Origin of the sequence: Microvirga lupini, assembly GCF_014191055.1 — a bacterium.
GTDB classification, from domain to species: Bacteria; Pseudomonadota; Alphaproteobacteria; order Rhizobiales; family Beijerinckiaceae; genus Microvirga; species Microvirga lupini_A.
Map to the genome: position 1 here is coordinate 227053 of NZ_JACHWB010000004.1, position 115343 is coordinate 342395.

Consider the following 115343-nt stretch of genomic DNA (forward strand, 5'->3'; position numbering starts at 1 on the left):
AGCGATTTCAAAGCCGGATTCATCAAACTCCCACCTCATCCTGAGGAGCAGCCATGGGCTGCGTCTCGAAGGAGGATCCAGAGAGAACTGGAAACGCCCTGATCCTTCGAGACGCTTCGCTCCTCAGGATGAGGGTTTTGGCGAAGCTCCCGCCATTCAAGGTCATCGGTTGCCGCGCCCCACGAGGTCGCGCGCCACGATCAGGCGCATGATCTCGTTGGTGCCCTCAAGAATCTGGTGTACGCGCAGATCGCGCACGATCTTCTCCAAGCCGTAATCGGCCAGATAGCCGTAGCCGCCATGGAGCTGCAGCGCGTCGTTCGCCACCTGGAACCCCACATCGGTGGCCATGCGCTTGGCCATGGCGCAGAGCTTGGTGGCATCGAGCGCCTTGGCGTCGAGTGCGGATGCCGCACGCCACAGGAAGGTGCGTGCCGCTTCGAGTTCGGTCGCCATGTCGGCGAGTTTGAACTGCAGCGCCTGGAAATCCGCGATGCGCTTGCCGAAAGCCTTGCGGTCGCCCGTATAGGCCAGCGCCTTGTCGAGGGCCGATTGCGCGCCGCCGAGCGAGCAGGCGCCGATGTTGATGCGCCCGCCGTCGAGGCCCGACATGGCAATCTTGAAGCCCTGGCCTTCGTCGGAGAGCCGGTTGGCCACGGGCACGCGCACGTCCTCGAAGATGACGGCGGCGGTGGGCTGCGCGTTCCAGCCCATCTTCTTCTCCTGCGCGCCGAAGGACACGCCGGGCATATCCTTCTCGATCACCAGGGTCGAGATGCCGGAGGGGCCGTCCTCGCCGGTGCGCACCATGGTCACGTAGATGTCCGAGGTGCCGGCGCCGGAAATGAACTGCTTCACGCCGTTGACCACGTAATGGTCACCGTCGCGCACGGCTCTGGTCTTGAGCGCGGCCGCATCCGAGCCCGAGCCCGGCTCGGTGAGGCAATAGCTCGCGATCAGCTCCATGGTGACGAGGCGCGGGATGTAGCGCTGGCGCTGCTCCTCCGAGCCGTAGCGGTCGATCATCCATGTGGCCATGTTGTGAATCGACAGATACGCCGAGACGGCCGGGCAGCCGGTGGCGAGCGCCTCGAAGATCAGCGCCGCGTCGAGCCGCGTCATGCCCGACCCGCCGACATCATCGCGGGTGTAGATCGCCGCCATGCCGAGGCTTGCTGCCTCCCGCATCACGTCCACGGGAAAATGCTTCTTCTCGTCCCATTCCAGGGCATGGGGTGCGAGGTTATCCGCCGCGAAGGCCAGCGCCATGTCGCGGACGGCGATTTGATCGTCGGTGAGGGAAAACTGGGTCATGGCCTCAATCGTCATACCAGAGGGGTTTGGGCAACCGTGACTTTCGACTTAGGGCAGTTACTAGGTACACCAAGCAATCTTGAAAAAGAGCAGTTCAAGGAGCTTGGGCAGGAAGCTTTTCAAGCGCCTCGGTCGTTGAAAGGAGAAACAGGAAGTACCTGTGGTTTAGTTGACCTCTACTAGATAGTTCCGCACTGATAGGGCGCATTGAGTCTCGGTAGGCGCAGATATTAACCGTGCCATCCAGGTCTTTTACGCTCTCTTCGAGAGAAGCGGGCTCTCCAATGTATATTCTCTCATCGGTTTGCCGCATAAAATCGGCAACGATTTCTGGACTATCGCATGAGCCACCACACCAAACTGAATGGAGAAGCTTAGCCTGCGATCCGCCACGCCCCTTTTTCCATGCTGCGACCTCATAGGTCAGCACGAAATCCTGAATATCACTCATATCGGATTGAGGTATGGGAACCGCAGAAATAAGCCGTCCTTTGAAAACAGCTTGAGCTTTTGAGATTTTCTCTTTGCCGAGTTGCACGATGAGGTCGGCAATTTGGGTGTAAGGTCTACTCGGACCCACCCCCATATCACGTGCGTCCAGGCACTGAAGCGCCTGAACCGGCCATGCGAAAACCGCCGCTCCCAGGATGAGAGCGGCGGCGAGATTTTTTCGCGAAGCGGCCTTCAAGCCATCCTCACTTCATCGTCGGAATGGAGAATTCCGCCCCTTCCTTGATGCCGGAAGGCCAGCGGGACGTGACGGTCTTGGTCTTGGTGTAGAAGCGTACCGCGTCCGGGCCGTGCTGGTTCAGGTCGCCGAAGCCCGAGGCCTTCCAGCCGCCGAAGGTGTAATAGGCGAGCGGCACCGGGATCGGCACGTTGATGCCCACCATGCCCACGTTCACGCGCGAGGCGAAGTCGCGCGCGGCGTCGCCGTCGCGGGTGTAGATCGCGACGCCATTGCCGTATTCGTGATCCGAGGGAAGGCGCAGGGCGTCCTCGTAATCCTTGGCGCGCACTACGGACAGGACGGGGCCGAAGATTTCTTCCTTGTAGATGCGCATGTCGGTGGTCACCTCGTCGAAGAGGCAGCCGCCCATGTAGAAGCCGTTCTCATAGCCCTGCATCTTGAAGTCGCGGCCGTCGACCACGAGCTTCGCGCCTTCCTGCACGCCGATATCCACGTAGGAGCGCACCTTCTCCATGTGGGCTCTCGTGACCATGGGGCCGAAATCGGCCGACGGGTCGGTCGAGGGGCCGACCTTGAGGCTTTCCACGCGCGGGATCAGCTTGTCCATGAGCGCGTCGGCGGTGGCGCGGCCCACGGGCACCGCCACCGAGATCGCCATGCAGCGCTCGCCCGCCGAGCCGTAGCCGGCGCCGATGAGCGCGTCCGCCGCCTGATCGAGATCGGCGTCCGGCATGATGATCATGTGGTTCTTGGCGCCGCCGAAGCACTGGGCGCGCTTGCCGTTGGCCGAGGCGCGGGAATAGACGTATTGGGCGATCGGCGAGGAGCCGACGAAGCCCACGGCCTTGATGTCCGGATCGTCGAGGATCGCGTCCACCACTTCCTTATCGCCGTTGACCACGTTGAGGATGCCGGCCGGAAGACCCGCCTCCATCATGAGTTCGGCGAGGCGCATCGGCACGCCCGGATCACGCTCGGAGGGCTTGAGGATGAAGGCGTTGCCGCAGGCAATGGCCGGCGAGAGCTTCCAGAGCGGGATCATGGCCGGGAAGTTGAACGGCGTGATGCCGGCCACCACGCCGAGCGGCTGGCGGATCGAATACATGTCGATGCCCGGGCCGGCGCCTTCCGTGAACTCGCCCTTCAGGAGGTGCGGAATGCCGGTGCAGAACTCCGCCACCTCGACGCCGCGCTGGATGTCGCCCTTGGCGTCCACGATGGTCTTGCCGTGCTCGCGGGCGAGCATCTCGGCCAGCGGATCCATCTCCTTGGCGATGAGCTCCAGGAACTTCATCATCACTCGGGCGCGGCGCTGCGGGTTGGTGGCGGCCCAGGCGGGTTGGGCGGCCTTGGCGTTCTCCACCGCCTGGCGCAGCTCGTCCTTGGAGGCGAGCGCGACCCGGCCCAGAACCTCGCCGGTCATGGGCTGGAAGAATTCGGTGGTGCGGCCCGATTTGCCGGCAACCTGCTTGCCGCCGATGAAATGTCCGACCTCGCGCATGGCGTCTCTCCTGATGGGTTTTTTCGTGCTCTTCTTCTATCATTGTTGAAATCGCACGACTATGGGTGAAGCTGAGGCACTGTTGTGCAAAAATACCAATATGAAGTGGAGCCATGAGCGCATTCGATTGGGACGATCTCCGCTTCTTCCTGGCCGTCGCCCGTGCCGGCCGGCTCACAGTTGCCGCTCGGCAGCTGGAGGCCGACCATACCACCGTGTCCCGCCGCATCTCGGCGCTTGAGGCCTCGCTCAAGGCCAAGCTGTTCGAGCGCAGCCCGCAGGGCTACACCCTCACCGAGCCGGGCGAGCGGCTGCTCGGGCATGCGGAGGCCATGGAGACGCAGGCGCTCTCCGTGGCAAGCGAACTCGGCGGCGCGGATCTCGCGCTCACGGGCACCGTGCGCATCGGCGCGCCGGACGGGATCGGCACCTATTTTTTGGCTCCCGAACTTGGGGCTCTGGCCGAGCGGCACCCCGGCCTGACGCTGCAGCTTGTGGCGCTACCGCGCACCTTCTCGCTCTCCAAGCGCGAGGCCGACATCGCAGTGACGCTTGAGCAGCCCACAGAAGGGCGGCTCGTGTCGCGCAAGCTCACGGATTACCGGCTGAGGCTCTACGCGTCGAAGGAATACCTTGAGCGACACGGGCCGGTGACGGAGGTGGCGGATCTCTCGGGCAAGACCTTGGTCACCTATGTGGCGGACCTGCTCTACAGCCCGGTACTCGACTATTTTTCGGCCCTTGAGAAGCACACCTCCCGCCGGTTCGAATGCGCCAGCGTGGTGGCGCAGGCGGAAGCGGTGCGGGCCGGAATCGGCATTGGTGTCCTGCATGATTACGCGGTGAGGCAGTTTCCTGAGCTTCAGGTGGTGCTGCCCGAGGTCTCCTATCTTCGCACCTACTGGCTCGTGACCCATGCGGATCTTCGGAACCTCCGGCGCGTGGAGGAGGTCTATTCCTTCATCCTGAGCCGGGTGCGGGCGAACCGGGGACTGTTCGTGTGAGCGCGCATTTCTTCCCTCCCCCTTGCGGGGAGGGGCAGCCGCGGAGCGGCCGGGTGGGGGTCGTAAAGTCGGAGCGCTTGCCATGTCCTTGAAGCGCTAAGGCCACTACAGAATGTGGCTGGATTGCTCGGTCACCTAGTCAAACCGCCCCCACCCCTGCCCCTCCCCGCAAGGGGGGAGGGGAGAGCGCACACCGAATGCCACGGCTTCCAGGGCTTCACGAAGCCGCCTGAACCCACTAAGTCAAACCCAAACGAAACCCACGGAGATCCCGATGTCCTCCAAGCTCGACCAATTGCGCGCCATGACGGTCGTCGTCGCCGATACGGGCGACCTCGATGCGGTGCGCCGCCTGAAGCCTCAGGACTGCACCACCAACCCGACCCTGCTCCTGAAGGCGGTCGAGACGCCGGCCTATGGCCACATCATCGACGAGGCCCTGGCCTGGGGCGGCTCCCAGGGCGGCTCCCGCGAGAGCGTGATCGCGGCAATCTGCGACCGTCTCGCCGTGGCCTTCGGGGCGGAGCTTGCCGGCATCGTGCCGGGCCGCGTCTCGACGGAGGTGGACGCGGACCTCTCCTTTGACACAGAGGCGACCCTCGCCAAGGCGCGGGCCATCATCAGGGCTTACGAGGCGCTAGGCATCGGGCGCGAGCGGATCCTCATCAAGATCGCCGCCACCTGGGAGGGCATCCGCGCGGCGGAAGTGCTCCAGAAGGAAGGCATCGACTGCAACCTCACGCTCCTGTTCAGCCAAGTGCAGGCCCAGGCCTGCGCGGAAGCGGGCGTGTTTCTGATCTCGCCCTTCGTCGGCCGCATCCTCGACTGGCACGTGAAGGCGGGCGGCGGTCCCTACACGGGCGAGACCGATCCCGGCGTGCTCTCCGTGCGCAAGATCTATGCCTCCTACAAGGCGCAAGGCATCGAGACCGTGGTGATGGGCGCGTCCTTCCGCAACATCGGCGAGATCGAGGCGCTTGCCGGTTGCGACCGACTGACCATTTCGCCCGCGCTCCTCGACGAGCTGGCCGGCGCGCCGGGCGAGCTGCCGCGCAAGCTGTCGGCCGACAATGTGGAAAAGATCGCGCCGCTGCCGCGCACGGACGAGAAGAGCTTCCGCTTCGCGCTGAACGAGGATGCCATGGCGACGGAAAAGCTCGCCGAAGGTATCCGCTCCTTCGTGAAGGATCTGCGCTCGCTGCGGACGCTGGTGGCGCAGCGGCTGGAGGAGGCGAAGGCGGCTTAAACGTCAGAAACGTCATCCCGCGGCTGTGCAGCAGAACCCGGGATCTCTTTCCGAGTATCCATCGTCATGGCCGGGCTCGTCCCGGCCATCCACGTTTCAAGCCGGTCATTCTATGCTCAACCTCATCCTGAGGAGATCGCGTGAGCGACCGTCTCGAAGGACCGTCCAGTGCTCTCTGGAGCCTCCTTCGAGACGCAGCTTCGCTGCTCCTCAGGATAAGGTCAGTGAAACGGAATGCGAAGCAGGACGTGCATCCCCAGCACAAGTCCGGGGATGACGCTTATGTCAGTGCGGTCTTACTTCTTCTCCGCCATGGCCTTCTCGCGGATCGCCGAGAGCGACATGGAGGGCGTGATCGCCTCAGGGTCGAGGATGCAGTGCAGGATGGCGGGCTTGCTGGAGGTGAGCGCCCGCTGGAGGGCCGGGGCAAAATCCTCCGTCAGCTCGACGCGCTCGCCATAGCCGCCAAAGGCGCGGGCATACGCCGCGAAGTCCGGGTTCTGCAGCATGGTGGCCGAGACCCGGCCGGGATATTCACGCTCCTGGTGCATGCGGATCGTGCCGTACATGCCGTTGTCGAGCAGGATCACCAGGATCGGCAGGTCGTACTGCACGGCGGTGGCGAATTCCTGTCCGTTCATGAGGAAGTCGCCGTCGCCGGCGAACACCACCACGGGGCTGTCGGGCCGCAGGCGCTTGGCGCCCACCGCCGCCGGCACGCCATAGCCCATGGAGCCAGAGGTGGGCGCAAGCTGCGTGCCGTATTCACGGAAGGGCCAGAAGCGGTGCACCCAGGTGGCGAAGTTGCCCGCGCCGTTGCAGAAGATCGTATCGGTAGGCATCACCTCGCGCAGATGCCGCATCACCTGACCCATCTGCAGGACACCTGGATGCTTGATCTCGCTCGGGTCGCTCCAGGCGAGATAGCTTTCATGCGCCGCCTTCGTGCCCTCGCCCCAGGGCAGCGAGGCCGGCGGATGCACGCCTTCAAGCGCCGCCGTGAAAGCGTTGGGCGAGGCGTTGATGGCGAGATGCGGTGCGTAGACCCGTCCGAGCTCGCTCGAATCGGGATGAATGTGCACCAAAGTCTGCTTGGGCGCCGGAATGTCGAGGAGCGTGTAGGCCTGGCTCGGGATCTCGGAGAGGCGACCGCCGACGAGGAGCACGAGATCGGCGTCCTTGATGCGCGCGAGCAGCTTCGGGTTCACGCCGAGGCCGAGATCGCCGATATAAGAGGCGTGGTCGGCGGGAAACAGCATCTGGCGGCGGAACGTGCAGGCGACCGGCAGCTCGAAACGCTCGGCAAAGCGCACGAAGCGCTGCACCGCCGTTTCCGACCAGCGGCTGCCGCCGAGCAGCGCGATAGGGTTCTTGGCGCCATGCAGCAGCTTCTGCAGCTCTGCCATCTGCGTCGGGCCGGGATGCGTCTCGATCACCTGATAGCGCGGCGCATCAGTGACAGCCGCCATCTCGGTAAGCACGTCTTCCGGCAGTGCGATCACGACCGGGCCGGGACGGCCGGAGGTGGCCACATGGAACGCGCGGGAGACGATCTCGGGAAAGCGCGCCGGATCGTCCACTTCCGTGGCCCATTTGGCGAGCGGCCCGAAGGCCGCGCGGTAATCGAGTTCCTGGAACGCCTCGCGCTCGCGCATGCCGCGCTCGATCTGGCCGACGAACAGGATCATCGGCGTCGAATCCTGCTTGGCGACGTGGATGCCGGGCGAAGCGTTGGTTGCGCCGGGGCCGCGGGTGACGAAGCAGATGCCGGGGCGGCCTGTCAGCTTGCCGTAGGCCTCCGCCATCATGGCCGCGCCGCCTTCCTGGCGGCAGACCGTAATCTCGATCTTCGCATCATGCAGCGCGTCGAGTGCCGCGAGATAGCTCTCGCCCGGAACGCAGAAGATGTGATCGACTCCGTGCAGAGTCAGCTGATCGACAAGAATCTGGCCGCCGGTGCGGGAGGGCGCTGTCATGGAAGGCTCATATTGTTAAGAGGCTGGATATGAAAACGGAGGGCATCTCTGCCCTCCGCTGGATGGTTTCAGATGGATCAAGCGTCCACGTCGAACTTCACGCCCTGGGCGAGGGGAAGCGTGTTGCCGTAGTTCACCGTGTTGGTGGCGCGGCGCATGTAGGCTTTCCAGGCATCCGAGCCGGATTCTCGGCCGCCGCCCGTCTCCTTCTCGCCGCCGAAGGCCCCGCCGATCTCGGCGCCTGAGGGGCCGATATTGACATTGGCGATGCCGCAATCGGAGCCCGTCGCGGAGATGAAGGCCTCGGCCTCGCGCATGTTGAGCGTGAAGATCGAGGAGGAGAGACCGGCGCCCACAGCATTGTGCAGCGCGATTACCTCGTCGAAGTCGGAGTAGCGCATCACGTAGAGGATCGGCGCGAAGGTCTCGCGCGTCACCGGACCGGTCTGGCTCGGCATCTCGACGAGAGCGGGACGGGCATAGATGCCGTCATTCGCTACATCGGTGTAGCGTCCGCCGCCATGCACCGTGCCGCCGGCCGCGCGGGCTTCGTCGAGCGCACGCTCCATGCCGTCGAAGGCAGCCTTGTCGATCAACGGGCCGACGAGCGTGCCTTGCTCACGCGGATCGCCGATCTTCACGCTGCCATAAACCTTCGCGAGGCGCGGCACGAGGCTGTCATAGACGCTCTCATGCACGAAGAGGCGGCGCAGCGTGGTGCAGCGCTGGCCCGCGGTGCCCATGGCGGCGAATGCGATGCCGCGCAGCGCGAGATCGAGATCGGCCGAGGGCGCGACGATGGCGGCGTTGTTGCCGCCGAGCTCCAGGATGGCGCGGGCAAAGCGCTCGGCGAGCTTGGGGCCGACCTGACGGCCCATGGCCGTGGAGCCGGTGGCGGAAAGAACCGGCACGCGGTGATCTTCCACGAGGATCTCGCCGACCTCACGGCCGCCGAGCAGCACCTCGCAGAGGCCTTCCGGCACACCGCCGAAGCGCTTGGCGGCGCGCTCGACGATGGCGTGCGTGGCAAGCGCCGTGAGCAGGGTCTTCTCGGAGGGCTTCCACACCACGCTGTCGCCGCACACGAGCGCGAGGGCCGCGTTCCAGGACCACACGGCCACGGGGAAGTTGAAGGCGGAAATCACGCCGCAGACGCCGAGCGGATGCCAGGTCTCCATCATGCGGTGATCGGCGCGCTCGGTGGCGATGGTCAGGCCGTAGAGCTGGCGCGAGAGGCCGACGGCGAAGTCGCAGATGTCGATCATCTCCTGCACCTCGCCGAGGCCCTCGGAGACGATCTTGCCGGCTTCGAGGGTCACGAGGCGGCCCAGATCCTCCTTGGCGGCGCGCAGCTCCTCGCCGAGCAGACGGATGAACTCGCCGCGCCGGGGCGCCGGGATCTTGCGCCAGGCCTTGAAGGCGGCGTCGGCCCGGCCGATGGCAGCCTTGGCCTCGTCCGGAGTGGTCTCTCGCACATGGGCGATCACCTCGCCGGTGATCGGTGAGCGGGCCGGGCGGCCACTGGACGCGAAGGCGCTGTCGGGCACGCCGAGGCGCGCGAGAATGGCGCGGGCCTCGTCCGCCACGGAGGCGGGCGCGGCGGATACGGGTTTCAGGCTCGCGGTCATGGTAATCTCCCTCGATGCGGGCTTGGGGCTTAGCATAAAGCCCCGGCCATCGTTTGTCCTTGGAACGAAACGACGGCGGCTGTCAGGCCACCGTCTTAGAGCATTTTCGGACAAGCAGTGAACTGCTTTTCCCGAATAGGGTCATGCGCTTTGGTAAAGAACTTGGCCGCTCCCGCCTCGGAAGATACAGGAGCCTAGTCCTTTTCGTCATGCCACCGCGTCGAGGCGGATGTTCTTCACCGCCGGCTCGTGGCCCTCATCCAGGCGCTCGCCCGCATAGACGCGGCCGAAGCGGTTGGCGAGGAACGTGTCGAGGTCGATTTCCTCCTGGCGGACGAAGCCCTGCTTCGGCAGCCGGCCTTCGACCAGCAGGTCGAGCATGGCGCAGATGCCGGCAGCGGTCGTCACCTGGATGGCGGTGCGCTGGGTGCCGCCGACCTTCTGGCCGTAGATGCTGCGGGCATAGGTCTCCTGCACGTAGCGTCCGCCGCGCTCGCCGGTCACGGTGACGAACACGATGACCATGTCCTGCATGGTGGCCGGCACGGCGTTCTCCAGGATGTCCTTGAGGACCTCGCGGCGGTTGCGCAACTGCAGGTCGTTGAGCAGCACCCGCATGAGGGCGCAGTGTCCCGGATAGCGGATGGTCTTGTAGTTCAGGTTGCGCACCTTGCCGTCCAGGGTCTCGCACAGGGTGCCGAGGCCGCCGGAGGTGTTGAAGGCCTCGTAGCGGGTTCCGTCGAGGGAGAACTCCTCGAGTTCCTCCATGGCCGGCACTTCACGGAGCTTGCCGTCGACCACCGCCTCGCAGCGCTCGATATACTCGTTGATGACGCCGTCCGTGCTCCAGGTGAGGTTGTAGGACAAGGCGTTCGACGGATATTGCGGCAGGGCGCCGACGCGCAGGCGCACCGTGTCGAGCTTGTCGAAATGGCTGGCGATGTCGTGCGCCACGATGGAGATGAAGCCGGGCGCAAGGCCGCATTGCGGAATGAAGGCCGTCTCGGCGCCCTCGGCGAGCTCCTTCACCATGCGGGTGGTGGCGACATCCTCAGTGAGGTCGAAATAGTTCACGTCGGCGAGGCGCGCGGCCTGCGCCACGTGGCCGGTGAGGTGATAGGGCGCGGCGCTCAGCACGGCGTAATGGCCCTTGAGGGCATTCTGCAGGGCGACCGCGTCATTGAAGTCGAGCTGGATCGTTCCGACGCCATCCTTGGCGACGGCTTCGAGGGCCTCGGGCGAGGCATCCGCGACTGTCACGCGATAGTCGCCGGTCTCGTGGAGCATGTCGACAATGGTGGAGCCGATCTTGCCGGCGCCGATGACGAGAATCGAGTTCATTCAAACCTCCCTATGATGGGAGCAGAAAAAGGCAAAGCTGCGCAGACCGCCATAGACAGGTCGACGGAAAGCAGGGTAGTTTCCGGCATATTGCCGTCCAGATTGGGCATAGTGATGCTTGATGCTACCGATCGCGCCCTGATTGCGCTTCTGAGGGAGAATGCCCGCATCGGCCATGCGGAGGCCGCCCGGCGCCTGAACCTCTCCCGCACGACCGTGCAGGCGCGGGTTGAGAGCCTGGAGCGGCGAGGGGTGATCGCGGGCTATACCCTGCGGCTCGCCGAGGAGGTCACCAGCCGCATGGTGCGGGCGCATGTGACCATCGTGGTGGCGCCCAAGGCCTCGGGCGGGGTCGTCTCGGTGCTGCAGCGCATGCCAGAATTGCGCGCGCTTCATTCGGTTGCGGGTGTCTTCGATCTCCTGGCGGTGGTAGAGGCTCAGGACGTTCCCTCCCTCGACGCCGCCATCGACAGGATCGGCGCGGTCGAAGGTGTGGAGCGGACGCAATCCTCCATCATCCTCTCAACGAAGTTCGAACGATGACCCCAGCCACCTCCCTTCAAGCCGATGTCGTGATCGTCGGCGGCGCCGTCATGGGCTCTTCCGCGGCCTATCACCTGCTCGCCGATTCCGGCTTCAAGGGGCGTGTCATCGTGGTCGAGAAGGACCCGACCTATCAGCTCTCGGCCTCCGCGCTCTCGGCGGCCTCGATCCGGCAGCAATATTCCAGCGCGGTGAACATCCGCATCTCGCTCTACGGCATCCAATTCCTGCGCAGCATCGGCGATCACCTGGCCGTCGATGGCGATCGGCCGGAGATCGGCTTGAGGGAAGGCGGCTATCTCTATTGCGCGTCGGATGCGGGCGAACAGGTCCTGCGCGAGAACCAGGCCCTGCAGGCTGCGGAAGGCGCCGACATCCTTTTCTTGCAGCCCGACGCGCTGAAAAGCCGCTTCCCCTGGCTCAATGTCGAGGATCTCGCGGCTGGCACCTGGGGCCGTTCGGGCGAGGGCTGGTTCGACGGCTGGGGCCTGCTCCAGGCCTTCCGCAAGAAGGCCCGTTCATTGGGCGCAGAATACGTGAAGGGCGAAGTGGCAGAGGTGGAGCGCGACGGCAGCGCCGTCACGGCCGTGCACTTGCGGGACGGCACGCGCATCGCCTGCGGGACGCTGGTGAACTGCGCGGGCTCCGGCGGGCGGGCGATCGCCGCCATGGCGGGCCTGAACATCCCCGTGCAGGCCAAGCGCCGCTACGTCTTCACCTTCGCGTGCAAGGAGCCGGTGGAGAATTGCCCACTGCTCATCGACACCTCCGGCGCCTATGTGCGCCCGGAAGGCGAGGGGCACTTCATCTGCGGTGCCTCGCCGGAAGCCGATCTCGATCCCGACTGGTTCGACGAGGATCCGGGATCCCAGGAGATCGACCATTCCTTCTTCGAGGAGTTCATCTGGCCGTCGCTCGCCCATCGCGTACCGGCCTTCGAGGCGATCAGGCCGGGCCGGGCCTGGTCCGGCCCCTACGACATGTGCCTCCTCGACCACAACGCCATCATCGGCCAGGCGGGCGAACTCAGGAACTTCTATCTCTGCAATGGCTTTTCGGGCCACGGCCTGCAGCAGGCTCCGGCCGTCGGCCGCGGTCTCGCCGAGCTGATCGTCCATGGCGGCTACCGCACGCTCAACCTGTCGGAGCTCGGCTACGAGCGGGTGCTCGCCAACCGGCCGCTGCTCGAGCGGAATGTGATCTAAACGCCGTCCTCGAACGTGCGATAGGCCCAGACCCGGCCACCGCGATTCATGTGACGCTGCATCAGCCCCGGCTGGTCGGGTAACGGACGCGTGTCGACGGCGAGCTCGTTCACACCTTCGCGATCGGCCCGCTCGTCGCTGCGGCGGGCGCCGGTGCCGATCGTCGATCTCGATCCCTGGCGGGTCTGGGCGAACTCGTCCGTCTGCAGGTCCGTGGTGCCGAGATCGTCCGCGCCTTCCGCCAGCAGGCCCATGCCGGGCAAGCTGCTCGCAGTGGTCATGCCGCCGCCCGAGCCGCCAGTGATCCCGGCACCCAGAGGTGCGCCCGCATCTGCGCCAGCCTGTTCGGACCCCGTGGAGGAGAGCCATTCCCGGCTGCCGCCGTCGAGATCCACGGGATCGAACATCTCCAGCACCCGCACGGCCTCCTCGGCATTATCCCGGTCGACCTGGGCCGCAATCATCGTATGGCCCCTGTGCAGGCCCTGCTCGAAGATCCGCCTGTCGGCATCCGGCAGGTGCAGGTCATGGAGCGCTTCCATGGAATCGTCCCGGGCCGAGAGGGTGCGGAAGCCCGAGATCGACGAGATCTCGCGGGCATCTTCGTTGCCCACGGCAACAATTCTGTTCTGGGCGATGCCCATTTCGAGCAGGGACTGAAGGGCCTGGCGCGCCTGGGCGGGGTCCCTGAACAGGGCTGTGATCATCTGGGGCATGGATCTTTTCCGTTGGGTTACTCCCTCAACGAAGAGGCGCTCAGGCCTGTTCCCATGGTGTGCCATTAAGCCTTTTGGCGGAAAGGGGCTTCCATTTTGGAGCCGGCTATGATTGTCATGTTTTCGTCACATAACCGTCATCCGGGCTTAATGCAGGGATGGTGAACGACAAGAACGTCCCAAGACGGGATGATACGGGAGAGATTAGAATGATGAAGAAGTCGCTCCTCGGCGCCCTGGCCCTCGGCCTTGCGACGAGCACCTCCGCCTTCGCCCAGACGGAGATCCAGTGGTGGCACGCCATGACGGGCGCCAACAACGACGTCGTCAACAAGCTGGCGGAAGAGTTCAACGCGTCCCAGAAGGACTATAAGGTCGTCGTCAGCTACAAGGGCCAGTACGCCGACACCCTGAATGCCGGCATCGCGGCGTTCCGCGCGGGCAACGCTCCCCACATCCTGCAGGTGTTCGAAGTCGGAACGGCGACCATGATGGGCGCCCGCGGCGCGATCAAGCCGGTTCAGGAGATGATGAAGGAAGCGGGCGAGAAGTTCGACCCGAATGCCTACCTCCCGGCCATCACCGGCTACTATTCCACGGCCAAGGGCGAGATGCTCTCCATGCCGTTCAACTCCTCCTCGATGGTCATGTGGATCAACAAGGACGAGCTGAAGAAGGCAGGCGTCGCCGAGATTCCGAAGACCTGGCCTCAGGTGTTCGACGCCGCCAAGAAGCTGAAGGCTGCCGGCCACGACACCTGCGGCTTCTCGAATGCCTGGGCGTCCTGGGCCAATGTCGAGCAGTTCTCGGCCTGGCACAACATCCCGATGGCCACCAAGGCCAACGGCCTCGACGGCTTCGACACGGAGATGAAATTCAACTCTCCGATCCACGTGAAGCACCTGCAGAACCTCGTGGATCTGCAGAAGGACAAGACCTATGACTATTCGGGCCGCGACTCGAAGTCCGAGGGCCGCTTCACCTCCGGCGAATGCGCGATCTTCCTGACCTCCTCGGGCTTCTACGGCAACGTGAAGGCCAATGCGAAGTTCGACTGGGCCAACGCCCCGATGCCGTACTACCCGGACGTCCAGGGTGCTCCCCAGAACTCGATCATCGGCGGCGCTTCCCTGTGGGTCATGGGCGGCAAGAAGGCCGACGAGTACAAGGGCGTGGCCAAGTTCTTCACCTTCCTGTCCGACACGGACCGTCAGGCGAAGCTGCACCAGGAATCGGGCTATCTCCCGATCACCAAGGCGGCCTACGAGAAGACCAAAGCTTCGGGCTTCTACGAGAAGAACCCCGCTCTCCAGATGGCGCTGATCGAGCTGACCAACAAGGAGCCGACCGAGAACTCCCGCGGTCTGCGCTTCGGCAACATGGTCCAGATCCGCGACGTGATCTCGGAGGAGATTGAGGCTGCTCTCGCCGGTCAGAAGCCCGCGAAGGACGCTCTCGATGCGGCCGTGACCCGCTCCAACCAGATCCTGCGTCAGTTCGAGCGTACCGTTCGTTAAGCTGACCTGATACTAGCCACAAACTCATCCCGGGGAGCTTGAAGACGCTTCCCGGGATGATCTTATAGATCACCCTCGCAGACCGGTTGATGCCGTCATCTGCCCATCACCGGACCAACGTTAGAGCGATGGAAAAACGAGCTCACATTTCAGGGTGGACGCTGCCGCTCCTGCTGATCCTTCCGCAGATGGCGATCACCGTCATCTTCTTCTACTGGCCGGCCTCCCAGGCCATCTGGCAGTCCTTCCTGCGGGAAGACGCCTTCGGCCTCGCGTCCGAGTTCGTCGGCTTCGAGAATTACGTCGCGCTGTTCGAGCAGCCCGAGTATTACCGGGCAATGGGCACGACCGCGATCTTCTCATCGCTCGTCGCCTTCTTCTCCCTCGCTGTCGCGCTTCTTCTTGCGACCCAGGCGGACAAGAACATTCGCGGCGGACACGCTTTCAAGACCCTGCTGATCTGGCCCTACGCGGTGGCTCCCGCCATCGCAGGCGTGCTGTGGATGTTCATGTTCCACCCGACGCTCGGAACGCTCGGCCGTCCGCTCAATGTCATGGGTTACAACTGGAACCCCATGCTTGACGGCAAGGATGCGATGATCCTGCTCGTGCTGTCCGCCACCTGGAAGCATGTCAGCTACAACTTCCTGTTCTTCCTCGCCGGATTGCAGGCGATTCCGAAGAGCGTGATCGAAGCCGGCGCCATCGACGGTGCGGGTCCGTTCCGTCGGTTCTGGACGATCATCTTCCCGCTTCTGTCGCCCACCACCTTCTTCCTTCTCGTCGTGACCATCGTGTACGTGTTCTTCGAGACCTTCGGCATCATCGATGCCGTGACGGGCGGCGGGCCTGCCGGGCAGACCACGACCCTCGTCTACAAGGTGTATGCGGACGGCCGCCTCGGCGGCGATCTCGGCGGTTCGGCCGCCCAGTCGGTGATCCTCATGGTCATCGTGATCGCGCTCACTGCCATCCAGTTCCGTTATGTCGAGCGCAAGGTGCAGTACTGATGGTCGAGAATCGTCCCTTCGCCCAATTCATGGCCTACCTGACGCTCGTGATCGGCGTCCTCATCGTGGCCTTCCCGGTCTATCTGGCCATCATGGCCTCGACCTTCGACACCGCCACCATCATCAACGGCAACATGCCGTTGATCCCGGGTGATCAGGCCGGCGAGAACTACAGCCGGGCACTGTTCTACGGCGGCAAGCTCGCCCGCGAGCCCGTCGCGATGATGATGGCGAACTCCATGATCATGGCTCTGGGTATCGCTTTCGGGAAGATCCTGATCTCGATCCTGTCGGCCTTCGCCGTGGTGTATTTCCAGTTCCCGTTCCGCAAGACCGCGTTCTGGGTCATCTTCATCACGCTGATGCTGCCGGTCGAAGTGCGCATCTACCCGACCTACAAGATCGTCGCCGATCTCGGCCTGCTCGACACCTATACGGGCCTGATCATGCCGCTGATCGCGTCGGCCACCGGCACGCTGCTGTTCCGTCAGTTCTTCATGACGATCCCGGACGAGCTGCTCGAGGCGTCCAAGATCGACGGCGCGGGCGCGTTCCGGTTCTTCAAGGACACGCTGCTCCCGCTCTCCGTCACGACCATCGCGGCCCTTTTCGTGATCCAGTTCATCTATGGCTGGAACCAGTATCTCTGGCCGCTGCTGATCACGACGCAGAGCTCGATGCAGACCATCGTGATCGGCATCAAGAAGATGATCACGACGACGGACGCGCTTACCGAATGGCAGATCGCGATGACCACGGCCGTGCTCGCCATGGTGCCGCCGGTGCTGGTGGTGATCTTCATGCAGAGGCTCTTCGTGAAGGGTCTCGTCGAAACGGAGAAGTGACGCGCCGATGCGCACAGCCCTCGCGGTTGAACAGCCGTGAGGGCTCCTTCTCGAAAAGCTTGAACGAATTTCGCCCGACGCCTTGAGCGGAGCGGGCCACGGTTAAAAGGAAGAGTACGATGGCAGGGGTGACGCTGGATACGGTCAGGAAGATCTACGCGGGCAATGTGGAGGCCGTGAAGGGCGTCTCGCTCGGCATCGAGGACGGTTCCTTCTGCGTGCTCGTCGGCCCGTCGGGCTGCGGCAAGTCCACGCTGCTGCGCATGATCGCCGGCCTCGAGACGATCTCCGGCGGCGAGGTGAAGATCGGCGACCGGGTGGTGAACCAGGTCGAGCCCGCCGACCGCGACATTGCCATGGTGTTCCAGAACTACGCGCTCTACCCGCATATGAGCGTTTACGACAACATGGCCTATGGCCTGAAAAACCGTAAGACGCCCAAGGACGAGATCGAGAAGCGCGTGAAGGAAGCAGCCCGCATTCTCGCCATCGAGTCGTTCCTCGCCCGCAAGCCGCGCCAGCTCTCCGGTGGCCAGCGCCAGCGTGTCGCCATGGGCCGCGCCATCGTGCGCAAGCCCCAGGTGTTCCTGTTTGACGAGCCGCTCTCCAACCTCGACGCCAAGCTGCGCGTGCAGATGCGCGTGGAGATCAAGCGTCTCCAGCGGGCCCTCGGCGTCACCTCGATCTACGTCACGCACGATCAGGTCGAGGCGATGACGCTCTCCGACAAGCTGGTGGTGATGTCCGGCGGCCAGATCGAGCAGGTCGGCACGCCGTCCGAGGTGTATCGCCGCCCCGAGACCCGGTTCGTCGCCACCTTCATCGGCTCGCCGCCCATGAACATCCTGCCCGGCACCGTGGAAGGACCCGGCCGCGTCTCCGTCGGCGGTCAGTCGATCGCCGTCACCGACATGCGCGAGGGCCTCACCCCAGGCTCCGCCATCGAGGTGGGCCTGCGCCCCGAGGACGTGCAGGCGGGCGGCACGGGTGCGAGCACGCTCTCCATGGATGTGGACTTCGTCGAGGAGCTCGGCGCCACCCAGCTCTTCCACGGCAAGGTGGCCGGCGCCGAATTCATCGTCCAGGCCTCCACCGGCCAGCTTCCGGCGGATACCCGCAAGCTCACGCTGGCGGTCGACCCGGCCAACGTCCACCTCTTCGACCCGCAGACAACGAAGCGTCTCGGGCGGGTTTGATCGCAGCTTCGATTGCCCGATGTGAACATGAGGCCCCGGCACAGCCGGGGCCTTTTTCGTAGTGGGAGCCCCATGTCGTCCCCGGACTTGATCCGGGGATCCCCGTCTTCAAGACCTGTGATCACATTCTCCGCCTCATCCTGAGGAGCAGCGCAGCTGCGTCTCGAAGGAGTGTCGAGCGTCCTCTGGAGCCTCCTTCGAGACGGTCGCCTCGGCGACCTCCTCAGGATGACATTGAGCCTTTGGACGGGCAGAGGCTGTCATCCCCGGCGGTCCGCAGGACCGGGAAGGGGATCCACTTGCACGCTCGGTGCTGTAGATTCCCTTCCCCTCCGCTGACGCTCCGGCCGGGAACGACACCGGAGGGCAGCAGCAGTCATGTTCTCATTTTGTTCTTGACAATTCTCCTAAGCTGGGCTATATCATGGTTCATCCTCGTCCACAGAGGGGCGCGCTCGCGAGGCGTCGCAGATGCGGGACGAGGCGCGGTCCCGCCGCAGGTCTCGCACGCCTGTGATCGCGGGTGGCCGATCCTGGCGCAGATCCAGGTCCGCTGAAACAAACCGCGCGTGACGAGCAGGTCCGGCTCTTCACTTCTCACCACACAATCGAGCCGGGCTGCCCAGCACGCCTCCCTCGATCTCACCCGACGGCTCGCAGCCCACCCGCTGCGGGCCCGAAGGTGCTGGTTCTTTGACAGGCCATCACACACGTCATCCGGGGGCTGCGCAGCAGAGCCCGGGAGCCATACACATTGACGGTGCAGACAGAGGTGCAACGCGGCTCGCCTTTTCTTGAAACGCCGTGGTTCTGGATCCTCGCCTGCGCGGGGAGGACAGCGTTGAGCTTCCGGTGCTCATTCCGCAAACGATCCCGGATCGGCTCCGCCGTCCGGGATGACGTCGGGAAGGTCGCCGTGAAGCGACGGTTGCACCGCGCCTGAAGCCCCGGTATCCCTTCTTGTCCAACGTGAGGAACAGCGATGACGGTCAAGCTCGACGGGGCCACTCTCGGCATTCAGGACGTGGTGCGTGTGGCGCGCCGCGATGCGCAAGGGGTCTACGCTCAGGCGGCCCTGGCTCCGGAAGCGCGCGAGCGGATCGCCGCGACGCGGGATTACATCGACCGCACCTGGATGCATGACGACGCGCCGCTCATGTACGCTTTCAACACCGGCGTCGGCCTGTTCAAGGACCAGCGCGTCCTCATCAGCGATATGGCGGCCTACCAGCGCAAGACCGTCTACGCGCACGCCACAGGCGTCGGCGAGCCCTTCGCCGAGGATGTGACGCGTGCCATGATGCTCCTGCGCGCCAATGCCTTCGCGTCGAACTATTCAGGTCCTCGCGTCGAACTGGTCGAGCGGCTCATCGCGTTCCTCAATGCGGGCCTGCATCCGGTGATCCCGCAGAAGGGCTCCGTGGGCGCCTCGGGCGATCTCGCGCCGCTGGCGCACATGGCCGGTGCTGTCTGCGGTTTCGACGAAGCCGATATGATCTATCAGGGCCGCGTCATGCCAGCCCGCGACGCCATTCGCCTCGCGGGCTTCGATCCCGATTTCGATCTCGGCGCAAAGGATGCCTCCGCACTCATCAACGGCTCGACCACGTCGCTGGCGCTCGGTGCTCTGGCAACGTACGACGCGCGGCGCCTGCTCAAGCACGCCGACATCGCCATGTGCCTGTCGCTGGAGGCGATGCGCGGCGAGCTCGCCGCCTTCGATCCGCGCGTGCACAAGGCGCGTCCGCATCCGGGCCAGGCGAAGGTCGCGCGCAACCTCCTGCGCATTCTCGACGGCACGAAGCGCTGCTCGCAATTGGCCCGCGACATCGTCTTCCCAGACGAGCCGCGACAGCCCAGCCAGCCTGCCTCGCCCCGCGTGCAGGACGTCTATTCCCTGCGCTGCACGCCGCAGGTCCATGGGCCGGTGATCGAGGCGCTCGAATACGTGGAGCGCATCATCGGCACGGAGATGAACTCCGCCACCGACAACCCGCTCATCTTCGACGATGGCCAGGGCGGCTACGTGTCGATCTCGGGCGGCCACTTCCACGGGCAGTACATGGCGCAGGCCATGGATTTCCTCGCCATCGCCATGGCGGATCTCGGCGCCATTTCCGAGCGGCGTCTCGCGCGCCTCATCGATCCCACCATGTCCTATGGGCTGCCGCGCAACCTGCTCGCCGGCAAGCGCGGCCTCAACACGGGCTTTGCCACCGTGCAATGCTCCATGTCAGCGCTGGTCATGGAAAATCGCGGGCTTGCGACGCCGGGCTCAGTCGACTCCATTCCCGGCAAGTCCAACGCCGAGGATCACATCTCCAACTCCACCTGGTGCGGTCGCAAGGCGCGCATCATCGTGGAGAACGTGGAGCAGATCGTGGCGGGCGAGCTGCTGATGGCCGCCCAGGCACTGACCCTCGTGGAGCCGCTCGCCGGCGATTATCCACTTGGCAAGGGCTCGCGTGCCGCCATGGAGGCGATCCGCGCCGTCATTCCGCCGGCCCTTGAAGGCGACCGCTGGTACGCTACCGAGATGCGCCAGGCCCTCGACCTCGTGCGCTCAAGCGCTGTCGTCCAAGCGGTTGAGAGCGTCATCGGCGAGCTGGAGTAAACGAAAAGGCCCGGTCATCCCGGGCCTTTGATTGTTGGAGGCGGTGCCGATCAGCGGCAGCGGCGGATGTTGCGAACGACGACGGTGCCGTTCGGTCGATAGACACGCTCCTGTACCGTACGGCAGCGATCCACCCGGCGCTGCCAGGCGGGAACGCCGCAGCGGCGCACTGTGCGATAGACCACGCGGCCATTGGGCTGGACGGTGCGGACGCGGCGGGTCACGCAGGCCACATTGTCCACGAGCGACGGCGCCTGGATCTGCTCAGGGCTGAAACGCGCATGAGCTGCTTGAGGAGCGGCGAAGAAACCTGCACCGAGAGCGAGGGCGAAAGCGGGGAGAATGATGGATCGCATGGTCCATTCCTTATGGTTCGAGAAGGGGCTGACGACAACGGCAGGTCTATGCCATGGTTCCTGAAGCCGGAATGAACCCCATGTTGTCACGCGTTACGATTCGCCCCGTTCAGGCCTCCGATGGCGCCGAGCTTGTGACGGCCAACCTCGCCAGCATTGCCCTGCACGAGCCCTGGGTGTCGCCCTGCCGCGACCATCCGAGCTTTCTCGGCTATCTCACCCGCTGCGACGGCGAGCGCTCCCTGGGCTTCATCGCCCGCGAGCGGGAGAGCGGGCGCATCGTCGGCGTGGTGAACCTGAGCGAGATCGTACGCGGCTACTTCCAGAGCGCCTATATGGGCTATTACGGCATGGCCGGCATGAATGGCCGTGGACTCATGCGGGAGGCCGTGAGCCTCGTGGTCACGCACGCCTTCCGCGATCTCGGACTGCATCGGATAGAGGCGAACATCCAGCCCTTGAACCAGCCCTCCCGCGCCCTCGTGCAAAGCCTCGGTTTTCGCCAGGAGGGGTTCTCGCCACGCTACCTGAAGATCAACGGCGAATGGCGCGATCACGAGCGCTGGGCGGTGCTGGCGGACGAGTGGGAAGGGTAGAGCATCGGACCCAAAAGTGGATTTGCACTTTCGGGATTCATCCGATGCGCAATGGACTTCAGGCTGTGGTCGAAAGCTTCTTCTGCAGGAAGAAGCGGCTGCCGCCGACAGGATAATCCTTGAGCTCGCCGAAGATTTCGTAGCCCAGGCGTTGGTAGAGTGTGAGCGCCTTGGTGTTCAGCGTGTCGAGCCAGGCCGAATGGCAATCGCGCCGCTTCGCTTCCTCCTCGGCCATGGCGATGAGGCGCGTGGCAAGACCCATGCCTCTGAAGGTCTCTGGCACGAAGATCAGTTCGATGGCGAGCCATCCGCCCGCCGTGCGGCCGCAGAGGCCTCCGACGGGCTCGCTGCGATCCGGATCGCGGATCGCGATGGCGAGGTTCCGGCCCGGCGGATGGTTGGCGAAGAGTGTCTTGTTGAAGCCTCGTACGCCTTCGAGAACGATGTCATGGAGCGCGGAATCGTCCTCGACGAACGCGAGTGTCGGCGCCTGCGTCATTGAGAGAATCTCACGTTGCGATCTGCTTGACCGCTGCGAGCAGCACGCGCGCCGCCGTATCCGCATCCTCGACCGTGATCGACTCCGCCGGGTTGTGGCTGATGCCACCCTTGCAGCGCACGAAGAGCATGGCGGAGGGGCAAAGATTGGCCACCGCGACCGCATCGTGGCCCGCGCCGGAGGACAGATGAAGCGGCTCGATGTTCAAGCCCCGCACCGCGGCCTCCAAAAGCTCGATCAGCCCCTTGTCCATGGGCGTGGCGGGCGAGTCCATGAACGGCTCGATGACGAGTTCGACGCCGCGCCTTTGCGCTGCCGCCCGGCACTCGGCCATAATGTCCTGCACCATGGCCTCGCGCACTGCATCGTCCGGCGCGCGGGCATCCAGGGTGAAGTCGACGCGTGCGGGGATCACGTTGATGGCCCCTGGCTGCACCTGGGCGACGCCCACGGTCGCCACCGTGTCGGTGCGCGTGGATCCTGCACGCTCCACGATCCCGATCATCTCGGCCACGGCCGCCAGCGCGTCGCGGCGCATGTTCATCGGCACGGTGCCGGCATGTCCCGCCTCGCCGATCACGTGAGCACGGGCCCGGGTGATGCCGTTGATGGCGGACACGATGCCGACCGGCAGGTCCTTCGCCTCGAGCAACGGACCCTGCTCGATGTGAACCTCGAGGTAGCCGCGATACAGCGCCGGATCGCGGGCCAGCACCGCAGCACCGTCTGGATCGCCCCCGAAGGCGATCAACGCATCGCGCAAAGCGATGCCGTCCTGATCCCGGCCGTCGAGCCAGGCCGGGTTGAATCGGCCGGCGAGCGCAGAGGATGTGGAGAGATTGGTCGGGAAGCGAACATTCTCCTCGTCCCCGAAGGCTACGACCTCGATGGGGCAGACCGGCGTGATTCCCTTCTGGCGCAAGGCTTCGACCACAGCGATGCCGAGCACCACGCCGAGATTGCCGTCATAGCGCCCGGCATCGACGACGGAATCGATGTGGGAACCGATGAGGAGGGCGGGCGCGTTGGGGTCAGTTCCTTCGATGCGGCCGATCACGGAGCCGAGCGCATCGATATGGGCATCGAGCCCTGCGGCCTGCATCAGGCCGAGCGTCGCCTCGGCAGCCTTGCGATGAGCGGTGGACAGATAGAGCCGCGTGATGCGGCCTGGCTCGTCCGTATGCTGGGCGAGATCCTCGATCATCGCCATCACGCGGCGGCCGAGGGTGAGATCGGATGAATGCGTCATCCGACGAGAGTTTCAGGAACCGGCCTGCTTCGCAAGAGGATGCGGGGTCATCGTCAAAAGCATTCGCTGTCGTGACGATCTTAAAACCTCATCCTGAGGAGCAGCGAAGCTGCGTCTCGAAGGAGGGCCCAGAGAGCACTGGAGCTTCCCTCGCGACGGTCGCTAAAGCGACCTCCTCAGGATGAGGTGGTGTTTATAACAGGTGCCTCAGGCGGCGACGCCGAGCTTCTTCTGCAGGCTCGTCGACGAGGTCGTGTATTGGAACAGGAGCTTCTTCTCCGGATACACGTAGCGGTGCACTTTCTGCGCCGCCAACGCGCCTTCGTGGAAGCCGGAGAGGATGAGCTTCAGCTTGCCCGGATAGGTGTTGATGTCGCCGATGGCGAAGATGCCGGGGACGTTGGTTTCGAACTTCTCCGTATCGACGGGGATCAGGTTCTCGTGCAGGTTCAGGCCCCAATCGGCAATCGGCCCGAGCTTCATGGTGAGGCCGAAGAAGGGCAGCATCACGTCGCAATCCACGGTGAACTCGGATCCGTCATCCTTGCGGATCACGGCGCCTTCCAGCACAGGCGCCTCGCCCTTCAACGCGCTCACCTGGCCGAGATGCAGGTCCATGTCGCCGGCGGCCACCAGCGAGCGCATCTTCTCCACCGTGTGGGGCGCGGCGCGGAAGGCGTCGCGACGGTGGAGCAGGGTCAGGCGCTTGGCGATGGGCTGCAGGTTCACGGTCCAGTCGAGGGCGGAATCGCCGCCGCCGACGATGAGCACCTTCTTGTTGCGGAACATCTCCATCTTCCGCACGGCATAGTACACGCCCGTGCCCTCATAGGCCTCGATGTTGTCGATCGGAGGCTTCTTGGGCTGGAACGAGCCGCCGCCGGCCGCGATGATCACCGACTTGCAGGTGAAGGTGGTGCCGTTCTCGGAGGTCTTGACCCGGAACAGGGGCGCCTCGGGCGTGCCGATGGATTCCAGGCTCTCCACCATCTCGTTGAGGTGGAAGGTCGGATGGAACGGCTCGATCTGCGCCATCAGGTTGTCGACCAGCCCCTGGCCCGTCACCATCGGGAAGCCCGGGATGTCGTAGATCGGCTTTTCCGGGTAGAGCTCGGCGCATTGGCCGCCCACTTTCGGCAGGATGTCGATGAGATGGCATTTGATGTCGAGGAGGCCCAGTTCGAACACGGCGAACAGGCCAACGGGCCCGGCACCGATGATGACGACGTCCGTTTCGATATGGTCGGTCATAAACTGGCTCCTTCGAGAGACCTTTCCGAAAGCATGGTCTCTCCGTCTTGGCAATGCGGCAGGCGGAACGAATGAGGATCTAGCGGATCCTCATCCGTTCCGCAGGTCTCTTATTGACGCATTTTCGGGCGGCGAACCGGGGTCCACTTCGCCTGAAAACGCTTGGGGGTCACGCCCCGGTGGGCGCTAACGTCACTTCCAGGCCGTCGAGTTCGGGGGTCCACAGAATCTGGCAGGAGAGGCGGGAATTGGGCTTCGTCACCACGGTGTCGAGCTGGTCCTCCTCCTCGTCCGTGGGAGGGAAGAGCTTGTCCAGCCACTCCTCGGCCACGAAGACGTGGCAGGTGGCACATTCGCAGGCTCCGCCGCACAGGCCCTCGATGGGCAGGCCCCAATCCCGGATGATCTCCATGACCCGCCAGCCCTCGATGGCCTCAAGGGTGTGGCGCTGGCCGGCCCGGTCGGTCACATGGATGACGCCCATGAAGCGGGAATTCCTTCGTATGAATTCTGGGATGAGGCGCAGGAGGGTGCGCCGGATGGGGTGCATATCGGCCTTTCGGCTCGCCCCGTCAATGGTTTAAGGGCGCCGTTTGTTTCCGAGGCTCGACCGTCCTAAACCCCCAGCGTGTCCGCTCTCAGCGCCTCGTTCGCCATAAGCTCGGCCATGGAGCCCTGGAAGCGGATTTCGCCGCGCTCGATCACGCAGGCCCGGTCGCTGATGCCGGCGGCAAAGGCCCAGTTCTGCTCGGAGAGCAGCACGGCCACGCCTTCCGCCTTCATTGCCCGGATGGCCTCGGCCATCATCTGCACGATCACCGGAGCGATGCCCTCGGAGGGCTCGTCGAGCAGGATCGCATCCGGGTTCCCCATGAGGGTGCGGGCAATCGCCAGCATCTGCTGCTCGCCGCCGGACATCTGGCTGCCGCGCCGGCCGCGCATCTCGGCTAAATTGGGAAAGAGCCGGAACAGCCGCTCCGGCGTCCAGGGCGAGCGGCCGGCAGGCGCGGGCCGGCGCCCCGTCTCCAAGTTCTCCTCGACGGTGAGATCGGTGAAGATGCGCCGGTCCTCCGGCACGTAGCCGAGGCCGAGCCGGGCAATCTTGTAGGTGGGCAGCCTGCCTAAGGAATGCCCCTTGAAGGTGGCCTGCCGGGCCGAGGCCGAGACCAGCCCCATGATGGCTTTCAGGGTGGTGGTCTTGCCCGCGCCGTTGCGGCCGACCAGGGCCATGACCTCGCCCGCCTGGAGCCGGAACGTCAGGTCGAACAGCACCTGGGCGCGGCCATAGAAGGCGCAGAGGTTCCAGACCTCGAGAATCGGCGCATTCATGCCGGGGTCATCCCTTTCGGCCTTTCCAACGCGTGCTCATCGCCCAGATAGGCGCGTTTGACCTGCTCGTCCCGCCGGACCTCGTCCGGTGTTCCGGACGCGATGATCTGACCGCGCAGGAGCACCAGCACCCGGGCCGCATGGCCGAAGACCACGTCCATGTCGTGCTCCGTGAAGAGAACGCCGATGCCCTGGGATTCGGCGATGGACGCGGTAAGGTCCATCAGCGTCGCCCGCTCGCGTGGCGCCATGCCGGCCGTGGGTTCGTCCATGAGGAGCAGCTTGGGCTGCCCGGCGAGTGCGATGGCGAGTTCCACCCGCTTGACGTCGCCATAGGCCAGCGCCGAGCAGGGTGTGTCCGCCGCCTCCTCCATGCCGACCCGGGAGAGCAACTCGACGGCTTTGTCACGGTGGCGGTCGCGGGCCGGAGCCCAGAGGCCATTGCTCTGCCGGTTGCAGCTGATCAGCGCCATCTGGACATTCTCGGCAGCGCTCATGGAGAGAAAGGTCTGCGCCACCTGGAAGGTGCGACCCACGCCACGGCGGAAGCGCTTCTGCGGCGATGCGCGGGTGATGTCCTGCCCATCGAGCAGGACCTTGCCGCGATCAGGCGTGAGCTGGCCTCCGACCATGTTGAACACGGTGGACTTGCCGGCTCCGTTCGGCCCGATGACCGCCAGCATCTCGCCGCTTGCAACCGTGAAGGTTACGTCGCGCGCCGCCATCACGCCGCCGAAGGATTTGTGCAGATCATCGACAGTAAGAAGCGTCATGCCCGCGCTCCCCACCAGTCGCGAACGGTGCCCACGAGGCCACGCGGGAAGATGAGCACCATGGCGATGATGCTCAGGCCCAGCAGCAGGCGCCAGAGCGACGTGAGCGGCATGATCCAGTCGCGTAAGCCATGCAGGGCCGCAGCGCCCACAAGCGGCCCCATGACGGTCTGGATGCCGCCGAGAAGCAGCATCGTGAGCGCATCCACCGAGGTCGAGATGCCGAGCAGGCTCGGATCCACCGAGCCGCGGGAAAACGCATAGAGGCCACCGGCGAGGCCCGCCGCGGCGCCGGCGATCATGAAGGCAAGCCAGCGGTGCTGGCGAACCTTCAGGCCGATCGCCTCCGCACGGGCCTCGGAGTCGCGGGCAGCCCGCAGGGCATAGCCGAACGGCGCTTCGATGATGCGCTTCAGAAGCAGCACCGTCACCACCGTGAGGGCGGCAGTGAGAAGATAGTAGGGGATCGGGCCGCTTGCCCAGGAGGAGGGCCAGACGCCGACGATGCCGTTGTCGCCGCCGGTCACCTCCACCCATTGGAACGCCACCGCATAGAGGATCTGAGCGGCAGCCAGCGTCATCATGGCGAGATAGATGCCGGACAGGCGCACCACGAAGGCGCCAACCAGACCGGCGCCGAGGGCCGCCAACGCCAGCCCGAGCGGCAGCGCCGCCTCCATCGAGACCCCGTACCATTTGACGCCAAGCGCCGCGCCATAGGCGCCGAGGCCGAAGAAGGCCGCATGGCCGAAGCTCACGACACCGCCGACGCCGATGAGGAGTTGCAGGCTGAAGGCGAAGAGCGCGAAGATCAGGATCTCGGTCGCGACCTTCAGGAGGTAGGCATCCGCCGCCAGCGGGAAGGCAGCAAGAATCCCGATCACGACCAGCAGGATGAAACCACGACCCGGAAGGGGGCTTCGGCTGGCGATGCCTACCGCATGGGATCCGCCGATGATCTCGGCCCTGCCGAAGAAGCCATGGGGTCGGATCGCCAGCACCACGGCCATGAGCAGGAACACGACGACAAGTGTGCTCTTCGGGAAGATCAGGATGCCGAAAGCCTGCAGCTGCCCGATCACGAGAGCGGCCAGGAAGGCACCCGGCACGCTGCCCATGCCACCCACGACCGTGACGACGAAGGCCTCCGCGATGATGGAGAGGTCCATGCCGGTATTGGCCGAAACGCGCGGGATCTGGAGCGCACCGCCGAGACCGGCGAGGAATGCACCGAGAAAGAGCGTTCCGGTGAACAGCAGCGCCTGATTGACGCCAAGCGACGCCACCATGTCGCGATCCTGCGTGGCCGCGCGCACCAGAACGCCGAAGCGCGTCTTGCGCAACAGAAGCCACACGAGACCGAGCACGATGGGGCCGGCGGCGATCAGCACGAGCTCGTAGGAGGGAAAGCGGCGCCCGAGGATTTCGACCGGCGCGCGCAGTCCGGGAGCGCGGGGACCGAGAATGTCCTGCGGGCCGAACACCTGCACCACGAGATCCTGCACCACGAGCACGATGCCGAAGGTGGCGAGCAGCTGGAACAGCTCCGGCGCGCCGTAGATACGCCGCAGGAGCAGGACTTCGATGATCACGCCGATAAGCCCGACGATGATCGCCGAGGCCAGGATGCCGGCCCAGAAGGTGACGGGGCCGAAGGAGAGTTCGAGCAGCTGCGGCACCAGGGTGGCGGCCGTATAGGCGCCGATCATGTAGAGCGAACCGTGCGCGAAGTTCACAATTCGGGTGACGCCGAAGACGATAGTCAGGCCGCAGGCGGTGATGAAGAGCGAGGAGGCGCTGGACAGGCCGCTGAGCGCCTGAACGGCCAGGAAGGCAGGGTCCACCGTTACCCTCCCCTTGAGGGGGAGGGTCGGCCATCAGGCCGGGGTGGGGTGGGAAGCGCAACGGCTTCCGATTGAGGCGAGCCATATAGGGTCGCGTAAATGGTGTCGAGAACGCCGCTCATGTTCTCGGTCAGTTCGGTGTTCCAGAAACGGACGACACGATAGCCTTCGTTTTCAAGCCACCGGGTCCTGGCTTCGTCCTTGGCTGCAATGTCAGCCTGCGAATGGTGGCCGCCGTCGAGTTCGATGAGGAGGCGCCCTTTCAGGCAGGCGAAGTCGGCAACATAGGGACCGATCGGCACCTGTCGGCGGAAGTGACTACCGTGGACGGGGATGTTCTTCAGAGCACGCCAGAGGGCCTGCTCCGGCTCGGTGGCATTCGAGCGAAGCTGTTTTGCTCTCTCACGTCTGAAGCGGTTGATGTTCGACATGACTGGTTTTCTGCTGTGGTGCCACCCCACCCCGGCCTGGCGGCCGACCCTCCCCCTCAAGGGGAGGGTGAAGGCGAGTCAGTCCTTCCGAACCGCCTTCACCTCGGCCTCGGTCGGCATGAACGAGGTGCCGTCCTTGTAGGTCCAGTCGGTCATGCCGCCGGCTGCGCCCTTCAGCACGAGCTTGCCGACCCAGGCCCCCATGGTGGACTGGTTGTCGATGCCGCGCATGGTGACGGGACCGATCACGGTGTCGAACTTCGCATCCTCCAGCGCCTTGATGATCGCGTCCGTCTCGGTGGAGCCGGCACGCTCGATGGAATCGCGGATCATGGTCATGACCATGTAGCCCAGCAGCGAGCCGAGGCGCGGCGTGTCGTTGTACTTGGCCCGGTAGGCGTCGATGAAGGCCTTGTGCTTGGGCTCCTTGATCTCGTCCCAGGGATAGCCGGTCACGGTCCAGCCCTCGGGCACCTCGTCCTTCAGGGGCAGGAGCCATTCCGGCTCACCCGTGAGGAGCGAGAGAACCGTCGCGCCCTCGAACAGCCCGCGGGTGTTGCCCTCGCGGACGAACTGGGTGAGGTCGGGACCGAAGAGCACGTTGAAGATGCCGTCGGGCTTGGCCTGCTCGATGGCGGACGCGGTGGCGCCCGCCTCGATCTTGCCGAGCGCCGGATACTGCTCGGCGACGATCTGGGCTCCGGGCACCCGCTCCTGGATCAGGCGCTTGAAGACGGCGGCGGCCGACTGTCCGTATTCATAGTTCGGCGCCACGATGGCCCAGCGCTTCGCCCCGGAGGCTTTCGCCTGGTCCACCAGCATGCCGACCTGCATGAAGTTGTTGGGCCGGATGCGGAAGGTGTAGCGGTTACCCTGCGCCATCGTCACGGCATCGGTGAGCGGTTCGGCCGCGATGTAGACGATCTTCTTCTGGTTGGCGTAGTCGGCCATGGCGACGCCGACATTGGACAGGAACGAGCCGAAGAGCAGCGACACGCCCTCTCGGCTCACGAGCTCGTCCGCCACCCGGGTGGCGCTGCCCGTGGTCGCTCCGTCATCGCGGGAGACGATCTCGATCTTGCGCCCGAGTACGCCGCCCTTGGCGTTGATCTCGTCCAGGGCCATCTGCCAGCCGTTGCGGTAGGGCACGGTGAAGGCCGCCCATTGCGCATAGGAATTCAGCTCGCCGATCTTGATCGGCGCCTGCTGCGCCTGAGCCGCCGGTGCTCCAAGGGCAAGCGCCGCTCCAAGAGCAAGCCAAGCCGGAGCCCGCCAGCGGATCATTGATGTTGTCGCCATGACGGCATTCCTTCAATCGAGATTGGGCAAGGATTTAGGGCCAACCGGGTCGAGAAGAAAGACACAAACTGCCAAGGTTGTCCAAATCCCGCCTTGCCCCCACCCGGGCGAGGATGACACATTCGCGGTCCTTTCCGTTTCGCAAACGCAGCAGAGCCATGCTTCTCGACCGTGACCCCGCCCATGCTTTCATGCCCTATCCGGCCGCTCCGGTTCTCCATGCGCCGGCAGGCCCGTTGTCCGGCCTGACCTTTGCCGCCAAGGATCTGTTCGATGTGGCGGGCTATCCGACGAGTGCGGGATCGCCCCACATGCTCGCCATGTCGGGCATCAAGACCCGCACGGCGCCGACCGTCCAGAAGCTGCTCGATGCCGGTGCGCGCCTCGTGGGCAAGACGATCACGGACGAGCTCGCCTTCTCCATGAGCGGCAAGAACGCCCATTTCGGCACGCCGGTGAACGGCGGCGCGCCCGAACGCATCCCCGGCGGCTCGTCCTCGGGCTCGGCGGCGGCCGTCTCGAACGGGTTGTGCGATTTTGCGCTCGGCACCGATACCGGCGGATCGGTGCGGGCGCCGGCCAATCATTGCGGCCTCTTCGGCATCCGGCCGACCCATGCCCGGGTGAGCCTCGAACTCTGCCACGACCTCGCCCCCTCCTTCGACACCTGCGGCTACTTCACCCGCGACGGTGCCACTTTCGTCCGGGTGGGCGAGGTGCTGCTGGGCGAGGACACGACGCCCCTGCCGCAGACGCCCCGGGTTCTCCTGGCGCGGGACGCCTTCGGCCTGCTCCACGGGCCAGTGCGGGAGGCGCTTGCGCCGGCCCTGCGCCGGACCGAGACCGTGCTGGGCGAGCCGCAGGAGGTCGATGTGGCCACGGAGGGTTTCACGGCGCTCTATTGGGCCATGCGCTATATCCAGAGCCGGGAGGCGTGGACGGTCGACGGGCCGATGATCGAACGCTACCAGCCGCCCCTCGGCTCCGGCGTAGCCGACCGATTCGAGTTCTCGCGGGCCGTGACCGACAATCAGGTCGCGGAAGCCCAGGTGATTCGCGCCGCCTTCCGCAAGCGGTTCAGTGCCTTGCTCGGCACGGATGCGGTGCTGATCCTGCCGACCATGCCCGACGTCGCCCCGCTCCTCACCGAAAGCGATGAATCGCTGAACGATTACCGCAACAACGCCCTGAACCTGCTCTGCCTGTCGGTGCTGTCCAGCCTGCCTCAGGTGTCGATCCCACTCGCCTCCCGCTCAGGCGCTCCGCTGGGGCTCTCGCTCATGGGGCCTGCCGGATCGGACCTAAGTCTCGTGCGACTGGCGCGGCGCATCGCCGAGAGTGCCTAACGCATCGGCCGTGAATTCGAACTCACGTTCGATGCTTTAAGTTTTTGGTTTGCCGCATCTTTCCGCGCAAACCTGGTGTCCACTTTTGCGTTCGATGCTCTAGCCTGGACCCAACGGACGCTGCCGGAGTTACCGGCAGAGCGAGAAGCAGACCACGAGCCTCACGAGGGGAAGCCATGACGCATCCAGCCGTTCACCCGGAAACGCCGCATGTGGCGGTAGCCAGCGCCTGCGTGCTGGGGGAGGGGCCGGTGTGGGACCACCGTTCAAACACCCTGTTCTGGGTCGACATCAAGAACCCAGGGGTGTGGCGCTACCGTCCAGACACGAAGGAACATTTCCGCGTCGATGCACCCGAGCGGATCGGCTTCATCGCCCTGACCCCTGACGAGGACGTGGTGATCGCCGGGTTCAAGTCGGGGCTTGCGCGCTTCAATCTCAAGACGGGCGATGTTCAGCCGATTGTTTCGCCGGACAAGGACAAGCCCAATAACCGCATCAATGACGGCCATGTGGGCCCTGACGGGGCGATCTATTTCGGCACCATGGATGATGAGGAGGAGAATGCCTCCGGGGCGTTCTGGCGCTGGGACGGCAAGGAGCTGACACAGTTCCATTCCGGCATCGTGGTCACCAACGGCCCGGCCTTCAGCCATGACGGGCGGAAGATCTACACGACCGACACAACAGGCCAGATGATCTATGCCCTTGATGCGGGCGAGGGCTCCATCGGCGAGCCGCACCCCTTCGCGCGCTTCGAGCAGGGGTGGGGCCATCCGGACGGCATGGCGGTCGATGCGGAGGGCCATGTGTGGGTCTGCCACTGGGGCGCCTCGCGCATCACGCGGTTTGCTCCCGATGGCTCGGTGGAGCGCACCGTGTCGGTGCCGACCGCCCAGGTGACGAAATGCGCCTTCGGCGGCCCCGATCTCACCACGCTCTACATCACCACCGCCGCCATTGGCCGCGACCCGCATATTGATGTGATGGCGGGCCATCTCTTCAAGGTGGAGACGGGCGGCATCCGCGGGCTGAAGACCAACATCTTCGAGGGATAGGCACCATGAGCATCGAGCGCTTCGGCTCCCTTAATGGGCAGGATGTCCTTCAGGTCTCGCTCACAGGTCCTGACGGCATGGTCATGCAGGTGCTGACCTGGGGCGCTGTAATGCGCGATCTCGTCGTGCCCTCCTCAGGCGGTTCGCAGGGGGTGGTGCTCGGGCTCAACTCCATCGAGGATTACGTCGCCCATTCACCCTATTTCGGCGCCATCGTCGGGCGCCATGCCAACCGCATCGGAGGTGCGTGCTTCACCCTGAACGGGGAGACCTACCGCCTTGATGCCAATGAGGGCCGCAACCAACTGCATGGTGGCACCATAGGGTTCGGCACGCGACTCTGGAGCATCATTGATCATACGGACACCAACGTCACCTTGAGCCTCGTGTCGGAAGATGGCGACATGGGCTATCCCGGCCGGCTCGTCGCCACCTGCACCTACACGCTCCTGCCCTCATGCGGCTTGCGGATCGTGCTGGAGGCCACCTGCGACGAGCCGACGCCGGTCAACCTCACCACCCACGGCTACTTCAACCTCGACGGCAGTGCGGATATTCTTGCCCACCATCTGATGATCGCAGCCGATTACACGACGCCGACCCGCCCTGATCTCATTCCGACGGGTGAGATCCGGCGCGTGGCGAATACCGGCTACGATTTCACCACCCTGAGGCCCATCGGCGCGGCCGAGTTCACGCAGGAGCGCATCCTCTACGACATCAACTACGTGCTTCATGGGCCCTACGGCGAGCTTCGCCACGCCGCAACGCTGGCGTCGCTCAAGAGTGGGGTCTCCATGGAACTCTGGACCACGGAGCCTGGCATCCAGTTTTATGACGGGCACCTGCTGAATATCCCGGTGCAAGGCCTGGGAGGTGCTAAGTACGGCCGCCACGGCGGGCTCTGCCTGGAGCCGCAGCGCTTTCCCGACAGCCCCAATAAAGCCCATTTTCCGTCGTCTATCCTGATGCCGGGGCAGGTCTCTCGCCAGGTCAGCGAGCTAAGGTTCGCTCGCTGACGGAAGGAACTTTGCTCAGGCATAGAGGTTCTTCTTTGTAGGCGTTGCGTTCTCAGACAAACACAAAGCAGTAGGGGAAGGCGCTCATGCCGGTGCTCGATGCCAAGGCCCTGGAGATTGATCCCAAGGGAATGATTTTCCTGAAGAATGTCCTGCGCCCGCTTGCCTCTTCCGAGGTAACCCCGAAGGATAGCCCGCGTACCGTCCGGATCCGGCTTCACATGCCGAGACGGACGCGCGAAGCCGCCTCTCTGGCGTGACGGGCCCTCTCGAGCCCGCCACTTTTCTCAATCAAGCATCCGCACCTGCCGCGACCAGACCACGCTTGGCCAGGAGAGCGTCTGCCGTGGGCAGGCGTCCCCGGAAAGCCGTGTAGGCCTCAGCCGGGTCGCGCAGGTTGCCGGCGGAGTAGATGAAGCGCTTCAGCTTATCGGCCATGTCGCGGTTGAAGGCATCGCCCGTCTCCTCGAAGGCTGTAAAGGCATCCGCGTCCAGCACCTCCGACCAAAGATAGCTGTAATAGCCCGACGAGTAACCGTCGCCGGAAAACACGTGCGTGAAATGTGGCGTGCGATGGCGCATGATGATCTCGCGCGGCATGCCGATTGTCCGCAATGTCTCCGCCTCGAAGGCTGAGGCGTCGAGATTGCTCAGGTCCTTGCGGCGATGAAGCTCCAGGTCGACGAAGGCGGAGGCAAGATATTCGACCGTCGCGAAACCTTGGTTGAAGTTGCGCGCCGCCATCAGCCGCTCGAGCAGCTCTTCCGGGATCGGCTCACCCGTCCGATAGTGGGTCGCATAGCGGCGCAGGATGTCCGGCTGCGACAGCCAGTGCTCGTAAAGCTGCGAGGGCAGCTCCACGAAATCCGTCGATACGGCTGTGCCCGCGAGCAGCGGATACGTCACGTTTGAGAGAAGGCCGTGCAGACCGTGGCCGAACTCGTGGAACAGGGTACGTGCATCGTCGAAGCTGAGAAACGACGGCTCACCCGCGCCGCCCTTCGCGAAGTTCATCACGTTGACGATGATGGGGCGGACGTCGCCGGTGAGCCGTTCCTGAGACCGGAAGGCGCTCATCCAGGCGCCGCTGCGCTTCGACGACCGTGCGAAATAATCGCCGATGAAGGTGCCTACATGCTGGCCGTCCGCATCCATGACCTGCCAGGCGCGGATATCGGGATGGTACTTGGGAAAGTCCTTCAGCTCCTGGAAGCTCAGGCCGAAGAGCCTTTGTGCGGTCTCGAACGACGCCTCGATGATCCGGTCGAGCTGGAAGTAAGGCTTGATAGTTGCCTCATCGAGATTATGGCGCGCCATGCGGACCTGGTCCGCATAATAGCGCCAGTCCCACGGCTCGATGACGATGTTGTCACCGATGGACTGCGCCTGAGCCTGCAGGTCGTCGCGCTCCTCCTCCGCCCAGGCGCGGGCGGGCGTCCACACGTCGTTGAGGAGCTTCATCACGTTGTCCGGATTCTTTGCCATGGTGTCGGCGAGCTTGAAGTCGGCGAAGGTCTCATACCCTAGGAGCTTCGCCCGCTCGGCGCGCAGGGCCGCCGTCTCGGCGATGATCGCCTTGTTGTCGGTCGCATTGCCATTGTCGCCGCGGGCGGCCCAGGCCTTGAAGGCCTGCTCGCGCAGGTCGCGACGCCTGGAGAACTGCAGGAAGGGCTCGATGCTGGAGCGGGAGAGCGTGATGACGTGTTTGCCCTTCAGGCCCCGTTCTTCGGCGGCCTGTGCGGCCGCTTCGCGCAGGAAAGAGGGCAGGCCTTCGAGATCCGCTTCGCCGTCGAGAACGAGTTGGTAGGATTTCTCGTCCGCCAGCACGTTCTGCGAGAATTGCGTTCCAAGGCTCGCGAGCCGCTCGGTGATCGCGGCTAGGCGCTTCTTCTCGTCAGGCTCGAGTTTGGCGCCGGCGCGCACGAAGATGGTGTGGTAGCGGTCGAGAACGCGCATCTGCTCAGGGCTAAGGCCGAGGCTCTCGCGCTTGTCGTAGAGCGCCGCCACGCGCCGGTAGAGCGCCTCGTTCATGAAGATGCTGTTGCGGTGCTTGGCGAGGATCGGCGCCATCTCGCGCTCAATGGCTTGCAATGCGTCGTTGGTGTGCGAGCCCGCGAGATTGAAGAACACGCCGCCCACTTTCTTGAGCGTCTGGCCGCTGCGCTCCAGGGCCTCGATGGTGTTGCCGAAGGTCGGGGCTTCCGGGCTCTCCGCGATGGCGGCGATCTGCGATTGCTGTTCGGCGAGGGCGGTGTCGAAGGCCGGCCTGTAATGCTCCGGCGCGATGCTCTCGAAGGGCGGAAGGCCGAACGGGGTCGACCATTGTGCAAGAAGGGGATTGCCCGCGAGAGCCGCGTCTGAAGCCGTCATGATCGCTCCTGCTGTCTGATCTGAGAACCTGAAGTCTTAGACGCCTCAGCCATCCACGGAAAGAGGGCCTGAACCCATGGAAGCTGTGTTGCCGGCGAGATGGCGCTGCAGGAACGCGAGGGCTCTGCGGGTCGCGTCTTCCTCCGCCGCACCCCTGAAGCCGTGGCCCTGTCCGGGATAGACCTTTACCTCGTGCGGCACGTTCTGCTGGCGCAGCAGGGCTTCCACCGCATAGGCGTTGGCCACCGGCACGATGGGATCGGCCGAACCGTGCAGCACCAGGGTCGGCGGCAGCCGCGACGTGGTGGCGATCGCGCCCTGCGGCAGGGGGCCGAAGTAGTTCACCAGCGCCTTCACGCGCGGATCGGTACTCGACACGGCGAGCCCCAGGGCTGCACCTAAGGAGATACCCACGATGCCGATGCGGCCAGGATTCGCGCCGGGATGATTCGCCGCGAAGGTCAGCGCATCCTGAACGGTGCTCATCCAGGGCATGAAGTTCTGGAACAGGGTGCTGAACGAAGCCCGCCTCTCGCCCGTGCGGTCGAGATAGTGGACCAGGTGAACCTGGTAGCCGGCAGCTGCCACGTCGCGGGCCGCTTCACGATACTGGCTATTGTAGCTCAGGCCGTCAGCGCCGTGCAGCATGAGGAGCGTGGGACGGGGCGAGGTGCCGGATCCCTGGAAGGTTTCGACGGCAATGGCCTTGCCGCCGCTCTTGAACGCGTTGCGCTGGGCAGTCACGGGCATCGAGATGGACTTGTCCTGTTGAGCTTGAGCGGTGGAGGAGGCAGCAATGGCTGCTCCGATCAGAAGATTTCGTCTGGTGATCGACATGGGGATTAAGGCCGCTGGGCGGGGATTCCGAACCCATGAGATGGGTTTGCATGCCTGCTGCTTGCAGATGGCAAAAGGTCCCAGCGTTTGCACCGGCCAAGCTTTTGGCCAAGGTTAAGGATCGTTTCAGGCTTGAGCACGTTGTTTGCAGGCCGGCGAGATCGTCTCGCGGCTATGCAGAGATTGACCGAATGCGTCCCGCGCCCACCCCCGAGCCTCCTCCAGAGACGGAAATCGAGCCGCCCGGCGTCCCAGGGCTGTCCGGCCTCCTGACCCTGGCCGTAGGCGTTGTCGTGCTGGCGGCACTTTATGTGGGGCGGGAGGTGTTTCTCCCCGTCGTGCTCGCCATCCTGCTCGCATTCGTGCTCGCGCCCTTCGTCGAGTTGCTGCGCCGGTGGCGCCTGAGCCGGGTGCCGGCCGTCATCATTGCCGTGCTGGTCGCCCTCGGGATCATCGTGTCCCTGGCGACCGTCATCGGCTTTCAGGTCGCCGGCCTGGCAACCGATCTTCCGCGCTACCAGAGCACTATCGAAACCAAGATCGGCCACCTGCGCGAGGGATCCCTCGGCAAGCTGCCGGCGCTGCTGAAGGATTTCGGTCGTCGCTTCGATCAGGCTGTCGCCGAGCCGCCGCCGGAGCAGCAGGCGCCAACGCCTTCCAATGCCACCACGCCTCCGCCACCCGAGGAGCCGAAGCCGCTCCCGGTGGAGGTGCACGAGCCGGATCCGACCCCGGCGCAGGTTGCCAAAAACGTTCTGCTGCCTTTGCTTGAGCCGCTGGCCACCACCGGTATCGTGTTTGTGGTTCTGGTTTTTATCCTGATGCAGCGCGAAGACCTACGTGACCGCATGATCCGCCTGTTCGGGGCCAGCGACCTGCATCGCGCTACGGCCGCCATGGATGATGCCGCGCGGCGCCTCAGCCGGTATTTCCTAACCCAGCTCGCACTGAACGCATCCTTCGGTGTCGTGGCGGCGGTCGGTCTCTGGCTGATTGGGGTCCCAAGCCCGATCCTGTGGGGCGTCTTTGCGGCCCTCATGCGGTTCGTGCCTTATATCGGCTCGTTTCTTGCTGCCGTCCCACCGATCTTGCTGGCTGCTTCCGTCGATCCCGGCTGGTCCATGGCCCTCATGACGCTCGCGTTGTACGCCATCGGCGAGCCCCTGATGGGTCATGTGGTGGAGCCCATCGTGTATGGGCAGAGCACGGGCCTTTCACCCTTCTCTGTCGTTATTTCGGCCATCTTCTGGACCTGGATCTGGGGACCTGTCGGCCTATTGATCGCAACGCCCCTGACCCTGTGTCTTGTTGTGCTGGGCCGGCATGTGGAGCGGCTCGAATTCCTCGACGTGCTGCTTGGCGACAGGCCGGCCCTGACACCGGCCGAGAATCTCTATCAGCGCATGCTCGCCGGCGATCCGGACGAAGCTCTCGAATCGGCGGAACTCCTTCTGAAGGAGCGCTCGCTGACGTCCTATTACGATGAGGTTGCCCTTCGGGGACTCCAGCTCGCGGCCAACGACGCGACGCGGGGCGTTCTCACTCACCGCCAGCTCGATCAGGTCAGGGACGTGATCCGGGCCCTGGTTCAGGATCTGGGCGGGCACGACGACGTTGAGCCCGAGGCGCACGAAACCAAGGACGATCCGGTGGCGGCTCCTGCCAGTGAGAAGCCTGCCAACAAGGAGCCGGCGGTGCCTGCGCCGATGCCCGAGGAGAGCCGGGTCCCGGAGGCCTGGAGGGCGGACGGCGTCATCCTATGCATTGCTGGCCGTGGGCCTCTCGACGAGGCGGCCTCCGAAATGCTGGCTCAGCTCCTGAGCAAGCACGGACTCGGCACCCGCGTGGTGCCGCATGAGGCCGTGTCGCGCCGGCAGATCTTCAACCTGGACATGACCGGCGTGCAGATGGTGTGCATCAGCTATCTGGAGATCAGCGGCACGCCGGCGCATCTGCGTTACCTGCTGCGTCGACTGAAGCAGAAGGCCCAGGCTCCGACCCTGGTCGGCCTCTGGCCCGCGGAGGATGCGGTGCTGAAGAGCGAGACGATGCGTGCCACGCTCGGCGCCAATTACTACGTCTCGTCCCTGCGCGATGCGGTGGTGCAGTGCCTGAAGGTGGCGACCGGCGAGGAGAAGCTGTCGGAGCCAGTCAATTCAGCGAGCGCTGATAAAGCAACGTCAGCCAAGCGGCTGCCGTTGCCTGCATAACGATGTCCTAAAGCATCGGACGTGAATTCGAACTCACGTTCGATGCATCTTTCCACGCAAAACCGGTGCCCACTTTTGCGTTCGATGCTCTAAGCCGCCTCTTCCTTCAGGAAGTTCTCGGCGTAGTGGCAGGCGACCTTCCGCCCGTCGAGTTCCCGCAGGGCTGGACGCTCAACCTTGCAGCGCTCGGTCACATAGGGGCAGCGGGTGGAGAACACGCAGCCCTTCGGCGGGTTGAGCGGCGAGGGGAGTTCACCCTTCAGCACGATGCGCTTGCGCTTCACGCCGGTGATGCCGGGCGTGGAGGAGAGCAGCGCCTGCGTGTAGGGATGCAGCGGACGGGCGTAGATCTTCTCCTTCGGCCCATGCTCGACTGCGTTGCCCAGATACATGACGAGCACGTCATGGGCGATGTGCCGGACAACGCCGAGATCGTGCGAGATGAAGAGATAGGCAAGCCCCATCTCCTCCTGCAGATCGGCGAGAAGGTTGAGCACCTGCGCCTGGATCGACACGTCGAGCGCCGAGACCGGCTCGTCCGCCACCACGAGCTTCGGCGAGAGCATGAGCGCACGGGCGATCGCGATGCGCTGGCGCTGGCCGCCGGAGAACATGTGCGGGTAGCGGTTGTAGTGCTCAGGCCTCAGGCCCACCTTCGCCATCATGGCTCGCGCACGCTCGGTGCGCTCCGAGCCTGAGAGCTTGGTGTTGATGGCCAGCGGCTCCTCCAGGATCGTGCCCACCTTCTTGCGTGGGTTGAGAGAGCCGTAAGGATTCTGGAAGACGAACTGCACCATGCGGCGCAGATCCTTGGCGTAATTGGCCGGCGGGTTGACCGCATCGATGCCGTCGAGGGTGAGCGCTCCCTCGGTCGGCTTCTCGATGAGGGTCACCATGCGGGCAAGCGTGGACTTGCCGCAGCCGGATTCGCCCACGACCGCAAGGGTCTTACCGGGCTCGATGGCAAAGGAAATGCCGCCAACGGCCTGCAGATTGGCCGGCTCCTTGAACAGGCCGCGCTTGATTTTATAGACCTGCTTGAGGTCTTTGGCTTCGACAACGGGAGCCTTCACGACGCAGCCTCCGTTCCAATGGGATGATCATGCTGAATCTCGGCGTTCCGGTTCGGGTCGCCGAGCGGATAATGGCAGCGGATATGGCCGCCGGCCCAGGCGCGCAGGTCAGGGCGCACGTTGCGCGAATGCTCCGTGGCATAGGCGCAGCGTGGGCTGAACAGGCAGCCCTTCGGACGGTCGTAGAGGCCGGGCACCACGCCGGGGATCGTCGCCAGACGCCCGCCTTCGCTGCGCTCGGGAAGAGCGGCCAGCAGGGCTGCCGTGTAGGGATGCTGCGGCGAGGCGAAGAGGTCGGCGGCGGAGCGCTCCTCCATGATCTGGCCGGCATACATCACCATCACGCGCTGTGCGGTGTCGGCCACCACGCCCATGTTGTGGGTGATCATGACAAGGCCCATGTTGCGCTCCTTCTGGAGCGATATGAGCAGATCGAGGATCTGGGCCTGAATCGTCACGTCGAGGGCGGTGGTGGGTTCGTCGGCGATGAGCAGCTTGGGATTGCAGGCGATCGCCATGGCGATCATCACGCGCTGGTTCATGCCGCCCGACATCTGGTGCGGATAGGCGGACAGCCGGCTTTCCGGCGAGGGGATGCCGACTTGGCCAAGAAGCTCGACGGCCCGGCGCTGAGCGGCCTTTCGGTCCATGCCTTCATGCAGGCGCAACGTCTCAGTGAGCTGGAACCCGACCGTGAAGGAGGGGTTCAGGCTGGTCGTCGGCTCCTGGAAGATCATGGCGACATCCTTGCCCGTGAGCTGGCGTCGCTCACGATCGGAGATCGTCAGGAGATCGCGGCCGTTGAAGGTCAGCTTGTCCGCTTTCACGCGGCCGGGGAACGGGATGAGGCCCATGAGGGCCAGCATCGTAACGCTTTTGCCGGAGCCGGATTCGCCCACGACGCCGAGAACCTCGCCCTCTTCGAGCCTGAGGCTCACGCCATCGACGGCCCGCATGATGCCGCCTTGGGTCGGAAACTCGACCGACAGATTTTCAATTTCAACAAGAGCCATGATCAGCGCTTCAGTTTTGGATCGAGGGCGTCGCGAAGACCGTCGCCCAGAAGATTGAAGGCAAGCACCGTGATGAGGATGGCGAGACCGGGGAAGGTCACGACCCACCAGGCGCGGAGCACGAACTCGCGGGCATCGGCCAGCATCGTGCCCCATTCAGGAGAAGGAGGCTGCGCGCCGAGGCCGAGGAAGCCCAGAGCCGCCGCATCCAGGATCGCGGTGGAGATGCCGAGCGACGCCTGCACGATCAGGGGCGCGGTGCAGTTCGGCAGTACCTCCCTGAACATCAGGCGCGTCGTTCCGGCGCCGCTCACCCGGGCGGCCGTGACGTAGTCCTTGGAGGTTTCGGTGATCACCGCCGCGCGGGCAAGGCGCACGTAATGCGGCAAAATCACCAGGGCCACCGCCAGCATCGCGTTCATCAGGCCGGGACCCAGCACCGCCACGATCACGATGGCGAGCAGAAGGCTCGGCAGGGTGAGGATGATATCCATCAGGCGCATGATGAAGATCTCGGTCAGGCCGCGGAAGAAACCTGCCACGAGGCCGAGAACGGTGCCGATCGCGATGGAGAGCGCCACCACGGCGATGCCGATGAGCAGCGACAGCTGCGCGCCGTAGATCAGGCGGGAGAGGATATCGCGCCCAATGGGATCCGTGCCGAGCGGGTAGGCAATCGACCCGCCCTCCTGCCAGAACGGAGGTTTCAGGGCGATGGCGGTGTTCGTGAGGTTGGGGTCATGAGGCGCGATCACGGGCGCCAGCAGCGCCACGAGCACCACGGCCACGATGATCACAAGCCCGGCGACGGCGCCATGATTGGCGCTGAAATAGCCCCAGAACTCGCGCAGGGGATGGGGAGGGGTGGCCGTCGGCACCGCGACGGCCGGAGCTTCCATGGTTTCAGTGGTCATCGCGTATGCCTGATGCGAGGATTGATGAGCCCGTAGGCAAGGTCGACGAGAAGGTTCACGCCCATGACGACGACACCGAGCAGCAGCGCGCCGCCCTGCAGGACGGGATAATCGCGCCGGAAGATGGCGTCGATGAGCCACTTGCCGACCCCTGGCCAGGAGAAGATCGTCTCGGTGAGAATCGCGCCGGTGAACAGCACGCCGATCTGCAGGCCGATCACCGTCACGACGGGAATGAGCGCGTTGCGCAGGGCATGCAGGGCGACAATCCGGAACCGGGAGAGACCTTTGGCCTTGGCGGTGCGGATGTAATCCTCGCCCAGAACCTCCAGCATGGCCGAGCGGGTCATGCGGGCGATCACCGCGAGCGGCACGGTGCCGAGCACGATGGTGGGCAGGATCAGGTGTTTGACCGCCGACCAGAAGGCCTCCGGCTCATCGGACAGGAGCGTGTCGATCAAGAGGAAGCCGGTGATCGGCTCGATGTAGTACAGCACGTCGATGCGGCCGGAGACGGGCGTCAGGTCGAACTGCACTGAGAACAGCAGGATGAGGATCAGGCCCCACCAGAAGATCGGCATGGAATAGCCGGCAAGCGAGATGCCCATGACGCCGTGGTCGAAGATGGAATTTCGCTTGATCGCCGCGATAATGCCGGCCGGAAGACCGAGCAGAAGCGCAAAGATGATGGCGCAGAGCGCCAGTTCGATTGTTGCCGGGAACAGTGCGGAGAACTCGCTCAGCACCGGCTCCTGCGTGATCATGGACTTGCCGAGATCGCCCTGCAGGACGCGGGACAGATAGATCCCGTACTGGACAAGGATCGGCTGATCGAAGCCGTATTCCTTCCGGAGTTGCTCATGGCGCGCAGGGTCGATTCCGCGTTCGCCGGCAAGAGTTTCAATCGGATCGCCTGGCACGAGGCGGATCAGGAAGAAGGCCAGCAATGTGATCCCGATGAAGGTCGGGATGATCAGGCTGACGCGAGTGAGGATGAAGCGGAGCATCGGCTGAATGTAAAAAGGCGGAGCGGCTTCAAAAAGCCGCTCCGCCGTAGGTTGAAGGGAAGTGAGCTTACTTGCTGTTGATGTCCACGCCGTAGAAGGTGTGGCGACCGAACGGCGAGAGCTTGAAGTCCACGACTTCCTTGCGGATCGGCTTCAGCTGCACGGCGTGAGCCACCGTGAACCAGGGAGCCTGCTCCTTGAAGATCACCTGAGCCTGCTCGTAGAGCTTCGTGCGCTCGGCCTGATCCGTCGTGACCTTCGCCTTCGTCACGATATCGTCGAAGGGCTTGTAGCACCACTTGGCGATGTTCGAGCCGGAAGCGCTCTGCGCCGAGGCGCAGCCCAGCAGGGTGTGCAGGAAGTTGTCCGGATCGCCGTTGTCGCCCGTCCAGCCGAGCTGAGCCATCTGGTGCTCGCCGGCCTGAGCCCGCTTGCGGTACTCACCCCACTCGAAGCTCTTGATCTCGGCCTTCACGCCGATCTTGGCGAGGTCGGCCTGCATGAGCTCCGCGATGCGGCGCGCATTCGGGTTGTAGGGACGCTGAACCGGCATCGCCCACAGGTCGGTCTCAAGACCGTTCGGATAACCAGCCTCGGCGAGCAGCTTCTTGGCGGCTTCCGGGTTGTACTCGTCTTCCTTCACGGAGTCGTTGTACGACCACATGGACGGCGGGATCGGGTTCTTGGCAGGAACGCCCGAGCCGAGGAACACGGCATCGACGATGGCCTTCTTGTTCATGGCCATGTTGAAGGCCTTGCGGACGCGAACGTCGTCGAAGGGCTTCTTCGTGGTCTGATAGGCGAGATAGCCGACATTCAGGCCGGCCTGCTCGAGGATCTGGACGTTCGGGTCCTTCTTCATGGCCTCGAGGTCAGCCGGGTTCGGATACGGCATCACGTGGCATTCGCCCTTCTGGAGCTTCGCCCAGCGCACGGAGGCGTCCGGGGTGATCGAGAAGACGAGGTCGTCGAGCTTCGCCTTGCCGGCCCAGTACTCGGGGAAAGCCTTGTAGCGGATGATCGCATCCTTCTGGTACTGCACCAGGTAGAACGGGCCCGTGCCGATCGGCTCTTGGTCGATCTTCTCCGGGGTGCCGGCCTTCATCATGGCATCGGCGTATTCCTTCGACTGGACGCTCGACCACATCATGGCGAGGTTGGCCAGGAACGGAGCCTCAGGCTTGTTGAGGGTGATGCGGATCGTGCTGTCGTTCACCTTCTCCACCGATTTCAGCAGGGCGGGCATGCCCATATCGTTGAAGTAGGAGTGGTTCGGGCTGGTGACCTTGAAGAAGGCGTTGTCTTCCTTCCACTGACGCTCGAACATGAACACGATGTCGTCGGCGTTCATGTCGCGGGTCGGCTTGAAATTCTTGTTGGAGTGCCACTTCACGCCCTTGCGCAGGGTGAAGGTGTACACCGTGCCGTCAGCGGAGACCTCCCACTTCTCGGCAAGGCTGGGGACGACCTTGGTGCCGCCGCGCTCGAACTCGACAAGACGGTTGTAGATCTGCTCACTGGCGTCGAAGGACGTGCCGGTGGTGTTCACGCCGGGATAGAAGTTCTCCGGGCTGCCTTCCGAGCAGTAGACGAGGGTCTTGGCGGCCAGGGGAGCGGCGGCCAGGAAGGCCGGAACGCAGATGGCTGCGAAAAGGGCTGATTTTTTCATTACCTTTGGTCCTCTGAGACGGCTCTACTCATGGCCGTTCTGTGACGGAGTTAAGGTGCGAAGCTCCGATATTGTCAATCTATCCATGCAACAATGGATAATTTTTAAAGGAAATTTACCATTTTCTGCAGGGGCGGCAGCGTGAATCACAGATTACGAGGGTCAATTTTCCGCGATTTCTCCTCATTCCGGACGAAAGGTCCCAAAATCCGGATTTGTCCACATCGCGGCGAAAGGTTGCCCGCCAGCTATCGTCTATCCATCACGTCTGCTTCCGGCTGGCTGCCTCGGTGACCTTTGCGGCAAGATCGGCGCGGTTGAACGGCTTGTGCAGCATCAGATAGCCGTCTGGAACGCGCTTGGGATCGGCATACCCGGTCACGAGCAGGATGCCGAGGCCGGAACGGACCTCACGGGCCTTGTCGGCGAGCTCGGTTCCCGTCATGCCCGGCATGGCAAAGTCCGCGATCAGAATGTCGAGCTGGTCGTCGGCCTTCAGGATATCGAGGGCTGAGGACCCATCGGCGGCTTCCACGACCCGGTGGCCCATCTCGTTCAGGTAGGCGGCCGTCACCGTGCGCACTTCCGCGTCGTCATCCACGAGCAGGATACGGACCTTGGGAGCATCGGGCGCAATGGACTGCTCTTCGGGAGGTCTGCCGTCCTGTGCCTTCGTGGCGCGTGAGAGATAGAGTTCCACCGTCGTGCCGACGCCGACCGTGCTGTGGATCGTCACCGTACCGCCGGATTGCTGCGCCAGGCCGTAGACCATGGGAAGACCAAGGCCCGTCCCCTTGCCCACCTCCTTGGTGGTGAAGAAGGGCTCCAGCACCCGCGCCAGAACCTCCGGTGGAATGCCGGTGCCGGTATCCGCCACCGAAATGACCACATAATCCCCGCCGGCGAGATCGGTGATTCGGCCTTCCTCGACAGCCTCGTTTCGCGTCGAAAGGGTCAGAACACCGTTCTCCGCCATGGCGTCGCGGGCATTGATGCAAAGGTTCAGAATGGCCAGTTCGAGCTGGTCCGGGTCGACCATGGCGGTCCAGAGCTCACCTGCGAGGTGCCGTTCGATCTGCATCACGCCGCCGAGCGTCCGGGTCAGCAGGTCGCTCATGCCGGCGATGACCTGGTTCACGTCCACGGCCTGCAACCGCAGGTCCCGCTGGCGGCTGAAGCTCAGGAGCCTCTGGGTCAGGGATGCGCCCCGTTCCGCCGCATAGGTGGCGTTCTGCAGGAGCCTCGTCAGGCGTGGATCGTCGGGGGCTCGGCGCGATGCGAGGTCCAGGCTGCCGAGCACGGCCATCAGCAGGTTGTTGAAGTCGTGGGCCACGCCTCCGGCGAGGGTGCCCAGAGCCTGCATCTTGTCGGCCTGACGCAGGCGCATCTCCATCAGCTTGCGCTCCGTGATGTCGCGCTCGATGGTGGCCAGATTGGTGACGCTGCCCTGCTCGTCCAGGATCGGAATGTGGTTGATCAGGAACCATTGCGTCTTGCCGTCGGGCAGCGTGCGCTCCTCGATCACCTCGTCGGGCTGGCGCGCTTGAATGGCGCGGCGCTCCGCCTCCTCTATCATCATAGCCCGTTCGGGCGAGACGTAATCCCTTTCCTTGCGACCGATGCAATCGCCGGCCCTATATCCCAGGCTCCTGGCCTTGCTGGCGTTCAAGCGCACGAAGCGGCCTTCCAGATCCTTGAACGAGATCAGATCGCCCGTGCTTTCCATCAGGCCGTGCAGGAGCGCCCGTTCGGTATCGAGCTCCCGTGCGAGCAGGCGCCGCTGATAGGCGGCCGCGACCATGTTGGACAGGGCGGCGGGATCCCAGGGCTTGGGCACATAGGCCATGATGCGGCCCTTGTTGACCGCTCCGATGACCGCCTTCAGATCCGCATATCCCGTGAGAAGAATGGCCTCGGCATCCGAGACGTTTCGGGCCTTCGCCAGGAACTCGTCGCCTTGCATCTCCGGCATGCGCTGGTCCGAGATGATGATGGCGACCTCCGGCTCATGCTGAAGGATGTCCAGGGCTTGGCTGGGAGACGAGGCCGTCAGCACCCGGTAGTCGTTCTCGAACAGGTCTTCGAGAGCGATCAGGATATCCGGCTCGTCATCGACGACGAGGATTGTGCCATTCGTTGAAGTCATCTCGCTCGGCAAGGTCATGAAACAATCTGCCTCGGGATCGTGATGATGAAACTGGCGCCGCCGGTCGGCCCTGCAGTCACCATGATCGATCCCTTGTGGGCCTGGACGACGCTATAGGCGATGGCCAAGCCAAGTCCAGTTCCAGACCCGACGGGTTTGGTCGTAAAGAACGGCTCGAAGATGCGCTCCCGCAATTCCGGTGGTATTCCCGGTCCCGTATCGGTGATCCTGATCGTATAGGTTGTCTCGTTGCTCTCGGTTTCAATGTCTATGCCGCCAGTTCCCTTGATGGCATCCGCGGCATTGCCGACGATGTTCATGACGACCTGGTTGAGCAGGGCGGGCGAGCAGTAGAGGTCGGGAACCGCGTTGTAGCGGCGTCGCACGTCGATTCGGGTCCCCAGCTTATGGCCCAGGAGGGCCAGCACGGTCTCGATCGATTGGGGCACGTTGACGGTTTGGAAATCGCCCTCGTCCAGACGCGAGAAGCGCCGAAGATTCAGGACGAGCTCCTGGATCCGGCCGAGACCCAGCTTCATGGCGCCAATGCGGTCACGGGATTTCTGGACCTGCCGCTCAAGGCCTGCATCAGGTGGCAGCTTGGTGGCAATTTCGGTGAGCAGCCGCTCCACCGTCCCCTGATGAGCCTGGATATACGCCAGGGGATTGTTGATTTCGTGGGCGATGCCCGCCACCAACTCGCCGAGAGAGGCCATCTTGGCGGCCTGAACGAGCTGGGCCTGGGTTCCCTTCAGGAGGTCATTGGCCTCTTCCAGCTCGCGGTTCGCCCTGGCGAGCGCCTCGGCCGAGGCGGCTTCGGCCCGAGCGCGGGCGAGGGCAAGTTCGCGCTCCCGCAGCTCGGCCTCGATGCGCCAGTTCTCATCCTGCATAAGCTTGCGCCGGACGAGCGCACGGATGCGCACCCGCATCCCGTCGGCTTCGATCCCTGTGGGAATGATGTCGTCCACACCCGCGGCGAAGGCCCGGGCGAGGAGCTGTCCGCCGTCCTCATTGCCGAGGCCCACGATTGCAAAGCTCGGAGCGTCTGCCCCCGGCAGGGGCGCCAGACCCCGGTAGAGGTTCAACTGGCGGCACAGCTCGATACCGTCGAAGCCCGGACTGAGCAGGTTGACCAGAATGCAGTCCCAGGTGGCATCCACCGAACGGACGAGCCGCAGGGCCTCGGCAGGATCCGGAGCTACGGTGACCGAATAACCCTCGTGGGCCAGGATGCCCTGAAGGTAGGTGCGATGCGTGAGGCTGTCGTCCACGATCAGGATGCAGGCCCGACGAAACGTTCCGAAGCTGGGAGACTGTCGCTCCTCCCGCTCATCGCTGACGGGCGATGAGCGCCGGCGCAGAAGCGCCTTGATCCGCAGGATGATCAGCTCCTGTTCGGCGGATTTGGAGATATAGGCGTCTGCTCCGCTCTCCAGCCCCTGCCGCTCGACGGTTCGCTCCCGGGCCTCCGTGAGCATGATGACCGGAATGGCCCGGGTGCGGACGTTCAGGCGCATCTGCCGGGTCAGCTCGTCCCCGTTCATGCCGGGCAGGTGATAATCCGCGATGACGAGATCGGGCAGCTTCTCGTTCAATCCGTCGAGGGCTGCCTCTGCGGTCGAGCGCCAGGACACGTTGAAACCGTTCGTCTCCAGCATGTGGCGCAGCTGCAGCGCCTGGGTTTCCGAATCCTCGACAAGGAGGATTTCAGCAGCCTGGGCCAGAGGTCCGGTGCTCATTCGCCGTCTCCTCTGGCCAGGCGCAGGATACGGGGTGCGATCAAGTCGAGGGGCAGGCTGACATTGACGCCGCCCAGGCGTGCCGCCGCCGCCGGCATGCCGTAGACGACGGCGGTGCTTTCGTCCTCCGCCACCGCATAACCGCCGGCCTGGCGCAGCTCGACGAGGCCCTGGGCGCCATCCTCCCCCATGCCGGTGAGGATCACTCCCAGACCTCGGCGACCAAGCGAGCGCGCCATCGACTGGAACAGCAGGGTGGCGGAGGGGCGTTGATTGGCGAGCGGCGGCTCGGCGCTCAGCTTCAGGGTGCCCGCGGAGGAGAGAAGCAGGTGCCGGTCGCCGGGCGCGACATAGACCCGGCCGGACCTCGGGATTTCCTGATCCTGCGCGAGGCGCACCTCGAGGGGGACCAGTCCGTTCAGCCAGGAGGCGAAGCCTTCCATGAAGGGGGCCCCCATATGCTGGACGAGGAGAATCGGAAGCGGAAAATCCTGGGGCAGGGCGCCCAGAACCTTCGCAAGCGCGGGCGGTCCGCCGGTCGAGGCGGCGATGCCCATGGTGCTCGGGCGGGCCACGCTCCATTCCGGGTCCTGCCTGGCTGTCGGTGAGGCCTGGGCCTCGCGCCAGGGACTGAACGAACGCTGCCGGACCACGGGCACCTGGCTCATGATGTAGAGCTGGGTGCAGATGGTGCTGGCGATCGCGGCATAGCCCTCGCTGGAGAGGCCGACGGGCTTTTCCACCACCGTGAGCGCACCGGCCCGTAGCGCGTTCATGGAAATCTTGAGCGAGGAATCCTCGATGCTGTCGGCGATGACCACGATGGGCGTCGGGTGCTCCGACATGATTCTGCGCGTCGCCTCCAGTCCGTCGATTCCGGGCAGGCGAATATCCATGGAGATCACGTCCGGCCGGACGCGGCCGATCTCCCGCAGGGCCTCCTCGGCCGAGTCGACGGCGGCAGCCACAATGAGGCGCGGGTCGCTGGAGATGATATGGACGAGCAGCTGCCGGACCACGAGGGAGTCCTCGACGACCATCACCCGAACCCGCAACTGAGGCGCCATACTCATCGCACGGAACTCACAACACCTGTCCGATCGTGGCCAGCAATTCGCGCTGATCGAACTTCTGCTTGGTAATATAGGCGCTCGCGCCGAGATCGAGACCCTTGCGCACATCCTCCGGGTCTGCGCGGGATGTCATCAGGATCACCGGCACGGCGGAGAGCCTCGGGTCGTTCTTGATCGCCTGCAGCAGGCCGAAGCCGTCCATGCGCGGCATTTCCACGTCGGCGATCACGAGGTCGATCATGGCCTCGCCCGAGCGCAGCACATGGAGGGCGTCGATGCCGTCGACGCTGAGGAGAACTTCGTAGCCCTGCGCCTCCAGAATGCTCTTCTCCAGGGTGCGGGTGGTGATCGAATCGTCGACCACGAGAATGGTCCTGGCTTGGCGCTCTTCCTCCGGAGCCCACCGGGTGAGACCCAGGCCGCCGGCCGCGAGACGGCCTTCGTTCCTGACCCAATGCTCGATCAGCCGGTCCGGGCTGAGCACCAGGGCGGGCATTTCGTCTTCCAGAAGCACGGTGCCCGAGACCAGTTCGTTCAGCCCGATGGCCTGGACGTCGCTGACGAGCATCGTCCGAACATCATGGAACGCGTTGACTGCAAGGGCGCAGATTCGGGAGCCGTGGCGGACGAGAACGGCCTTCACGTGTCCGGCCTCAGTGGGCAAGGGGGCATTGGAGGATCCTGTCAGAGCGGCGAGGCCGACAATTGGAACGACAACGTCCTGCCCCCCAATCTCGATCCGGATTGCCGGGCGGCCTTCCACACTCTCCAGGCTGTCCGCACGCAGGCGCAGAAGGCGCTCCACCGCATGGGCGGGCAGACCGAACATGCGGTCCTCGGCCTCGAGCAGCAGCAGGGGCTGACGGGCGGCCGTGAACGGCACGTTCAGCAGAACCTCCGTGCCCTGCGGGTAGCGAGGGCGGAGCAGAACGGACCCTTGCAGCTTACGGACCGCTTCCGCCACGACGGACAGGCCGATGCCGCGGCCCGACAGCCTGTCGACTTCACCCGCCGTCGAGAATCCTGGCGTGAAGACCAGGGCAAGCAATTGATCCATCATCGGTGGCGGATGGCCTGAAGCCCTGGGCTGGAGCAGCCCGCGTTCGATGGCGACCTGCTCGATCCGGGCGAGGTCGGGGCCGCGTCCGTCATCGCGGATGCTGATGGCGAGGCGGCCACCGCGCGAGGCCAGCTCGAGGGTGACCTCGGCCTGCTCGGGCTTGCCTTCGGCGATCCGTTCGTCAGGCGGTTCCGCGCCATGGCTCACTGCGTTGCGCAGGAGATGCATCACGGGATCCTTCAAGGCCTGAAGCACCTGCCGGTCGACCTGGATGTCGAGACCAAGGCTGCGCACATGCACATCCCGGCCGGCCTTGCGGGCGATCTCACGCACCATCTGCCCGAAGCCGCCGAACACCGTCTCGGCCGAGACGAGCGACACCCGGTCGATGTTTTCGCGAACCTGCCGGGCGGCCTGGTCGATGGACCAGCTCGATTGCCGCCGCTCGCGGGTCAGGGCGGAGACCTTGCGGAACAAGCCTTTCAGGCTCTGATCGAAATCGCGCAGGCGCGGGGCAAACGACGCGGGACCGCGCTGGGTTGAGGTGGATCCCTGCTGTGCGGTCGCGCCCAAGGCGTTCAACTGCTCATGCAGGTGATCCCAGCTGCGCCTCAGGCCACGGCTGTCGATCTCGATCTGCCGCAAGTCGTCATCCAGGCTTTCGTTCGTCTGCAGCACGGTCAGAAGCTGGTGCATGGATGAGGAGAGTTCCTCCATCTGCTCGGCCGATACGCGCAGATAGGAACTGCCGCCGGCCTCGCTCACCGGATCGGCTTTTGCACCCGATAGCTCCGGCTCGCCAGGGGCCGGCGCCGATGCCAGGACCGGCTGCACCTGCATGGCAGGCGGCTTCAAGACATCGGCAACAAGGTCTTCGATCGTATCCAGGTCCCGCCGCACCGTGGCGATAGTCGGTGCATCAAGAGATTGCTGCCCTTCCAGAACCCCCGAGAAAAGTGATTCAAGCTGATGCGCGACTTCTTCCACCGCAGGCAAGTCGACGGCCCTTGCCGCACCTTTGAGACTATGCGCACGTCGAAAGACATCCGTCAGGTCGATCTCGCCCCGGCCGGCATGATCGAGCGCGGATCGGATCGCATCGAGATGCTCCCGATGTTCCGCCTCGAAAGCCGCCAGCAGCTGTTTGCGGATATCCGTCACGATGCGCGCATCTCCATGTCCGCCGCTCTACAGACGATAGCGCTCGGCGAGGCCGAGGAGCTGCTGCGAGAGCTGGGACAGATTGGCCGCCGCCGTGTCGAGCTGGCGGGTGCCGGCGGCCGTCTGCTGGCTCGCCTGACGGATGTTCTGAAGCGCGCCCATCACCTGCTCGATGCCGAGCTGTTGCTGGTTCGTGGAGGCCACGATCTGCTGGAACGTCTGCACGCTTTCCTGAATCTGACCCGAGATGCCGGTGATCGTCTGCTGCGTGATGTCGGTGCGTTCCTTGCCGGCGGTCACGCGCTTGACGGCTTCCTCGGTCAGCATCACGGACGAGTTGATGCCACGCTGAATGTCGCCCAGGATCGAGCGCACCTGCGTGGTTGCGTCCTTCGCCTGGTCGGCGAGTGTCTTCATCTCGGACGCCACGACCGCGAAGCTGCGGCCGTTCTCGCCGGCCGCCGCCGCTTCGATGGCCGCGTTCAGCGCCAGAAGATGCGTGCGCTCGGAAATGTCGTTGACCGAGGTGATGATCTCGCCGACGGCCTGCGTCTTCTCGCTGAGCGCCACGATGTTCTCCGCCACCGCCTCGGCCTGTTCGCGGATCGCATCCATGGCGCGCGCCGTGTCCTCGACCGCCTGAAGGCCCGCCATGCTGGTCTGCGCGGCCGCTTGGGCGGAAGCGATAACCTCCTGTGCGCGCTTGCCGATCTGGGCGCCTGAATGGGTGATCTCGTCGACGGTCGCGGCAGTCTCCTGAACGGCTGCGAGCTGTTCCTCGACGGAGGCTGCCTGCTCCTGGGTCGAGGCGCGGATCTCTGCCGCGGCCGCATTCAGATTTTCGGTCGCTTCACGGCTTTGGCGCGCGAGCTGTCGCAAGCCCTCGACCATGGAATTGAGTGTGCTGCCGAGATGCCCGATCTCGTCCTTGCCGGTCACGGCCATCTGGCCGCCCAGCTCTCCGCGCCCGATCCGCTCGACGAACCCCATGAAGGCATTGAGTGGTGTTATGATGGACGAGCGCAGAAGATAGCTGATGATCAGGCTGAGCAGGGCCGTGCCAGCGATGGCAACGATGATGGAAGTGCGGCTTTCCTGGTAAATCTCGCTGGCTTGGCTCTGGCCGATCGAGTTTGCCGTCACCAGGACTTCTCGGGCCTCATTCAGTGTCTTGACCCATTCGCCACGGTTCGCATTCAGAGATGTCTGCGTTCTGAGAATGGTGGGAAGATCGGCGGTTTGCAGCTCGGCGAACTGCCGCTCGCTCGCTGTCCTCAGCTGGCGCAATCCTTCGCTCGCCTGACTTAAGAGCTCCCCGATACGGCGCCATGCCTGCCCTCTCTCGGCCGAGATGGATTGTGCCGCAAAACCGTTTGCCATGGCTGTGGCTTGCACGATGGCGTTTTCAGCAGTCACTGATTGGCGGCCCCATTCACGAATCAGGTCGTCGAACGACGTCTGCTGGCCCAGCGAGCGGAGCAGATAGCGGGCCATGATTTCCTCGCGCAGGCTGCGCATGCTGTTCTGCTGATCGTTGATCGTCTCAAGCTGACGCATCAGCGAGATGTCGCGCGAGACGATCCGCTCGGCCGTCTGCCGCACCTCGTCGAGCCGGTTGATGGAGTAGAAGCCCAGCCCGACCATCATGGCGAGAATGACGGCAAAGCCGAGAAGGATGCGGTTGGCGATCGAGATCGTCACGTCAAACTCCAGGAACAGGGGAAGTGGACAGGAAGGGGCGCAGAAGCCGCTCAGGATCGAGGAGGGACAGGGTGTCGGCCGGATCGCCAGCGGCATCCTGCAGGCGGGCATAGCCGATCACCGCATCGGTTCGAAAGCCTGTGGCCTCCTCACCCGTCAGCAGGCGGATGTCGGCGACCGCATAGGCACGCTCGACCCTGAGAGCCACCTGCGGCTGATCGCGGCGGAGCAGGATGAAATGTTGATCTTCACCCTCCCCGAAAGATTCGATTCCGAGGGCGAGCGCCAGATCGATCACGCTCACCAGTCGTCCGCCCCGGCCGAACAAACCGACCATTGCCGGAGGACCGTCCGGAACGGGCATGACTTTCTGGGGCGGCAGCACTTCGGCGACGGCCTCGATCGGAATCCCGAACCGCTCTCGACCTGAACCGCAGACAAGGGCGCGCGGCAGGACCTGGGCCGGAGATGCTTTATCCTTGCGCCGCGAGGCGAGGCTCTCGGTTCGTTCGTCCAGGATATGCTGCACCCGCTCCTCGGCCGAGCGAATCCTGCCCCTGTCGATCTGCCTCAGCTTGCGTCGAACGGATCTCGCCATGGTCATGCCTTCCGTCTGGACGGCGATGCCGCGTCGAGGTGGATGCGGACCAGGTCACGCAATTCCCTCGCCGTTACCCCATCGCCTTCGTCGAGCGGGTGATCATCTGCCAAAGCCGCGACGCTCTGAGCCGCATGGGTCAGGGAGCGACGTCCAGGGGCCGATCTCCTTTCGGCGAGCATCAGGAGTCCGAGATGGTAATGAGCCATGGCGAAGTTTTTATCGAGATAAAGACTTTTAAGGAAGCTTTTCTCAGCTTCATCAGGGCGCCCCAATGCCCGCAGAACGAGGCCTTGGTAAAAATGCAGCACGGCGTTCAGCGGCTCGGTGGCGAGGGCCTTCCGGCACAGGCTCGCTGCGGCGGTAAAGTCCCCTGCATTGGCGCGCGTCCTGATATCGCCGAGGAGATCGCCAGCTGGTTGAGAGGCGGGAAGAGGCAATGCCTTGTGTGAGACCTGCGCGAGGCGCGGGGGGGCTGGCCTGGGGGCTGGCGCTTCAGGTATCGGGTCAGGCAGGAGCGGTTTCCAACCTTGCAGGTCAGGCTTGGACTCCACCGGAGCGGGCATAGGCAGTAGCGCGGTGCCGGCTCCGCGCCGGTAGGCAACGGTCCCCGGCAGGTTCAGGGTCTGCATCATCGCAGAAAAGATGGGATTGGGCTCGGCATGGCCCAGCAGCATCCAGCCGTCGTCGTCCAGCCGATCGCGCAAAGCCCCGACGATCTGCGTGACCGTCTCGGGATGGAAGTAGATCAAGACGTTCCGGCACAGGATCAGATCGAAGTCGGTGAGTTCAAGCGGCGAGGTGCCGTCGAGAAGGCTCAGCAGGCTGTGCCGCTCAAAACGCACCAGGGAGCGGAACTCCCGCCGCACCTCCCACTGCTCCTTGCCTGCATCGACGAAATAAAGCTGCCGCTGTTCCTCCGGCATGGAACGAAGCGCCCATTTGCCGAACCGCGCCTGCTGGGCCGCCTTCAGGAAGCTGTCGTTGATGTCGGTTCCGAGAATGCTGACGCGCCATGTTCCAAGGCTATCCCCGAGGACCTCATTCGCGAGAATGGCGAGGGAATAAGGCTCGGCCCCTGTGGAGCATCCGGCGCTCCAGATCCGCAGCCGCCGCGTGGCCGCCTTCCTGGCGATGATCTCGGGCAGGATGGTCTCGCGCAAGGCCGCGAACTGCTCTGCGTAGCGGAAGAAGAAGGTCTCGCCGATGGTGATCTCGGCCTCGAGCTTACCCCATTCCGCCGGACCCGAGATCGGGTCATCCAGCAGGGTCAGATAGGCGCTGGAATCGGACAGACCCGTGGCGCGCAGCCGCTTGCGCACGCGCTCCCACAGGAGGTCGTCCTTGTCCTGGTAGTAGAAATGCCCCGTGCGCTCGATCACACGGCTCTTCAGGTGGGAAAAGCCGGCGTCGATCAGCGGAACGGGATGGGGCCGTGCGGCCATCAGGCCGGCACCGCCCATTCGTCGAGGCGGCTCTGCGCCTGGCGTCCGAGCTCTGCCAGCGCCTGCTGCTCTTCCGTGAGCAGGATCCGGTCAGCCGAGAGGAGATGAACGAGCCGGTCATCCCAGGTGACCTCCGCTTCCAGGCAGCCGTTCAGGGTCTCGGCCTGCCTGACATCCGAGATCTGCGCGGCATTCACCGTCGCCACATCCAGGACGCGGTCGACAAGGAGTGCGCTGGGGTCGGTTGAGCCACCGGCTCCGATCAGGATCAGGTGCCGGTAGAGATCACTCTCCGGATGATCCTCACCCTTCTGCAGACCGAACAGCACGTCGAGCCGGAGAACCGGAACCGCGTCTCCACCGAGATTGAAGAAGCCGGCTACCGGACGGGGCAGGGACGGCGGACGCCACAGGCGGGGCAGGGGCAGGAATTCGCGCACGGCGCTGCGGTGCAGGGCACAGGCGGTGCCGCACACGTCGAAGATGATGATCTGCAGGCTCGCCATGGATCAGATCGCTGGACGCCGGTTCCGAGTGAGGGATGAGAGACTTGGTGAGCATTAGATAGGCACCGGGCCGCCTCCGGCAACCGTACCGTCAGGCTACTGGGACTAGGCTACTGGGACACTTGGTCGGTGACCTCGCGAACGGCGTTCAGGCCGACGCTGGCCTCTTCCGAATGACCGGTCCGCTGGACGGCCCGGAAGACCTGCTCGGCATCCTTGTAGCGGCCGAGATTGAAATAGGACCAGCCGCGAATCAGCAGCAGATCGTTCTGCTCCGGCACGAGCCGCGCCCGCTCGCTCAGGGCGAGCAGGGTTTCGACGTAGCGCTTGTCGCGATAGGCTGCCAGCGCCCGCTGCGTCAGAATCGACGCTCCGAGCTCCACCTGGCGCGACCGGGTCTGCGGCGCCTCGGCGGCCGCGACGGCGGCCTCGGAGGTCAGGTTCTTGCGCAGATAGGCCAGGGACTTGCCGTAGGCCGCCTCTTCGCGGGCTCGGGTGCTGCCGGTGGCGATCGCCTGGTCGAAGGCAGCAACGGCCTCCATGGGCCGGTTGATCTCCATGAGGCACCAGCCCCGGGTGAGAGCCGCGTCGCCGGAGAGACCGGCGGGATTGCGCGTCATCGCGCAGCTACGCCCCAGGACGGAGCGGGCCCGGGTCTGGCGGAGCCGCACCCCTTCCTCTGTCCGGGCGAGGGGCTGTTCGACCTCGACGCGCTCCACGGTCACCTGACGGGGAACGGCACCGTCCGCCCTGGCGGGAGGCGCGACACTCATCTCAACCTGGGGACGAACCGGAGCGGATCGCCGCCCTGAGCCGGAATTGGTGCCGTCCGCGAGAGCGGCGATGCGTTCTGAACGGTTCCGCCATTGGGCGACGACGGCGTTGAACGCCGCGCGCTCGTTCAGGCGCTGCGTCGACAGGGCAAGCCCATAGGCCGAGGGTTCGTCCTCGGGCTTCCAGCCGAGAGCCGTGCGGAACCAGTCCCGCGCGGTCCGGATCTGCTCCGTGTTGTAGGAATACCAGCCCAGCGCCTGGGCTCCATCCGGGAAGCGCTCTGCCGTCACGACCCGCACGATCCGGGTGACCACCTGGGCATCGAGCCGCGGCGGCGGATCCTGGCTGAGGAGTGCCGTGGCGATGTCCAGGTAGATCTTCATGTTCTCGGGAGCGCGCTCGCGCCACTCATAGGCGAAGGCCTCGGCGTCCGTGAGCCGTTCGAGCGCCCGCAGGGACATGGCATAGCCTTCGGCCGCCTTGGCACCGCCGTTGCGGTCGAGGGCCGTCTTGAACAACTCGAGGGCCCGTGCCGGATTGCCATGATGGTAGTTGTACCAGCCGAGAGTCAGCACGGGGCCGGCCTCATTGGTGTTCCGGATCAGCCGCTCGACTGCTGCGAGGTCCTCCGCGGATGCGGTCATCTTACTGTCGAGGGAAGCGCGTTCGACTCTGCGGCGGGCCATCTCGTCGCGGATGGAGCTGAAATCGTCCGGGGTGTCGCCGGTCCGGCGCTCGAACTGGAGGAGATCGGAGACCTGCTGTTCGGGCAGAAGAGTGAGGGCCTTCTGCAGCGTCGCGAGCCGTTCGGCCGGGTTGGCGCAGTTCGTCAGGAGATAGGTGTAGACATCCCGGGTCCGGGTGGGCTGATCCGTCCGGGCGAAGGCCTCGGCCACGCGCCAGAGCACATCCACGTTCGTGCAGGTGAGCAGAGTGGGGGATTCGGTCGCCACCGACAGCACGGTCTGCCATTGGCCGGAATCGGACGCATTCACCAGGCGGCGACGCGCCTCCACGGTTTCAAGGGCCGTGACCAGTTCCTCCGGGGGCTTCCAGTTCGGTTCTGAGGCCTGGCGCTCGGCGATTGCGGCGCGAACTTCGGCAATCCGGTCCTCGCGGTAGAGGTTCCACAGGCGCTCGATGATCGGATCGGGCGGAGCGCTGCCGCCGCCTGCCGATAGCTGCGACAGGTCGCTGGGCGGCGTCCAGTTGGGATAAAGCGCGCGAAGCCGGGCGATCTCCGCATTCACCCGGCGCGTATCACCCTGTGATGCGAAGTAGCGAAGGGCTGATTCATCGACCTGCGGCTGCGAGCCATTGGCGGAGGGAGACTCGGCCGGTGGCGTTCCGGCGGGCGGCTGGGAACCGCCGGGGCCGGTCTGCTGCGCAATCGCTGCAAATCCCAGGATCAGGATCGCAGTCGTTATGGCGCTGCCGACGAGACGCATTGCGGATATTTCTCACCCAGCAGGGATTTCGCCAAAAGATACAGGGTGGACGGATAATAGAGGCTCGGCTCGAAGGTTCTCAGCGCTGCCGGAACGGATGTTCCGTCGAGCGCACAGGCCAGAGCAGCGGCAAGGAGGGCGTAACCCTGGTCCGTCAGCCGTTCCCGGATCTGTCCGGTCACCACGTTGACCACGGCAACCCCTTCGTTCTCCGCAGACCAGCGCTGCTTGAGAGCCCTCAGCCACTCCAAATCAGTCATCCCTGCTCTCAACAGGTAAAGCGGTATCCTTAAGGAGTTGTAACCGAACTCGGGCGGGAAGCCGTCGGCCGGCTTCGGCTGCAATCCGTTCTGGAGGGAAAGCCAGTCCGCCGGAAGCCGCACGCGGCCGGAAGTTGCCTGCTGAAGAAGCAGGACTCCATCGCGCCAGACGCGGTTCCATTCGTATTCCGGCGCGAGCGCCGCCATCACGGGAAAAGTCTCGAAGACCCAGTAGGAGAGGTTGACCACCGGGCCGTCAGGGCGATCGCCGGCGCCGAAGCCCTCCGCGCCGGGCAGGAGAATGAGGGAGCGGCCGCTGCGGCCGAAAGTGTTCTTTCCGACCGCCCTGGCGAGCTTCTGCGCGGCGGCGGTGTAACGGGGCTCCTGCCAGACTTCCCCGGCCTTTGCCAGCGCATAGGCGATGAGAAGATCACCGTCGGTGGCGTTGTTGCGGTCGGTCACCTTGGGCTTTGCGCCGGGATCCCACTTCCACACCGCCAGACCATCGTCCCGGATCAGGAGTTCGGTGAAAGTGAAGCTCCAGATCTGCTCGAAGGAGCGCCGGTCGGAAGCCGCCAGGGCGAGGAGGAGGCCGTATCCCTGCCCCTCGCTGTGGCTGATATGGCCGTTGGCCGTGTCGACAACACGGCCGCTGTCCTCGATGAAACGGGAGCGGTAGGCCTCCCACTCAGCCGACGAGAGGGTGCCCGCGATCTTCAGCGGCTGCACGGAGAGGTTTTGGGAGGATGCCATCGATCCCAGGACGAGGGAGAGCATGGCGAGGAGCCATGGCAGGAGCCGTGCAGGGCGCAGCCCGCAGCGCATCATGAGCGCCGTCCCAGCCGACTCAGGAGCAGGGCGGTGGCGATCCCGAGGAACGTGCAGCATGCCAGCATGACGAGAGCATATTGGAGAATGTTGGCCGACATCCAGTTCGCCGCGACGAGGCGAAGATTCGTCAGCGAAGGCGGCTGGGTCTGCACGAAGCGATAATCGTTGATGGGCTCGACCTGGAGCTTCATCTCCCTCGGATCCAAAGCGACGGCGCGTCCCGAGACCTGAGACCAGAGCGTGGGGTTGGCCAGACGGGCCATCTCGTCCGCCAGGGCACGATCCGTGCGGGCCGTCACCAGGGTCCAGACGCCGGATCCCTCGCTGCGGCTCTGCGCCATCAGCAGGGAGGCTCGCTGCGGCGGCTCGTAAGGCGCATCGGTGCGCTCCTCCAGCCGCAACGACGAGAGCGAGAGGCTGAAGGTCTTCTCCAGCCAATCCTGCACGGCGCCTATCGTCTGCTGAATGATGCCGCGGCGCTGGAACGTGTCCGACCAGCGCCGGCGGACCTCGTCGGTCGAGGCCGTGGTCGCACGGTCGGGCGATGCCTGGCTCAACGGCATGGTGAAATCCGCGCTTGCCGTCTGCGACGCTCCTTTGTTGTCTGTGACCGGCGTCGAGGGCCAGATCATGCGCAGATGCTCCGTGACCCTGACGCGGTTGAGCATGCCGGCCGGAATCTGGTCGACGGCGCCGATGAACAGAACGGATTCATCGTCGGCCGAGGCCGCATTGGCGAATTGCGCCTGCACCGGCTGGCCGGCGTTGCGCGCCATACGGGCCAGAAGGGTACCGGCGGCGGACAGGTTCAGCGGATCGGGGCGCGCGAGAACGACGGTCGTGGGGAGGTCTTCATCCGAGAAACGGCCGGCCCCGAGAACCGCCAGATCGGGCTGGCGTCCGATCCGGCCGAATTTTGGAAACTCGAGGTTGGTGGTGTCGAACAGCACGAAGCGGTTCGTCTCGGAAAGCGTTTCTCCCGGTGCGCAGCGTGCGTCCGCGTCCGTCATCAGGGCCGCCTCGAAAGTGATGCGGTTAAGGCCTGATTTGAAATTTTTCAGCGGGACCCGGACGGTATGCCGCCGGACGATGTCGCCCTGGGTGGTGATCGTCATCTGCGTGCTGATCTGGCCGTTGACGAACACATTCACATGGCTGCCGGGACGGACCGCCGACGTATAGGCCGCATCGAGATGCAGGATCGCTTCGCCGTACTCGGTGGCATAGAAGTCCGATGGAAGATTGATGGCAAGATCGGCTTTCAGCCGCCGGCCCGAAAACTCCTGCGTCGGCACGCCCAGATCGGCAAAGCGGAAGGACTGATCGCCGAAGGCTGTCGGAACCTCGGGCCAGTGCCAGGAGGCCGTATCGATCATTCCGCGCTCGGCATTGAGAGGATTGAGGGAATGAGCCCTGACGATCCCGATGGCGGTGTCGAGATCCTGCCAGGTCGGACCTGCGACCACCAGGGTCGAGCCAATGGAGCCCGGCTCCTGCATCATCATGGTCAGAGGCTGTATCATGGCGGCGTCCGGAATGCCGGGCACGAGACCGCGCAACTCGCCGGCAAGACCCATGGCGACCTTGATCGTCCCGACGGGCGAGGGGCCCGGATCCGATTCCATGACCTGGATCACGGGATGGGCATAGCGTCCGCGCAGGGCAACCGTCTGCACGAGGCGTAAGAGCCGGTCCCGCATTTCCGGCCTGTAGATCTTGGGTGCAACCACCCGGATCGTCGTGACGCCCGCGTTGTCGACACCGACGGCCGGCAGATCGTCCAGGGCGCGCAGGGTCTTGGTCGTACCCTCGGCGAAGATGAGGCGCGTAGATGCCGAATCCACGTCTGTCCAGAGCTCATAGGTTGCCCCGATGGTGCAGTCCGTCCGATGGCGCTGAAGGGCTTCCATGCGGATGATGTTCTGCCCCTGACGGAGAAGCCCGGGTCGGATCGACGCCGCCACGCGCTTGATGTCGTTCGCCGAGGAGATCGGCGTGTCGAGTACGGATTCCCCATTGATCGCGATCCTCAGGCGCGAGCCCTCGGGCATGACCACGACCGCGTTCTTGTAGCCCATGGACAGGGTGGCGCCGCTCGCCGCCTCGTCTTGAGTGAGATGGAAGGTCCAGGATTTGGCGTCTGTCTCACCCTCCAAACGGAGCATCTCGAACGGAAGGATCGGCCGCTCGATGCGCGCAACGTTGCGCGCCGCCGGAGTGCCGCCGGCGACCGGCGCCCGCGCAGACGTAGGAGCGTTTCCAGCCGCTCCTGCAGAGGGAGCTGCATTGCGCGGTCCCATGCTGAAGGGCGCGGCTGTGCTGGCCGGTGGCACCGTCTGCAGATCGGTCGGACGTGGTGCCGGTGCTGCAGCCGGCGGCGAGCCGGGCTGGCGCATGTCGAAGGGTGCGGCAGGCGCTGCCTGACTTGGCGCAGGAGCAGGGCCTGTCTGTGGCCCGCCCGACCCTCCAGGTGCCATGTTGAATGGCGTCGCTTGGGCGAGTGCGCTCGGTGCGCCGATCGCTTGCAGGCCCAGCAGGAGGGGGATCAGAACGCGGCGCACGACACACCTCTACTTGACGGCTGCGGCTACGGACGGAGCCGGAGGGGAGGAACTGCCGATCCGCTGCAGACCCAGGAAGTACGAGAGGCCCCGGCCGGTCTGATAGAACGCCACCATGAAGAACCAGAGCGTTCCGCGCAGCACGCCGATGTCGTAGTGCCTGTTCTTCTGAAATTCGCTCCATTGATCCGCATTGGCAAAGACAAGGTCCGCAATCATCTTCCGGTGCTCGGCCTTCTCGATCATGAAGCGGCATCCCAGCAGCAGCCCGTTGTCGTCCATGCCGACCTTGCGGATCTCCACCGGCAGATGCTGGATCGGGAGGTTGGCGAAAGGCTGGAACTCGAGGGTGCCTGCGGCTCCCTTCTTCAGCCTGGGCTCGACCGAGGGGGGCACATGAAGTCGTGCGCCGCCGACCGACACGTCCCGCAGCACGGCATCGATGACCTCGTCACCCATGACGAAGCGGCAGGGGCGCTCGACCCGAACCCGGTGGCTCTGGCGGCGCGTTGCGCGCTCCGACACGACGCCGAGGGCGCAGCCCGCAATGATCAGGTTGAGGATGTTCCAGGCTCCCGTGACGAGGGTCAGGTCGGCCTTGTAGGGTTCCGCCCACACCCGCACGCCCGTCGCCACGACTCCGAGGAGCAGGATGCCGAAGATGATGAAATAGGGCGTTCCCAATTCCGACACCCGGCTCTCGTCCATGGTCTCGTTCTTCGACGTGACCTTGAAGGTGGGCTTGCTCGGATTGGCGATCACCGACAGGACGGCGGGCAGAAGATAGATCGTCTGGACATATTCGTAGAGATCCGAAATCCACGGCCAGCGATAGCGGCCATAGAGATAATTCTGCATCATGAAGTTCACCATCATGTAGGTGAACGTATAGGCGAAGAACTCGCCTCCCGATGCTGTGAAGATTTCCAGCGAGAAGAACAGATAGCAGAGCGGCGAAACGAGAAAGCAGAACCGCGAGAACGGGAACAGCCAGAACATGCTGCTCGACATGTAGCACAGGCGCTGCGACAGCCTTAAGCCCCGCTTGAAGGGTGGAAACTTGTAGCGGATGATCTGCATCATGCCCTGGGCCCAGCGCGAGCGCTGGCCGATGAAGCTGGCGAAGCTGTCCGGCTGAAGGCCGGCGATCAGGGGCTTGTCCACATAGGCGCTCGTCCAGCCCCGGGAATGGAGTTCGAGGGCGGTCTCGCAATCTTCCGTGATGCTGACGCCGCTGAAGCCGTTGGTCTCCTGCAAGGCCTCGCGCCGGAGCACGGCGGCCGAACCGCAGAAGAAGGAGGCATCCCATTTGTCGAGGCCACGCTGGATGACGCCGTAGAACATCTCGTTCTCTGACGGCATGGTCTGGAACGTGCCGAGGTTTCGCTCGAGCGGATCGGGATTGATGAAGAAATGGGGCGTCTGGACCAGAAACAGGTTCTTGTCCGCGGTGAAATAGCCGACGGTCTCGGTCAGGAAGTTCCGGGCCGGGGCATGATCGGCGTCGAATACGGCGACCAGATCGCCCGTGGAGTGCTCAAGGCCATTGTTCAGATTGCCGGCCTTGGCGTGCAGGTTGCGGGCGCGGGTCAGGTAGCGGACGTCGAGTGCCGCGCACAGGGCCTGCAGCTCCGCACGGCGTTCCCGGGCCTGCTGGGAGGCGATGGCATTCTGAGAACTGCATTTCTCGTCGGTGCCGCCATCGTCCAGAAGCCAGACCGTGAGCTTGTCCTCCGGATAGGTCATCGCCTTGGCGGCCGCAAGCGTGGTGGCCAGAAGCTCGGCACCCTCGTTGTAGCTTGGGACGAAGACATCGACCGTGGGCAGGTTATGCGGGTCGATTTGGGGTGCCTTGCGCGAGGGCATCGGGCTGGAGACCACGAAGAGGCTCAAGAATAGCATCATGACGCTATACATCTCGGCCAGATACAGCAGGAAGCCGGGGATGAAGTTCGCCACTTCGGTGATCGGCGGGATGGTGCTGGTGGTCCGCCAGAAGACATAGCGCAGGACGATGGCGGTGCCCAAGGCCAGGGCAATCTGGCGCCAGATGCCTTGAGCCCGAAAGAATTTGATGATGATCATGCAGGCCACGACGGTAAGGCCTGCTACGAGATGTGCCTGAAGGCTGATGGGGAGAACGACAAGCGAGACAATCAGGATCGCCGCCACTGCCCAAAGGGCCACGATAAGACCTGCTCGCATCTGTCGGGATTCTCGGCTTGAGTGTTCGCGTGAGAGATTGCACGCTTAGTTCAACACTGAGGATAGGTCTATTAATATATCTCTATCGTTGCTTAGGCCTATTGTCACATCGGTAAATAAATCGATATGTGATGTAATAACATAAGATACAGTAAACTTGATTTTTACTCGCCGGGTGGGGGCGGCACTATGGGATAGCCCCCCAGCGGGGCTGTATTCTGCGGTGTCGTTGGCCCAGAGGGTGAAGGCTCGACCGTGTCCTTGTCGACGAAGCGCCTGGGTGTCTCAGTGGGGACGGCCATGCGCCGGCGGATCACGGTGGCATCCTCCCGCCTGTCGAGCCCCAGCGGGTACATGGGCGCATCGACCTGTCCGAAACCGGCCGGAGGTGATGGCGGATCACCATAGGGGTTCCAGGATTCCTGGCGATAGTAAGCCGCGATCGTGTAGCCGTACATGACCCGCAGGAGCTGATCGACGGTGGCATCGGCATCGCACAGGCGCAGGCGCACCGAAACTGCTCCGCCCGGAACCAGGATGGCGGGCTTGTCGGGTTCAATCTGCTGCCAGGCATAGAGGCAAAGGTCGCCTGAGGCGGAGCGCCCGGTGGCAAAGCCGAAGGGCCCGAACTTGTTCTGAACGTAGACCAGGGAGGTCTGCATCTCGACCCCAGGGATCCGCTCCTCCATCTCCCTCTCGATCCGGTCCGGCGTGAGAGGAGGCAGAGAGAGCGTCTCCGGAAGCTCCATGTTGCTCGCGGTGTTGTTGAGCAGGCTCACGTAGAAGGCATTCTGCCCACTCGTCAGCGAAGCGGTCGACAGGGCGATCTCCTGTGAGATCCCGTTCTGGTAGGCCTGCTGCAGAACCGCCACGATGGAGGGCCCTCCCGGAGGAGGGACGATGACGGCACGGGTTGCAGGAACCTCGGAATTCAGGCTCGCATAGCCAAGATCGGAGCGGCCTGCGCAGGCGGTGACGCTCATGAGAATCGTTGCGGCGGTGAGCCACTTCAGGAACCTGCCAGGCCCGCCTGCATGCCAGTGGTCACAGGCAATGCATGCCTCAGACGCCGTAGCGCCGAAGTGCATCTGATTCCTGGACATGGAAGAGATCATAAGGAACGTGAAAACTCTGGTGGTCAGCCGAGGCAGCCTGGCCCGCCGCAGGGACGGAGCCCTGGAGCGGATGGGACATTCGGCCGGATGTTTAATCAGCTATGACCATTCATGGTTAACGAATAGTAAGCCTCAGCGGATGTGCGGATTTTGATCCGGGTTCAAAAAGACTTCACCTTGACCTCCCTGCCGGACAGCATACAAACGGCACGCCGCCCTCAGGAACGATTGGCTCAGGATTGCGGCCGGATCTCCCGATGACATTGCTTGGTCCGTCCCCTGAAGCGGGCAGGCCGATTGCCCGGATCCGGACCTTGGGCCGGTTTGAAGAAAGCCTTTTTCGATGAAATCCGCCTTTCTGCGCAATGCGCTCGTTCTCGGCATGCTCTCAGCCGTCGGGCCTTTTGCCATCGACATGTACCTGCCTGCTTTTCCGGCCATCGCCCGGGAGTTTCAGGTCGATGTGAGCGGCGTGCAGATGAGCCTCATGAGCTTCTTTCTGGCGGTCGCCCTTTGCCAGAGCGTCTACGGGCCGCTCTCGGACCGGTTCGGGCGCAAGCCGCCGCTCTATGCCGGACTGGGATTGTTCGCGCTGGCAAGCATCGGCTGCAGCTTCGCGCCGAACGTCGAGACCCTCATCGCGTTCCGTTTCCTGCAAGGGGTTGGCTCCTGCGCGGCCATGGTGATCCCGCGGGCAATCATTCGCGATCTGCATACCGGACATGAGGCGGCCCGGCTGATGGCCACCAGCATGCTGGTCTTCAGCGTCTCCCCGATTCTGGCGCCGCTGGCCGGAAGCGCCCTGACGGCATTCTTCAGCTGGCGCGTGATCTTCTGGGCCATTGCCCTCATCGGACTGGGCGGCCTGGCCGTCGTGCTTTTCCTCCTGCCCGAAACTCACAAGTCGGATCAGGGCAAGGGCGGCATCGCTCAGGCCTTCCAGACCTATAAGAGCCTGTTGAAGGACCGGCGCTTTCTCGGCCTCACCTTCATCGGCGGCTTCAGCCAGGCGAGCTTCTTCGCCTATCTCGCCGGCTCCTCCGTCATCTTTATCGAGCATTTCGGCATGACGCCTTCGACCTACAGCATGGTCTTCGCGTCGAATGCCATCGCGTTCATCGGCAGCGCCCAGTTCAACAGCACCCTCATGCGCCGCTTTGGTGCCGAGCGGGTGGTGCGCATCGCGATCTCTTGCTTCGCCAGCCTCGTGACGCTGCTCTTCCTGCTGACCGTCTCCGGCGTCGACAATGTGTTCGTCCTGTGGGGGCTCCTGTTCGTGTCGTTCGGCTGCCTCGGCTTCGTCATTCCTTCCACGGCGGTGCTGGCCCTCGAGGAACATGGTCCCGTTGCGGGAACAGCTTCAGCGCTCATGGGCACCCTGCAGCTTGGCACGGGTGCCGTGATCATCGCGCTGGTTAGTGCTCTCTATGACGGCACGTCCGTCTCAATGGTCAGCGCGATCTTCTTCTGCGCCCTGGTGGCCCTCACTTTGAGCTTCAGGACCATGAAGCCGAAGCGGATCTATCCCTGACGGGTCTGGTCCAGGATCCAGTCGCGGAAGGAGCGCAGCAACGGCGTCTCCGCCTTGTGCTCCGGATAGACCAGGTAATAGGCGCCGCCGCTGACGAGACTGTTCGGAAAGAGGATTTCCAGGCGGCCTGAGGCTAGTTCATCATCGATCAGGAAATGTGGGATGAGAGCGGCCCCCAGGCCCGCAGCCGCCGCCTGGGCCACCATGGCGAATTGCTCGAAGCGCGGGCCGCGGAGCGGGTTGCTCACCTCTACCCCAACGCTGGCGAACCACTCCGCCCAGGCGGTGGGGCGCGTGCTCTGCTGCAGCAGGGTGGCCCGGGTCAGGTCCTGCGGTGAACGCAGGTTCTCGCGCTCCCGATAGGCCGGGCTGCAGACGGGGACCGCTTCTTCCGTCCGCAGCAACTCGCACACCGCTCCAGGCCAGTGCGGCTCGCCGAAATGGATCGCCGCATCGAAGGGCTCAGTGGAGAAATCGAACGGCACGAGCCGCACGCCGAAATTCACTGTCGCGCCCGGATGCTGGGCGAAGAAGCTGGGAATGCGCGGAATGAGCCAGCGGGTCCCGAAGGTCGGCAGGGTTGCGAGGTTGAGCACGCCGGTCGTGCCGGACAGCGCGATGGCCTGATGGGTTGCGTCGGATAGCTCAGAGAGGGTGCTGCGCACCTGGGACGCATACAGGCGCCCCACATCCGTGAGCACCACCCGCTGCCGGGATCGGCTGAACAGGGACACGCCGAGCGATTCCTCCAACTGCTGGATCTGGCGCGACACGGCGCTCTGCGTCAGGTTCAGCTCCTCGGCGGCTCGTGACACGCTGCCATGGCGGGCCGTGGCCTCGAAGGCCAGGAGATTGCCCACATTGGGCAGAAAGCCGCGACGAAACACCCGTTCATTCCGATTGAGAATAACCTGCTGCGAAGATGTCGATTTACTTTTAGCCTGTCCAGCGCGATTTTGCCGCTCAAATTCAATGGGTTTGCTTGGCCTGGCGCCGGCGCCCGCTCCATCATGGGAAGGATGATCATCATGGCCGGTGCTCAACAGGAACTCGCGAAGCTCAAGTGGGACGATCCGCTCCTCCTCGATGAGCTTCTGACCGACGACGAGCGCATGATCCGCGATACGGCCCGCGCCTATGCCCAGGATAAGCTCCTGCCCCGCGTGATCGAGGCTTATCGCGAGGAGAAGACGGATCGTGCCATCTTCAACGAGATGGGCGAACTCGGCCTCCTGGGCGTGACCCTGCCGGAGGATTACGGCTGCGCCGGTGCGTCCTACGTGGCCTACGGCCTCGTGGCCCGCGAGGTGGAGCGGGTCGATTCCGGTTACCGCTCCATGATGAGCGTGCAGTCCTCCCTGGTGATGTACCCGATCTATGCCTACGGCTCCGAGGAGCAGCGCCGCAAGTACCTGCCCAAGCTCGCCTCCGGTGAGTATGTGGGCTGCTTCGGCCTGACCGAACCGGATGCGGGCTCGGATCCGGCCGGCATGAAGACCCGCGCCGTGAAGACCGATGGCGGCTATCGCCTCACGGGCTCCAAGATGTGGATCTCCAACTCCCCCATTGCGGACGTTTTCGTGGTCTGGGCGAAGTCCGAGGCTCATGACAACCAGATTCGCGGCTTCGTGCTGGAGAAAGGCATGAAGGGGCTCTCGGCGCCGAAGATCGGCGGCAAGCTCAGCTTACGCGCCTCTATCACCGGCGAGATCGTCATGGACAATGTCGAGGTGGGCGAGGACGCTCTGCTACCGAACGTGCAGGGCCTGAAGGGTCCCTTCGGCTGCCTCAACCGCGCGCGCTACGGCATCTCGTGGGGATCCATGGGGGCTGCCGAGGATTGCTGGCACCGGGCGCGTCAGTACACCCTCGACCGCAAGCAGTTCGACCGGCCGCTTGCCGCGACCCAGCTCGTGCAGAAGAAGCTTGCCGACATGATGACCGAGATCACCCTGGGCCTCCATGCAAGCTTGCGCGTCGGCCGCCTCTTCGACGAGGGTCGCGTTGCGCCGGAAATGATCTCGCTGGTCAAGCGCAACAATTGCGGCAAGGCCCTGGATATCGCCCGCATCGCCCGCGACATGCATGGTGGCAACGGCATCCAGGAAGAGTACCACGTGATGCGCCATGCGCAGAACCTGGAGACCGTGAACACCTATGAGGGCACCCATGACGTGCATGCCCTCATCCTGGGCCGCGCCCAGACCGGTCTGCAGGCATTCTTCTAGGAGAGGGTAAGCACATGGCGCTTCGGATCACCCTGGCAGGATCGACCGGCTGGGTCGGCAAAGCCCTCGTGGCGGCAATTGCGGCTTCTGACGATCTCGTGCTCGCAGGCGCCGTCAGCCGCAGCGCGGCGGGGCAGGATGCGGGCGAGGCCGCGGGCTTTTCCCGCCTGGGTGTTCCAATCAGCGCAACCCTCGAAGAGGCGCTGCGCGAGCCGTCCGATGTGGTGATCGACTATACCAAGCCCGGCGCCGTGAAGGCTCACACTCTCACGGCCCTGGCTCAGGGCAGGCACGTGGTCGTCGGCACCTCGGGGCTGGGTTCCGAAGATTACGCCGAGATCGATGCGCAGGCGCTGAAAGCGGGGCGCGGCGTGCTCGCGGCCGGCAATTTCTCGATCACCGCGACGCTTCTGCGCCGCTTCGCTCTCGAGGCGGCCCGCTATGTGCCGGATATCGAGGTTATCGACTACGCGTCGGCCAAGAAGCCGGACACACCATCGGGCACCGCCCGCGAGTTGGCCGAGCTCTTAAGCGAGGCGCGCCAGCCTGCCACCTCGAAGCCCGTGAATGAGCTGACCGGCGTTCGTGAAACCCGCGGCGGTGCTCTGGGCGCCAAGGAGCCGGTGCAGGTCCATTCCCTGCGCATGCCCTCCTTTGTCCTGTCCTGCGAAGCCGTGTTCGGGGCCGACAACGAGCGCCTCGTGATCCGTCACGATGCAGGTTCGTCGGCGGCTCCCTATGTGGCCGGCACCCTGCTGGCCGCCCGTCGCGTCGGTTCGTTCACCGGCCTGCGGCGCGGCCTCGACACCATCATGGATTGATCCGCATGAAACCGCTCGAAGGCCTCAAAGTCCTCGAACTGGCGCGCATCCTCGCGGGTCCCTGGGTCGGCCAGTTGCTCGCCGATCTCGGCGCGGATGTGGTGAAGGTCGAGCGGCCGGGTGCGGGCGACGATACGCGCGGATGGGGGCCTCCCTTCGTGGAGGCGGACGATGGCGGTGATCTCTCGGCGGCCTATTTCCATTCCTGCAACCGCGGCAAGCGCTCCATTGCGGCGGATTTCGAGACCCCTGAGGGACAGGAGCTTGTCCGCAAGCTCGCAGCCCATGCGGATGTCGTGATCGAGAACTTCAAGGTCGGCGGCCTGAAGAAATACGGTCTCGACTATGAGAGCCTGAAGGCCGTCAATCCGCGCCTCGTCTACTGCTCGATCACGGGCTTCGGCCAGAACGGGCCTTATGCGTCCCGCGCCGGCTACGACTTCATGATCCAGGGCATGGGCGGGATCATGGACTTGACGGGTGATCCGGACGGCGAGCCGCAGAAGATCGGCGTGGCCTATGTGGACATCTTCACGGGCGTCTATTCGGTCGTCGGCATCCTGGCGGCCCTTCGCCAGCGCGATGCTACAGGGGAAGGGGCGCATCTCGACATGGCGCTCCTCGACGTGCAGACGAGCGTGCTGGCCAACCAGGCCATGAACTATCTGGCCTCCGGAAAATCACCTCGCCGGATGGGCAACGCCCATCCCAACATCGTGCCGTATCAGGTTTTCCCGGTCACGGACGGTCACGTGATCGTGGCAGTGGGCAATGATGGGCAGTTCGCCCGCTTCGTCTCCGTGCTGGGCAAGCCCGAGCTGGCACAGGACGAGCGTTTTAGGAGCAATGCGGGCCGAGTGGGCAAGCGGGCTGAGCTCGTGCCGATCCTGACCGAGCTCACCCTGAAAACCACCCGCGAGGCGCTGCTGGCGGCACTCGAGAAACAGGGAGTCCCGGCCGGTCCCATCAACACGGTGGCCGATGTCTTCTCCGATCCGCAGGTGATCGCCCGCGGTATGAGAATCGATCTTCCTGCCTCCGTGGCCAAGGGCGGGGCGATTCCATCCGTCCGCTCGCCCATCGTGATGAACGGGAAGCCGATGGCGGCCGATCGGCCTTCTCCCCGGCTCGGCGAGCACACGGATGAGGTGCTGAGCGACCCGTCCTGGATGGCCTGAACCCGGATTGGGTGTCTATTCGGCGATGCCCTTGGTCACGAGGCGCTCGATGGCCTTCACGATCCGGTCCCGGTCCTCATCGGAGAACGGGCTGAGGTTGTGCATCTCGAGGCTGCTCAGTCCTTCCGTGGCGAGCCATGCCAGCAGAGCGGCATCGAGGTCGTCTGAAGTCGCCTTGAGCTGCTCCAGCGTGGTGTGGATCACCTGACGGACGGGGTCGAGGAGGCGCGGGTTTTCGGCCGTGGCGGCCATCATCCCGGTTGCCATATCCTGCATTTTGCCGCCGCAGCAGATGTTCAACAGTGTCTTGGTGACGACCCGGGCTTCCAGGTTGGGGCCAGGCTGAGCCTTTTCCCGTAACGCTTCCTTCTCGGAGGCTACCTGGTCGATCATGCGCTGGATCATGGCCTGCAACAGTGCATCCTTGGTCGGGAAGTTGTAGAGAAGCCCGCCCTTGCTGAGCCCGGCCTTTTCCGCCACGGCCTCGAGCGTCAGCCGGCCGGCTCCGATCTCGCCGACAAGTTCTGCGGCCGCATCGAGAATTTTTTCTCGGGAACTTTTCCGGCCTCTGGTACAGGGAAACAGCATTCATAACTCTTGTTTTGTGCGTTGCCGCACTTGCGACTAAACCGTCCAGACGGTATATAAATTGTTCCACGGCATTGGCGTCAAGGAAAAGTCGCGTTAATGCCGCACCTCCTTAGTCTTAGATGAGCCCGTTGATATGGGTTCGCAATCTCGGAAGAAGCCTATGAAACGGCGCCTTGTAGTTGGTCTTGTGTTCATTCTCGCGGTTGGCCTGTGCGGCGGGCTGATTTGGTTCAACTTCTTCCGCGACAAGATGATCACGCAGTTCTTTGCCAATATGCAGCAGCCGGCGCAGACGGTTTCAGCCGCCAAGGTCGAGGCGAAGACCTGGACACCCAGCATCGGTGCCATCGGCACGGCCAAGGCTGCGAATGGCGTCGAGCTGGCCTTCGAGACGGCCGGCATTGTCAGCGAGATCAAGTTCAAGGCTAACCAGAATGTTCGCCAGGGCGAGGTTCTCGTTCAGCTCGATGACAGGGTCGAGCGGGCAGACATCCAGGATGTTCAAGCCAATGTGAAGACGGCGGAGAGCGCCTTCGAGCGTGCCAAGACCTTGTCGGCACGGGGCTACGGCACTGAAGCCAATCTCGATCAGGCGAGTGCTCTGCTCGCTGCGGCGCGTTCGCGTCTGGCGCGCCTTCAGGCCACGATTGAGCAGAAGGCTCTGGAGGCGCCGTTCTCCGGCGTCATCGGCATCCCACGCATTGATGTCGGCCAGTACCTGCAACCTGGAACTGTGATTGCTAGCTTCCAGGATCTCTCCTCCATGAAGGTCGACTTCACAGTGCCGGAGCAGCGGGCGAGCGAGATCAAGCTCGGCCAGGAAATCCGTGTCGGCATGACGGAGGCGGATCTGCCCTTTAAGGGCCGCGTCACCGGCAAGGATCCGCGCGTCGATCCGGCGACCCGTCTTGTGTCCGTTCAGGCGCTCATTGAGGACAACAAGAACGGGGCCATCCTCCCCGGCCAGTTCCTCCATGTCGAGGTGATCCTGCCGGAGCAGCCCAACGTCATGACCCTGCCGCAGACGGCGGTTATCACCAGCCTCTACGGGGATTACGTCTATACGATCGAGCAGGAAGAGCGCGCGGGTCAGCAGGTTCAGGTCGTCAAGCAGGTTTTCGTGAAGACCGGCCGCCGCCGCGGCGGGGCTCTCGAAATCGTGTCCGGTCTCAATTCCGGCCAGCAGGTGGTCGCCTCGGGTCAGAACAAGCTGCAGGCCGGCTCGACCGTCAAGATCGACAACACCATCGATGTGACCAAGCTCGACACGTCCAAGCTCGCAAGCGGGCAGTAGGCATCAGCCATGAGTTTCACAGAACTTTTCATCCGCCGCCCCGTCCTGTCGATGGTGGTGAGCCTCCTGATCCTGCTGCTGGGTGCGCAGGGTCTGATGAACCTCCAGGTGCGCCAGTATCCTGAGGTCGAGGAAACCACCATCACGATCACGACGGCCTATACGGGCGCGAGCGCCGACCTGATCCAGGGCTTCATCAGTACGCCGATCGCCAAATCCGTATCGAGCGCGGAAGGCGTCGATTACGTGACGACGCAGAGCCGCCTGGGCGTCAGCACGGTGTCCGTGCGCATGCGTCTCAACACGGATCCGAACGCGGCGCTCACCGAGGTGACCGCCAAGGTGCAGCAGATCCGCGCCCAGCTTCCCTCCGAGGCTGAGGATCCGGTGATCATGAAGGGCACCGGCCAGAGCTTCGCCCTTATGTACATCACCTTCGGCAGCACGGAGATGAATCCCGAGCAGGTCTCCGAATTCCTCACCCGTGTGGTGCAGCCGCGCTTCGCCACGCTCGAAGGCGTCGGCAATGCCGAGATTCTCGGCGGGCGCGACTTCTCTATGCGCGTGTGGATCGACCCCGTGCGCCTAGCGGCTCGTGGCGTCACGGCCGGCGATGTGGTGGCGGCCATCCGGGCCAACAACTTCCTCGCGGCGCCCGGAAAGACCCAGAGCGAGTACGTAGCCTACAGGCTCGATATGCAGACCACTCTGCAGACGCCCGAGACGTTCGGCACGCTGCCGATCCGCTCGAACGGCGATCAGGTCGTGCGCCTGCGCGACGTGGCGGATGTGGAACTCGGGCCTAAGAGCACGGACACGATCGTCAGCTTCAACGGCAGCCAGGGCACCTTCATCGGCATCGTGCCGACGCCGTCGGCCAACCCCCTGACCGTTGCCGAAGAGGTGACGAAGGCCATTGAGGGCATCCGCTCGACCCTGCCGAAAGGTATGACGGTCGAGATCGTCTACGATGCGTCAAACTTCATCTCGGCCTCGATCGAGGAGGTGTTCAAGACCATCGGCGAGGCGGCTCTCATCGTCGTGGTGGTGATCCTGCTGTTCCTAGGCTCCTTCCGGTCGGTGCTGATCCCGATCGTGACGATCCCGCTCTCGCTCGTGGGCGTGTGCTTCTTCCTCTACGCGCTGGGCTACTCGATCAACCTGCTCACCCTGCTGGCCATGGTGCTCGCCATCGGCCTCGTGGTCGACGACGCCATCGTGGTGTTGGAGAATATTCACCGCCACATCGAGGAAGGCCTCAAGCCCGTCGAGGCAGCCATCGTGGGCATGAAGGAGATCTTCCTGCCGATCGTGTCCATGACGGTCACCTTGGCGGCGGTGTATGCCCCGATCGGATTCACGCAAGGCCTGACGGGCTCTCTCTTCCGCGAGTTCGCTTTCACCCTGGCCGGAGCCGTGATCATCTCGGGTATCGTCGCGGTGACGCTCTCGCCCATGATGTCGTCGAAGCTGCTGAAGGCGCACGGTGGTCAAGGGCGCTTTGCCGCTTTCGTCGACCGCGTCTTCACACGGCTCGAGAACTGGTATGCCCGGCGCCTGAAGGGTTCTCTCGACTATCGCGGCGTGACGCTCGTCATCGTTGCCGTCCTGCTCGGCACCACGGCGTTCATGTTCACCAAGACCTCCTCCGAGCTTGCTCCGGAAGAGGATCAGGGTGCCTATCTCGGCATTCTGAACGCGCCGAAATACGCGACCGCCGATTACACCCAGGCCTTCTCCAAGCAGTTCACCAATGCGGCGGAGAAGATCAAGGAGATCGACGACAGCTTCCTGATCGTCGGCATCGACGGCGGCGGCGGCGGCTTCTTTGGCTTCAAGCTGAAGGAGTGGAGCGAGCGTGAAAAGAAAGGTGCCGAGACCAAGCAGGACATTCAGAACCTGCTGAATGAGAATGCCGGTCTTCAGGCCTTCGCTTTCGCGCCTCCATCCCTGCCCGGAGCCGGTGACGGCCTGCCGATCCAATATGTGCTGCGCACGATCGGCGACTCCTCCCAGGCCTATGAGGTCGCGGACGAAATCCGTAAGCGGGCCATGAAGTCGGGCAAGTTCATCGTTGTTCAGAACTCCATCTCCTACGAGACGCCGCGGGCCCGCATCACGGTGGATCGTGATCGCGCCGCGGCCTTGGGCGTGGCCGTGTCCGAGATCGGTAACACCCTCGGGGCTCTCGTCGGCGGCGCACCGATTTCGAAGTTCGACCGGGATAACCGGAGCTACGACGTCGTCAGCCAAGTCCGGCAGGAGGATCGACTCAATCCTGAGCGGCTTGCCGAGTACTATGTCCGCGCGTCCGATGGCTCCATGGTTCCCTTGTCGGCTCTCATCAGCATCAAGACGGATGCGGCGCCGGCGGCCATCGAGCAGTTCAACCAGCTCAATTCGGCCACCCTGTCGGCCCTGCCTCTGCCAGGGGTGACCACGTCGGAAGGTCTGGCCACTCTGCGCTCGATCGCCCAGGAGGTCATGCCGCAGGGCTTCTACGAGGATTATGCCGGTCAGTCGCGCCTGGAAATCCAGGAGGGCAACTCGATTTTCCTGGCCTTCGGGCTCGCCATCATCGTGATCTACCTAGTGCTGGCAGCGCAGTTCGAGAGCTTCCGGGATCCATTCATCATCATGATGTCGGTTCCGCTCTCGATGTTCGGCGCCATGATCTTCCTGAACCTGGGTCTGGCGACTCTGAACATTTACACGCAGGTGGGTCTGATCACCCTCGTGGGCCTGATCACCAAGCACGGCATCCTGATGGTGGAGTTCGCCAACGAGCAGAAGGAGAAGCACGGGATCAGCAAGCGCGAGGCCATCGAGGAGGCAGCCCGTGTGCGCCTGCGCCCAATCCTGATGACCACGGCCGCCATGGTGCTGGGCGTCGCACCTCTGCTCTATGCCAGCGGTGCCGGTGCGGCTGCCCGTTTCTCGATGGGTTTGGTGATCGCGTCCGGCATGTCGATCGGGACGATCTTCACGCTCTTCGTGGTGCCGATGTTCTACACCTTCATCTCACGGGAGACGGTCCGTGCCCACCGGGCAGAGGGTCGGACACCGGAGAAACACCACCATCAGCCAGTCGCGGCGGAGTGACAAAGAAAAGGCCGGGCAATGCCCGGCCTTTTTACATCTCATCCTGAGAAGCAGGGTCGGTGCCGACCCTGCCTCCTTTGCATCACTGCGTGATCTCGCCTTCGACTTCCATGAACGGGGAAACCGATTTGAATCCGGCCTGCTCCGCGGCCTTGCGAACGGCTTCGGCCACTTCGGTGGAATGAACCTCGACGGTTTCGCCGGTCTTCGAATCCACGAACATGATCTTCATCGCGTTCATGTCCGGCTGGCCATGGGAGATGACATAGGAGTTCTGGGTCGCCAGACGATGGACGAGGCCTGCATCGCGCAGGAAGTCCAGGGCGCGATAGATGGTCACCGGAGCGAGACGCTTCTTCTCGTTGCTGAGGCGGTCGACCAGATCGTAAGCCCCAACCGGGCCGCCGCTCTGGACCAACTCGCGATAGACGCGCTCGCGGATCGGGGTGAGCCTGAGATTGTTCTGCCGGCACAGATCGTCGGCACGACGGAGGAGGTTTTCCTCTTCTTCCTTCCTGAGGGCCTTGGTGCTCATGAGCCACACTCCTGTTATTACGGAACCTATATGAACATATAGGTAAAATGCGGCTTTGACAATGTGCTATCGTTGCGAATCGTAAAGGAACTACACATTTTCCTCAACGGAAGTAGGCGCTGAGGTCCATTTACTAGCCGATTTCATGTAATTAAACGTAATAACGTGCGAAAGATTCCAGGGTTCCGGCTGAACCTTACTTTTTGCAGGTGTCGCAAAGCCCCCGGATCTCCACCGTCACCTTCTTGGCCGAAAAGGCGTGATCGTCGCTCCAATGGGACAGGCGCTCGCTGATATGCGGATCGGTGAATTCCTTCACCAGACCGCAGCTTTCGCAGATCGCAAAGGCGGCCATGTCCTGATGATCATGAGGATGTTTGCAGGCGACGTAGGCGTTCAGGCTCTCAAGCCGGTGGGCAAGCCCCTTCTCGATGAGCTTGTCCAGGGACCTGTAGACCGTCGGCGGCGTAACCGAGCCCTTCGCGCGCATCTTGTCGAGGACCTCATAGGCCGAGAGCGGGTTCTGGGCGGAGCACAGAATCCGATGAACCCGCTTCTGGGTCTCGTTCAGGTCGTCGAGGCTGTGGTGGTGATGCGTATGGGCCATCTGAAATCGTCGTTCCGCCGGGGGTGGTCACCCTATACGTCATGATTGCGGAAGCGATTTCAAGATACCTGCTGTCCCTGCCGAGGACGTGTCGGCAGGGACATGCACAGGCTTAGAGATCAACCCAGGTGGCCTTGCGCTGCGAGGAGCGCACAGCCGCTTCGATGAAGCGCACGCCCCGAACGCCCTGGTCCACCGTTGGAACCTGCAGCGAGAAGGGACTGGGCTCCCGTTTCTCGATCCGTGCCGTGATCTGCTCGGCCACGTCCGTATAGAGCTGGGCGAAGCCTTCGAGATAGCCTTCCGGATGCCCGCCCGGGATGCGCGAGGCTGCACGGGAGGCGTCATCGGCGCCATAACCGTTGCGGCGGATGGTGCGGGGCGGCTCGCCCAAGGCTGAGAAGGTGAGATAGTTCGGGTTCTCCTGGTGCCACTCGAGGCCGGCCTTCTCGCCATAGACGCGGATCTTGAGACCGTTCTCGAGCCCGGCTGCCACCTGGCTGCACCAGAGCATGCCCTTCGCGCCTGACGCAAAGCGCAGCATCATATGGGCATTGTCATCGAGCCTGCGGCCATCCACGAAGGTGTGAAGTTCTGCTGAGAGCGACGCGACCTCGTCCCCGACGATGAACTCGGCGAGGTTGAAGGCGTGCGTGCCGATGTCACCCACGGCGCCGGCCGGACCTGAGCGCGCCGGATCCGTGCGCCATTCCGCCTGCTTGCTGCCGGTCTCCTCCATGCGGGTGGCGAGCCAGTCCTGTGCGTATTCTACCTGCACAACGCGAATGGCGCCCAACTCTCCCGCCTGGATCATGGCGCGGGCCTGCCGCACCAGAGGATAGCCGGTGTAGTTGTGGGTGACCGCGAAGATGAGGCCTGACTCGCGGGTGAGCTTGGCGAGCTGATCGGCCTCGCGCCGCGTGGTGGTCAGCGGCTTGTCGCAGATCACATGGATGCCGGCCTTCAGGAACGCGCGGGCGGCGGCGGCATGGGCGTGGTTCGGCGTGACGATGGCGACCGCATCGATGCCGTCCTTCAGCCGCCGCTCACGGCGCGCCATCTCGTTGAAGTCGCCGTAGATGCGGTCGGGCTTCAGAAGAAGATCCTCGCCCGAAGCCTTGGCGCGCTCCGGATCGGACGAGAGGGCGCCCGCCACCAGCTCCCAGCGGTCGTCGATGCGGGCGGCGATGCGGTGCACCGCGCCGATGAAGGCGCCACGCCCGCCGCCGACCATGCCAAGGCGCAAGCGGCGGTTCAGCTTCTGGTCCGGAGATCCTGCGATCGTCATATCCTGCCCCCTTGAACCTTATGCCGCGCCGATGCCGAGCATCCGGCGGTTCGCCGCCTCGTCCGTCCCGCCGGCGGCGAAATCGTCGAAAGCCTTTTCCGTCACGCGGATGATGTGGGCCTTGATGAATTCGGCGCCTTCCCGCGCGCCGTCCTCCGGAGCTTTTAGGGCGCATTCCCATTCCAGCACGGCCCATGAATCGTAGTCGTACTGCGCGAGCTTGGAGAAGATCGCGCCGAAATCCACCTGCCCGTCGCCGAGGGAGCGGAAGCGTCCCGCGCGGTTGATCCAGCTCTCATAGCCGCCATAGACGCCGATGCGGCCGGACGGATTGAACTCCGCGTCCTTGGCGTGGAACGCCTTGATGCGCTCGTGATAGAGATCGATGAAGGCCACGTAGTCGAGCTGCTGCAGCAGGAAGTGGCTCGGGTCGTAATTGATGCAGGCGCGGGCATGGCCGCCCACCGCATCGACGAAGCGCTCGAAGGTGGCGCCGTCGTGAATGTCCTCGCCGGGGTGGATCTCGTAGGCCACGTCGCAGCCCGCATCCTCATAGGCGTCGAGGATCGGCCGCCAGCGCCGTCCCAACTCGTCGAAGGCGGTCTCGACGAGGCCGGCGGGCCGCTGCGGCCACGGATACACGAACGGCCACGCAAGCGCGCCGGAGAACGACACGCTGACATTGAGCCCCAGGCGCTTCGAGGCTTGTGCTGCCATCAGCATCTGTTGAACCGCCCATTCCTGCCGCGCCTTCGGGTTGCCCCTGACTTCAGGCGCCGCGAACCCGTCGAAGGCTTCATCGAAGGCCGGATGCACCGCCACGAGTTGGCCCTGCAGGTGGGTGGAGAGCTCCGTGATCTCCAGGCCATGCGAGCGCACGATGCCCTGCACCTCGCCGCAGTAGGCTTCCGATTCCGCAGCCTTCTTCAGATCGAAGAGGCGCGCGTCCCAGGTGGGGATCTGCACGCCCTTGTAGCCAAGGGAGGCCGCCCAGCGGCAGATCGCGTCGAGCGAATTGAACGGAGCCTCATCGCCTGCGAACTGCGCAAGGAAAAGGCCGGGGCCCTTCATGGTCTTCATGGGTGAACTCCCGAGATGGCGTGAGGGAAGGCAGGAAACGGCAAGGGGAAGCCGCACGAAAAGTCGGGCGGCTTGCCGTTGCCTCGCCTCTCCCTGACGGAAGAGGCGAGAGCGACGTCATCCTGTTAGAACGGCGAGTTCGGGAAGTAGTGGTCCTTCGCGTTGTCCTTGGTGATGAGCTGCGCATTCAGCACGAAGGTGCCGCGCATCGGGGCCTTCGTGTAGAAGTTGGCAGCTGTCACGTGCATTGCGGTAGCGACCAGGGCGGGCGGATAAGTCACGTTGACGGGGATCATCTTGTCGCCGTCCATGACGCGCTTGACCATCTCCTTCATGCCGGCGCCGCCGACCACGAACTTGATGTCTTCGCGCTTCGCCTGACGGATGGCCTCGAGAACGCCAAGCGCCATGTCGTCGTCCGCGGCCCACACGGCGTCGATCTTCTGATGCTTGGACAGGAAGTCCTGCATCACTTTGAACGCGTCGTCGCGGTTCCAGTTGGCATACTGCTTGTCGATGACCTTCACGCCCGAACCTTCGATGGCCTTCTCGAAGTTGGAAACGCGCTCCTCGTCGAGCACGGTCGGAATGCCGCGCAGCACGACGATATTGCCCTGCTTCAGAGTGTCGGCGAAGTACTTGCCAGCAATGCGTCCGAAGCCCGGATTGTCACCTGCGACATAGATGTCCTGGATGGTCGGGTCCTTCAGGCCGCGGTCGATCACGGTGATGAGAGTGCCCTTCTTCTTCACCTCGCGGACGGGGTTCGTCAGCTCGTCCGAGTTGAAAGGCAGAACGACAAGAGCGTCGATCTTCTGGGCGGTGAGGTCGTCGAGCGCATTTGCCTGCGAAGCGCCGTCCGGCGAGGTTTTGACGATGACCTTGAGGCCAGGATACATCTTCTCGAGTTCCTTGGCAGTCTCCTGCGCATGGTAGACGGCGCCGCCGGTCCAGCCATGGGTCGCGGCCGGGATCGACACGCCGATCGTCACGTTCTTCTGCTGCGCCATGGCGCCGGTGGCGACGCCGGCCATCAGGCCCGCCGCCATTGCAATCTTCAGTACAGTTGCTTTCATCACTTTCCTCCCAGAGGGTTTGGCTTGGGGCCTTTATCCCTTGTCCGGTAGGCCCCCACCGGTTTCATCGCCCGCGGTGGACTGACCGCTGCACGAGCATGGCGATAATGATGATGGCACCCTGAACCGCGCCCACGAGGAACTCGGAGACAAAATTCGACAGCACCATGATATTCGCGACGACTTCGAGGATCACGGCGCCGACCACCGTGCCCCAGATTCGACCGACGCCACCTTTCAGCGCGGTCCCGCCGATGACGACGGCGGTGATGGCCTGCAGCTCCCACAACAGGCCCGTGGTCGGCGTGGCCGAGCCAAGGCGCGGCACGTAGACCAGCACGGCAATGCCGACGCAGATGCCCTGGATGATGTAGGTGAGCGTGCGCACGCGCCAGATCGGCACGCCCGAATAACGGGCGACATCCTCGTTCGAGCCCAGCGCGATTACGTGGCGCCCGAAGGAGGTGCGATACAGGATGAGCGCGCCGATGGCCGCAACCACGAGGAAGGCGATGATCGGAACCGGAACGCCGTAGATGTCGCCGAAATAGACCGGGCGGTACAGCTCGCGCAGATCGGAATTGCGCATGGTGATCGTGCCGCCGGCCGCCAGCCAGATCACGAGGGAGCGGTAGATGCCCATCGTTCCGAGGGTCACGATGAAGGGCTCGATCCGCCCGAAGGTGATGATGAGGCCGTTCGCCAATCCGCATGCGGCGCTGACAGCAATCGCGGCCAGCATGCCGAGCGCGAGGGTGCTCATATCCGCGTTGCCCAAGGAATTGAGCGTCAGAATCATGAGCCCAGCGGTCAAGGCGGCCATCGAGCCGACGGAGAGATCGAGACCGCCACTCGAGATCACGAAGGTGGCACCCACCGCGATGATCGCAATGAAGGCCGAGCGCGTCACCACGTTGAGCAGGTTCGAGGCTGTCAGGAAGTCCGGGTTGATCAGCGCGCCCGCGATCATGAGCACGATCAGCGCGATGAAGGGCGAGAGCGCCCGCATGTCGATGTTGAACCGACGCTTTTCAGGGCTGGAGCGAAGCACGGTTTCGGTCATGCGTGGCCTGCGGCGATTTCCGCCGCCCTTTCTTCGTGAACGCCAGTGGCGAGATAAACGATGGAATCTTCCGACAGGTCAGCCTGCGCGACCTCGCCCGCGACTCGCCCATTGCGCATCACGACAACCCGGTGGCAGAGGCCGATCAGCTCCTGCATCTCGGAGGAGATGACGACGACGGCTTTTCCTTCAGCGGCGAGCGAGGCGATGAAGCGGTAGATCTGTTCCTTGGTGCCGATATCGACGCCGCGGGTCGGCTCGTCGATGATGACGATACGCGGCTCCAGGAGCATCATCTTGGCGAGCAGCAGCTTCTGCTGATTGCCCCCGGAGAGCTGGCCTGCCAGCAGGTCGCGGCTCCGGGTGCGGATGTCGAAATCCTTGATCGCCCGGTCGAGCGCCTTCTCCTCGGCGCTCCCATCGATGAACGATCCGCGGCTGAACCTGTCCAAGGCTGCGAGGGAGAGGTTGATCCGCAGGTTCTGCTGCAGGAGCAGGCCCTTGCCCTTCCGATCTTCCGACAGATAGACGATGCCCGCCGCCATCGCCTCCCTGGCATCGCCGAAATGGACGTTCCTGTCGTCGAGGGTGATGGTGCCATGGCTTGAGCGCAGGCCCACGATGCCCTCGAACAGCTCCGTGCGGCCCGCGCCGATGAGGCCGCCGAAGCCGAGGATCTCGCCGCGACGCAGCGTGAAGGAGGCGTTCTCCACATAGCCAGGCACCGCAATGTCGCGCACGGTGAGGACGATCTGGTCCGAAGCGGTTTCCGGCTTTTCCGGGTAGAGCTTGGACATGTCGCGCCCCACCATGAGGCGCGCCATCTCGAGGGGCTCTAGCCCTTCGATGCCGCGGGTCGCGATGTGGCGCCCGTCCCGCAGCACGGTGACCCGGTCGGCGACTGCTTTCACCTCATTGAGGCGATGGGAGATATAAAGAACCGCCACGCCCTGCGAGCGCAGCTTGCGGATGATCTCGAACAGGCTCTCGGCCTCGATGGGCGTCAGAACGGCGGTCGGTTCGTCGAAGGCCACCACCTTGTGAGGCACGAGAAGCGCACGGGCGATCTGCACGAGCTGCCGGTCGGCGATGGAGAGGCGGCTGACCTCGCGGTCGGGATCGATATTCGTGCCGAGTTCGTGCAGGATCGCCCGCGTCCGCTCCCGCATGGCTTTGTCGTCCACGAAGCCGAAGCGACGGATCTCGCGGCCGAGGAAGAGGTTCTGCGCTACCGTCAGATCGGGCGCGAGCAGGATCTCCTGGTGAACCAGAACGATGCCATGCGCCTCGGCATCCACCGGGCCTGAAAAGGTAATAGGCTGGCCGTTGAGGTGCAGGCTCCCCTTCGTAGGGGGGAGGTGCCCCGACAGGATGCGCATCAGGGTCGATTTGCCGGCCCCGTTCTCACCGATGACGGCATGGACCTCGCCAGGCTTCAGATCCAGCGAAATGCCGCTGAGGACCTCGATAGGTCCGAAGGATTTCGAGATGTTTTCTGCGCGAAGAACGGAATCCATCACCTGCTCCGGATGAGCAAAATCGCTCGCCTTCGATCGTGGGAGAAGGCGGTCACAAGACGTTTCTATCGGGGCAGATCAGCTGGAAGGTATGGGAGCTGGCATTCATGTCCTCCTGCTTGTCGATCAGTCCTCTGGCGGGACCCTTCTCGAACTAGGGCTATCGCACGGCTCGACAACAGCCCTATGTAATCGATTACATGAAACTTTACCGAAATGGTGGCATCTGTCAAACAGAACCATAGTCGGGGGAGAACCATGGACGAACTGGGGCACAAAGACAGGGCTGAGCCGGAGGATACGCGGATCCGTGCCGTGCGAATCCAAGATGTGGCCCGTCTTGCCGATGTCTCGACTGCCACGGTGAGCCGGGCGCTCGCCACGCCGGAGCGGGTTTCTCCCGAAGCTCGGGCGAGGGTGCTGGAGGCCATCGCCAAGACCGGGTATGTGCCCAACCCGGCCGCGCGCACTCTGCGCTCCCAGAAGACCTATATGGTGCTCGTCGTCCTGCCGGATCTCGCGAACACCTTCTTCTCCAAGATCCTGCGAGGGATCGAGGAGACGCTCTTCGAGGCCGGCTACGGGATGATCATCAGCGATCTCGACGGCTCGCCCGAGAAGGAGGCCCATTTCGCGGCCTTCACGGCAGCCGGCCGGGTGGATGGCGCCATTCTGCTCAACGGCCACCTGTTCGGTCAGAGCCGGGACGGGGAGGGGCAGCCTGCCCGGATCACGATCCCACTCGTGGCGCTGTGTGAGGCCATCCCAGGTGCCGACATTCCACAGATCGAGATCGACAACCGCGCTGCCGCCTCACGCATGACCCAGCATCTCGCCTCGGCAGGGCACCGGCGCATCGCCTATGTGAGCGGGCCGACAAACAACATCCTGGAGCGCGAGCGTTTCCTGGGCTTCAAGGATGGGTTGGAGGCAGCAGGCCTCGCCTTCGATCCGGCGCTTGTGATCCCTGGCGACTACACGATCGAGGCGGGTGTAAGGGCCGGTCAGGACCTTGTTGCGCGATCCGCCCGCCCGACTGCCGTGTTCTGCACCAGCGACGAAATGGCCATCGGCCTCATGCGCACTCTTTTCTCCGCGGGGCTCAGAGTTCCGGAGGATATCTCAGTCGCGGGTTTCGATGATATCGAGTTTGCTGCCGTGGCCGAACCGGCGCTGACCACGATCCATCAGCCGCGACGGGAGTTGGGACAGGCGGCAGCATCGGCCTTGATCAATCTCCTGCAGGGCCGGTCATCACCCAAGCGGATCCGACTGGAAACGGAACTGGTGATCCGGGACAGCGTGACTTCGCTCTAGGTCAGACCCTCAAACTTGGCTTTTGAAGGAAAGGGACACCAGGCTAACCCCAAAAGGCCGTTCCGATTGGGGAGCCGATGCTTTACCATTCCTCGCTCCAGTCTTCGGAATTGAGTTCGACACCGCGCAGCCTTGCAGGAGATCGACCCGATGACCAAAACAGTCACCTCCCTCTTCCACAGCGAACGGCATGCGACGGCCGCAGCAGAGCGTTTGGAGCAGGCTGGCATCCCCAAAGATGAGATCGACATCTGGTCGACCCCGCATAACCTGGCTCCTCTTCTGGAGGATGATGGCGTCTCACGCCTGGACGCTTATGCCTATGTCGAAGGCGTCGTGCGCGGCGGGTCGGTCATCATCGTGAGATGCGACGATGCAGAGGTCGGCCAGGTCGTCAGCATCCTGGATCAGGAGGGCGTGTTGGACCTCGACGAACAGCAGGCCGTCTGGCGCTCCGAAGGGTGGGAGGGGGATCAAGCCACCGCTCAGCCGGGCGAGGCGGGCCATGGCCGGGTTCGGATCCAGCCTCGCAAGCAAGAGTCCCCGGGGCAGGAATAGACACAGATCAGAAGATCGAAAAAGCCCCGATGAACAGCACCAGCACGAGCGCGATGAATCCCACATAGCCGGCCAGCGCTTTGCGCGAGTGCCCGTGGGCATAGCTGTCCTTGTCGTTGCCGTTCTGCCAACGCGCCGACGTTTCCTGATGCCGGGCGATGTCGACCTGTTCCGGTCTCATCGGATTGCCGCCGGCCTCATCGTCCGTGCCCAGCGGGGAGAGGCCGGGGTCGAACACCTCGTTCTTGTCCCCCGTGCGACCGCTGTTGATGTCGCCCTTCAGCTGCGCGGTGGTCGATCCCTCGTTCATGGGCGGAGGGTCCATTGGCTTGATCGTGTGCGTCCGAGGAATGTCGGTGTGGTTGGGGTTGTCTGAGCGAGTGGACATGAAAGCTCTCCCGGGCTCCGCAGATGAGGAAACCTCCGGGGGAGTGCGAGGTTCCTGTCTCACCCTGTCCACTTGGCCCCTTGGTCGGGCCGGAAACCTTTGTCCAGGCAAGAAAAAAGGCCGTTGTTGCCAACGGCCCGAAGTTTAGGGAGGAAACGCCCTAGAAGGGCTGCAACAGGCGACGCCAATCGCCGTGTTGCACTGCAATAAGTAAGAAGTGTTCTGATCGGTTTCAAGACTAAAAGGTCAGCACCATTGCCCAATTTTTCGCCTCCCTGCCGCAGATGAGCATCAAGGAGGTCTAGACAGGTCGGCGGTGAGGACCAAGTGGAGGATGCCATGAGGTCCGAGATGCCGAAGCTGAACGCCGTGCTCGAAACCGCTCTCTATGTCGACGATCTGGCTCGCGCCAAGGAGTTCTATGAGAGCAGCCTTGGTCTGCCGCTTCTGCTCGCCAATCAGCGCATGTGTGCATTCGACGTGGGTGGCAGAAGCGTGCTCCTCGTCTTCCTCCGGGGTGGCTCAGCCGAGGATATGACGACTCCGGGTGGCACGATCCCAGGCCATGACGGACACGGCCCCCTCCACATCGCCTTTGCCGTTGCGGCCGAAGAGCTTGCCGCATGGGAGATGAGACTGGAAGAGCGCGGCATCCCGATCGAGAGCCGGATGTCCTGGCCCCGGGGTGGCACCAGCGTCTATTTCCGCGATCCGGACGGGCACGTTCTCGAACTGGCGACGCCTGGGCTCTGGACGACGTACTGATTGCCAGAGCCCGGGCCTATCGAGATCAGGTAATGACGCTGGGCTCATTCCGCCCTGTCCGGGCTGCGATCTCCGCAATCTCGTTCGCCGCCTGAACGACGGGAGCCAGAACGTCGGAGGTTGGGAGGTCGTGCCGGTCGGTATTCGGCTCGAAGCGTTCCAGATAGACCCGCAGCGTCGCGCCCGAGGTGCCTGTACCCGAGAGGCGGAACACGGCGCGGGCGTCCTCCTTGAAGAGGATGCGGATACCCTGCTTTGGCGTCACAGACCCATCGACAGGATCGGTATAGGCGAAGTCGTCACAAGCCTCGACTGTGAGGTTGCCGAAGCGTTGCCCGGGAAGGGAAGGGAGCTTCTTGCGCAGGGCGTCCATCAGCTCGTTGGCAGGCGCGGTCTCAAGCTCCTCGTAGTCGTGACGCGTGTAGTAGTCGCGGCCGAACGTGGCCCAGTGCTCGCGTACGATCTGATCCGCCGGCTTTTTCGTGACGGCCAAGATATTGAGCCAGAGCAACACGGCCCAGAGCCCATCCTTCTCGCGGATGTGGTTGGAGCCCGTGCCTGCGCTTTCCTCGCCGCACAGAGTGATGAGCCCGGCGTCCAGAAGGTTGGCGAAGAACTTCCAGCCCGTGGGGGTCTCGAAGCAATTGATGCCGAGTTTTTTGGCTACACGGTCGGCGGCGCGGCTTGTCGGCATCGAGCGCGCAACCCCGGCCAAGCCCTTCGCATAACCGGGCGCGAGATGAGCATGGCTCGTGAGGATCGCGAGACTGTCGCTCGGCGTCACGAACAGCCCTCGGGCCACGATCATGTTGCGGTCGCCGTCGCCGTCCGAAGCCGCGCCGAAATCGGGGGCGTCGGGGCCGAGCATCAGCTCCATGAGATCATGGGCGTGAACCGGGTTCGGATCGGGATGATGGCCACCGAAATCGGGCTTCGGTTCCCCGTTGACGACGGTCCCCGCCGGTGCGCCGAGACGGCCTTCGAGAATCGCCTTCGCGTAAGGACCGGTGATGGCGCTCAAGGCATCGAAGCGCATGCGGAAGCCCGAGCGGAACAGACCGGCGATCTTCTCGAAATCAACGAGCTGCTCCATCAGCTCGGCATAATCGGCCACCGGATCGATGACCTCGACACTCATCTCGCCGACCTTTGTCGGGCCGATACGGCTGAGATCGATGTCGGGAGCGTCGACGATCTTGTACTCGGTGATGGCGCTCGCCCGCTTGAACACGGCTTCCGTGAAGGATTCGGGCGCCGGTCCGCCATGGGACATGTTGAACTTAATACCGAAGTCGCCGTCCGGGCCGCCGGGATTATGGCTGGCGGAAAGAACCAATCCACCGATCGCCCTGTGCTTGCGGATCACGCAGGAGGCGGCCGGCGTCGACAGGAGCCCCCGCTGTCCGACGAGAACGCGGCTGAAGCCATGAGCCGCTGCCATCTTGAGCGCGGTCTGAACCACGACATCGTTGAAGTAGCGCCCGTCGCCGCCGATCACCAGGGTCGAGCCTTGCGCGCCCTCGACGTTGTCGAAGATCGACTGGATGAAATTTTCCACATACCGGGGCTGCTGGAAGACGGTGACCTTCTTGCGCAGGCCGGATGTGCCGGGGCGCTGATCGGAAAACGGGGTCGTCGGAATGCTGGTGGTCACCATCGGGGCTGATCACTTCCTTACGTGGCTCTTGGAGGCCTTTTGCAGGGTCCTCTCTGGTCCTGTGAAGGACCAGCGACATTCTAGGGTCGTTTCGCCCAGATGCCACTGCCAAGATGAAGGCAGGATGAAGGACGCCCTTGAGCCGCCCACCCAACCGCAGCCCGGCTCTGGTCGCGGCGGATGTCCTCCCTATGTGCTGGTCTGTTACCTGAACCATAACAGAACCGACCCCGGGAGAACGCCATGAGCCAGACCCGCCGCAGCCTTCTCGTGACGATGGCCGCCGCTTCCGCAGCCTCAGCCCTTTCACCATGGCGCGCCTTGGCTCAATCCGACTATCCGACGAGACCGGTTCGGGTTACCGTTCCTTACGCGGCCGGCGGCGGAACGGATTTCTTCGCGCGGCTCGTCTTCGGCGCCATGGGAGAACAGCTGCGACAGCAGTTCGTTGTCGAGAACAAGCCGGGGGCAGGCACCAATATCGGGGCCGAGGCCGTCGCCCGGGCGGAGCCTGACGGCTACACGCTCCTCCTAGGGGATTCGGCGACCTTCGCGACGAACCGCTCCCTCTATCGCAAGCTCTCCTTCGATCCGTACAAGGATTTCAGCCCGATTTCGCTCACGGGCCGCTTCGCGCTCGTGCTGCTCGTCAACACGAACAAGCTGCCAGTCAATTCCATTCAGGAATTGATCGCCGAAGCGAAGAAGACGCCTGGACGGATCAACTATGCGACACCCGGCTTGGGCAGCCCGTTCCATCTGGCGACGGAGCTGCTTTCGCAAGGCGCCGGCATCAAGCTCACTCATGTGCCCTATCGCGGTGCCGCTCCCGCTGTGCAGGATCTGGTGGCAGGACAGGTGGACATGATGTTCATCGATTTTGCGACCGCCCGCTCGCAGCTTTCCGGTCCCATCAAGGCCATCGCCGTGGCCTCTCCGAAGGAGTTCCCCGGGCTTCCAGGCGTGCCTCCTGTGGCTGCTGATTTTCCAGGCTTTGAGGCCTGGGCTTGGCAGGGCTTCGTCGGCCCGGCCCGCCTGTCGCCCGAGATCATCACCAAGCTCAACGACACCTATCGGCAGGTTGTTGCGAGACAGGACATTCGGGACAAGCTCACCGGCGCCGGGATCGACGTGCTCCAGAGTTCGCCATCCGAAATGGCCGCCTACATGCAGGAAGAGGGCGCCAAGTGGGAGAAGGTAATCAGGACAGCCAACATCACCCTGGAGTGATGCCAATGACAGCCTTGGGACCGCCTCAGTTGCGGTCCCAGCGATACATGCGCTGCTCGCCCTCGGCGCAACTCACGGACGGCTCGGCCTGAACCGTCTGGATCATCGGCTTTGCCGGCAGGGCCGCAATCTCACGGATGATCTTCGTCCGGATGGCATCGGCGAATTGCTGGCGGTCCCGCACCGGCACGATGAACGATCCTTCGCCGCCGATGACACAGTTTTTGTAATAGAGATCGAGATGCTCCATGTCGCCGAAGCCGCTCGGACGCTTGAGCATGATCGGAAGCCCGTTGATGGTGATCCCCTTGGCAACGGCTTCGTCCCGCGCCGCGACCACGCCCCGCCCGCTGCTGTTGGGGCCGTCCCCGGAGATATCGATGACCTTGCGGATCGGCTCGACGCCGGTCTGCTCCAGGAGCTTCACGCCGAAATCGATGGCACCGGAGATCGAGGTTCTCCGGACACGGCCGATCGGGTTGCTGCTCAGGCCATCGGCGAATTTGAGCGCTCCCTCGGGACCCTCGATAATGGTCCAGGGCACGATGACGTTCTGATACTCCACGCCCGACCATTCCACATAGGTGACGATGATCCGCCCCACCATGCCATTGCGGATGGCCTCATGCACCTGGGGGGAGCGGAAGGCTTCCATGAAGCCCTGGCGCTGAAGATCCTGCTCATCGGGATCCATGGAGCGCGAGACGTCGACGGCCAGCACCAGCGCGACATCGACCTCGGTCTCCGCCCGGGCGCCAGACGGATACAACCACAGGCCCACCATGACAGCCGCGAGAGCACCAAGAAGCCTTCGATCCATCTCCGCCTCCGTTCGCCAGACGCAAGAAGCTGACAGGAAACCCTCGGCAGGTAAGGTTTGGTGGGCGTGAGAAAAGCCCGTTGGCCGTCAATTTAACGTGACTTGCATGTGGAACGTCCGCGCCCAACTCCAGCTAACAGCCGGACTCGAGCGTCTCCCTGAACGGGCTTCTCCTCCCGACCTCGTGCTTTATATGGGCGACATGATGTTTCGAGCCGCCGTGGCTGGCGGCGCTCAGAAGGAAGTCTCGCCCATGTCGTCCACCCTCGATCGCTGGTCCCCTTACGCCTTGGCCTTACTGAGGATCGTCACGGCGCTGCTCTTCATGGAGCATGGAACGCAGAAGCTGTTCGGCTTTCCGGCTCCTCCCGAGGGCGGCACGCCGCCCTTGCTGTCCCTGTTCGGCATCGGGGCCATCCTGGAATTGGTCGGCGGCCTTCTCATCCTGGTAGGGCTGCTCACCAGACCTGTTGCCTTCGTGCTCGCCGGCGAGATGGCGGTGGCGTATTGGATGTTCCATGCCCCGCAAAGTCTCTATCCCGCTCTGAACGGTGGGGATGCCTCCGTCCTGTTCTGCTTCGTCTTCCTTCTGCTCGTCTTCACCGGCCCCGGGGCCTTGAGCATCGACGGAGCAAGGCAGCCCGCAGGACCGCGCCATTCATGGGAACGCTGAACCGGCAGGGCTCCGGGATTTCTTCCAGCGAATGTTTCAGAACGGCAACGCCGCGTCTTAACTCTTAAGAGTTAGGTAATACCCCCGACGCCTGTGACTGAGGAGTGGAACGGCTGCGGTCAACCCTATAATTTTTAAGTGCCGGCGCATGACTTTTGCGCCGGAAGAGCGTTAAGAGCATGGGCAAGTTGGTTGCGTAGGAGTCAGGGACATGGCCGAGATCATCGCCTTCAAGGATCTCAAGAAGATCGCCGACAGGTGCGAGGTGCTGACCCTTTTCGAACCCAAGCGCCCTTCCAGAGCCAAATCCCGCCCCGAGAGCCGGAGCTTCGAGTTTCCCAGTTCCCGCCCCTTCATCTCCGGCAATCTCACGGATCTGTTCGAGCAGGCCAACGCAGTTGCGATGCGCCACCACCATGGGGACCCCAAGGTCTCGGCTGTCGTGGCCGAGAAATGCTTGGAGCTCATCCAGGCCTTGGAAGATCACGCGCAGCCGGAATAGGTCCTCAGGATCGATTGCGCAATTATGGCATCAAGAAACTGCCTTCTGCACAAAGCGATCGTCGCCTGCTGGGCATACTTCCTTTGCGGAAGTTGACTTCGAAAAGAGCTGTTAACTTTATTTCTCGAAGCATGTTACCGCATGAATTCTTCCGTTGATTTTTGCTGCCGACTATAGAAATGATCATCGTTGCAACAGCACCTGTGGCAGGTTGAGTTCGCGCTCTGGTTCATGCGCCGCTCAAAGGCATGATGCCCTCCTGCCAGGTCGGTGAGAGTCCGGCAGGTTCGTTCCCAAAAATCCATTTGCTTAGGGTCGGTCGTTCGGCATGCCGCCGTTCGGTCGAGGTCCGGAGGCGTTCCGGTGCGGCTATGTTGAGTATTTTTCTGTCGTCCACCCGCGCAGAATGGCCCTTCATGCGCGGCGTTGTGTTGCCTGTTGTGCTGGCTGCCTTCACGACCCTGTCGATGGGGGCGGGCGCGATCTTCTGGGCTGTCGACAGGAGCAATGACATCTCTGCCGAACGTCAGCTTCAGACAACGGAGGCCGGCATACGGGCCGCTGTTCAGGAACTCGCTCAGCAGCAGGAAATGGTCGCCATTTGGGACGACGCGGTGGTTGAGCTCAACAAACGGTCCCTGGATCTCAAATGGATCGATGCCAATTTCGGCGTCTGGCTCAACAAGACTTTCGGCCAGGACGAAATCTATATCCTTGATGATCGCAACGAGCCGCTCGTCGCGACCATTGGGAATGCCCGCGTGCCCGCGCAGGTATACGAGCGGGTGAGGGCGAACGTCAGCGGTCTCATTGCGGGGATCAGGGGAGTTCCAGGTTCGCCACACAGATCTCACGTCGAGGACCTTGCGACTGCTTCCTACCTGAAGACCGGTCGGGCGGTTCACGACGCTCATCTGCTTGAGCTCAACGGCCGGCCGGCGGCTGTGAGCGTCATGAAGATCATCCCTGAATCCGAAGATGTTCCCTATCCCCATGGAAGGGAGTTCCTTCTGCTCAGTATCCGATTCCTTGATGGAAACTTCATCGCCGAGCTGTCCAAGCAGAACCTGATCGACGGATTGCGGTTCTCCAGCACCGACACGCCGCAGCTGGGTGAGATATCGGTGCCCGTCAAATCGGATGTCGGGCATTTGATCGGATACTTCATCTGGAACCCTGAGCTGCCGGGGGACCGCGTTCTCAGATCGGTAGGTCCCGTCATGGCCGCAGCGGCGGCCATGATCCTTCTCCTGCTCGGTGCTTTGGTGCGCCGTTTGAAGCAGTCCACGACGACACTGGAAAGAACAGTTCTTGAGCTGAAAGCAAGCGAGGCGCAGGCTTATCATCTCGCATTCCATGATGTGCTGACAGGCCTGCCCAATCGCGCCCTGTTCGCCGACCGGCTCGACCATGCCATCGCCCAGATGCAGGATGGCGAGCAGGTTGCCGTGATGATGCTTGACCTGGATCGCTTCAAGCACGTGAACGACACCCTCGGCCATCATGCGGGTGACAGTCTCATTCAGGAGTTCGCGGTCCGTTTGTCAAAGCTGGTGGACAATAAGGTCAGCATCACCCGATTGGGCGGGGACGAATTCGCCATCGTACAGACCTTCAAGTCAGGAACCGATGCGCCGCAGGTCTTATGCGACCGCATGCTTGCGGCATCCATGCAGCCCTATGATGTTCTCGGCAATCAGATCTTCGTCGGCGTCAGCATCGGACTCGTGCTGGCGCCCGAGGCGGGTGTGGATCGCATCGAGCTTCTGCGCAAGGCTGACATCGCGCTCTACCGCGCCAAGGGAGAGGGGCGGAACTGCTACCGTCTCTTCACGCCGGAGATGGATGAAACCATCAACGTCTCCAGGATCATCGAAGAGGATCTGCGCACCGCGCTGGCGACAGGGGAGGGGCTTGAGGTTGCCTATCAGCCGCAGATGTCCCAAACCGGCTCTGTTGTCGGCGTGGAGGCTCTTGCCCGTTGGCACCATCCGACGCGCGGGTGCATCCAGCCGAGCCAGTTCATTCCTGTGGCGGAGCAGACCGGCCTGATCGTCCCGCTCGGAGAATGGATTCTGCGCCAAGCCTGCAGGGCTTCGCGACGCTGGCCAGATCTGTTCGTATCCGTCAATCTATCGCCCGTTCAATTCCGGTCACGTGACTTCGCCAGCCGTCTCATCGCTATCGTTCGCGAAAGTGGTGGGCATCCTCAGCGGATCGAGCTCGAGGTCACGGAAGGCGTCCTCCTTGAGGAAGACGGAAGGACGACCGATGCACTGCGGAGGCTGCGGGAAGCGGGCTTCCGCATTGCCCTGGACGATTTCGGAACCGGCTACTCGAGCCTGGGCTATCTCCACCGCTTCGAGGTCGACAAGATCAAGATCGACCGGTCATTTACCCAGAGCCTGGGGCAAGGCGGCAAGGCCGCAACCGTGATCAAAGCCATCGTGGCTCTTGGGCATGCCATGGCGATCACCGTCACGGCTGAAGGCGTCGAGACGGAAACACAACGAAGCTTCCTGGATACGGCAGGCTGTAATGAAATGCAGGGCTTTCTGTTCTCGAAGGCCGTATCGGAAGAACAGATCATGCGATTGCTTGGCCGATCGCCAGCGAATCAGATGCAGAACCACGTCCATGCAGTGCCAGCTCTCAGTAAACATTAAGATGAATTTATCCTGTATGGCTAAGCTTGATTTGATAGCGAGCCCCTGGAGCTGAGATGATGTCACATAGTTCTCGTAACAGGACGGATTACCTCTTAGGTGACGTTATGGGAGAGGAACAAATTATTATGGCCCTCGTTATCGCCACGCACGATCCGATCGGATCAGATTCCTGGACATGGTTCCCGCCTCTTTTGTTCTAGCCAGCGTACTTTTGGATAGGCGGCGCCATGATCCTCGACCCATTCGATGAACAGAACCTGGGGGCTAGAGCCGGTATGGGCCATAACATCGTCTACAAAGAACAAATTCTCCCTATCGCTCAGGATCCCTTCCAGAACATCACGACGGTACTCATCTGCCAGAACATCCTTCTCCGAACGGGTATCAGCCATATCCTTTCGGGAACTCGCTTCGAGATCGCGGAGGAGACTGGAGCCCCTGCGACTCTGTCGGCACTCCCGGAAGGGGTCCCGGTGCTCTTTCTCATCTGCGACGGGCGCTCCCCTTGCGAGCATGCTCAGACAATCAAGGATCTCAAGGAGCAGAACCCCCATGCCCGGGTGGTGATCCTTGCGGATAATCTGGATCCCCAAGAGGTCATCCAGATCTGCAGGGAAGGGCTCGATGGGCTGTGCACGACGACGATGGGCCGTCATGCCATCGTCAAGGCTCTGGAACTTGTAATGCTCGGTGAAATCTTCATTCCGGGGGCGGTCGGGCTCACCCTGCTCGACCAGCTTCGGAGTGGCCAAGCCGGGGGATTGAGCCAGTTGATTACCCTCTCGCCTGCCAACGACCCGGCTCTCCTCATGAACAAGCTGTCGGAGCGTGAGGCGCAAATCCTGCGCTGCCTGACTCAGGGCGCCTCGAACAAGCTGATCGCCCGTGAACTCGGAGTGGCGGAGGCGACCGTCAAGGTTCATATCAAGGCTATCCTGCGCAAGGTGAAAGCAGTGAACAGGACGCAGGCCGCTATGTGGGCCGCCGCTCATTTCGCCTCGGCGCAGGAGAACAAGCCCCTGGTTCCGGGCGAGTAAGGTCTATCCGGATCGCTTGCTAAAGATCGGATCTTGCAGGACGATTGTCCCATCTTGAGAAAGGGCGCGGCAAGGTTTACGCGCCCTTACCTCTTTAGGGGTAGTCCAACTGGCGAGTTGCGGATCAGTCGAAACCAGCGCTAAGCCTGACAGCACCCTGGTGGTGCGCCGGATAAACAATTCAGTAAAAGCGTACTGACGCCCCAGGCTTGAACTTAAAATAAACATATAGACGATGCGGTGGGGCAATCATGGATTATCAGGTAGAGCTGGTGGCTCGTGCTTTTTTTGAGGCCGAGCACGAAGACTTCTCATGGGATGGCGAAGCGGAACTGGTCCGGGAGGAATTCCGCGAATATGCCCGCAATGCCATCAGTCTTCTTGACGAGGATATCGGCGTTCTTCTGCTGGCGCTTCAGCGCGCCACCGCTGAAGAGCATCCCGACCGTTCCAGGATGGCAGCCTGAAAAATCGTCCTCGGATCGAGCTGCTTGAGATCCCTCGCTCGCGGTGCGGATCTCAAGCATGCTCAGTCCTTGATATGCCCTATCATCAGAGCGCCTGTGATTAATGGGCGTCCGGTGGCAGATCGGCGATCCGCTTGATCTCGTAGACGACCAGCATCAGGACAACCGACATGATCACAAGCCCGAGCGCGCTTGTGAAAACGCTCGCGCTGACACCTGAAGCGGATGAGACGATCGCCAGCAGGATCAGGAAGGGCAATCCAAGAGCAATGGCGAGAACGGCAAGAAAGGACCGTGGCATAGGGCGGATCCCCTTCATTCTTGAGGAACGGATTTTTAAGAATTCAATAGCCTGAAAATCGTGGAGAAAATGAGATTGTGCGCGGGCTCAGCCTCTCTCAAGTCTCTTCGCTGAATGTAATCCGAAAGAGTCGTTCAGCTAAAAATCCCATCGCTGCGCCTTTGCGACGAGGAAGTCGCGAAAGACCTGAACCCGTGCGACGGAGCGCAGCTCCTCGGGATAGACCAGATAGCTGTCGAGCACCGGCATCTCCACGTCGCGAAGGACCTGCTTCACCCCTGGATTGCCGCTCATGGCGTAATCCGGTGCCATGCCGATGCCGGCCCCGTTCTCGATGGCCTTGCGGAGGGCCAGGCTGTCATTCACCACGAGACGGCTGGGACGGGGGTCCTTGGGGTCTCGCCCCAGGCTGCTCAGACGGTGCAGCTCCAGAATGAAGGCCGGCTGGTCGCCTCCCAGGCTAAGCAGGGAATGATTGTCGAGATCCTCGATCCGCTCAGGCTCCCCGAACCGCTCAAGATAGCTATTAGCCGCATAGGCGTGATACTGAATCGTGAAGAGGCGGCGCTGGATCAGGTCCGGCTGAGCGGGCCGACGCAGCCGGATGGCAATGTCGGCCTCACGCATGGCGAGATCCAGTTCATCATTCGTCAGGATTAGCTGGATGCGCACGTCCGGATAGAGATCGAGAAATTCGGTAATGCGTCGCGCCAGCCAAATCCCCCCGATGCCGACCGTTGCGGTCACCCTGAGGTCGCCGGCCGGGCGCTCGCTGGTTTCCGTGAGACGCTGACGGGTCTCGTCCAGGCGCAGGCGGATGTCCTGCGCGGCGCGAAACAGCACCTCCCCGTGCTCGGTCAGGATCAGGCCCCGGGGATGACGATGGAAGAGCGGAACCTTCAAGTCCTGTTCGAGGGCACTAATCTGGCGGCTCACCGATGACTGGTTGACTCCGAGCTTCTCGCCGGCCCGGGTGAAGTTCCCGGCATCGACCACCTCGTAGAACAGCCTGAGTTTATCCCAATCCAAGACAGATCCTCAAAATGGCAAGCGGGTTTGCCCTGCCAGATGGGAGGGCGCCTCACGCGACAGGTCAAGTGCTGCATGCCCCGAAATCCAATTCGAGCCTTCACCTCGCGAGGAATGATGTCCCGTTGGGCAGGCGCACCAAAGGATGGGCGGTCGCCCCATCTCCAAAGATGGATCCGGGCATCCACCGGTAGGAGGAGCATTCCGGCTGAGTATTGCATCCAGTCTGGTCAATGTCGTGAGGCATGTTCCATTAACTTTACCTAAGGGTAGTTCTGGCCGAACAAAGGCATTTATTGACTTTCCCAATCGTAATGTGAAAGTTCAATGTAGCGATACGCTATAGATATGGCGGGTTGGCCGGCGCACCTTAAGCGATGCGCGTCCAAAGGCATGATGCCGCCCCGCCATACCGGTGAAAGCCCGGTATGCTTCCCCAAAAAATCTCGAGCTTCTGCACCCCCGTGGCCGCATGGCCAAAGGTAGCGCTATGAACAGGTCTGCTGCCGCATCCGAGGCCCTGACGATATCCTCAGGCCCATGGCTGACACGCCCCTTCCGGGGGCTGATCGGCCGCTTCGGCATCGCCTTTTTCATGCCGGTGCTCGAGGCGACGCTGCTGATCACGTTGCTCGCCCTGGCTCTGCCTGCAGCCCTGCTGCAGGTCTACGACAGGATCCTGCCGAACAAGGCCACCGGGACGCTGGTCGTTCTTGCCATCACGGTGGCTCTGGCCATTGTGCTGGAGGCGCTGCTTCGGCACGTGCGCGGCAGGCTTCTGGCCCGCATGGCCGCAACCTCCGAGGCCCAGGCGCATCGCCAGGCCATGGAATGCCTCCTCCACGCTCCTCTCTCGGCTCTGGAAGCCAATGGCAACGGCTATTACGCGGAGCGTCTTTCCGCCATCGGAACCTTGCGTGAAGCATGGTCAGGCCCGGCCCTGCAGGCGATGCTCGATCTGCCTTTCGCGCTGCTTTATCTGGTCGGGATCTGGTATCTCGCCGGTCCGCTCGTGCTTGTGCCTCTGGCCCTGTTGGTTGGTATTACTTTGCTGGCAGCCATGACAGGCCGGCGCGTGCGCCGCGCGGCGCAGAACCTCGCGCTCGCCGAGGAGCGCCGGTTCAACTTCCTGTTCGACACGCTGAGCTGCATTCATCCGATGAAGGTTCTCGGTGCCGAGCCCCTGCTCGAGCGCCGTTATGAGCGCCTGCAGGGCGGCTCCGCACAGATGCGTCGGACTCTGGCGCAGGCCGTCTCGGCCGGGCAGGAGGGAGGGCACCTGCTGGCCCAGGCCGCCACAATCGGTGTAGCAGCCTTCGGCTGTCATATGGTGTTGAACGGGCAGCTCAGTGTCGGCGGCCTCGGAGCATGCACCATGTTGGTCGGGCGCACGATGCAGCCCCTGCTCGGCGGTGTTGCTCTCTGGTCTCGGCTCCAGTCGCTTGCGGAGAGCCGCCGGCGTGTCGCGGAGATTGCCCTGCTCCCGCAGGAGCGGCATCTCGACCGGCCCGCGCTCCAGGTTTCAAAAGGCCATGTGGTGCTCGACAACGTTCGGCTGCGGACCCCTCCGCACACGGATTGGCTGTTCGACGGTTTGACCCTGGAGGCAAAGCCCGGCGAGATCATCGGCATCACCGGCGCCAATGGCTCCGGCCGCTCGGCCATGCTGCGGCTGATCGCGGGCGATCTGCAGCCGACCGAAGGCCGGGTCGCGATCGACGGACAGGATCTCACGCAGGTCGAGATGGGACCGGCGCGGCGGCTGGTCGCGTTGGTGCCGCCCGATCCGGCTCTGGTGCGCGGCACGCTCCTGCAAAACCTCACGATGCATCAGCCCCACAGGGAGACGGCGGCTCTGCGCCTGGCGACGAAATTGGGCCTGGATCAGGTGGCCAGTGGATTGCCGGGCGATTGGCATACCCCTGTCGGCGTTGCGGCCACACCCCTGCCGCGCGGGGCTGCCCAGCGCATCGGCGTGGTGCGTGCCCTCGTTGAGGAGCCGCGCATCCTGCTGCTCGACGACATCACATCCCAGATCGATGGCGACAGCGACGCGCGGCTTGCTCAGCTGCTATCCGCGCTGCGCGGTGAGGTCACGGTCATCATCGTCACGCACCGTCCCTCGACCCTCGGCATCGCCGATCGGGTGTTCGCGATCCGCGACGGATCCCTGGAGAGCGTGTCATGAGCCTCGTGACGGATTGCTGCCCTCGGGCCCCGGTGCATGTGTCGGAGGATCTTCTGCCTCCGTCCGATTTGGCTCGCTGCCTGCCGGTTTGGCTGTGGCTGATGGAGTGGTCGGGCAGCGCGGACGATCTCCTCGCGGCCCTTCCGCACGCCAAACCCGACATCGATCTCACGGATCTGCGCAACACGCTGGCCGTTCTCGGCTACCCGACCCGGATGCAGGGCCTCAAGCGGGGAGGTCTCGACCTGCGGTGCCTGCCGGCCATCCTGCTGCCGCCTGGAAAGGCTGCGGTCGTCGTCTACCGCGACGAGGCCGGACAGGTTCTGGTGTTCGACGGTGCCACGGGTGATGCGAGGCCCTGTGCGCCGGAGGAGCTGCGCGGAACCTTGATCCTGAGCGCCGAGGCGAATGTCGGAGCGTCCCGTCAGAACTGGTTCAGCAGCATCGCGCGGCGGTTTCGGGGATCTCTGCCGCCCTTGCTCGCGATCAGCGGGCTGATGGCTGTGCTCGGGCTTGCGGTTCCGATCTTCACCATGGCGGTCTTCGATACCGTGGTTGCCGGCTACAGCCCGGAAACGCTGCCCATGCTCATCATGGGCGTCGCCGCTGCGGTTGTGCTGGAGATCCTTTTCCGTGTCATCCGGCAGCGCGCGCTTCTGCGCATCGCGGAGCGTTTGGACCGGCTGGTCCCAAGCGCTGTCTTCACGCAGTTGCTGTCCCTGCCCACAGCGCTCGTGGAGCGGGCCGGCACCGCGTCCCAGATGTCACGTCTTCGCGACTTCGCGGCCATCCGCGAGTTCCTCACCGGCAGTTTCGCCGTAGCGCTTTTGGACTTGCCGTTCACGATCCTGGTCGTGGTGCTGATGGTGGTGCTCGGCGGATGGATCGCACTCGTGCCGGTGGGCACGGCCGTCGGTTTCGTGCTTCTGTTCTGGATCTCCCGCGCACCCATGCGGCTTGCCATCGATCAGGCCGCTCGCGCCAACCAGGCGCGCGAGGCTCTGGCCGTCGAGGCTCTGGAAACGGTGCGCACGCTGAAGCTCGGAGGAGCCGAGGAACGCTGGATCGACCGCTATGCCGCAGCCGCAGCAGCCGCAGCCACGGCTTCGGCACGGGTGAGCGCCTTGACAGGATCGGTTCTCGCCACAAGCCAGGCGCTCGTCACCTTGTCGGGTCTGGCAGCGGTGGTCCTGGGCGTGCTCTCGGTTCTATCCGGCGCGATGACCGCAGGCGCGCTGATCGCCGGCATGATGCTGATCTGGCGAGTCTTGGGCCCGATGCAGACATGCTTCGTGATGCTCTCGCGTTGGGAGCAGACCCAGGCGTCGATCCGGCAGGTGGACGGATTGATGGCTCTTGAGACGGAGCGGCCTCCGCCGCTCGAGGCACGCATGGCGCCACCGGAGCAGGGCGCCATCGTGTTCCACCGCGTGACCCTGCGCTATCTGCCGCAATCCGAGCCTGTCCTGGCTGGCGCCAGCTTCGGCATTCAGCCCGGTCAGGTGGTGGCCGTGACCGGTGCGGAGGGCACGGGCAAGTCGACCCTGCTGCTGCTGACCGCAGGTCTCTATCGGCCACAGGGTGGCCTCGTGCGGATCGACGGGCATGACGTGCGCTCCTTCAATCCGGCCGTTCTCCGCCGGAGCATCGGCTGGGTGCCGCAATCGCCCGGATTGCTCTACGGCACGATCGCCCAGAACCTGCGCCTCGCCCGTCCCAGCGCCTCCGATGCGCAATTGCGCGCCGCCGCCGCCGAAGCCGGCGTGCTGGAGGCGATCGAGGCGCTGCCGCGCGGCTTCGACACGCGGGTCGGCGACAATCACAGCGGCCGTCTGCCCCGCAGCATCCTGCAGCGCATCGCGCTCGCCAGCGCGTTGCTGCGCGAGGCGCCCATCCTGCTTCTCGACGAGCCCGTTGCCGGGCTCGACGACGCCTGCGCCAAGGCTTTCACCGATGTCATCGCCTCCCGCAGGGGACGCTGCACGATCCTCATGGCAACGCACAGGCCGAGCCACATCCGGCTCGCCGACCGCGTCCTGCGCCTGCGTGACGGGCAGGTGGAGGAGGTGGATCAGCCAGCTCCCTCCGGGCCACGTCCGACACGCACACCCGTGGGCGTGCCGCTGGCGAACGCAGCCTTCGCAAAACTTTCCGCCGCTAGCAGCCCCAGAGTTGGTTGATGAGCACCGCCGCGACACCCGCCCCCGAGGCCGAAAGCCTGCCATTGGCCGCCCATCAGCACATGATGGCACCTCTGCCCCGCGCCAGCCGTCAGCCGCGCCCCGACAGCCATGTGCTCGCGCTGGAGGAGCTGCGCATCTACGGCTTGGAGCGCGCCGTCATTCTCGGCACCGGCTTACTGGTGGCGACAACGCTCGCCTGGGCTGCCCTCACCCATGTGCCCGAGGTGGCCATCGGCGTCGGTGATCTCGCCCCAATGGTCGCACCGGCGCCTGTTCAGCATTTCGAAGGCGGCATCGTCACGGAGGTGCTGGTCAACGAAGGCGACGTGGTCGAACTCGGCCAGCCCTTGCTGCGCATGAACGATGCGGCGGCTCAAGCCGAACTCTCTCAGGCGCGGCTGCGCCTCGAGTCGCTTCAGTTGCAATCCCAGCGCCTGACGGCAGCGGCCGAGGGCAACATCCTGACAGCGGAATTGCGCGGTCGCGAAGGAACCGCGAGCATTGCCGTCGCAGATGCGAGCGGGGAGGGCGGTGCGATACCGTCCCTGACCACCTCCCTCTTCGTTGCGCCCCAGCGCGCGGCGCTCGATGCGCGTCTGAGATCTTTGAGCGATCGGATCGCGGTGCTTCACGAACAGGTGGCGCAGCGGCGCAGCGAACTGGCAACTCTCGCGGGGCAGATCTCTGCCGTGCAGGAGCAGATGGCGCTGCATTCCAAGGAGCTCGGCATCCGCGAGGAACTCGCCCGCAATGGACTGACCACGCGGCTCGCCGTTCTGGAGGCGCAGCGCCTGCTGATGAGCGCGAAAGCCGAACATGAGCGGCTGAACGGCCAGCATGCCACGGCCCTGCGCAGTCTGGCCGAGGCCGAGGCCCGCATTTCAGAGATGCAGTCGGCCGCTGTGGACGAGGCCCGGCAGGAGGCCGCCCGCGTGGCGCTGGACATCGCCGAAACGGCGGAAGCCGTGCGCAAGCTGGAGGATCGTGCGGAACGGACGCTGCTGCGCGCACCGGCTCCCGGCGTTCTGCGCGGGCTGGCCGTTCACCGTCCCGGCACCGTTCTCCCGCCCGGCGGATTGATCGCGGAGGTGATGCCGCAGGATGCGCCGCTCGTGGCGGATGTGCGGATCATGCCGCGCGACATCGGGTTCATCGAGGTCGGCCAATCCGTGCACGTCAAGGTGCAGGCCTTCGACTACGCACGCTATGGCGCCGTGGAGGGCATCGTCGAGCGGGTCTCGGCCGGCACGTTCCTCGACGAGCAGCGGCAACCGCACTACCGGGTGCGGGTCGCGCTCAAGCAGCAGCATGTGGGTCGCGATCCCGGCAAGGCACAACTCGTGCCTGGCATGACGGTGCAGGCCGACATCACGACCGGCAACAAGACGGTGCTGCAGTACCTGCTGAAGCCGATCTACTCCGCCATGGCGGCATCATTCCACGAGCGTTGAGGACGCTGATCGCATGAGCCAGCAACCCGATCCGACCATCCCGTTCGACGCCAGCGTGGTTGACGAGGGGGCTCTGCGCGCCCTGCGGGCGGTTCAACGAAGCCTTCCTATGGGAGACGGGGGCGCCGCCGGAAATCTGGTGGGCGGAACGGAGGCGGTTGCGGCGTTCGGGATGGTGAGAGGCGGGCCGTCCGGCTCCATCGCCGTCGGGGCTCATGAGATCGGCCCACTTGCATGGAACCTGGCGCCGGCGCCACAGGATGAGTCGCTCAAGCCGCTTGACCTCACGCCGCCAGCCAAGCCTGCCATCAATTTGGATGAGGTGCCATCCGGTGCCGATCTGCCGTTGGCTGCGCCAACACCACTGATCGGCCCGAGGGGCAACTTTGCACGATCCTCTTCAAGCTACCTCGCGAATGAGTCGGACAACTCATCGGCTCGGGTGACGCCTCCAGTCTTCTCCGACACGTCCGACAATCCTGTCGTCCCAACGCCGCCCACCACCGTGAGGCCGGATCCGCAGGAGCCCATCGACATCATCGCTGATCCTCCTGCAGTCATTGCACGCGATGCTGCGGGTGAGGAAGATACGGCTATTCGTCTGGACTTGGCGGCGGCGCTGGTGGACCGGGACGGCTCGGAGACGCTCACGGTGCTGATCCTGGGCGTGCCCGATGGCGCGGTGCTCTCGCACGGCACCCGCCAGCCGGACGGCGCCTGGAGCGTGCCGGCCGCCGATCTCGCCCAGCTCTCCCTCACCCCGCCCCAGAACTTCTCCGGCCGCATCGACCTGACCCTGCGCGTCACCGCCCAGGAGGGCCAGGGCGGCAGCAGCACCACGGTGGAGAGCCGCTTCCGGGTGCAGGTGGAGGCGGTGGCGGATGCCCCTGTGGTGACGGTGATGGACGCCCGCGGGGCCGAGGACACGCCGGTGAGCCTGGCCGGCCTGGGCGGCGCGCTCGTCGACCGCGACGGCTCGGAGAGCCTCAGCTTCGTGCTCAGCGGGGTGCCGGGCGATGCCACCCTGAGCGCCGGGGTGCGCCAGCCGGACGGCACCTGGAAGCTCCTGCCAGCCGATCTGGCAGGTCTTGTCCTTCATCCCCCAGCCCACTTCTCGGGCCGCTACACGCTCACTCTGACGGCCATCGCCACCGAGGGCAGCAACGGCGTGCGGGCCAGCACCTCGGCCAGCTTCACGGTGGGGGTCGATCCGGTGGCGGATGCCGGCACGATCACGGGCGCGAGCACGGGCCAGGAGGACACGGCGATCGTGATCCGGCCGGCCTTTGCCACGCCGGATCCGTCGGAGACCTGGGGCGAGTTCAGCCAAGTGTCGGGGCTGCCGGCCGGCGCCCGTCTGAGCCATGGTCGGGAGCTTGCCTCCGGCACCTGGGAGGTCTCCACCGCTGACCTGCAGGCCGGGCGGGTGGCCGTGCATCCGGCGGCCCATTCGGATGCGGACTTCAGCCTGACCGTCACGGCGACGCTGATCGACACCGGCAACGGCACCAGCGTCAGCCGACAGGTGACGGGCGTGCATGCGGTCACCGTCACGGCGGTGGCCGATGCCCCGCAGGTGAGCGCCAGGGACGTGACCGGCCAGGAGGACAGCGCCATCCGGCTCGACCTCACGGCCGCTCTGATCGACACCGACGGCTCCGAGCTGCTCTCGGTGAGCATCCTCGATGTGCCGTCGGGAGCGGTTCTGTCGCATGGCACCCGCCAGACGGACGGGAGCTGGAGCGTTCCGGTGGCCGATCTGGCGCATCTGACCCTCACGCCGCCGCACGACTTCGCCGGCACCCTCACCCTCACCTTGCGCGCAACCGCACGCGAGAGTTCGAACGGCACCACAGCCACTACGGATCGTCCATTCCATGTCACGGTCACGGATGTCTCCGACACACCGCTTCTGACCACCCGTGACGCCTCGGGTCTCGAAGATACGTCCATCGCGCTCGACCTTTCGGCAAGCCTGACGGATACGGATGGCTCTGAGGTGCTTTCGATCCGTATCCAGGGTGTTCCGGCAGATGCATCACTGTCGCATGGCACACGCCAAGTCGATGGAAGCTGGCTCCTGACGCCTTCGGAACTTGATGATCTCTCCCTCCGCCCGGCGGAGCACTATTCCGGCACAATCAATCTGACAGTCGAAGCCATATCGCGCAGTTCGAACGGCTCGACGGCAACGACTCATGGCGCGTTGCGCGTGCAGGTCGAGGCTGTGGCGGACGCACCTGTCGTGACGGTGGCGGATGCATCCGGATCGGAGGACATGCCCGTGATCCTTGCCGGACTCGGCGGTGCGCTTGTCGACCGCGATGGCTCGGAGGGCCTCATCTTCGTGCTCAGCGGCGTACCGGGTGATGCTACCCTGAGTGCCGGCACCCGCCAGCCGGATGGAACCTGGCGGATCACCCACGCCGAGTTGGCGGGTTTGACGCTGACACCACCATCCAATTTCTCCGGCAGCTACAATCTCACTCTGACGGCTGTGGCGACGGAAGGGAGCAACAACTCGCAGGCCCGCACCTCTGCCAGCTTCACCGTCGGGATCAATCCGGTGCTGGACCATGCTACGATTGGCGGCACGACATCCGGATTGGAAGACACGGGGATCGCACTGAAGCCGGCCTTCAGTTCGAATGACAAGGACGGCTCGGAGACTTGGGGCGAGTTCAGCCAGGTATCCGGCGTGCCGTCCGGTGCTCGGTTGAGCCATGGAACGGAGCTGTCGTCGGGCGTGTGGCAGGTAGCGACCGCCGACCTCCAGGCAGGACGTGTGCTGTTGCATCCGGCCGAGAACTCGGACCAGGATGTCACGCTGACGATCCGGACAACGATCACGGATGCCGGCAACGGCAAGACCGTGAGCCAGGACGTGACGGGCACATACACGGTAACGGTTACCGCCGTGGCCGACGCGCCGACCGTCACGGTGGCCGATGCCCATGGTGTTGAGGACACGCCCATCAGCCTCACGGGATTGGGCGGTGCGCTGCGCGACCTGGATGGATCGGAGACCCTAAGCTTCGTGCTCAGCGGTGTGCCGGGCACAGCCAACCTGAGTGCAGGCACGAAGCAGGCCGACGGTACCTGGAAGCTCACGCCGGCCCAACTCACGGGCCTCACTCTCAATCCGCCTGCGAATTTCTCAGGAAGCCTGTCCCTCAAGCTCACCGCCATTGCCACGGAAACCCGCGACAATCATCCCACAGCCTCCACCTCGGCCACTTTCACTGTCGGGATCGATCCCGTTCTCGACAAAGCCACCATCAGCGGCAGCAGCTCAGGCTTAGAGGATACGAGCATTACCCTAAAGCCGGACTTCAAGCTGGACGACAACGACAGCTCGGAGAAGTGGTCGACTCTTACTGAAGTCACCGGAGTGCCTTTAGGCGCAACGCTGAACGGCGGCAGCGGAACGAAGGAAATCTCGCCGGGTGTCTGGCAGGTCAAGACGGACGATCTGATCCACAAGCGGGTGACGATCAAGCCGCCGCCGAACAGCGACGACGATTTTACACTGACCTTTACCGTGACCCAGACGGACAGCGGCAATGGCATTAGCGTCAGCCGCATTGTCACCGCAACCCATGCTGTGACTGTGAACGCGGTCGCGGACGCACCAACCGTCACGGCTCATGATGTAAAGGGCGACGAGGATACTGCAATCCCGCTCGACTTATCCGCAAAACTGACGGATCTCGATGGTTCGGAGACGCTGTCGATCATCATCCTGGGGGTTCCGGATGGCGCCGTCCTGATTCCCGGCGAGCGCCTGTCCGACGGTAGCTGGAGCGTCAAACCGTCCGATTTGGCCGATCTGACCTTCACGCCGCCGCAGGATTTCTCGGGATCCATTGCCCTCAGCATGCAGGTGACATCCAAGGAGATCCGTGGAGGCTCGGAGAGCTCCATCACCGTTCCGTTCGAGGTCCAGGTGGACGCGGTTGCCGACGCTCCCGAACTGAGCGTCAGCCGGGCCTATGGCGACGAGGATACGGCCATCCCGCTTCATCTGACTGCACGGGCCACCGATATCGACAACTCAGAATCCATCGTCTCATACCGGCTGGAGGACGTCCCGGAAGGGGCGATTGTTCGTGCAGGCGGTCTCGTTCTCGCGAGAAACGCCGATGACAGCTTCAGCGTGCCGGCCGGCGTGGTCGGCAGCCTGACCATCACGCCGCCACCCCATTCCGATAAGGATATGCACCTGAAGGTCTTCGCCATCTCGGCGGAGCCGAACGGCAGCACGGAAAGAAGCGCGCCGAAGGAACTTGTGGTGACGGTGCGTGCCGACGCCGATGCGCCCATCTTCGACGTCACAAGTGCCAGCGGTTCCGAAGACAGCGATATTCCCCTCCATCTGACCGCGACCCTGCCGGACAATGACGGATCCGAGTTGCTGAGCTTTGTCATCTCAGGGATTCCGAACGGCGCGCTTCTGTCCGTCGGAACCTATCGTGGTCCAGGCACATGGTCGCTTACGGCCGATGAAGCCAAGATCGTGACGTTGCGGCCCCCGGCAGATTTCGCCGGTACCATCAATCTGACCGTTACGGCCGTCACACAGGAGAAGGACGGCGGTGATCAGGCCTCCACCCGCATCACCTTCCCGGTCCATGTCGGAGCGGTGGTGGATGCCCCTGCGGTGGGGGGGCTCGACGGCAGCTCCGCAGACTGGGGTACGATGAGCGGCACGGAAGACGCGCCCATCAAGCTCAACTTCGATCCGGGCCTGCGAGACCGCGACGGATCGGAGAAGATTGTTGGTGACATCGTCATCGGCGGGATCCCTGCCGGCGCGGTGCTGCGTCTGGCCGACAACAGCATCGTTACGGCCGATTCCGATGGCTTCTACCGGATCGCCGCGGAGAATATGGCTGGCGTCACCCTGACGATGCCTCGCAACAGCGACGTAGAGGAGACCCTGACCGTCCGCATGACGATTCAGGATACGGATGGAAGCAGGACGGTCACGAAGGAAATCAGCGGGCACATGGTGGTGGATCCGCGCGGCGATGCCGACGATCCGACGTTCACAACACAGCCGTCAACCGGCACCGGACACGACAGCACAAGCGGAAGCACCGGTTGGATCGCGCTGCGTATTGCCGCCCTTCCCACCGATACGGACGGATCCGAGTCGCTGACGATCTGGGTGCGGGGTGTCCCTAAGGGAGCATCGCTCTCGCACGGAATTCCGGCCGGTGATGGCGTCTGGCTCGTACCGGTCGAGAATCTTCCCTCTCTTGCCATTCGCCCGAAGGCTAACGACAACAGCGCAATCGAACTCGATGTATCGGTAGTCGTCACCGAACGTGAAGGCGACCATACCATCCGCACTCAATCCGTCACGGTGACGGTTACACCTCCCTCGGGCGGCGGAGATCCGGGTGATGGATCCGGGGGAGATCCTGGCGGCGTTCCGCCCACAGCCCCAGTCGCCCAAGCTCCCGAGCTCATCGTTTCGAGCACGCCGGCCTTGGAGGACAACCGGGTCGCTCTGTCGATCAGCGCCAGAACGCTCAATACGGATAACGGCTCCGAAACCTTGGGAATCCGCATCGACAACGTGCCTGCGGGAGCGCGGCTGTCGGCCGGCGTGCGCGATCCCAAGACCGGATCCTGGGTGTTGTGGTCCGATCAGCTTGCCGGGCTGGAGTTGATTCCCCCGGCCAACTTCGCCGGCACGATCTCCCTGAAGGTCACCGCCATCGCGACGGAGAGAACGGGCTCGGAAGCGACCACGCCTGCCACGTTGAACGTCACACTCGAGGCGGTGGCCGACGGCGCATCGATTGCTGTGGCTCCTGCTACGGGAGCTGAGGATGTCGAGATCCCGCTCGATCTGAAGATCAGCCCCCGCGACAGCGACGGCAGTGAGACCGTCACGTCGGTAACCATCTCAAAACTGGAGCCTGATGGGCGAATCGCCGGGCCGGGCGTCACCGACAATGGCGACGGCACCTGGACGGTCGATCCTGCTCATCTCGACGGCGTGTGCGTGATCCCGCCGGCCAACTGGATCGGCGACCTGAAGCTGACGGTCACCGCAACCACGCGGGAAGCGAGCAACGGACATACGCACACTACCTCTCAGAATGTCTCGATCAGGCTTGAGGCTGTGGAGGACGCACCAACCCTGACAGTCGCGAATACGTTGGGCCAGGAAGACACGACCGTTCCGCTCAATATCTCCGCCGCCTTGGTGGACACCGACGGCTCCGAGGTGCTCTCGGTCGTGATCGGCAACCTGCCGGAGGGAGCCCGCCTCTCGGCCGGCCTGAACAACGGCGACGGAACCTGGACGCTCACGCCCGGCCAGCTGACAAACCTTAGTCTGATTCCTCCGGCGAACTGGAGCGGCACTGCTAATCTCTCCGTGCTTGCCCATGCCCGCGAAACCTCCAACGGCAAAGTCGCCACCACCGAGGCCACGCTGAAGGTCGACATCGAGGCGGTGGCTGATGTGCCAGTGGTCGGGTCGCGTGATGTTTCTGGTCTGGAGGACAGCGGCATTCGTCTGGACCTGGCGGCGGCGCTGGTGGACCGGGACGGCTCGGAGGCGCTCACGGTGCTGATCCTGGGCGTGCCCGATGGCGCGGTGCTCTCCCACGGCACCCGCCAGCCGGACGGCGCCTGGAGCGTGCCGGCCGGCGATCTCGCCCAGCTCTCCCTCACCCCGCCCCAGAACTTCTCCGGCCGCATCGACCTGATCCTGCGCGTCACCGCCCAGGAGGGCCAGGGCGGCAGCAGCACCACGGTGGAGAGCCGCTTCCGGGTGCAGGTGGAGGCGGTGGCGGATGCCCCTGTGGTGACGGTGATGGACGCCCGCGGGGCCGAGGACACGCCGGTGAGCCTGGCCGGCCTGGGCGGCGCGCTCGTCGACCGCGACGGCTCGGAGAGCCTCAGCTTCGTGCTCAGCGGCGTGCCGGGCGATGCCAGCCTGAGCGCCGGGATGCGCCAGCCGGACGGCACCTGGAAGCTCCTGCCAGCCGATCTGGCAGGTCTTGCCTTGCATCCCCCAGCCCACTTCTCCGGCCGCTACACCCTGACCCTGACGGCCATCGCCACCGAGGGCAGCAACGGCGCGCGGGCCAGCACCTCGGCCAGCTTCACGGTGGGGGTCGATCCGGTGGCGGATGCCGGCACGATCACGGGCGCGAGTTCAGGCCAGGAGGACACGGCGATCGTGATCCGGCCGGCCTTTGCCACACCGGATCCGTCGGAGACCTGGGGTGAGTTCGCGCAGGTGTCGGGGCTGCCGGCCGGCGCCCGCCTGAGCCATGGTCGGGAGCTTGCCTCCGGCACCTGGGAGGTCTCCACCGCTGACCTGCAGGCCGGGCGGGTGGCCGTGCATCCGGCGGCCCATTCGGATGCGGACTTCAGCCTGACCGTCACGGCGATGCTGATCGACACCGGCAACGGCACCAGCGTCAGCCGACAGGTGACGGGCGTGCACGCGGTCACCGTCACGGCGGTGGCCGATGCCCCGCAGGTGAGCGCCAGGGACGTGACCGGCCAGGAGGACAGCGCCATCCGGCTCGACCTCGCGGCCGCTCTGGTCGACACCGACGGCTCCGAGCTGCTCTCGGTGAGCATCCTCGATGTGCCGTCGGGAGCGGTTCTGTCGCATGGCACCCGCCAGACGGACGGGAGCTGGAGCGTTCCGGTGGCCGATCTGGCGCATCTGACCCTCACGCCGCCGCACGACTTCGCCGGCACCCTCACCCTCACCCTGCGCGCAACCGCACGAGAGAGCGCAAATGGTGATACCGCTACAACCGAAGCCACACTGAAGGTGGAGGTTGAGGCTGTGGCCGATGCACCGCGCATCGACGCGAAGAATGTGACAGGTCAGGAGGACACGGCGATTCCGCTCGATCTCTCCGCAGCCCTCGTCGACACTGATGGCTCCGAGACCATGGTGGTCAGCATTCTCGGCATTCCGGACGGCTTCACCCTGTCTGCCCCCACGGCCGTGCGCGACGGAGGCGAATGGCGTGTGCCAGCCGCAGATCTGCCTGGCCTGAAGCTGACGCCCCCGACGGATTGGAGCGGCGCGCTGAGCCTGACGATCCAGGCCACCAGCACCGAAGCTGGGAATGCGAACATCGCCACAAGCAGCAAACCCTTCACCGTGACGGTCAATCCGGTCAACGATGCGCCCGAGCTGACTCTGACCGCTGCAGGTCACGCGGAGGCCGGTGACCACCAGGCGGATGCCATCGGCATTGCTCACGCGGAGGATATCGATAGCACACAGCTCCGCGGCGCCGTGATCACGCTCTCCGGAGCGCAGACAGGCGACAGGCTCGATCTTGAGGGCTACACCCTGCACAATGAAAACGGCCACACGATGATCGGCAACACCGGCATCGAGCTGGTCGGGGGAGCCTATGCCGGCGAGACGCGCACGCTGACCCTCAGCGGCCATGCCTCGCCCGAAACCTACGCTACCGTGCTGCAATCCCTGATGCTCGAGAGCGGCGATCACTCGGGTCTGGCCGCCGGCACCCGCAGCATCGGTGTCGTGCTGTTCGACAGCGAGGGTGCCGCCTCGATGCAGCAATCCGTGGATGTGGTGGTCGACGCGGCGGAGCCTGCTGCCCCAGAGGGGCAGAGCTTGGAGCCGTCGCAGAATGGCGCCGGGTCGGACATCATTCTCCTGATGGCCGATGAAGAGGCCGAGATGGCTCACGCTGCGACTGCCTCATGGACGGAGCAGATCGACAGCGATCAATCCTCGACCGGTTCGGATACAATGACCGCTTTCGACCAGCCGACGGCGGACACCATCCAGACGATCGACGATCTGCAAGCCGACGCATCCCGGACGCACTGGTCCTGACGATCAGCGGGCAGGGCGGCGCCTTAACTGGCTTCACCCTGCCGAAGCTGTCTCATTGGGTGCCTGGCTGCACAATAGGCACATCCCCAGGAGGGAGCGGCTCGCCTGAGGGCGCGTCGTTCTCCGCAGGTTCAAGCGGGTCCAACGAGGGCAGCTCGGGCAACGGACCCGGGACATCGGGCGGCTGGTCGGAAGGCTTTGGCGTGTCGGACATGGGACCTCCATTCGTGGACGGCTTCCTTGGGAAAGCACAGCTGTCCCTTGCGTTCCCAATCCATGACAGACCAATGCTGATAAACCCCCGGTCACTTGCCACCCGGTGAAGCTTGCCGGAACCCAGGTCGATCTGGGCCGTTGGATCACGTTCACTGCCGAACGATGCATCCGTGTGGCTGCTGTATCGATGTCCTGTCGGCGGTTGTTTCACCTCAGCCTGATCGCTCTCCGTTAAGGGCGACCGGTCTCTGTCGCGCCGAGGGAGGTCTCGATTGAGTGCAAGCCAGAACTATTCATCGCCCGCGCTCGAAAAGATCCCGATCACCTTGATAGTCAACGGCGAAACCAGGACGATTGAAGTCCTGCCCTGGACCGTCCTTCTCGATCTTCTGCGCGATCATCTGCACCTGACGGGAACCAAGAAGGGCTGCGACCACGGCCAATGCGGCGCCTGCACGGTGATCGCCGACGGCAAGCGGATCAATTCCTGCATGGCTTTGGCCGTGATGAAAGACGGCGCGAGCATCACGACCATCGAGGGAATCGCCTCGGATGGAGCGCTGCATCCCCTTCAGCAAGCCTTCATCGATCATGACGCGTTCCAGTGCGGCTATTGCACGCCGGGCCAGATCTGCTCCGGCGTCACGCTCATCCAGGAGGGCAGGGCGCGCACGCGGGACGAGATCCGCGAATGGATGAGCGGCAACATCTGCCGGTGCGGCGCCTATACCAACATCGTCGATGCCATCGAGCAGGTCCTGGGCTCGAACCAGGAGGCTGGGCGATGAACCGCTTTTCCTACATGCGGGCCGGCAGCATCGAGGAGGCCGTGAAGGCGGCCTCTGCGGACTCATCAGCCCGCTTCATCGCCGGCGGCACGAATCTCGTCGACCTGATGAAGTACAATGTGGAGCGCCCGACCCGTCTCATCGACATCACGCGCCTCCCCCTGAACACCATCGAGGATACCAAGAGCGGCGAGCTGCGCCTTGGCGCCATGACGACCAATGATGAGGTGGCCCACGACCCACGCGTCCAGAGCCGCTATCCGCTCCTCGCCAGCGCAATCCTCGCCGGCGCCTCGCCACAGCTGCGCAATGCGGCGACGACCGGCGGCAATCTTCTTCAGCGCACCCGGTGCTATTATTTCTATGACACAGGCACGCCCTGCAACAAGCGCGAGCCCGGCACGGGGTGTCCGGCAACCTTCGGGCGCAATCGCATTCACGCGATCCTGGGCACGAGCGAGCACTGCATCGCGACGCATCCCTCCGACATGTGTGTGGCTCTCGCCGCCCTGGAAGCCATCATCCATATCGCCGGGCCTGACGGCGAGCGCGCCATCCCGATGTCCGAGTTCCATCGCCTGCCGGGAGACAGGCCGGAGATCGACACCACCCTGCGGCCTGGGGAGATCATCACGGCCGTCGAGCTCCCGCCAGAAGATTTCGTGGAGCATCACACCTACCTGAAACTGCGCGACCGCCTGTCCTATGCCTTCGCGCTGGTCTCTGTCGCGGCTGCGCTCCGTATGGATGCGGGCACCATCGTCGAGGCACGCATCGCCCTCGGCGGCGTCGCCCACAAGCCGTGGCGCGATCCGGCGGCCGAGGCCATGCTGCGCGGTCATCCTGCCAGCACTGAGCGGTTCGCGGCTGTCGCCGATCACATTCTGCGGGATGCGAAAGGCTTTCAGGACAATGCCTTCAAGATCGATCTGGCCCGGCGCGGAATCGTTCGCGCGCTCTCTCAGGCCGCTGCGGGAACGCCGCAATCCCAGACCGACAAGCGGATCAGGTAAGGACGAAGCGTATGCTGAAAGCTCAGGGTTACGTTGGCTCTCCGCAGAACCGGGTCGATGGGCGCGCCAAGGTCACGGGCGAAGCGCGCTATGCGGCGGAGTTTGATGCGCCGGACCTTGCCTACGGGATCGTCATCTCGAGCGCGATCGCCAAGGGGCGGATCGCCTCGATCGATATCTCGTCTGCTTTGGCCATACCGGGCGTGGTTCAGGTGTTCACGCATGAGAATCGCTCCGGCACTGCTTGGCTCGATCGCAATTACCGCGACGAGACCGCTCCTCCCGGCTCTCCGTTCCGGCCGCTCTATGACGATCAGGTGGTCTATAGCGGCCAGCCCATCGCTCTCGTCGTGGCGGACGAATACGAGATTGCGGCCCATGCGGCTTCCCTCGTGCGGATCGCGTACGAGACCGACACCCATATGACGGATCTCGACATCAAGCGGAGTGAGGCTTACGTGCCGCCGAAGAAGCGGTCCGGCGTCAAGGCGCCGCCAAGCCCGCGTGGTGATGCCGAGGAGGCCTTCACGCAGGCTCCCGTCAAGGTCCATGCCGAGTACCGGATCGCCATTGAGCACCACAACCCAATGGAGACGCATGCCTCCACGGTCATCTATGAGCAGGATGGCACGCTCACCATTCATGAGAAGACGCAAGGGCCGCAGAACAGCCAGAGCTATGTGTCGAGCGTCTTCGGTCTCTCCAGCGATCAGGTGCGCGTCGTATCGCCGTTCATCGGCGGTGCCTTCGGATCGGGGTTGCGCCCGCAATATCAGCTCTTCCTTGCCGTCATGGCAGCCCTGGAGCTCAAGCGCTCGGTCCGGGTGGTGCTGACCCGCGACCAGATGTTCACCTTCGGCTACAGGCCGCAGGCGATCCAGACTGTCTCCCTTGGTGCGAATCCCGATGGCATGCTCCAGTCCATCATGCACGACGCCATCCAGACGACATCAACCTTCGAGGATTACCAGGAGGTTGTCGTCAACTGGTCGAATCTTCTCTACCATTGCGACAACGTCAAGCTGACCTACAGGCTGGCGCAGGTCGACACTGCCACGCCCATCGATATGCGCGCCCCTGGCGCAGCCACGGGCGTCACGGCCATCGAGACGGCCATGGACGAACTCGCCTATGCGACCGGCATCGATCCGGTCGAACTGCGGCTGAGAAACTATGCCGAAGTGGACGAAGCCAACAAGCGGGATTTCAGCAGCAAGGAGCTCAGGGCCTGCTACCAGCTCGGCGCGGAGCGCTTCGGCTGGGCCCAACGCAATCCGGAGCCGCGCTCCATGCGTGACGGTCGGGAACTCGTCGGCTGGGGCATGGCGACGGGCGTGTGGGAAGCCATCATGCAGAAGACGGCCGCCCGCGCGGTGCTGAGCGCTGACGGCCATCTGGAGGTCTCGTGCGCAACCGCGGATATCGGCACGGGAACCTACACGATCCTGACGCAGATTGCCGCCGACATCATGGGCCTTCCCATGGAGAGGGTCACCACCCGGATAGGCGACTCGAGCCTGCCGAAGTCTCCTGTGGAAGGCGGCTCATGGACGGCGGCCTCGGCGGGAACGGCGGTGCAGATCGCCTGCCAGACAGTGCGCGAGTCGCTGTTCAAATATGCCCGCGAGATGGACGCCTCGCCGCTGGCGAACGCGAGCCTTGAGCATGTCAGCTTCGCGGATGGGCGGATCGTGCTGACGAACGATCCGGAGACAGGCGTCTCATTCACCGACATCATGCGCGCGCGCGGCGTCGACAAGGTCGAGGCGGAGGAGAAAGCGAGCCCGGGCATGATGACCAGCATGCGCTATTCCGGCTATTCGCATTCCGCTGTCTTCGCCGAGGTGAAGGTGGACGAGGAGCTCGGTATCATCCGGGTGACCAGGATCGTCAGCGCGGTGGCCGCCGGCACCATCCTCAACCCGAAGACCGCGCGCAGCCAGATTATCGGTGGCATCGTGTTTGGGATCGGCATGGCTCTGGAGGAGGAATCCATGCTCGATCACAACCTAGGACGGTTCATGAACCACAATCTGGCCGAATACCACGTGCCCGTGAACGCTGACATCCACGACATCGACGTGATCTTCGTCTCCGAGCACGATGACAAGCTCAATCCCATGGGGATCAAGGGGCTGGGTGAGATCGGCATTGTCGGCACGGCCGCGGCAATCGGAAACGCGATCTTTCATGCCACGGGCAAG

At 63.9% G+C, this 115343-nt stretch carries 89 protein-coding genes (2 of these 89 only partly in view); 37 read left to right on the plus strand and 52 right to left on the minus strand.

Going from position 1 to position 115343, the window contains the following annotated elements:
* From FHR70_RS16435 to FHR70_RS16450, 4 genes are all read right to left on the minus strand, one after another.
* On the minus strand, positions 1–23 hold the start of the coding sequence (locus FHR70_RS16435; RefSeq protein WP_183452098.1) for a DUF5367 family protein. 355 nt of this gene lie to the left of the window's left edge; the window shows 23 of its 378 coding nt (coding positions 1–23); it begins with the start codon at positions 21–23; its stop codon lies beyond the left edge, outside the window.
* Positions 24–162: 139 nt separating this feature from the next.
* Positions 163–1314 carry an isobutyryl-CoA dehydrogenase gene (locus FHR70_RS16440; protein WP_183452100.1) on the minus strand — a complete coding sequence of 384 codons (1152 nt, stop codon included), beginning with the start codon at positions 1312–1314 and terminating at the stop codon, positions 163–165.
* A gap of 94 nt (positions 1315–1408) precedes the next feature.
* Positions 1409–2002 (minus strand): hypothetical protein, encoded by a 594-nt coding sequence (locus tag FHR70_RS16445; protein WP_183452102.1) that lies wholly within the window; start codon positions 2000–2002, stop codon positions 1409–1411.
* Between the two features lie 7 nt (positions 2003–2009).
* Positions 2010–3506, minus strand: coding sequence for a CoA-acylating methylmalonate-semialdehyde dehydrogenase (locus FHR70_RS16450; RefSeq protein WP_183452104.1), 1497 nt, complete (start codon positions 3504–3506; stop codon positions 2010–2012).
* Positions 3507–3619: 113 nt separating this feature from the next.
* Here FHR70_RS16450 and FHR70_RS16455 point away from each other — a divergent pair, with 113 nt between their 5' ends.
* Both FHR70_RS16455 and tal read left to right on the plus strand, forming a co-directional pair.
* Positions 3620–4510, plus strand: coding sequence for a LysR family transcriptional regulator (locus tag FHR70_RS16455; RefSeq protein WP_183452106.1), 891 nt, complete (start codon positions 3620–3622; stop codon positions 4508–4510).
* A 274-nt stretch (positions 4511–4784) separates the two neighbouring features.
* Positions 4785–5756, plus strand: a complete 972-nt coding sequence (gene tal, locus FHR70_RS16460) for a transaldolase (protein WP_183452108.1) — start codon at positions 4785–4787, stop codon at positions 5754–5756.
* A 296-nt stretch (positions 5757–6052) separates the two neighbouring features.
* Here the strand turns inward: tal and FHR70_RS16465 are convergent, their stop codons facing one another.
* The 3 genes from FHR70_RS16465 to FHR70_RS16475 form a co-directional block, all read right to left on the minus strand.
* Positions 6053–7732: a thiamine pyrophosphate-binding protein gene (locus FHR70_RS16465; protein WP_183452110.1), complete on the minus strand. Its 1680-nt coding sequence runs from the start codon at positions 7730–7732 to the stop codon at positions 6053–6055.
* A gap of 77 nt (positions 7733–7809) precedes the next feature.
* The gene (gene amaB / locus FHR70_RS16470) at positions 7810–9360 is read right to left on the minus strand and encodes an L-piperidine-6-carboxylate dehydrogenase (protein ID WP_183452112.1); all 1551 of its coding nucleotides are present in this window, start codon (positions 9358–9360) and stop codon (positions 7810–7812) included.
* Positions 9361–9567: 207 nt separating this feature from the next.
* Entirely contained in the window at positions 9568–10701 is a 1134-nt protein-coding gene (locus tag FHR70_RS16475) for a saccharopine dehydrogenase family protein (protein ID WP_183452114.1), read from the minus strand.
* Between the two features lie 114 nt (positions 10702–10815).
* Between FHR70_RS16475 and FHR70_RS16480 the strand changes: the two genes are divergently transcribed.
* Both FHR70_RS16480 and FHR70_RS16485 read left to right on the plus strand, forming a co-directional pair.
* Positions 10816–11244 carry an Lrp/AsnC family transcriptional regulator gene (locus FHR70_RS16480; protein WP_183452116.1) on the plus strand — a complete coding sequence of 143 codons (429 nt, stop codon included), beginning with the start codon at positions 10816–10818 and terminating at the stop codon, positions 11242–11244.
* Positions 11241–12449, plus strand: a complete 1209-nt coding sequence (locus FHR70_RS16485) for an NAD(P)/FAD-dependent oxidoreductase (RefSeq protein WP_183452118.1) — start codon at positions 11241–11243, stop codon at positions 12447–12449. Before FHR70_RS16480 ends, FHR70_RS16485 begins: the two co-directional genes overlap by 4 nt.
* Here the strand turns inward: FHR70_RS16485 and FHR70_RS16490 are convergent.
* Positions 12446–13165 (minus strand): hypothetical protein, encoded by a 720-nt coding sequence (locus FHR70_RS16490; protein ID WP_183452120.1) that lies wholly within the window; start codon positions 13163–13165, stop codon positions 12446–12448. The two genes, FHR70_RS16485 and FHR70_RS16490, sit on opposite strands and share 4 nt — an antisense overlap.
* Before the next feature lie 209 nt (positions 13166–13374).
* On the opposite strand from FHR70_RS16490, the gene ugpB reads away from it, so the two are divergent.
* The 5 genes from ugpB (at position 13375) to FHR70_RS16515 (ending at position 20347) form a co-directional block, all read left to right on the plus strand.
* Complete coding sequence (gene ugpB / locus FHR70_RS16495; protein WP_425487874.1) at positions 13375–14682, plus strand: sn-glycerol-3-phosphate ABC transporter substrate-binding protein UgpB; 1308 nt, start codon at positions 13375–13377, stop codon at positions 14680–14682.
* Positions 14683–14810: 128 nt separating this feature from the next.
* On the plus strand, positions 14811–15692 hold the full coding sequence (gene ugpA, locus FHR70_RS16500; protein ID WP_183452122.1) for a sn-glycerol-3-phosphate ABC transporter permease UgpA: 882 nt from the start codon (positions 14811–14813) through the stop codon (positions 15690–15692).
* Positions 15692–16537 carry a sn-glycerol-3-phosphate ABC transporter permease UgpE gene (gene ugpE / locus FHR70_RS16505; RefSeq protein WP_183452125.1) on the plus strand — a complete coding sequence of 282 codons (846 nt, stop codon included), beginning with the start codon at positions 15692–15694 and terminating at the stop codon, positions 16535–16537. The genes ugpA and ugpE overlap by 1 nt, the downstream gene beginning before the upstream one ends.
* 119 nt (positions 16538–16656) lie before the next feature.
* Positions 16657–17733 (plus strand): sn-glycerol-3-phosphate import ATP-binding protein UgpC, encoded by a 1077-nt coding sequence (locus FHR70_RS16510; RefSeq protein ID WP_183452126.1) that lies wholly within the window; start codon positions 16657–16659, stop codon positions 17731–17733.
* 982 nt (positions 17734–18715) lie between these two features.
* The gene (locus FHR70_RS16515; protein WP_183452128.1) at positions 18716–20347 is read left to right on the plus strand and encodes an HAL/PAL/TAL family ammonia-lyase; all 1632 of its coding nucleotides are present in this window, start codon (positions 18716–18718) and stop codon (positions 20345–20347) included.
* Positions 20348–20397: 50 nt separating this feature from the next.
* Here FHR70_RS16515 and FHR70_RS16520 read toward each other — a convergent pair whose 3' ends face one another.
* Positions 20398–20703, minus strand: coding sequence for a hypothetical protein (locus FHR70_RS16520; RefSeq protein ID WP_183452130.1), 306 nt, complete (start codon positions 20701–20703; stop codon positions 20398–20400).
* A gap of 80 nt (positions 20704–20783) precedes the next feature.
* Between FHR70_RS16520 and FHR70_RS16525 the strand changes: the two genes are divergently transcribed.
* Positions 20784–21299 carry a GNAT family N-acetyltransferase gene (locus FHR70_RS16525; RefSeq protein ID WP_183452132.1) on the plus strand — a complete coding sequence of 172 codons (516 nt, stop codon included), beginning with the start codon at positions 20784–20786 and terminating at the stop codon, positions 21297–21299.
* Between the two features lie 58 nt (positions 21300–21357).
* Here the strand turns inward: FHR70_RS16525 and FHR70_RS16530 are convergent, their stop codons facing one another.
* From FHR70_RS16530 to FHR70_RS16570, 9 genes are all read right to left on the minus strand, one after another.
* Entirely contained in the window at positions 21358–21798 is a 441-nt protein-coding gene (locus FHR70_RS16530; protein WP_183452134.1) for a GNAT family N-acetyltransferase, read from the minus strand.
* A gap of 10 nt (positions 21799–21808) precedes the next feature.
* Positions 21809–23047, minus strand: a complete 1239-nt coding sequence (locus tag FHR70_RS16535) for an allantoate amidohydrolase (RefSeq protein ID WP_183452136.1) — start codon at positions 23045–23047, stop codon at positions 21809–21811.
* Positions 23048–23254: 207 nt separating this feature from the next.
* Positions 23255–24298: an NAD(P)/FAD-dependent oxidoreductase gene (locus FHR70_RS16540; RefSeq protein ID WP_183452138.1), complete on the minus strand. Its 1044-nt coding sequence runs from the start codon at positions 24296–24298 to the stop codon at positions 23255–23257.
* A gap of 169 nt (positions 24299–24467) precedes the next feature.
* Positions 24468–24782 carry a 2Fe-2S iron-sulfur cluster-binding protein gene (locus FHR70_RS16545; protein ID WP_183452140.1) on the minus strand — a complete coding sequence of 105 codons (315 nt, stop codon included), beginning with the start codon at positions 24780–24782 and terminating at the stop codon, positions 24468–24470.
* Positions 24783–24913: 131 nt separating this feature from the next.
* Positions 24914–25627, minus strand: a complete 714-nt coding sequence (locus tag FHR70_RS16550) for an ABC transporter ATP-binding protein (RefSeq protein ID WP_183452142.1) — start codon at positions 25625–25627, stop codon at positions 24914–24916.
* Positions 25624–26400: an ABC transporter ATP-binding protein gene (locus FHR70_RS16555; RefSeq protein ID WP_183452144.1), complete on the minus strand. Its 777-nt coding sequence runs from the start codon at positions 26398–26400 to the stop codon at positions 25624–25626. Before FHR70_RS16555 ends, FHR70_RS16550 begins: the two co-directional genes overlap by 4 nt.
* Positions 26397–28244, minus strand: coding sequence for an ABC transporter permease subunit (locus FHR70_RS16560; protein WP_183452146.1), 1848 nt, complete (start codon positions 28242–28244; stop codon positions 26397–26399). The genes FHR70_RS16555 and FHR70_RS16560 overlap by 4 nt, the downstream gene beginning before the upstream one ends.
* Positions 28245–28246: 2 nt before the next feature.
* Complete coding sequence (locus tag FHR70_RS16565) at positions 28247–28675, minus strand: endonuclease domain-containing protein (RefSeq protein ID WP_183452148.1); 429 nt, start codon at positions 28673–28675, stop codon at positions 28247–28249.
* 78 nt (positions 28676–28753) lie between these two features.
* Positions 28754–29974 carry an ABC transporter substrate-binding protein gene (locus tag FHR70_RS16570; RefSeq protein WP_246408231.1) on the minus strand — a complete coding sequence of 407 codons (1221 nt, stop codon included), beginning with the start codon at positions 29972–29974 and terminating at the stop codon, positions 28754–28756.
* Positions 29975–30132: 158 nt separating this feature from the next.
* On the opposite strand from FHR70_RS16570, the gene FHR70_RS16575 reads away from it, so the two are divergent.
* The 4 genes from FHR70_RS16575 (at position 30133) to FHR70_RS16590 (ending at position 33657) form a co-directional block, all read left to right on the plus strand.
* Positions 30133–31320, plus strand: coding sequence for an amidase (locus FHR70_RS16575; protein ID WP_183452150.1), 1188 nt, complete (start codon positions 30133–30135; stop codon positions 31318–31320).
* A gap of 176 nt (positions 31321–31496) precedes the next feature.
* Positions 31497–32378 (plus strand): SMP-30/gluconolactonase/LRE family protein, encoded by an 882-nt coding sequence (locus FHR70_RS16580; protein ID WP_183452151.1) that lies wholly within the window; start codon positions 31497–31499, stop codon positions 32376–32378.
* A gap of 5 nt (positions 32379–32383) precedes the next feature.
* Positions 32384–33397: an aldose epimerase family protein gene (locus FHR70_RS16585; RefSeq protein ID WP_183452153.1), complete on the plus strand. Its 1014-nt coding sequence runs from the start codon at positions 32384–32386 to the stop codon at positions 33395–33397.
* Between the two features lie 86 nt (positions 33398–33483).
* Positions 33484–33657: a hypothetical protein gene (locus FHR70_RS16590; protein WP_183452155.1), complete on the plus strand. Its 174-nt coding sequence runs from the start codon at positions 33484–33486 to the stop codon at positions 33655–33657.
* 31 nt (positions 33658–33688) lie between these two features.
* On the opposite strand, the gene FHR70_RS16595 is transcribed toward FHR70_RS16590, so the two are convergent.
* Both FHR70_RS16595 and FHR70_RS16600 read right to left on the minus strand, forming a co-directional pair.
* Positions 33689–35767 (minus strand): M3 family metallopeptidase, encoded by a 2079-nt coding sequence (locus tag FHR70_RS16595; protein WP_183452157.1) that lies wholly within the window; start codon positions 35765–35767, stop codon positions 33689–33691.
* 45 nt (positions 35768–35812) lie between these two features.
* Positions 35813–36604, minus strand: coding sequence for a dienelactone hydrolase family protein (locus FHR70_RS16600; RefSeq protein ID WP_246408234.1), 792 nt, complete (start codon positions 36602–36604; stop codon positions 35813–35815).
* Between the two features lie 191 nt (positions 36605–36795).
* On the opposite strand from FHR70_RS16600, the gene FHR70_RS16605 reads away from it, so the two are divergent.
* Positions 36796–38814, plus strand: a complete 2019-nt coding sequence (locus FHR70_RS16605) for an AI-2E family transporter (RefSeq protein WP_183452159.1) — start codon at positions 36796–36798, stop codon at positions 38812–38814.
* A gap of 89 nt (positions 38815–38903) precedes the next feature.
* Here the strand turns inward: FHR70_RS16605 and FHR70_RS16610 are convergent, their stop codons facing one another.
* From FHR70_RS16610 to bcsN, 18 genes are all read right to left on the minus strand, one after another.
* A complete protein-coding gene (locus FHR70_RS16610; RefSeq protein ID WP_183452161.1) occupies positions 38904–39887 on the minus strand; it encodes a dipeptide ABC transporter ATP-binding protein in 984 nt (327 codons plus the stop codon).
* A complete protein-coding gene (locus tag FHR70_RS16615; protein ID WP_183452163.1) occupies positions 39884–40900 on the minus strand; it encodes an ABC transporter ATP-binding protein in 1017 nt (338 codons plus the stop codon). Before FHR70_RS16615 ends, FHR70_RS16610 begins: the two co-directional genes overlap by 4 nt.
* A 2-nt stretch (positions 40901–40902) precedes the next feature.
* On the minus strand, positions 40903–41814 hold the full coding sequence (locus FHR70_RS16620; RefSeq protein WP_183452165.1) for an ABC transporter permease subunit: 912 nt from the start codon (positions 41812–41814) through the stop codon (positions 40903–40905).
* Entirely contained in the window at positions 41811–42821 is a 1011-nt protein-coding gene (locus FHR70_RS16625; RefSeq protein WP_183452167.1) for an ABC transporter permease subunit, read from the minus strand. Before FHR70_RS16625 ends, FHR70_RS16620 begins: the two co-directional genes overlap by 4 nt.
* Before the next feature lie 67 nt (positions 42822–42888).
* Entirely contained in the window at positions 42889–44490 is a 1602-nt protein-coding gene (locus tag FHR70_RS16630) for an ABC transporter substrate-binding protein (protein WP_183452169.1), read from the minus strand.
* A gap of 262 nt (positions 44491–44752) precedes the next feature.
* Positions 44753–46654 (minus strand): response regulator, encoded by a 1902-nt coding sequence (locus FHR70_RS16635; RefSeq protein WP_183452171.1) that lies wholly within the window; start codon positions 46652–46654, stop codon positions 44753–44755.
* Positions 46651–48375, minus strand: a complete 1725-nt coding sequence (locus tag FHR70_RS16640) for a response regulator (RefSeq protein ID WP_183452173.1) — start codon at positions 48373–48375, stop codon at positions 46651–46653. Before FHR70_RS16640 ends, FHR70_RS16635 begins: the two co-directional genes overlap by 4 nt.
* A complete protein-coding gene (gene cheB, locus FHR70_RS16645; RefSeq protein WP_183452175.1) occupies positions 48372–49448 on the minus strand; it encodes a chemotaxis-specific protein-glutamate methyltransferase CheB in 1077 nt (358 codons plus the stop codon). The genes FHR70_RS16640 and cheB overlap by 4 nt, the downstream gene beginning before the upstream one ends.
* A gap of 10 nt (positions 49449–49458) precedes the next feature.
* Positions 49459–51669: a response regulator gene (locus FHR70_RS16650; RefSeq protein WP_183452177.1), complete on the minus strand. Its 2211-nt coding sequence runs from the start codon at positions 51667–51669 to the stop codon at positions 49459–49461.
* Between the two features lie 27 nt (positions 51670–51696).
* Positions 51697–53370, minus strand: a complete 1674-nt coding sequence (locus tag FHR70_RS16655) for a methyl-accepting chemotaxis protein (RefSeq protein ID WP_343058833.1) — start codon at positions 53368–53370, stop codon at positions 51697–51699.
* Position 53371: 1 nt separating this feature from the next.
* The gene (locus tag FHR70_RS16660) at positions 53372–53968 is read right to left on the minus strand and encodes a chemotaxis protein CheW (protein WP_183452179.1); all 597 of its coding nucleotides are present in this window, start codon (positions 53966–53968) and stop codon (positions 53372–53374) included.
* A 2-nt stretch (positions 53969–53970) separates the two neighbouring features.
* The gene (locus FHR70_RS16665) at positions 53971–55413 is read right to left on the minus strand and encodes a CheR family methyltransferase (RefSeq protein WP_183452181.1); all 1443 of its coding nucleotides are present in this window, start codon (positions 55411–55413) and stop codon (positions 53971–53973) included.
* A complete protein-coding gene (locus FHR70_RS16670; RefSeq protein WP_183452183.1) occupies positions 55413–55919 on the minus strand; it encodes a chemotaxis protein CheW in 507 nt (168 codons plus the stop codon). Before FHR70_RS16670 ends, FHR70_RS16665 begins: the two co-directional genes overlap by 1 nt.
* Before the next feature lie 110 nt (positions 55920–56029).
* The gene (locus tag FHR70_RS16675) at positions 56030–58141 is read right to left on the minus strand and encodes a tetratricopeptide repeat protein (RefSeq protein ID WP_183452185.1); all 2112 of its coding nucleotides are present in this window, start codon (positions 58139–58141) and stop codon (positions 56030–56032) included.
* Positions 58117–59226, minus strand: coding sequence for a family 8 glycosyl hydrolase (locus FHR70_RS16680; protein ID WP_183452514.1), 1110 nt, complete (start codon positions 59224–59226; stop codon positions 58117–58119). The genes FHR70_RS16675 and FHR70_RS16680 overlap by 25 nt, the downstream gene beginning before the upstream one ends.
* Positions 59226–61793: a cellulose biosynthesis cyclic di-GMP-binding regulatory protein BcsB gene (locus FHR70_RS16685; protein ID WP_183452187.1), complete on the minus strand. Its 2568-nt coding sequence runs from the start codon at positions 61791–61793 to the stop codon at positions 59226–59228. The genes FHR70_RS16680 and FHR70_RS16685 overlap by 1 nt, the downstream gene beginning before the upstream one ends.
* A 9-nt stretch (positions 61794–61802) precedes the next feature.
* Entirely contained in the window at positions 61803–63998 is a 2196-nt protein-coding gene (gene bcsA, locus FHR70_RS16690) for a UDP-forming cellulose synthase catalytic subunit (RefSeq protein ID WP_183452189.1), read from the minus strand.
* Between the two features lie 164 nt (positions 63999–64162).
* Positions 64163–65101 (minus strand): cellulose biosynthesis protein BcsN, encoded by a 939-nt coding sequence (bcsN, locus tag FHR70_RS16695; protein ID WP_183452191.1) that lies wholly within the window; start codon positions 65099–65101, stop codon positions 64163–64165.
* 355 nt (positions 65102–65456) lie between these two features.
* Here bcsN and FHR70_RS16700 point away from each other — a divergent pair, with 355 nt between their 5' ends.
* Positions 65457–66644 carry a multidrug effflux MFS transporter gene (locus tag FHR70_RS16700; RefSeq protein WP_183452193.1) on the plus strand — a complete coding sequence of 396 codons (1188 nt, stop codon included), beginning with the start codon at positions 65457–65459 and terminating at the stop codon, positions 66642–66644.
* Here FHR70_RS16700 and FHR70_RS16705 read toward each other — a convergent pair.
* Positions 66635–67531 (minus strand): transcriptional regulator GcvA, encoded by an 897-nt coding sequence (locus tag FHR70_RS16705; RefSeq protein WP_183452195.1) that lies wholly within the window; start codon positions 67529–67531, stop codon positions 66635–66637. The two genes, FHR70_RS16700 and FHR70_RS16705, sit on opposite strands and share 10 nt — an antisense overlap.
* A gap of 141 nt (positions 67532–67672) precedes the next feature.
* Between FHR70_RS16705 and FHR70_RS16710 the strand changes: the two genes are divergently transcribed.
* The 3 genes from FHR70_RS16710 to FHR70_RS16720 are packed head-to-tail and all read left to right on the plus strand — an operon-like array spanning position 67673 to position 70871.
* Positions 67673–68872: an acyl-CoA dehydrogenase gene (locus tag FHR70_RS16710; protein ID WP_183452196.1), complete on the plus strand. Its 1200-nt coding sequence runs from the start codon at positions 67673–67675 to the stop codon at positions 68870–68872.
* Positions 68873–68886: 14 nt separating this feature from the next.
* On the plus strand, positions 68887–69693 hold the full coding sequence (gene dapB / locus FHR70_RS16715; protein ID WP_183452198.1) for a 4-hydroxy-tetrahydrodipicolinate reductase: 807 nt from the start codon (positions 68887–68889) through the stop codon (positions 69691–69693).
* A 5-nt stretch (positions 69694–69698) separates the two neighbouring features.
* A complete protein-coding gene (locus tag FHR70_RS16720; RefSeq protein WP_183452200.1) occupies positions 69699–70871 on the plus strand; it encodes a CaiB/BaiF CoA transferase family protein in 1173 nt (390 codons plus the stop codon).
* A 15-nt stretch (positions 70872–70886) separates the two neighbouring features.
* Here the strand turns inward: FHR70_RS16720 and FHR70_RS16725 are convergent, their stop codons facing one another.
* Complete coding sequence (locus FHR70_RS16725) at positions 70887–71459, minus strand: TetR/AcrR family transcriptional regulator (RefSeq protein WP_183452202.1); 573 nt, start codon at positions 71457–71459, stop codon at positions 70887–70889.
* Positions 71460–71622: 163 nt separating this feature from the next.
* Here FHR70_RS16725 and FHR70_RS16730 point away from each other — a divergent pair, with 163 nt between their 5' ends.
* Both FHR70_RS16730 and FHR70_RS16735 read left to right on the plus strand, forming a co-directional pair.
* Positions 71623–72756, plus strand: a complete 1134-nt coding sequence (locus tag FHR70_RS16730) for an efflux RND transporter periplasmic adaptor subunit (protein ID WP_183452204.1) — start codon at positions 71623–71625, stop codon at positions 72754–72756.
* A 9-nt stretch (positions 72757–72765) separates the two neighbouring features.
* Positions 72766–75858, plus strand: coding sequence for an efflux RND transporter permease subunit (locus FHR70_RS16735; protein WP_183452206.1), 3093 nt, complete (start codon positions 72766–72768; stop codon positions 75856–75858).
* An 82-nt stretch (positions 75859–75940) separates the two neighbouring features.
* Here the strand turns inward: FHR70_RS16735 and FHR70_RS16740 are convergent, their stop codons facing one another.
* From FHR70_RS16740 to FHR70_RS16770, 7 genes are all read right to left on the minus strand, one after another.
* Complete coding sequence (locus tag FHR70_RS16740; protein WP_183452208.1) at positions 75941–76393, minus strand: Fur family transcriptional regulator; 453 nt, start codon at positions 76391–76393, stop codon at positions 75941–75943.
* Positions 76394–76589: 196 nt separating this feature from the next.
* A complete protein-coding gene (locus FHR70_RS16745) occupies positions 76590–77000 on the minus strand; it encodes a Fur family transcriptional regulator (RefSeq protein WP_183452210.1) in 411 nt (136 codons plus the stop codon).
* A 112-nt stretch (positions 77001–77112) separates the two neighbouring features.
* Entirely contained in the window at positions 77113–78288 is a 1176-nt protein-coding gene (locus FHR70_RS16750; protein WP_183452212.1) for a Gfo/Idh/MocA family protein, read from the minus strand.
* A gap of 18 nt (positions 78289–78306) precedes the next feature.
* A complete protein-coding gene (locus tag FHR70_RS16755) occupies positions 78307–79368 on the minus strand; it encodes a sugar phosphate isomerase/epimerase family protein (protein ID WP_183452214.1) in 1062 nt (353 codons plus the stop codon).
* A gap of 125 nt (positions 79369–79493) precedes the next feature.
* Entirely contained in the window at positions 79494–80444 is a 951-nt protein-coding gene (locus FHR70_RS16760) for an ABC transporter substrate-binding protein (protein ID WP_183452216.1), read from the minus strand.
* 64 nt (positions 80445–80508) lie between these two features.
* Complete coding sequence (locus FHR70_RS16765) at positions 80509–81507, minus strand: ABC transporter permease (protein ID WP_183452218.1); 999 nt, start codon at positions 81505–81507, stop codon at positions 80509–80511.
* A complete protein-coding gene (locus FHR70_RS16770) occupies positions 81504–83024 on the minus strand; it encodes a sugar ABC transporter ATP-binding protein (protein WP_183452220.1) in 1521 nt (506 codons plus the stop codon). The genes FHR70_RS16765 and FHR70_RS16770 overlap by 4 nt, the downstream gene beginning before the upstream one ends.
* A gap of 258 nt (positions 83025–83282) precedes the next feature.
* Between FHR70_RS16770 and FHR70_RS16775 the strand changes: the two genes are divergently transcribed.
* Together FHR70_RS16775 and FHR70_RS16780 are read left to right on the plus strand one after the other, a co-directional pair.
* Positions 83283–84341: a LacI family DNA-binding transcriptional regulator gene (locus FHR70_RS16775; RefSeq protein WP_183452222.1), complete on the plus strand. Its 1059-nt coding sequence runs from the start codon at positions 83283–83285 to the stop codon at positions 84339–84341.
* Between the two features lie 150 nt (positions 84342–84491).
* Positions 84492–84899, plus strand: a complete 408-nt coding sequence (locus FHR70_RS16780) for a hypothetical protein (RefSeq protein WP_183452224.1) — start codon at positions 84492–84494, stop codon at positions 84897–84899.
* A 7-nt stretch (positions 84900–84906) separates the two neighbouring features.
* Here the strand turns inward: FHR70_RS16780 and FHR70_RS16785 are convergent, their stop codons facing one another.
* Positions 84907–85287 (minus strand): hypothetical protein, encoded by a 381-nt coding sequence (locus FHR70_RS16785; protein WP_183452226.1) that lies wholly within the window; start codon positions 85285–85287, stop codon positions 84907–84909.
* A 351-nt stretch (positions 85288–85638) separates the two neighbouring features.
* Between FHR70_RS16785 and FHR70_RS16790 the strand changes: the two genes are divergently transcribed.
* Entirely contained in the window at positions 85639–86052 is a 414-nt protein-coding gene (locus FHR70_RS16790; RefSeq protein WP_183452516.1) for a VOC family protein, read from the plus strand.
* Between the two features lie 25 nt (positions 86053–86077).
* Here FHR70_RS16790 and FHR70_RS16795 read toward each other — a convergent pair whose 3' ends face one another.
* Positions 86078–87709 carry an alpha-D-glucose phosphate-specific phosphoglucomutase gene (locus tag FHR70_RS16795; protein ID WP_183452228.1) on the minus strand — a complete coding sequence of 544 codons (1632 nt, stop codon included), beginning with the start codon at positions 87707–87709 and terminating at the stop codon, positions 86078–86080.
* A gap of 243 nt (positions 87710–87952) precedes the next feature.
* On the opposite strand from FHR70_RS16795, the gene FHR70_RS16800 reads away from it, so the two are divergent.
* The gene (locus FHR70_RS16800) at positions 87953–88939 is read left to right on the plus strand and encodes a Bug family tripartite tricarboxylate transporter substrate binding protein (RefSeq protein ID WP_183452230.1); all 987 of its coding nucleotides are present in this window, start codon (positions 87953–87955) and stop codon (positions 88937–88939) included.
* A 25-nt stretch (positions 88940–88964) separates the two neighbouring features.
* On the opposite strand, the gene FHR70_RS16805 is transcribed toward FHR70_RS16800, so the two are convergent.
* The gene (locus tag FHR70_RS16805) at positions 88965–89759 is read right to left on the minus strand and encodes a DUF1194 domain-containing protein (protein WP_183452232.1); all 795 of its coding nucleotides are present in this window, start codon (positions 89757–89759) and stop codon (positions 88965–88967) included.
* Positions 89760–90012: 253 nt separating this feature from the next.
* Between FHR70_RS16805 and FHR70_RS16810 the strand changes: the two genes are divergently transcribed.
* The 5 genes from FHR70_RS16810 to FHR70_RS16830 all read left to right on the plus strand — a co-directional run bounded on the left by FHR70_RS16810 (position 90013) and on the right by FHR70_RS16830 (position 95107).
* Positions 90013–90432 (plus strand): DoxX family protein, encoded by a 420-nt coding sequence (locus tag FHR70_RS16810; protein ID WP_183452234.1) that lies wholly within the window; start codon positions 90013–90015, stop codon positions 90430–90432.
* Between the two features lie 211 nt (positions 90433–90643).
* Entirely contained in the window at positions 90644–90934 is a 291-nt protein-coding gene (locus tag FHR70_RS16815) for a hypothetical protein (protein ID WP_183452236.1), read from the plus strand.
* Between the two features lie 416 nt (positions 90935–91350).
* A complete protein-coding gene (locus tag FHR70_RS16820; RefSeq protein WP_183452238.1) occupies positions 91351–93600 on the plus strand; it encodes a putative bifunctional diguanylate cyclase/phosphodiesterase in 2250 nt (749 codons plus the stop codon).
* Between the two features lie 230 nt (positions 93601–93830).
* Positions 93831–94640 carry a LuxR C-terminal-related transcriptional regulator gene (locus FHR70_RS16825; protein WP_183452240.1) on the plus strand — a complete coding sequence of 270 codons (810 nt, stop codon included), beginning with the start codon at positions 93831–93833 and terminating at the stop codon, positions 94638–94640.
* Positions 94641–94891: 251 nt separating this feature from the next.
* Entirely contained in the window at positions 94892–95107 is a 216-nt protein-coding gene (locus FHR70_RS16830; protein ID WP_183452242.1) for a hypothetical protein, read from the plus strand.
* Positions 95108–95207: 100 nt separating this feature from the next.
* Here FHR70_RS16830 and FHR70_RS16835 read toward each other — a convergent pair whose 3' ends face one another.
* Both FHR70_RS16835 and FHR70_RS16840 read right to left on the minus strand, forming a co-directional pair.
* On the minus strand, positions 95208–95408 hold the full coding sequence (locus FHR70_RS16835; RefSeq protein WP_183452243.1) for a hypothetical protein: 201 nt from the start codon (positions 95406–95408) through the stop codon (positions 95208–95210).
* Positions 95409–95546: 138 nt separating this feature from the next.
* Positions 95547–96437, minus strand: a complete 891-nt coding sequence (locus tag FHR70_RS16840; RefSeq protein WP_183452245.1) for a LysR family transcriptional regulator — start codon at positions 96435–96437, stop codon at positions 95547–95549.
* A gap of 490 nt (positions 96438–96927) precedes the next feature.
* On the opposite strand from FHR70_RS16840, the gene FHR70_RS16845 reads away from it, so the two are divergent.
* The 7 genes from FHR70_RS16845 to FHR70_RS16875 form a co-directional block, all read left to right on the plus strand.
* Positions 96928–98625, plus strand: coding sequence for a peptidase domain-containing ABC transporter (locus tag FHR70_RS16845; protein WP_183452247.1), 1698 nt, complete (start codon positions 96928–96930; stop codon positions 98623–98625).
* The gene (locus FHR70_RS16850) at positions 98622–100805 is read left to right on the plus strand and encodes a peptidase domain-containing ABC transporter (RefSeq protein ID WP_183452249.1); all 2184 of its coding nucleotides are present in this window, start codon (positions 98622–98624) and stop codon (positions 100803–100805) included. The genes FHR70_RS16845 and FHR70_RS16850 overlap by 4 nt, the downstream gene beginning before the upstream one ends.
* Complete coding sequence (locus tag FHR70_RS16855; RefSeq protein WP_183452251.1) at positions 100805–102259, plus strand: HlyD family type I secretion periplasmic adaptor subunit; 1455 nt, start codon at positions 100805–100807, stop codon at positions 102257–102259. The genes FHR70_RS16850 and FHR70_RS16855 overlap by 1 nt, the downstream gene beginning before the upstream one ends.
* Positions 102260–102272: 13 nt before the next feature.
* Positions 102273–111122, plus strand: coding sequence for a DUF4429 domain-containing protein (locus tag FHR70_RS16860; RefSeq protein WP_183452253.1), 8850 nt, complete (start codon positions 102273–102275; stop codon positions 111120–111122).
* Positions 111123–111610: 488 nt separating this feature from the next.
* Positions 111611–112126, plus strand: a complete 516-nt coding sequence (locus FHR70_RS16865) for a (2Fe-2S)-binding protein (RefSeq protein ID WP_183452255.1) — start codon at positions 111611–111613, stop codon at positions 112124–112126.
* Positions 112123–113139, plus strand: a complete 1017-nt coding sequence (locus tag FHR70_RS16870; RefSeq protein WP_183452257.1) for an FAD binding domain-containing protein — start codon at positions 112123–112125, stop codon at positions 113137–113139. Before FHR70_RS16865 ends, FHR70_RS16870 begins: the two co-directional genes overlap by 4 nt.
* Positions 113140–113150: 11 nt before the next feature.
* Positions 113151–115343, plus strand: partial view of a xanthine dehydrogenase family protein molybdopterin-binding subunit gene (locus FHR70_RS16875; protein ID WP_183452259.1) — the 5' portion only. Its footprint extends 45 nt past the window's final position; only the first 2193 of its 2238 coding nucleotides appear in the window; its start codon is at positions 113151–113153; the stop codon falls past the right edge of the window.

Excerpts from the sequence above, each read along its gene's own strand:
- FHR70_RS16440 (WP_183452100.1), bottom strand. The coding sequence starts at position 1,314 with ATGACCCAGTTTTCCCTCACCGACGATCAAATCGCCGTCCGCGACATG.
- FHR70_RS16450 (WP_183452104.1), bottom strand. The coding sequence starts at position 3,506 with ATGCGCGAGGTCGGACATTTCATCGGCGGCAAGCAGGTTGCCGGCAAA.
- FHR70_RS16455 (WP_183452106.1), top strand. The coding sequence starts at position 3,620 with ATGAGCGCATTCGATTGGGACGATCTCCGCTTCTTCCTGGCCGTCGCC.
- tal (WP_183452108.1), top strand. The coding sequence starts at position 4,785 with ATGTCCTCCAAGCTCGACCAATTGCGCGCCATGACGGTCGTCGTCGCC.
- FHR70_RS16465 (WP_183452110.1), bottom strand. The coding sequence starts at position 7,732 with ATGACAGCGCCCTCCCGCACCGGCGGCCAGATTCTTGTCGATCAGCTG.
- amaB (WP_183452112.1), bottom strand. The coding sequence starts at position 9,360 with ATGACCGCGAGCCTGAAACCCGTATCCGCCGCGCCCGCCTCCGTGGCG.
- FHR70_RS16475 (WP_183452114.1), bottom strand. The coding sequence starts at position 10,701 with ATGAACTCGATTCTCGTCATCGGCGCCGGCAAGATCGGCTCCACCATT.
- FHR70_RS16480 (WP_183452116.1), top strand. The coding sequence starts at position 10,816 with ATGCTTGATGCTACCGATCGCGCCCTGATTGCGCTTCTGAGGGAGAAT.
- FHR70_RS16485 (WP_183452118.1), top strand. The coding sequence starts at position 11,241 with ATGACCCCAGCCACCTCCCTTCAAGCCGATGTCGTGATCGTCGGCGGC.
- FHR70_RS16490 (WP_183452120.1), bottom strand. The coding sequence starts at position 13,165 with ATGCCCCAGATGATCACAGCCCTGTTCAGGGACCCCGCCCAGGCGCGC.
- ugpB (WP_425487874.1), top strand. The coding sequence starts at position 13,375 with ATGATGAAGAAGTCGCTCCTCGGCGCCCTGGCCCTCGGCCTTGCGACG.
- ugpA (WP_183452122.1), top strand. The coding sequence starts at position 14,811 with ATGGAAAAACGAGCTCACATTTCAGGGTGGACGCTGCCGCTCCTGCTG.
- ugpE (WP_183452125.1), top strand. The coding sequence starts at position 15,692 with ATGGTCGAGAATCGTCCCTTCGCCCAATTCATGGCCTACCTGACGCTC.
- FHR70_RS16510 (WP_183452126.1), top strand. The coding sequence starts at position 16,657 with ATGGCAGGGGTGACGCTGGATACGGTCAGGAAGATCTACGCGGGCAAT.
- FHR70_RS16515 (WP_183452128.1), top strand. The coding sequence starts at position 18,716 with ATGACGGTCAAGCTCGACGGGGCCACTCTCGGCATTCAGGACGTGGTG.
- FHR70_RS16520 (WP_183452130.1), bottom strand. The coding sequence starts at position 20,703 with ATGCGATCCATCATTCTCCCCGCTTTCGCCCTCGCTCTCGGTGCAGGT.
- FHR70_RS16525 (WP_183452132.1), top strand. The coding sequence starts at position 20,784 with ATGTTGTCACGCGTTACGATTCGCCCCGTTCAGGCCTCCGATGGCGCC.
- FHR70_RS16530 (WP_183452134.1), bottom strand. The coding sequence starts at position 21,798 with ATGACGCAGGCGCCGACACTCGCGTTCGTCGAGGACGATTCCGCGCTC.
- FHR70_RS16535 (WP_183452136.1), bottom strand. The coding sequence starts at position 23,047 with ATGACGCATTCATCCGATCTCACCCTCGGCCGCCGCGTGATGGCGATG.
- FHR70_RS16540 (WP_183452138.1), bottom strand. The coding sequence starts at position 24,298 with ATGACCGACCATATCGAAACGGACGTCGTCATCATCGGTGCCGGGCCC.
- FHR70_RS16545 (WP_183452140.1), bottom strand. The coding sequence starts at position 24,782 with ATGGGCGTCATCCATGTGACCGACCGGGCCGGCCAGCGCCACACCCTT.
- FHR70_RS16550 (WP_183452142.1), bottom strand. The coding sequence starts at position 25,627 with ATGAATGCGCCGATTCTCGAGGTCTGGAACCTCTGCGCCTTCTATGGC.
- FHR70_RS16555 (WP_183452144.1), bottom strand. The coding sequence starts at position 26,400 with ATGACGCTTCTTACTGTCGATGATCTGCACAAATCCTTCGGCGGCGTG.
- FHR70_RS16565 (WP_183452148.1), bottom strand. The coding sequence starts at position 28,675 with ATGTCGAACATCAACCGCTTCAGACGTGAGAGAGCAAAACAGCTTCGC.
- FHR70_RS16570 (WP_246408231.1), bottom strand. The coding sequence starts at position 29,974 with ATGGCGACAACATCAATGATCCGCTGGCGGGCTCCGGCTTGGCTTGCT.
- FHR70_RS16575 (WP_183452150.1), top strand. The coding sequence starts at position 30,133 with ATGCTTCTCGACCGTGACCCCGCCCATGCTTTCATGCCCTATCCGGCC.
- FHR70_RS16580 (WP_183452151.1), top strand. The coding sequence starts at position 31,497 with ATGACGCATCCAGCCGTTCACCCGGAAACGCCGCATGTGGCGGTAGCC.
- FHR70_RS16585 (WP_183452153.1), top strand. The coding sequence starts at position 32,384 with ATGAGCATCGAGCGCTTCGGCTCCCTTAATGGGCAGGATGTCCTTCAG.
- FHR70_RS16590 (WP_183452155.1), top strand. The coding sequence starts at position 33,484 with ATGCCGGTGCTCGATGCCAAGGCCCTGGAGATTGATCCCAAGGGAATG.
- FHR70_RS16595 (WP_183452157.1), bottom strand. The coding sequence starts at position 35,767 with ATGACGGCTTCAGACGCGGCTCTCGCGGGCAATCCCCTTCTTGCACAA.
- FHR70_RS16600 (WP_246408234.1), bottom strand. The coding sequence starts at position 36,604 with ATGTCGATCACCAGACGAAATCTTCTGATCGGAGCAGCCATTGCTGCC.
- FHR70_RS16605 (WP_183452159.1), top strand. The coding sequence starts at position 36,796 with ATGCGTCCCGCGCCCACCCCCGAGCCTCCTCCAGAGACGGAAATCGAG.
- FHR70_RS16615 (WP_183452163.1), bottom strand. The coding sequence starts at position 40,900 with ATGGCTCTTGTTGAAATTGAAAATCTGTCGGTCGAGTTTCCGACCCAA.
- FHR70_RS16620 (WP_183452165.1), bottom strand. The coding sequence starts at position 41,814 with ATGACCACTGAAACCATGGAAGCTCCGGCCGTCGCGGTGCCGACGGCC.
- FHR70_RS16625 (WP_183452167.1), bottom strand. The coding sequence starts at position 42,821 with ATGCTCCGCTTCATCCTCACTCGCGTCAGCCTGATCATCCCGACCTTC.
- FHR70_RS16630 (WP_183452169.1), bottom strand. The coding sequence starts at position 44,490 with ATGAAAAAATCAGCCCTTTTCGCAGCCATCTGCGTTCCGGCCTTCCTG.
- FHR70_RS16635 (WP_183452171.1), bottom strand. The coding sequence starts at position 46,654 with ATGACCTTGCCGAGCGAGATGACTTCAACGAATGGCACAATCCTCGTC.
- FHR70_RS16640 (WP_183452173.1), bottom strand. The coding sequence starts at position 48,375 with ATGAGCACCGGACCTCTGGCCCAGGCTGCTGAAATCCTCCTTGTCGAG.
- cheB (WP_183452175.1), bottom strand. The coding sequence starts at position 49,448 with ATGAGTATGGCGCCTCAGTTGCGGGTTCGGGTGATGGTCGTCGAGGAC.
- FHR70_RS16660 (WP_183452179.1), bottom strand. The coding sequence starts at position 53,968 with ATGGCGAGATCCGTTCGACGCAAGCTGAGGCAGATCGACAGGGGCAGG.
- FHR70_RS16665 (WP_183452181.1), bottom strand. The coding sequence starts at position 55,413 with ATGGCCGCACGGCCCCATCCCGTTCCGCTGATCGACGCCGGCTTTTCC.
- FHR70_RS16670 (WP_183452183.1), bottom strand. The coding sequence starts at position 55,919 with ATGGCGAGCCTGCAGATCATCATCTTCGACGTGTGCGGCACCGCCTGT.
- FHR70_RS16675 (WP_183452185.1), bottom strand. The coding sequence starts at position 58,141 with ATGCGTCTCGTCGGCAGCGCCATAACGACTGCGATCCTGATCCTGGGA.
- FHR70_RS16680 (WP_183452514.1), bottom strand. The coding sequence starts at position 59,226 with ATGCGCTGCGGGCTGCGCCCTGCACGGCTCCTGCCATGGCTCCTCGCC.
- bcsA (WP_183452189.1), bottom strand. The coding sequence starts at position 63,998 with ATGCGAGCAGGTCTTATCGTGGCCCTTTGGGCAGTGGCGGCGATCCTG.
- bcsN (WP_183452191.1), bottom strand. The coding sequence starts at position 65,101 with ATGTCCAGGAATCAGATGCACTTCGGCGCTACGGCGTCTGAGGCATGC.
- FHR70_RS16700 (WP_183452193.1), top strand. The coding sequence starts at position 65,457 with ATGAAATCCGCCTTTCTGCGCAATGCGCTCGTTCTCGGCATGCTCTCA.
- FHR70_RS16710 (WP_183452196.1), top strand. The coding sequence starts at position 67,673 with ATGGCCGGTGCTCAACAGGAACTCGCGAAGCTCAAGTGGGACGATCCG.
- dapB (WP_183452198.1), top strand. The coding sequence starts at position 68,887 with ATGGCGCTTCGGATCACCCTGGCAGGATCGACCGGCTGGGTCGGCAAA.
- FHR70_RS16720 (WP_183452200.1), top strand. The coding sequence starts at position 69,699 with ATGAAACCGCTCGAAGGCCTCAAAGTCCTCGAACTGGCGCGCATCCTC.
- FHR70_RS16725 (WP_183452202.1), bottom strand. The coding sequence starts at position 71,459 with ATGCTGTTTCCCTGTACCAGAGGCCGGAAAAGTTCCCGAGAAAAAATT.
- FHR70_RS16730 (WP_183452204.1), top strand. The coding sequence starts at position 71,623 with ATGAAACGGCGCCTTGTAGTTGGTCTTGTGTTCATTCTCGCGGTTGGC.
- FHR70_RS16735 (WP_183452206.1), top strand. The coding sequence starts at position 72,766 with ATGAGTTTCACAGAACTTTTCATCCGCCGCCCCGTCCTGTCGATGGTG.
- FHR70_RS16740 (WP_183452208.1), bottom strand. The coding sequence starts at position 76,393 with ATGAGCACCAAGGCCCTCAGGAAGGAAGAAGAGGAAAACCTCCTCCGT.
- FHR70_RS16745 (WP_183452210.1), bottom strand. The coding sequence starts at position 77,000 with ATGGCCCATACGCATCACCACCACAGCCTCGACGACCTGAACGAGACC.
- FHR70_RS16750 (WP_183452212.1), bottom strand. The coding sequence starts at position 78,288 with ATGACGATCGCAGGATCTCCGGACCAGAAGCTGAACCGCCGCTTGCGC.
- FHR70_RS16755 (WP_183452214.1), bottom strand. The coding sequence starts at position 79,368 with ATGAAGACCATGAAGGGCCCCGGCCTTTTCCTTGCGCAGTTCGCAGGC.
- FHR70_RS16760 (WP_183452216.1), bottom strand. The coding sequence starts at position 80,444 with ATGAAAGCAACTGTACTGAAGATTGCAATGGCGGCGGGCCTGATGGCC.
- FHR70_RS16765 (WP_183452218.1), bottom strand. The coding sequence starts at position 81,507 with ATGACCGAAACCGTGCTTCGCTCCAGCCCTGAAAAGCGTCGGTTCAAC.
- FHR70_RS16770 (WP_183452220.1), bottom strand. The coding sequence starts at position 83,024 with ATGGATTCCGTTCTTCGCGCAGAAAACATCTCGAAATCCTTCGGACCT.
- FHR70_RS16775 (WP_183452222.1), top strand. The coding sequence starts at position 83,283 with ATGGACGAACTGGGGCACAAAGACAGGGCTGAGCCGGAGGATACGCGG.
- FHR70_RS16780 (WP_183452224.1), top strand. The coding sequence starts at position 84,492 with ATGACCAAAACAGTCACCTCCCTCTTCCACAGCGAACGGCATGCGACG.
- FHR70_RS16785 (WP_183452226.1), bottom strand. The coding sequence starts at position 85,287 with ATGTCCACTCGCTCAGACAACCCCAACCACACCGACATTCCTCGGACG.
- FHR70_RS16790 (WP_183452516.1), top strand. The coding sequence starts at position 85,639 with ATGCCGAAGCTGAACGCCGTGCTCGAAACCGCTCTCTATGTCGACGAT.
- FHR70_RS16795 (WP_183452228.1), bottom strand. The coding sequence starts at position 87,709 with ATGGTGACCACCAGCATTCCGACGACCCCGTTTTCCGATCAGCGCCCC.
- FHR70_RS16800 (WP_183452230.1), top strand. The coding sequence starts at position 87,953 with ATGAGCCAGACCCGCCGCAGCCTTCTCGTGACGATGGCCGCCGCTTCC.
- FHR70_RS16805 (WP_183452232.1), bottom strand. The coding sequence starts at position 89,759 with ATGGATCGAAGGCTTCTTGGTGCTCTCGCGGCTGTCATGGTGGGCCTG.
- FHR70_RS16810 (WP_183452234.1), top strand. The coding sequence starts at position 90,013 with ATGTCGTCCACCCTCGATCGCTGGTCCCCTTACGCCTTGGCCTTACTG.
- FHR70_RS16815 (WP_183452236.1), top strand. The coding sequence starts at position 90,644 with ATGGCCGAGATCATCGCCTTCAAGGATCTCAAGAAGATCGCCGACAGG.
- FHR70_RS16820 (WP_183452238.1), top strand. The coding sequence starts at position 91,351 with ATGCGCGGCGTTGTGTTGCCTGTTGTGCTGGCTGCCTTCACGACCCTG.
- FHR70_RS16825 (WP_183452240.1), top strand. The coding sequence starts at position 93,831 with ATGATCCTCGACCCATTCGATGAACAGAACCTGGGGGCTAGAGCCGGT.
- FHR70_RS16830 (WP_183452242.1), top strand. The coding sequence starts at position 94,892 with ATGGATTATCAGGTAGAGCTGGTGGCTCGTGCTTTTTTTGAGGCCGAG.
- FHR70_RS16835 (WP_183452243.1), bottom strand. The coding sequence starts at position 95,408 with ATGCCACGGTCCTTTCTTGCCGTTCTCGCCATTGCTCTTGGATTGCCC.
- FHR70_RS16845 (WP_183452247.1), top strand. The coding sequence starts at position 96,928 with ATGAACAGGTCTGCTGCCGCATCCGAGGCCCTGACGATATCCTCAGGC.
- FHR70_RS16850 (WP_183452249.1), top strand. The coding sequence starts at position 98,622 with ATGAGCCTCGTGACGGATTGCTGCCCTCGGGCCCCGGTGCATGTGTCG.
- FHR70_RS16855 (WP_183452251.1), top strand. The coding sequence starts at position 100,805 with ATGAGCACCGCCGCGACACCCGCCCCCGAGGCCGAAAGCCTGCCATTG.
- FHR70_RS16860 (WP_183452253.1), top strand. The coding sequence starts at position 102,273 with ATGAGCCAGCAACCCGATCCGACCATCCCGTTCGACGCCAGCGTGGTT.
- FHR70_RS16870 (WP_183452257.1), top strand. The coding sequence starts at position 112,123 with ATGAACCGCTTTTCCTACATGCGGGCCGGCAGCATCGAGGAGGCCGTG.